At 73.5% G+C, this 111,550-nt stretch carries 104 protein-coding genes and 2 pseudogenes (2 of these 106 cut by a window edge); 36 read left to right on the top strand and 70 right to left on the bottom strand.

Annotation, left to right across the window (positions count from 1 at the left end; translation table 11 throughout):
• The 6 genes in view from EIW28_RS20900 to EIW28_RS20875 are tightly spaced (at most 2 nt apart) and all read right to left on the bottom strand, a layout consistent with a single transcriptional unit that may run on beyond the window.
• Positions 1-128 carry the beginning of a hypothetical protein gene (locus EIW28_RS20900; RefSeq protein WP_125249652.1) on the bottom strand. Its footprint begins 436 nt before the window's first position, so only the first 128 of its 564 coding nucleotides appear in the window; it begins with the start codon at positions 126-128; its stop codon lies beyond the left edge, outside the window.
• A complete protein-coding gene (locus EIW28_RS20895; protein ID WP_125249651.1) occupies positions 125-646 on the bottom strand; it encodes a DUF6286 domain-containing protein in 522 nt (173 codons plus the stop codon). Before EIW28_RS20895 ends, EIW28_RS20900 begins: the two co-directional genes overlap by 4 nt.
• On the bottom strand, positions 643-1,011 hold the full coding sequence (locus EIW28_RS20890; protein WP_125249650.1) for an Asp23/Gls24 family envelope stress response protein: 369 nt from the start codon (positions 1,009-1,011) through the stop codon (positions 643-645). The genes EIW28_RS20895 and EIW28_RS20890 overlap by 4 nt, the downstream gene beginning before the upstream one ends.
• A complete protein-coding gene (locus EIW28_RS20885) occupies positions 1,001-1,180 on the bottom strand; it encodes a DUF2273 domain-containing protein (protein ID WP_125249649.1) in 180 nt (59 codons plus the stop codon). Before EIW28_RS20885 ends, EIW28_RS20890 begins: the two co-directional genes overlap by 11 nt.
• A gap of 2 nt (positions 1,181-1,182) precedes the next feature.
• Positions 1,183-1,713: a hypothetical protein gene (locus EIW28_RS24745; RefSeq protein WP_197717406.1), complete on the bottom strand. Its 531-nt coding sequence runs from the start codon at positions 1,711-1,713 to the stop codon at positions 1,183-1,185.
• The gene (locus EIW28_RS20875) at positions 1,710-2,138 is read right to left on the bottom strand and encodes an Asp23/Gls24 family envelope stress response protein (RefSeq protein WP_125249648.1); all 429 of its coding nucleotides are present in this window, start codon (positions 2,136-2,138) and stop codon (positions 1,710-1,712) included. The genes EIW28_RS24745 and EIW28_RS20875 overlap by 4 nt, the downstream gene beginning before the upstream one ends.
• 172 nt (positions 2,139-2,310) lie before the next feature.
• Here EIW28_RS20875 and EIW28_RS20870 point away from each other — a divergent pair, with 172 nt between their 5' ends.
• Positions 2,311-3,768, top strand: a complete 1,458-nt coding sequence (locus tag EIW28_RS20870; protein ID WP_125249647.1) for a glycoside hydrolase — start codon at positions 2,311-2,313, stop codon at positions 3,766-3,768.
• 57 nt (positions 3,769-3,825) lie between these two features.
• Here the strand turns inward: EIW28_RS20870 and EIW28_RS20865 are convergent, their stop codons facing one another.
• The 7 genes from EIW28_RS20865 to EIW28_RS20835 all read right to left on the bottom strand — a co-directional run bounded on the left by EIW28_RS20865 (position 3,826) and on the right by EIW28_RS20835 (position 10,393).
• The gene (locus EIW28_RS20865; protein WP_125249646.1) at positions 3,826-4,902 is read right to left on the bottom strand and encodes a cellulose binding domain-containing protein; all 1,077 of its coding nucleotides are present in this window, start codon (positions 4,900-4,902) and stop codon (positions 3,826-3,828) included.
• Between the two features lie 197 nt (positions 4,903-5,099).
• On the bottom strand, positions 5,100-5,672 hold the full coding sequence (locus tag EIW28_RS20860) for a GNAT family N-acetyltransferase (protein WP_125249645.1): 573 nt from the start codon (positions 5,670-5,672) through the stop codon (positions 5,100-5,102).
• Positions 5,662-7,161, bottom strand: coding sequence for an APC family permease (locus EIW28_RS20855; RefSeq protein ID WP_125249644.1), 1,500 nt, complete (start codon positions 7,159-7,161; stop codon positions 5,662-5,664). The genes EIW28_RS20860 and EIW28_RS20855 overlap by 11 nt, the downstream gene beginning before the upstream one ends.
• A 27-nt stretch (positions 7,162-7,188) precedes the next feature.
• Positions 7,189-7,860: a GPP34 family phosphoprotein gene (locus EIW28_RS20850; protein ID WP_158630489.1), complete on the bottom strand. Its 672-nt coding sequence runs from the start codon at positions 7,858-7,860 to the stop codon at positions 7,189-7,191.
• 226 nt (positions 7,861-8,086) lie between these two features.
• Positions 8,087-8,458: a hypothetical protein gene (locus EIW28_RS20845; protein WP_125249642.1), complete on the bottom strand. Its 372-nt coding sequence runs from the start codon at positions 8,456-8,458 to the stop codon at positions 8,087-8,089.
• 121 nt (positions 8,459-8,579) lie between these two features.
• A complete protein-coding gene (locus EIW28_RS20840; RefSeq protein WP_125249641.1) occupies positions 8,580-9,728 on the bottom strand; it encodes a sensor histidine kinase in 1,149 nt (382 codons plus the stop codon).
• Complete coding sequence (locus EIW28_RS20835; protein ID WP_125249640.1) at positions 9,725-10,393, bottom strand: response regulator transcription factor; 669 nt, start codon at positions 10,391-10,393, stop codon at positions 9,725-9,727. Before EIW28_RS20835 ends, EIW28_RS20840 begins: the two co-directional genes overlap by 4 nt.
• A 135-nt stretch (positions 10,394-10,528) precedes the next feature.
• Here EIW28_RS20835 and EIW28_RS24380 point away from each other — a divergent pair, with 135 nt between their 5' ends.
• The 4 genes from EIW28_RS24380 to EIW28_RS20820 are packed head-to-tail and all read left to right on the top strand — an operon-like array spanning position 10,529 to position 13,893.
• Positions 10,529-11,029: a hypothetical protein gene (locus EIW28_RS24380; RefSeq protein ID WP_158630488.1), complete on the top strand. Its 501-nt coding sequence runs from the start codon at positions 10,529-10,531 to the stop codon at positions 11,027-11,029.
• Complete coding sequence (locus EIW28_RS20830; protein WP_158630487.1) at positions 11,026-12,069, top strand: peptidoglycan-binding protein; 1,044 nt, start codon at positions 11,026-11,028, stop codon at positions 12,067-12,069. Before EIW28_RS24380 ends, EIW28_RS20830 begins: the two co-directional genes overlap by 4 nt.
• Entirely contained in the window at positions 12,066-12,734 is a 669-nt protein-coding gene (locus EIW28_RS20825) for an ABC transporter ATP-binding protein (RefSeq protein ID WP_125249638.1), read from the top strand. The genes EIW28_RS20830 and EIW28_RS20825 overlap by 4 nt, the downstream gene beginning before the upstream one ends.
• Positions 12,721-13,893: an ABC transporter permease gene (locus tag EIW28_RS20820; protein ID WP_125249637.1), complete on the top strand. Its 1,173-nt coding sequence runs from the start codon at positions 12,721-12,723 to the stop codon at positions 13,891-13,893. The genes EIW28_RS20825 and EIW28_RS20820 overlap by 14 nt, the downstream gene beginning before the upstream one ends.
• Before the next feature lie 86 nt (positions 13,894-13,979).
• Here the strand turns inward: EIW28_RS20820 and EIW28_RS20815 are convergent, their stop codons facing one another.
• The gene (locus EIW28_RS20815; protein ID WP_125249636.1) at positions 13,980-14,819 is read right to left on the bottom strand and encodes a helix-turn-helix transcriptional regulator; all 840 of its coding nucleotides are present in this window, start codon (positions 14,817-14,819) and stop codon (positions 13,980-13,982) included.
• 101 nt (positions 14,820-14,920) lie between these two features.
• Here EIW28_RS20815 and EIW28_RS20810 point away from each other — a divergent pair, with 101 nt between their 5' ends.
• On the top strand, positions 14,921-15,685 hold the full coding sequence (locus tag EIW28_RS20810; RefSeq protein WP_125249635.1) for an SDR family oxidoreductase: 765 nt from the start codon (positions 14,921-14,923) through the stop codon (positions 15,683-15,685).
• Between the two features lie 43 nt (positions 15,686-15,728).
• Here the strand turns inward: EIW28_RS20810 and EIW28_RS20805 are convergent, their stop codons facing one another.
• Entirely contained in the window at positions 15,729-19,037 is a 3,309-nt protein-coding gene (locus EIW28_RS20805; protein ID WP_125249634.1) for a DUF4132 domain-containing protein, read from the bottom strand.
• A 279-nt stretch (positions 19,038-19,316) separates the two neighbouring features.
• On the opposite strand from EIW28_RS20805, the gene EIW28_RS20800 reads away from it, so the two are divergent.
• Positions 19,317-20,063: an SAM-dependent methyltransferase gene (locus EIW28_RS20800; RefSeq protein WP_125249633.1), complete on the top strand. Its 747-nt coding sequence runs from the start codon at positions 19,317-19,319 to the stop codon at positions 20,061-20,063.
• 69 nt (positions 20,064-20,132) lie between these two features.
• On the top strand, positions 20,133-20,726 hold the full coding sequence (locus EIW28_RS20795) for a DNA polymerase ligase N-terminal domain-containing protein (RefSeq protein WP_125249632.1): 594 nt from the start codon (positions 20,133-20,135) through the stop codon (positions 20,724-20,726).
• Between the two features lie 44 nt (positions 20,727-20,770).
• Here EIW28_RS20795 and EIW28_RS20790 read toward each other — a convergent pair whose 3' ends face one another.
• Both EIW28_RS20790 and EIW28_RS20785 read right to left on the bottom strand, forming a co-directional pair.
• The gene (locus EIW28_RS20790; RefSeq protein ID WP_125249631.1) at positions 20,771-21,007 is read right to left on the bottom strand and encodes a hypothetical protein; all 237 of its coding nucleotides are present in this window, start codon (positions 21,005-21,007) and stop codon (positions 20,771-20,773) included.
• A 123-nt stretch (positions 21,008-21,130) separates the two neighbouring features.
• Positions 21,131-22,585, bottom strand: coding sequence for a family 43 glycosylhydrolase (locus tag EIW28_RS20785; protein ID WP_125249630.1), 1,455 nt, complete (start codon positions 22,583-22,585; stop codon positions 21,131-21,133).
• 249 nt (positions 22,586-22,834) lie between these two features.
• Here EIW28_RS20785 and EIW28_RS20780 point away from each other — a divergent pair, with 249 nt between their 5' ends.
• The 5 genes from EIW28_RS20780 to EIW28_RS20760 all read left to right on the top strand — a co-directional run bounded on the left by EIW28_RS20780 (position 22,835) and on the right by EIW28_RS20760 (position 28,776).
• Entirely contained in the window at positions 22,835-24,769 is a 1,935-nt protein-coding gene (locus tag EIW28_RS20780; RefSeq protein WP_125249629.1) for a serine hydrolase domain-containing protein, read from the top strand.
• Positions 24,770-24,800: 31 nt separating this feature from the next.
• On the top strand, positions 24,801-26,114 hold the full coding sequence (locus tag EIW28_RS20775) for a sensor histidine kinase (RefSeq protein ID WP_125249628.1): 1,314 nt from the start codon (positions 24,801-24,803) through the stop codon (positions 26,112-26,114).
• Positions 26,111-26,767 carry a response regulator gene (locus tag EIW28_RS20770; RefSeq protein ID WP_125249627.1) on the top strand — a complete coding sequence of 219 codons (657 nt, stop codon included), beginning with the start codon at positions 26,111-26,113 and terminating at the stop codon, positions 26,765-26,767. The genes EIW28_RS20775 and EIW28_RS20770 overlap by 4 nt, the downstream gene beginning before the upstream one ends.
• A 61-nt stretch (positions 26,768-26,828) precedes the next feature.
• On the top strand, positions 26,829-27,794 hold the full coding sequence (locus EIW28_RS20765; RefSeq protein ID WP_125249626.1) for an NAD(P)-dependent alcohol dehydrogenase: 966 nt from the start codon (positions 26,829-26,831) through the stop codon (positions 27,792-27,794).
• A gap of 52 nt (positions 27,795-27,846) precedes the next feature.
• A complete protein-coding gene (locus EIW28_RS20760) occupies positions 27,847-28,776 on the top strand; it encodes a diacylglycerol/lipid kinase family protein (protein ID WP_125249625.1) in 930 nt (309 codons plus the stop codon).
• A gap of 134 nt (positions 28,777-28,910) precedes the next feature.
• Here EIW28_RS20760 and EIW28_RS20755 read toward each other — a convergent pair whose 3' ends face one another.
• Positions 28,911-29,930, bottom strand: coding sequence for a LacI family DNA-binding transcriptional regulator (locus EIW28_RS20755; protein ID WP_158630486.1), 1,020 nt, complete (start codon positions 29,928-29,930; stop codon positions 28,911-28,913).
• Between the two features lie 164 nt (positions 29,931-30,094).
• Between EIW28_RS20755 and EIW28_RS20750 the strand changes: the two genes are divergently transcribed.
• Positions 30,095-31,141: a serine hydrolase domain-containing protein gene (locus tag EIW28_RS20750; RefSeq protein WP_125249623.1), complete on the top strand. Its 1,047-nt coding sequence runs from the start codon at positions 30,095-30,097 to the stop codon at positions 31,139-31,141.
• A gap of 16 nt (positions 31,142-31,157) precedes the next feature.
• Here the strand turns inward: EIW28_RS20750 and EIW28_RS20745 are convergent, their stop codons facing one another.
• Positions 31,158-31,718, bottom strand: coding sequence for a DUF4291 domain-containing protein (locus EIW28_RS20745; protein WP_125249622.1), 561 nt, complete (start codon positions 31,716-31,718; stop codon positions 31,158-31,160).
• 159 nt (positions 31,719-31,877) lie between these two features.
• On the opposite strand from EIW28_RS20745, the gene EIW28_RS20740 reads away from it, so the two are divergent.
• The gene (locus EIW28_RS20740; RefSeq protein ID WP_125249621.1) at positions 31,878-32,270 is read left to right on the top strand and encodes an SH3 domain-containing protein; all 393 of its coding nucleotides are present in this window, start codon (positions 31,878-31,880) and stop codon (positions 32,268-32,270) included.
• A gap of 58 nt (positions 32,271-32,328) precedes the next feature.
• Here EIW28_RS20740 and EIW28_RS20735 read toward each other — a convergent pair whose 3' ends face one another.
• Positions 32,329-33,030, bottom strand: coding sequence for an AfsR/SARP family transcriptional regulator (locus tag EIW28_RS20735; RefSeq protein WP_125249620.1), 702 nt, complete (start codon positions 33,028-33,030; stop codon positions 32,329-32,331).
• A gap of 371 nt (positions 33,031-33,401) precedes the next feature.
• Between EIW28_RS20735 and EIW28_RS20730 the strand changes: the two genes are divergently transcribed.
• Complete coding sequence (locus EIW28_RS20730; RefSeq protein ID WP_125249619.1) at positions 33,402-34,649, top strand: serine hydrolase domain-containing protein; 1,248 nt, start codon at positions 33,402-33,404, stop codon at positions 34,647-34,649.
• 4 nt (positions 34,650-34,653) lie between these two features.
• Here EIW28_RS20730 and EIW28_RS20725 read toward each other — a convergent pair whose 3' ends face one another.
• On the bottom strand, positions 34,654-35,595 hold the full coding sequence (locus EIW28_RS20725; RefSeq protein ID WP_125249618.1) for an anti-sigma factor RsbA family regulatory protein: 942 nt from the start codon (positions 35,593-35,595) through the stop codon (positions 34,654-34,656).
• Positions 35,596-35,858: 263 nt separating this feature from the next.
• On the opposite strand from EIW28_RS20725, the gene EIW28_RS20720 reads away from it, so the two are divergent.
• Positions 35,859-36,659 carry a SigB/SigF/SigG family RNA polymerase sigma factor gene (locus EIW28_RS20720; RefSeq protein WP_125249617.1) on the top strand — a complete coding sequence of 267 codons (801 nt, stop codon included), beginning with the start codon at positions 35,859-35,861 and terminating at the stop codon, positions 36,657-36,659.
• A gap of 4 nt (positions 36,660-36,663) precedes the next feature.
• Here EIW28_RS20720 and EIW28_RS20715 read toward each other — a convergent pair whose 3' ends face one another.
• The 3 genes from EIW28_RS20715 to EIW28_RS24375 form a co-directional block, all read right to left on the bottom strand.
• A complete protein-coding gene (locus EIW28_RS20715; protein ID WP_125249616.1) occupies positions 36,664-37,626 on the bottom strand; it encodes an anti-sigma factor RsbA family regulatory protein in 963 nt (320 codons plus the stop codon).
• Positions 37,623-37,967 (bottom strand): STAS domain-containing protein, encoded by a 345-nt coding sequence (locus tag EIW28_RS20710; RefSeq protein WP_158630485.1) that lies wholly within the window; start codon positions 37,965-37,967, stop codon positions 37,623-37,625. Before EIW28_RS20710 ends, EIW28_RS20715 begins: the two co-directional genes overlap by 4 nt.
• A 115-nt stretch (positions 37,968-38,082) precedes the next feature.
• Positions 38,083-38,232 carry a hypothetical protein gene (locus EIW28_RS24375; RefSeq protein ID WP_158630484.1) on the bottom strand — a complete coding sequence of 50 codons (150 nt, stop codon included), beginning with the start codon at positions 38,230-38,232 and terminating at the stop codon, positions 38,083-38,085.
• 120 nt (positions 38,233-38,352) lie between these two features.
• Here EIW28_RS24375 and EIW28_RS24370 point away from each other — a divergent pair, with 120 nt between their 5' ends.
• Positions 38,353-39,177: an alpha/beta fold hydrolase gene (locus tag EIW28_RS24370; RefSeq protein ID WP_158630483.1), complete on the top strand. Its 825-nt coding sequence runs from the start codon at positions 38,353-38,355 to the stop codon at positions 39,175-39,177.
• A 100-nt stretch (positions 39,178-39,277) separates the two neighbouring features.
• Here the strand turns inward: EIW28_RS24370 and EIW28_RS20700 are convergent, their stop codons facing one another.
• Complete coding sequence (locus tag EIW28_RS20700; RefSeq protein ID WP_197717405.1) at positions 39,278-40,024, bottom strand: TetR/AcrR family transcriptional regulator; 747 nt, start codon at positions 40,022-40,024, stop codon at positions 39,278-39,280.
• 119 nt (positions 40,025-40,143) lie between these two features.
• Between EIW28_RS20700 and EIW28_RS20695 the strand changes: the two genes are divergently transcribed.
• Positions 40,144-41,370 (top strand): DUF418 domain-containing protein, encoded by a 1,227-nt coding sequence (locus EIW28_RS20695; protein WP_125249614.1) that lies wholly within the window; start codon positions 40,144-40,146, stop codon positions 41,368-41,370.
• Here the strand turns inward: EIW28_RS20695 and EIW28_RS20690 are convergent.
• The gene (locus EIW28_RS20690; RefSeq protein WP_125249613.1) at positions 41,367-42,146 is read right to left on the bottom strand and encodes a MerR family transcriptional regulator; all 780 of its coding nucleotides are present in this window, start codon (positions 42,144-42,146) and stop codon (positions 41,367-41,369) included. The genes EIW28_RS20695 and EIW28_RS20690 overlap by 4 nt on opposite strands.
• A gap of 56 nt (positions 42,147-42,202) precedes the next feature.
• Here EIW28_RS20690 and EIW28_RS20685 point away from each other — a divergent pair, with 56 nt between their 5' ends.
• Entirely contained in the window at positions 42,203-42,817 is a 615-nt protein-coding gene (locus EIW28_RS20685; protein WP_125249612.1) for a hypothetical protein, read from the top strand.
• Here the strand turns inward: EIW28_RS20685 and EIW28_RS20680 are convergent, their stop codons facing one another.
• Positions 42,818-43,363: an NUDIX hydrolase gene (locus EIW28_RS20680; protein WP_125249611.1), complete on the bottom strand. Its 546-nt coding sequence runs from the start codon at positions 43,361-43,363 to the stop codon at positions 42,818-42,820.
• Positions 43,364-43,521: 158 nt separating this feature from the next.
• On the opposite strand from EIW28_RS20680, the gene EIW28_RS20675 reads away from it, so the two are divergent.
• A complete protein-coding gene (locus EIW28_RS20675; RefSeq protein ID WP_125249610.1) occupies positions 43,522-45,486 on the top strand; it encodes an ABC1 kinase family protein in 1,965 nt (654 codons plus the stop codon).
• A 53-nt stretch (positions 45,487-45,539) separates the two neighbouring features.
• Here the strand turns inward: EIW28_RS20675 and EIW28_RS20670 are convergent, their stop codons facing one another.
• From EIW28_RS20670 to EIW28_RS20660, 3 genes are read right to left on the bottom strand one after another with little or no spacing between them, the layout of a single operon-like run.
• A complete protein-coding gene (locus EIW28_RS20670) occupies positions 45,540-45,983 on the bottom strand; it encodes an SRPBCC family protein (RefSeq protein WP_125249609.1) in 444 nt (147 codons plus the stop codon).
• A 15-nt stretch (positions 45,984-45,998) separates the two neighbouring features.
• Positions 45,999-46,343 carry an ArsR/SmtB family transcription factor gene (locus EIW28_RS20665; RefSeq protein ID WP_125249608.1) on the bottom strand — a complete coding sequence of 115 codons (345 nt, stop codon included), beginning with the start codon at positions 46,341-46,343 and terminating at the stop codon, positions 45,999-46,001.
• Positions 46,340-46,795: an SRPBCC domain-containing protein gene (locus EIW28_RS20660; protein ID WP_125249607.1), complete on the bottom strand. Its 456-nt coding sequence runs from the start codon at positions 46,793-46,795 to the stop codon at positions 46,340-46,342. The genes EIW28_RS20665 and EIW28_RS20660 overlap by 4 nt, the downstream gene beginning before the upstream one ends.
• A gap of 308 nt (positions 46,796-47,103) precedes the next feature.
• Here EIW28_RS20660 and EIW28_RS25715 point away from each other — a divergent pair.
• Together EIW28_RS25715 and EIW28_RS20650 are read left to right on the top strand one after the other, a co-directional pair.
• Positions 47,104-47,478, top strand: a pseudogene (locus tag EIW28_RS25715) (class I SAM-dependent methyltransferase); the annotation flags it as partial.
• A 466-nt stretch (positions 47,479-47,944) separates the two neighbouring features.
• On the top strand, positions 47,945-48,886 hold the full coding sequence (locus EIW28_RS20650; protein WP_197717404.1) for a DMT family transporter: 942 nt from the start codon (positions 47,945-47,947) through the stop codon (positions 48,884-48,886).
• On the opposite strand, the gene EIW28_RS20645 is transcribed toward EIW28_RS20650, so the two are convergent.
• The 19 genes and pseudogenes from EIW28_RS20645 to EIW28_RS20550 form a co-directional block, all read right to left on the bottom strand.
• A complete protein-coding gene (locus tag EIW28_RS20645; protein WP_125249606.1) occupies positions 48,887-49,297 on the bottom strand; it encodes a VOC family protein in 411 nt (136 codons plus the stop codon).
• A 48-nt stretch (positions 49,298-49,345) separates the two neighbouring features.
• Positions 49,346-50,107 (bottom strand): helix-turn-helix transcriptional regulator, encoded by a 762-nt coding sequence (locus EIW28_RS20640; RefSeq protein WP_197717403.1) that lies wholly within the window; start codon positions 50,105-50,107, stop codon positions 49,346-49,348.
• Positions 50,108-50,131: 24 nt separating this feature from the next.
• Complete coding sequence (locus tag EIW28_RS20635; RefSeq protein ID WP_125249605.1) at positions 50,132-50,656, bottom strand: acyl-CoA thioesterase; 525 nt, start codon at positions 50,654-50,656, stop codon at positions 50,132-50,134.
• Positions 50,657-50,763: 107 nt separating this feature from the next.
• Positions 50,764-52,242 (bottom strand): aldehyde dehydrogenase family protein, encoded by a 1,479-nt coding sequence (locus tag EIW28_RS20630; protein ID WP_125249604.1) that lies wholly within the window; start codon positions 52,240-52,242, stop codon positions 50,764-50,766.
• Positions 52,243-52,250: 8 nt separating this feature from the next.
• Positions 52,251-53,252 (bottom strand): proline racemase family protein, encoded by a 1,002-nt coding sequence (locus tag EIW28_RS20625; RefSeq protein WP_125249603.1) that lies wholly within the window; start codon positions 53,250-53,252, stop codon positions 52,251-52,253.
• 55 nt (positions 53,253-53,307) lie between these two features.
• Positions 53,308-54,225, bottom strand: coding sequence for a dihydrodipicolinate synthase family protein (locus EIW28_RS20620; protein ID WP_125249602.1), 918 nt, complete (start codon positions 54,223-54,225; stop codon positions 53,308-53,310).
• The gene (locus tag EIW28_RS20615; RefSeq protein ID WP_125249732.1) at positions 54,218-55,477 is read right to left on the bottom strand and encodes an FAD-dependent oxidoreductase; all 1,260 of its coding nucleotides are present in this window, start codon (positions 55,475-55,477) and stop codon (positions 54,218-54,220) included. The genes EIW28_RS20620 and EIW28_RS20615 overlap by 8 nt, the downstream gene beginning before the upstream one ends.
• A 372-nt stretch (positions 55,478-55,849) precedes the next feature.
• Positions 55,850-56,155: pseudogene (locus EIW28_RS25710) on the bottom strand (FAD-dependent oxidoreductase); the annotation flags it as partial.
• Complete coding sequence (locus tag EIW28_RS20605; protein ID WP_125249601.1) at positions 56,152-56,712, bottom strand: (2Fe-2S)-binding protein; 561 nt, start codon at positions 56,710-56,712, stop codon at positions 56,152-56,154. The gene EIW28_RS20605 and the pseudogene EIW28_RS25710, both read right to left, overlap by 4 nt.
• Positions 56,709-58,319, bottom strand: a complete 1,611-nt coding sequence (locus EIW28_RS20600; protein WP_125249600.1) for an NAD(P)/FAD-dependent oxidoreductase — start codon at positions 58,317-58,319, stop codon at positions 56,709-56,711. Before EIW28_RS20600 ends, EIW28_RS20605 begins: the two co-directional genes overlap by 4 nt.
• 290 nt (positions 58,320-58,609) lie before the next feature.
• A complete protein-coding gene (locus EIW28_RS20590) occupies positions 58,610-59,287 on the bottom strand; it encodes a GntR family transcriptional regulator (protein WP_125249598.1) in 678 nt (225 codons plus the stop codon).
• A gap of 157 nt (positions 59,288-59,444) precedes the next feature.
• Entirely contained in the window at positions 59,445-62,372 is a 2,928-nt protein-coding gene (locus tag EIW28_RS24735; protein ID WP_125249597.1) for a beta-L-arabinofuranosidase domain-containing protein, read from the bottom strand.
• Positions 62,369-63,784, bottom strand: a complete 1,416-nt coding sequence (locus tag EIW28_RS20580) for an aminopeptidase P family protein (RefSeq protein WP_125249596.1) — start codon at positions 63,782-63,784, stop codon at positions 62,369-62,371. The genes EIW28_RS24735 and EIW28_RS20580 overlap by 4 nt, the downstream gene beginning before the upstream one ends.
• Positions 63,781-65,082, bottom strand: coding sequence for an alpha/beta fold hydrolase (locus EIW28_RS20575; RefSeq protein WP_197717401.1), 1,302 nt, complete (start codon positions 65,080-65,082; stop codon positions 63,781-63,783). Before EIW28_RS20575 ends, EIW28_RS20580 begins: the two co-directional genes overlap by 4 nt.
• Positions 65,079-65,936 carry an ATP-binding cassette domain-containing protein gene (locus EIW28_RS20570; protein WP_125249595.1) on the bottom strand — a complete coding sequence of 286 codons (858 nt, stop codon included), beginning with the start codon at positions 65,934-65,936 and terminating at the stop codon, positions 65,079-65,081. The genes EIW28_RS20575 and EIW28_RS20570 overlap by 4 nt, the downstream gene beginning before the upstream one ends.
• On the bottom strand, positions 65,933-66,775 hold the full coding sequence (locus EIW28_RS20565) for an ABC transporter ATP-binding protein (RefSeq protein ID WP_125249594.1): 843 nt from the start codon (positions 66,773-66,775) through the stop codon (positions 65,933-65,935). The genes EIW28_RS20570 and EIW28_RS20565 overlap by 4 nt, the downstream gene beginning before the upstream one ends.
• Complete coding sequence (locus tag EIW28_RS20560) at positions 66,772-67,770, bottom strand: ABC transporter permease (RefSeq protein WP_187350643.1); 999 nt, start codon at positions 67,768-67,770, stop codon at positions 66,772-66,774. Before EIW28_RS20560 ends, EIW28_RS20565 begins: the two co-directional genes overlap by 4 nt.
• Positions 67,767-68,741, bottom strand: a complete 975-nt coding sequence (locus EIW28_RS20555) for an ABC transporter permease (RefSeq protein ID WP_125249593.1) — start codon at positions 68,739-68,741, stop codon at positions 67,767-67,769. The genes EIW28_RS20560 and EIW28_RS20555 overlap by 4 nt, the downstream gene beginning before the upstream one ends.
• Positions 68,742-68,746: 5 nt before the next feature.
• Positions 68,747-70,429: an ABC transporter substrate-binding protein gene (locus EIW28_RS20550; protein WP_125249592.1), complete on the bottom strand. Its 1,683-nt coding sequence runs from the start codon at positions 70,427-70,429 to the stop codon at positions 68,747-68,749.
• Between the two features lie 536 nt (positions 70,430-70,965).
• Here EIW28_RS20550 and EIW28_RS20545 point away from each other — a divergent pair.
• Complete coding sequence (locus EIW28_RS20545; RefSeq protein ID WP_125249591.1) at positions 70,966-72,384, top strand: MFS transporter; 1,419 nt, start codon at positions 70,966-70,968, stop codon at positions 72,382-72,384.
• 6 nt (positions 72,385-72,390) lie between these two features.
• Here EIW28_RS20545 and EIW28_RS20540 read toward each other — a convergent pair whose 3' ends face one another.
• Positions 72,391-73,368, bottom strand: a complete 978-nt coding sequence (locus EIW28_RS20540; RefSeq protein WP_125249590.1) for an SDR family NAD(P)-dependent oxidoreductase — start codon at positions 73,366-73,368, stop codon at positions 72,391-72,393.
• Positions 73,369-73,473: 105 nt separating this feature from the next.
• Between EIW28_RS20540 and EIW28_RS20535 the strand changes: the two genes are divergently transcribed.
• Positions 73,474-74,088 carry a TetR/AcrR family transcriptional regulator gene (locus EIW28_RS20535; protein ID WP_125249589.1) on the top strand — a complete coding sequence of 205 codons (615 nt, stop codon included), beginning with the start codon at positions 73,474-73,476 and terminating at the stop codon, positions 74,086-74,088.
• 247 nt (positions 74,089-74,335) lie between these two features.
• Here EIW28_RS20535 and EIW28_RS25495 read toward each other — a convergent pair whose 3' ends face one another.
• Together EIW28_RS25495 and EIW28_RS20525 are read right to left on the bottom strand one after the other, a co-directional pair.
• Positions 74,336-75,340, bottom strand: coding sequence for a HEAT repeat domain-containing protein (locus EIW28_RS25495; protein ID WP_125249588.1), 1,005 nt, complete (start codon positions 75,338-75,340; stop codon positions 74,336-74,338).
• The gene (locus EIW28_RS20525) at positions 75,327-76,001 is read right to left on the bottom strand and encodes a HEAT repeat domain-containing protein (RefSeq protein WP_125249587.1); all 675 of its coding nucleotides are present in this window, start codon (positions 75,999-76,001) and stop codon (positions 75,327-75,329) included. The genes EIW28_RS25495 and EIW28_RS20525 overlap by 14 nt, the downstream gene beginning before the upstream one ends.
• A 182-nt stretch (positions 76,002-76,183) precedes the next feature.
• Between EIW28_RS20525 and EIW28_RS20520 the strand changes: the two genes are divergently transcribed.
• Complete coding sequence (locus EIW28_RS20520; protein ID WP_125249586.1) at positions 76,184-77,686, top strand: Hsp70 family protein; 1,503 nt, start codon at positions 76,184-76,186, stop codon at positions 77,684-77,686.
• 1 nt (position 77,687) lies between these two features.
• Here EIW28_RS20520 and EIW28_RS20515 read toward each other — a convergent pair whose 3' ends face one another.
• Positions 77,688-78,419, bottom strand: a complete 732-nt coding sequence (locus EIW28_RS20515) for an arginase family protein (protein ID WP_197717400.1) — start codon at positions 78,417-78,419, stop codon at positions 77,688-77,690.
• A 422-nt stretch (positions 78,420-78,841) separates the two neighbouring features.
• Here EIW28_RS20515 and EIW28_RS20510 point away from each other — a divergent pair, with 422 nt between their 5' ends.
• Positions 78,842-79,744 (top strand): 2-hydroxyacid dehydrogenase, encoded by a 903-nt coding sequence (locus tag EIW28_RS20510; RefSeq protein WP_125249585.1) that lies wholly within the window; start codon positions 78,842-78,844, stop codon positions 79,742-79,744.
• Positions 79,745-79,791: 47 nt separating this feature from the next.
• Here the strand turns inward: EIW28_RS20510 and EIW28_RS20505 are convergent, their stop codons facing one another.
• On the bottom strand, positions 79,792-80,652 hold the full coding sequence (locus EIW28_RS20505) for a serine hydrolase (protein WP_125249584.1): 861 nt from the start codon (positions 80,650-80,652) through the stop codon (positions 79,792-79,794).
• A 161-nt stretch (positions 80,653-80,813) separates the two neighbouring features.
• On the opposite strand from EIW28_RS20505, the gene EIW28_RS20500 reads away from it, so the two are divergent.
• Entirely contained in the window at positions 80,814-81,218 is a 405-nt protein-coding gene (locus EIW28_RS20500) for a hypothetical protein (protein ID WP_125249583.1), read from the top strand.
• 202 nt (positions 81,219-81,420) lie between these two features.
• Here the strand turns inward: EIW28_RS20500 and EIW28_RS20495 are convergent, their stop codons facing one another.
• Positions 81,421-82,317, bottom strand: a complete 897-nt coding sequence (locus EIW28_RS20495; RefSeq protein ID WP_125249582.1) for a LysR family transcriptional regulator — start codon at positions 82,315-82,317, stop codon at positions 81,421-81,423.
• Between the two features lie 713 nt (positions 82,318-83,030).
• Between EIW28_RS20495 and EIW28_RS20490 the strand changes: the two genes are divergently transcribed.
• The gene (locus tag EIW28_RS20490; protein ID WP_197717399.1) at positions 83,031-83,375 is read left to right on the top strand and encodes a hypothetical protein; all 345 of its coding nucleotides are present in this window, start codon (positions 83,031-83,033) and stop codon (positions 83,373-83,375) included.
• A complete protein-coding gene (locus EIW28_RS20485) occupies positions 83,368-84,939 on the top strand; it encodes a multicopper oxidase family protein (protein ID WP_125249580.1) in 1,572 nt (523 codons plus the stop codon). Before EIW28_RS20490 ends, EIW28_RS20485 begins: the two co-directional genes overlap by 8 nt.
• Positions 84,940-85,398: 459 nt before the next feature.
• Here EIW28_RS20485 and EIW28_RS20480 read toward each other — a convergent pair whose 3' ends face one another.
• The 8 genes from EIW28_RS20480 to EIW28_RS20445 all read right to left on the bottom strand — a co-directional run bounded on the left by EIW28_RS20480 (position 85,399) and on the right by EIW28_RS20445 (position 97,849).
• On the bottom strand, positions 85,399-86,673 hold the full coding sequence (locus tag EIW28_RS20480) for an MFS transporter (protein ID WP_197717398.1): 1,275 nt from the start codon (positions 86,671-86,673) through the stop codon (positions 85,399-85,401).
• Positions 86,673-87,485, bottom strand: a complete 813-nt coding sequence (locus EIW28_RS20475) for a transporter substrate-binding domain-containing protein (protein ID WP_125249579.1) — start codon at positions 87,483-87,485, stop codon at positions 86,673-86,675. The genes EIW28_RS20480 and EIW28_RS20475 overlap by 1 nt, the downstream gene beginning before the upstream one ends.
• Positions 87,482-88,876 carry a hypothetical protein gene (locus tag EIW28_RS20470; RefSeq protein WP_125249578.1) on the bottom strand — a complete coding sequence of 465 codons (1,395 nt, stop codon included), beginning with the start codon at positions 88,874-88,876 and terminating at the stop codon, positions 87,482-87,484. The genes EIW28_RS20475 and EIW28_RS20470 overlap by 4 nt, the downstream gene beginning before the upstream one ends.
• 226 nt (positions 88,877-89,102) lie before the next feature.
• On the bottom strand, positions 89,103-89,990 hold the full coding sequence (locus EIW28_RS20465) for an FHA domain-containing protein (protein ID WP_125249577.1): 888 nt from the start codon (positions 89,988-89,990) through the stop codon (positions 89,103-89,105).
• Positions 89,987-91,267 carry a VWA domain-containing protein gene (locus EIW28_RS20460; protein ID WP_158630482.1) on the bottom strand — a complete coding sequence of 427 codons (1,281 nt, stop codon included), beginning with the start codon at positions 91,265-91,267 and terminating at the stop codon, positions 89,987-89,989. Before EIW28_RS20460 ends, EIW28_RS20465 begins: the two co-directional genes overlap by 4 nt.
• 26 nt (positions 91,268-91,293) lie before the next feature.
• Complete coding sequence (locus EIW28_RS20455) at positions 91,294-93,573, bottom strand: serine/threonine-protein kinase (RefSeq protein ID WP_158630481.1); 2,280 nt, start codon at positions 93,571-93,573, stop codon at positions 91,294-91,296.
• Positions 93,574-94,337: 764 nt separating this feature from the next.
• Positions 94,338-95,240 carry a hypothetical protein gene (locus tag EIW28_RS20450; protein ID WP_125249574.1) on the bottom strand — a complete coding sequence of 301 codons (903 nt, stop codon included), beginning with the start codon at positions 95,238-95,240 and terminating at the stop codon, positions 94,338-94,340.
• A gap of 155 nt (positions 95,241-95,395) precedes the next feature.
• Positions 95,396-97,849 (bottom strand): AfsR/SARP family transcriptional regulator, encoded by a 2,454-nt coding sequence (locus EIW28_RS20445; RefSeq protein WP_125249573.1) that lies wholly within the window; start codon positions 97,847-97,849, stop codon positions 95,396-95,398.
• Positions 97,850-98,678: 829 nt separating this feature from the next.
• On the opposite strand from EIW28_RS20445, the gene EIW28_RS20440 reads away from it, so the two are divergent.
• The 3 genes from EIW28_RS20440 to EIW28_RS20430 are packed head-to-tail and all read left to right on the top strand — an operon-like array spanning position 98,679 to position 101,672.
• Positions 98,679-99,710: a FecCD family ABC transporter permease gene (locus EIW28_RS20440; protein WP_232014097.1), complete on the top strand. Its 1,032-nt coding sequence runs from the start codon at positions 98,679-98,681 to the stop codon at positions 99,708-99,710.
• Entirely contained in the window at positions 99,707-100,816 is a 1,110-nt protein-coding gene (locus EIW28_RS20435) for a FecCD family ABC transporter permease (RefSeq protein ID WP_125249572.1), read from the top strand. Before EIW28_RS20440 ends, EIW28_RS20435 begins: the two co-directional genes overlap by 4 nt.
• Positions 100,731-101,672 carry an ABC transporter substrate-binding protein gene (locus EIW28_RS20430; protein WP_125249571.1) on the top strand — a complete coding sequence of 314 codons (942 nt, stop codon included), beginning with the start codon at positions 100,731-100,733 and terminating at the stop codon, positions 101,670-101,672. The genes EIW28_RS20435 and EIW28_RS20430 overlap by 86 nt, the downstream gene beginning before the upstream one ends.
• A gap of 42 nt (positions 101,673-101,714) precedes the next feature.
• Here the strand turns inward: EIW28_RS20430 and EIW28_RS20425 are convergent, their stop codons facing one another.
• From EIW28_RS20425 to EIW28_RS20415, 3 genes are all read right to left on the bottom strand, one after another.
• Positions 101,715-101,903 (bottom strand): YbdD/YjiX family protein, encoded by a 189-nt coding sequence (locus EIW28_RS20425; RefSeq protein ID WP_125249570.1) that lies wholly within the window; start codon positions 101,901-101,903, stop codon positions 101,715-101,717.
• Positions 101,900-104,050: a carbon starvation CstA family protein gene (locus EIW28_RS20420; RefSeq protein WP_125249569.1), complete on the bottom strand. Its 2,151-nt coding sequence runs from the start codon at positions 104,048-104,050 to the stop codon at positions 101,900-101,902. Before EIW28_RS20420 ends, EIW28_RS20425 begins: the two co-directional genes overlap by 4 nt.
• A 262-nt stretch (positions 104,051-104,312) precedes the next feature.
• The gene (locus EIW28_RS20415) at positions 104,313-106,316 is read right to left on the bottom strand and encodes a glycosyltransferase (protein WP_125249568.1); all 2,004 of its coding nucleotides are present in this window, start codon (positions 106,314-106,316) and stop codon (positions 104,313-104,315) included.
• Positions 106,317-106,686: 370 nt separating this feature from the next.
• On the opposite strand from EIW28_RS20415, the gene EIW28_RS20410 reads away from it, so the two are divergent.
• Positions 106,687-107,694 carry a serine hydrolase domain-containing protein gene (locus tag EIW28_RS20410; protein WP_158630480.1) on the top strand — a complete coding sequence of 336 codons (1,008 nt, stop codon included), beginning with the start codon at positions 106,687-106,689 and terminating at the stop codon, positions 107,692-107,694.
• On the top strand, positions 107,622-108,059 hold the full coding sequence (locus tag EIW28_RS20405; protein ID WP_125249566.1) for a hypothetical protein: 438 nt from the start codon (positions 107,622-107,624) through the stop codon (positions 108,057-108,059). Before EIW28_RS20410 ends, EIW28_RS20405 begins: the two co-directional genes overlap by 73 nt.
• A gap of 4 nt (positions 108,060-108,063) precedes the next feature.
• Here the strand turns inward: EIW28_RS20405 and EIW28_RS20400 are convergent, their stop codons facing one another.
• Entirely contained in the window at positions 108,064-108,696 is a 633-nt protein-coding gene (locus tag EIW28_RS20400; protein WP_125249565.1) for a GTP cyclohydrolase II, read from the bottom strand.
• Positions 108,697-108,792: 96 nt separating this feature from the next.
• On the opposite strand from EIW28_RS20400, the gene EIW28_RS20395 reads away from it, so the two are divergent.
• Positions 108,793-109,272: a MarR family winged helix-turn-helix transcriptional regulator gene (locus tag EIW28_RS20395; RefSeq protein WP_125249564.1), complete on the top strand. Its 480-nt coding sequence runs from the start codon at positions 108,793-108,795 to the stop codon at positions 109,270-109,272.
• A 10-nt stretch (positions 109,273-109,282) separates the two neighbouring features.
• Here EIW28_RS20395 and EIW28_RS20390 read toward each other — a convergent pair whose 3' ends face one another.
• From EIW28_RS20390 to EIW28_RS20380, 3 genes are all read right to left on the bottom strand, one after another.
• Positions 109,283-110,254, bottom strand: a complete 972-nt coding sequence (locus tag EIW28_RS20390; RefSeq protein ID WP_125249563.1) for an NAD-dependent epimerase/dehydratase family protein — start codon at positions 110,252-110,254, stop codon at positions 109,283-109,285.
• A gap of 144 nt (positions 110,255-110,398) precedes the next feature.
• Positions 110,399-110,971 (bottom strand): DUF7144 family membrane protein, encoded by a 573-nt coding sequence (locus tag EIW28_RS20385; RefSeq protein ID WP_187350642.1) that lies wholly within the window; start codon positions 110,969-110,971, stop codon positions 110,399-110,401.
• A gap of 126 nt (positions 110,972-111,097) precedes the next feature.
• Positions 111,098-111,550, bottom strand: the final stretch of a protein-coding gene (locus EIW28_RS20380; RefSeq protein WP_125249562.1) for an Hsp70 family protein. 1,362 nt of this gene lie beyond the right edge of the window; 453 of the gene's 1,815 nt are visible here — the last part of the coding sequence; its start codon lies off the right edge, out of view — the gene reads right to left on this strand; it ends in the stop codon at positions 111,098-111,100.

The following is a 111,550-nucleotide window of genomic DNA, read 5'->3' as shown; positions in this document are numbered from 1 at the left end:
CGGTCCGGGTCGAGGCGGTCCCAGACCCCGGCGAGGTCGAAGCGCCAGTCCACGACGGCGGCGCCCGCGGCCAGGAGCAGCAGGCCGAGGAGGACGCCGGCGGGCCGGTCGATCGCGGGTCGTCTCATCGGCCGCCCTCCTTGGCCTGCACGGCGACTTCGAGGTCGGCGAGGCCGGCGAGCCGGTCCCCCACCGATTCGAGGATGTCGGCGACGGCGGCTTCGTGGCCGGGGGCGAGGAGGGCCTTCACCTTGAGGCGGCGGCGCCGCAGCTCAGTGGCGGCGTGGAGGACGCCGGGCGCGCGCTCGGCGGCGTCCGCGGCCATGGCCTCGACGGCGCGCGGCGAGATCCACAGGTCCCCTGGCCCTTCGGCGGACAGGTGGCTGCGGCGGGCGGGCACGAAGGCGGCGACGAGGAACCACAGGCCGAGTAGGGCGGAGGCGACGCCGGCGGCGAGCACCCAGACGGACGGTTCGCGGTCGTGCAGGGCCGCAAGGGCTTCGCGGAGCCAGGAGGGCTGCGCGGTCCAGCCGCGCTCGGCCGCGGTGTGCTGGGCGAAGAGGACCGCGAGCGCGGCGAGGAGGACCGCGCCGAGGACGGCGGGCCAGGCCGCGGCGGGTCGGCGGCGGGGTTCGCGGATCTTCATCGCACCCGCCTCCGGTCGCGTTCGGGGGCGTCGACGAGATGGACCGCGACGTCGATCGCGACCACGTCGTAGCCGGTGATCCGGGCGGTCTCGGCGCGGACGCGGCGGGTGAGTTCGCGGGCGTTCGCGGCGACCGGGCCGGGCCAGGTGACACCGACGTCGAGGGAGGCCCAGATGCGGCCGTTCCTGACGGTGGCCTTGGCGCGCGGGCGCTTCGGCCCGGCGGTGCCGTCGCAGGCGCGGGCGGCGCCTTCGAGGACGTGCGCCACGGCGGCGTCGGAGAGGCGCAGGCCGCCGCGCTCCTCGGGCGGGCGGTCGGCGCCGGAGCCGGGGAGGTCGGCGAGGGCGAAGGCGTCATCGGTCACGGCGGCCCCTGAAGCGCTCGACCACGTCGATCTCGCCGCTGAACCGGCCCGCGACGGCGAAGCCGACCGCGCCGAGGATGACGGCGAGGAGGAATCCGGTGAAGCCGCCGCCGATGACGGCCAGCGCCAGCAGCAGGCCGGCCACCAGGCCGGCGTAGGAAGCCTTCATGGTCAGTCCCCTTTGCTCGGGTCGGGTCCGCCCGCACCGGTCGCGAGGCCCGCGGCGCCATCGAAGTCGGCGTCCTCGGCGCTGCCGCTGAAGCCGGCGTCTTCGGTCGTGCCGCTGAGGTCGACGTCTTCGGCGGCCGCTCCGATGTCGACGCCCTCGACAGTCCCACCGATGTCGACGCCCTCGACAGTGCCGCTGCGATCGACCTCCTCGGTGCTCCGCAGGTCGATGTCCTCGGCAGTGCTCCAGGGGTCGATGTCCTCGACGGTGACGGCCACGGGCCGGCCCGGGGCGAGCGGTGCGACCGCCGCGCGGATCGCGGCGGCGGTCCTCGGTATGTCCGTACCCCAGTGGACGGCCACGTGCACCTCGCAGGCGGTGTCGTCCAGGCGCAGGCCCGGGACGCGGCGGCCGGGCAGGAGGACGGCGACCTCGCCGCGGGCGCCGCCGTGGAGGCCGGCGACTCCGGGCACGGCGAGCACGACGGCGGCGATCGCGTCGACGCCGGCGGCGTAGTCCTGGGCGGCGCTCACTCGACCCTCGGTTCGCCCTCGGGTTCGGCGTCGGGGTCGTCGAGGTGCACGTCGTGCACGGCGATGTTGACCTCGGTGACCTCCAGGCCGGTCATGCGCTCGACCGCGTCGACCACGTTGCGGCGCACGCCGGCCGCGAGGTCGGCGATGGCGATGCCGTACTCGGCGACGACGTCGAGGTCCACGGCGGCCTGACGTTCGCCGACCTCCACGGAGACGCCCTGGCCGTAGTTGCTGCGCGAGCCGGGAATCCGTTCGCGCAGCGCGCCCACGGCGCGGCCGGCGGCGCCGCCGAGCTCGTGGATGCCCTCGACTTCGCGGGCGGCGATCCCGGCGATCTTGGCGACCACCTGGTCGGCGATCACGGTCTTGCCGTGGTCGCTCGCGAGCGGCCCGCCTTCGGCGGTCGCGGTCCTGTCCGTCATCGCTGACCTCCCCTTTCGTGACCGGTCACCACCGTCGCACAGAACGCAAGGGATTGTCACGGAAAGTCGCGAACCGATGACCGCTCACTTATTCTCATGCTTTATCGAAGGGGTTGACTTGAAGGGGCGAGGTCTGAAATTATCGACGAATCTCGATGTATTGGAGGCCGGCATGCGCCGTCGCACACTCTTCACCGCCGCCGGGACCGGGGCGCTGGCAGCGGGCGCGGTGCCCGCCGCCGCCCGGGCCGACTACACCACCGCCGTCAATCCGGCGACCACCTGGGGCACCTGGGAGGGCTGGGGCACCTCGCTGTGCTGGTGGGGCCGGGCCTTCGGGAACCGGAACGACCTCGCCGACCTGATGTTCACCCGCAACAACGTCACGTACGGCGGCGCCTCGCTGCCGGGCCTTGGGATGAACATCGTCCGGTACAACGCGGGCGCCTGCTCGTGGAACTCGATCAACGGCGAGTCCATGGTGGTCTCCCCGAACATGATGCGCTCCAGGCAGATGGACGGATACTGGCTCGACTGGAACTCCAGCGACCCGGCGTCGGCGAGCTGGAACTGGAACGTCGACGCGAACCAGCGCAACCTCATGTGGAAGGCCCGCGACCGCGGCGCAAACATCTTCGAGCTGTTCTCGAACTCCCCGATGTGGTGGATGTGCGTCAACCACAACCCGGCGGGCGGCGCGGACGGCAACGCGGACAACCTCCAGTCGTGGAACCGGCGGCAGCACGCGGTCTACATGGCCACGATCGCGAAGTACGCCCACGACAACTGGGGCGTCGACTTCGACTACGTGGACCCGTTCAACGAGCCGATCGCCAACTGGTGGACGGCGACCGGGACCCAGGAGGGGTGCCACTTCACGGTCGCGACCCAGTCGGTCGTCATCGACCACCTGCGCACCGAGCTCGACGCGCGCGGATTGTCGTGGATGCCGATCACCGCCTCCGACGAGTCGCTGTACGACCAGGCCGTGAGCACCTGGAACGGGCTCACCGCGTCCGCGAAGAGCAAGATCGCCAAGGTCAACGTGCACGGGTACCAGTACGAGGGCGGTCGCCGCGACTCCGTCTACAGCGCAGTTCGCTCGGCCGGGAAGCGGCTGTGGAACTCCGAGTACGGCGAGAGCGACGGCACCGGCCTGCGCCTGGCGCGCAACCTCAACCTCGACTTCCGCTGGCTGCACCCGACCGCCTGGTGCTACTGGCAGGTCCTCGACGGCGGCGGCTGGGGGCTCGTCCAGGCCGACAACGAGACCGGCACGCTCGGCGCGGTGAACACGAAGTACTTCGTGTACGCCCAGTACGCGCGGCACATCCGGCCCGGCATGACGATCATCGACGGCGGCGAGGCGAACACGGTCGCCGCGCACGACCCTGCTTCGGGCAAGCTCGTCATCATCACCACGAACTACGGGACGGCGCAGACGATCACGTACGACCTCTCGGCGTTCGGCACGGTGCCGAACGGCACGGCCGTGCGCTGGTCGACGCAGACGAACGGCTCCGAGCGCTACGCGCGGCACACCGACACCACGGTGGCCTCCAAGCGGTTCTCCCGGGCGTTCCCGGCGAACACGGTCATGACCTTCGAGATCGAGGGCGTGCGCCGCTGAGCGCACGCCGACGGCGCCCGGCCGGCGAAGGACCGGGCGCCGTCGGCGCCGGGGTGTCTAGGAGGCGTCGAGGATCGGGTCGAGGGCCGCGAACCAGTTGGCGGCGAGCTTGACGTAGCCGTCCTCGTCGGGGTGGACGCCGTCGTAGGTGTCGACCGAGGGGACCCAGCCGGTGTGCTGGTCCACCACGACGATCGGCGACCGGGCGGTGGAGTGCGCGGCGGCCCAGGCGGGGATCTGGGCGTTGAAGTCCACCGTGCGCTGCGGGCAGTCGGCGCAGTTGCTCGGCGCCAGCGGGATGAGCTGCGCGGCCAGGATGATCGCGTCGGGGTTGCGCTCGCGCAGATCCTCCACGATGGTCGTGTACGCGGCGAGGATGGTGGCCGGCGGGATCGAGGACCAGACGTCGTTGGTGGCGAAGTGGAGCAGGAGCACGTCGGGGGTGTTCTGGTCGAGCCAGCCACGCACGCTGCCGTTGTTCACCGACTGGGTGACGAGGAAGCCGCCGTGGCCCTCGTGGTCGGGGTCGGAGCCGGCCGGGTTGCACGCCTGGGAGAGCGAGCCGACGAAGTCGACGTCGTGGCCGGCCTGGTCGAGGAGCTGCCAGAGGTTGCCGCGCCAGCAGCCGGGGCTGCCGGTGATCGAGTCGCCGAGCGGCATGATCGTCACGGGCCCGCCGGGCGGGTCGGTCGGGTCCTCGCTGGTGGGCGGGTCGGTGGGGTCGACCTGGCCGTCGCACAGGTCGCCGTTGATCGAGATCCCGGTGGGGGCGGCGGCGCTGCCGGAGCCGATGAAGCCGAAGACCTCGCGGGTCCGACCGGCGGCGATCGCGCCGTTCCAGCCGACGTCGGCGCCGGTGAAGGCGGTGCCGCTCTGGCTCCAGGACACGTTCCAGGCGCTGGAGACGGTCGTGCCGGACGGGAAGGTCCACTCCAGGTCCCAGCCGTCGATGGCCTCGCCCGCGGTGATCGCGACGTTGGCCTGGAAGCCCGAGCCCCAGCTGCCGACCACCGTGTAGTCGACCTCGCATCCGTCCTCGGCGAGTGCCAGGTCCGCCGGGCCGAGCACCAGGGCGCCGACGCCGAACGCCGTCGCGGCGGCGGCCGCGACGGCGGTGATCCTCGTTCTTCGCATCCCATGCTCCTTCGGGTGCTCCAGGAGCAAGGGAGCGCTCCCAGTTCAATGTGGAGAGCATAGCAAGACGGTATTTGTATAGTCAAGTGTGTCAATATAACTGTCAATATAACGGACGACGGGGAGAGCGGATGCGCGAGAACGGCGTCGGTCGGTCGGAACGCGGCGGCGGGCCCGACCGGGCCCGCCGCCGTCGGTCATGCGGTCTGGGGCTCGCGCCACATCGGGTAGAGCCAGGGGCCGCCGTCCTCGAGGCCGTAGCGGTCGCCGAGCGGCTCGTAGCCGAGGGTGCCGTAGAGGCTCGCGGTCTCGGGCGAGACCGCCTCCAGGTAGGCGGGGATGCCGTCCCGGTCCAGAATGCGGTGGTGGCGGCGGAGCATCGCGGTCGCGATCCCGTTGCCGCGCCGCTCCTTGCGCACCCCGACCAGCGCCACGTAGTGGTGCGGGGTCTCGGGGTGGTGTTCCTCCATGACCCGGTCGAGGTGGCGGAAGCGTTCGACGTGGACCCCGCAGGCGGCCTGGAGCCGGTCGTCGTAGTCGGGGAACGGCGGCGCGCCGGCGGTGTGGTCGAACCACACCACCGCGCCGTCGAGGTCGCCGGCGGTGACCACGCCGCCGTGCCCGAGCGCGTGCTCCACGAGCAGCTCGAACTGGCCCCGGACCGCCTTGCGGCGCTCCTCCGGGTCGTCCACGAGCCACTTGGCGGTCGGCAGGTCGTTGAACTCGTCGGCGAGCATCGCCGCCACGGCCCCGTACGCGCTAACGCTCACCGGCGGCCCCCACCGGGACGGCGGCCCGCTCGGCCGCCTGGACCAGGGGCGCCTTCGCGCCGTGCCCGATCCCCGCGTAGACCTCCGGGCGGGCGCGCTTGAGGAACAGGCCCCAGGCCGCGCCCAGGAGCGCGAGCGCCGCGAACACGATCGGCACCAGCTTGGGCAGGAGCGATCCCTTCTCGACCCCGAGGAGGGTGTGGAAGTGGAGGACCGACAGGTACAGGACCCCGGCCATGGCCAGGACGGCCAGGACGGGCGCGATGCGGGCGGACCAGGCGGACTCGTCGCGCCGATCCCGCGCGAAGTACACCAGGACCGCGACGGCGCAGGTCAGGATGAGGGCGATGAGGCCGATGCCCGAGGCCGTGCCGAGGTAGTAGAAGAGGTGCACCACCGGGTCGAGTTCGAGGACGGCCCACAGCACGAGCACGAGGCCGCCGGCGACGGTCTGGGTGACCGAGGCGGCGACGGGGGCGCAGGTGCGCACCGAGGTGCGGCCGAGCCAGGTGAAGAGGACCTGCTCGCGGCCGAGCGCGAACAGGTAGCGGGCGGTGGTGTTGTGGAAGCTCAGGGCCGCGGCGGTGACCGAGGTGAGGAGGAGGACCTGGCCGATGGTGACCCACGCGCTCCCGAGCTGCTCGCCGGCGAGGGTGAACATGAGGTCGAGGTCGCCGGTGGCGGCCGCGACCACCTGGTCGTCGCCGACGGCGGTGATGATCGACCAGGACGAGGCGATGTAGACGAACGCGAGGACGCCGATCGTGGCGAGGGTGGCGCGGGCGACGGTGCGCTTGCGATCGCGCGCCTCCTCGCCGTAGACGGTTGGCGACTCGAAGCCGATGAAGCCGATGACGGCGAGGGCGAGCACGGCGCCGGCGGCCTCGCCGCTGAGGGCGGTCGGGGCGAACGCGCCGAACGAGAGCCCGTCGGCGGCGTTGGCGAAGTTCGAGGCGCTGAACATGAGGATGACCGCGACCTCGACGGTGAGGAGCACGGCCAGGACCTTGGCGTTGATGTCGACGGCGCGGGTGCCGAGGAGGCCGACCAGGGCCCAGGCGACGAGTGCCCAGACCCACCAGGGCAGGTCGAGGCCGGCGCGGGCGATCAGGCCCTGGGCGGTGAAGCCGAGGAGGCCGTAGAGGCTCGCCTGGAGGGCGCAGTAGGAGGTGGCGGCGACCCACGCGGCGGCGACGCCGGGGACCCGGCCCAGGCCCCGGGCGACGAACGCGTACATCGCGCCGGCGTTGGCGATGTGCCGGGCCATCGCGGTGTAGCCGACGCTGAACAGCCACAGGGAGACCGCGATGATCACGTACCCGAGCGGGATGCCGATCTGGCCGGCCACGGCGAACATGACGACGACGCCGCCGGCGATCACCGTCAGCGGCGTCGCGGCGGTGAGGGAGAAGTGGAGGAGGCTGAGCGTTCCGAGCTTGTCTCGGGCCAGCGCTGACTGGACCGCGCTTGCGGGTGAGGGAGCTGACATGGGGCGTGACTCCTAATCTCGCAATATCTAGAGGTTGCCGGTGATGGCGGTGTCCGCCACCGCGGCGGTGAGGTGCCCGCGGATCGCCTGGAGCGGGGCGGGCAGCACTCTCAGGTGGCCCTCGGCGTATTCGCGCGCGCCGGAGGGCATCTGGGAGTACAGCGATTTCGACAGGCCGACGGCCTCGGTGAGGGCGAGGAGGAATGCGTCGAGCAGGGGCATTCGTCGGTCCATCGTGGACAGGTAGCGGCGCAGCCGGGCGAGCGGCGCCTGGGCGATGAGGGCGTCGGCCGCGTCGTAGGTGACCTGGACCTTCCCGAGCCAGCGGCTGCGCTGCTCCCCGCGCACCATGAGGCCGGCCACGACCATGTGCTCGGCGGTCTTGGTCTGGGTGTCGGCGATCGCGAGGTACTCGAGCCAGTCGGGCACCGCGAGGTGCTCGGGCTCGCCTTGGACGAGTTCGGTGAGCCACAGGCCGAGCGAGTCGCGCGGCGGGCCGCCGCGGGGCTCGGAGAGCACCAGGTCCCGGCCCTCGTGGCTGCGCACCGCGAGGTGGCCCGAGAACACCAGCTCCGCCAGCAGTGCCGCGCCGAGACCCAGGCCGATCACGCGAGGCGCGACCGCGGGCTTGTAGAAGTCGTGGTATGCGGTGATGAGAAAGGCGTCGTACACCAGCCGGGGGGTGGGCGCGTCGGGCACCGGGAGTGATCCTTCCAGTACAGGAGCGTTCGATCGGATTATGATACGGTCACGCGTTTTCGCGGTTGAATTCGGTATTCCGACTATTTCCGCCCTGCTAGAAAGCTTGTTGTCAATTGGCGCGCTCTACCCTCCTCACGGTGGAAACGCACTGAAGCTCCGCACTGAGTGGACAGTGCGGAGCTTCGCGGCGTCTGCTGCCGGCGCGCCGTGCGCCGGCGCGGGGTCAGCCGATCACGTCGCAGTAGGGCTGGACGGTCTCGACGACGGTGGGGCCTTCGGCCTCCTCGACGCCGAAGAGGGAGGCGGCGTCGCGGGCGAGCTGCTCCTCGTCGGCGCCCTCGGCGGCGGACTGGCACAGCTGCTGCGCGCCGTCGACGATCTCGGCGGCCGAGAGGTCGGGGGCGAGCTCCTGGAGGTCGGCGGCGACGTCGGTCGGGAAGTCGGGGGCGAGGCTCTCGAGCGAGTCCTCCAGGTCGGGGAAGGTGGGCGTGTCGATCGGCAGTTCCCCTTCACCGCAGGCGGAGAGGGAGAACGCGGCGCCGAGGGCGAGGGCGAGCGCGGCGATGGTGCGGGTCGTGCGAACGGCTCGTGCCATGTGAACAGCTCCTTTGCGAGACTTGCGGGCCACGCTACCAATACATTTGCGGATCAACGAGACCATTCGGAATGCGTTCGGTCACAAGAGGGCCGCGGCCGACCGGCCTCGGAGGCGCGCGCTAGGGCGCGGGGAACTCCGCGGTGACGCGCAGGCCGCCGCCCGGGTTCGGGACGGCGGTCAGCGCCGCGTCGTGGACGCGAGCCACCGACTCCACGATGGAGAGTCCGAGGCCGACGCCGCGGACGGACTCGATCCGGTCGCGGCCCTCGCCGCGGCGGAACGGCTGGAAGAGGGCGTCGATCTCGTAGGCGGCCACGGCGGGGCCGGTGTTGGCGACGGTGAGGCGGGCGCGGCCCGCGGCGGTCGCGGTGGCGACCGCGAGGGTGCCGCCGGGGTGGTTGTGGCGGATGCCGTTCGCGACGAGGTTGGCGACGAGGCGCTCCAGGAGGGCGGCGTCGCCGACGGCCACCGCTTCGGCGGCGTCGAGGTCCACGGTCACGCCGGAGGCGGCGGCCTCGGCGGCGAACTGGGCCGCGACGTGGGCGGCGATGTCGGCCAGGTCGACCGGCGCGGGGTCGGCGGGGGCCCGGTCGGCGCCGGCGAGGGTGAGCAGGCCGTCGATGAGGCGCTCGTGCCGCTCGTTGACGGCCAGGAGGTTCGCGGCGAGGCTCCGCACGCCTTGGCCCGCATCGGGTTCGGCCGCGGCCACCTCCAGGAGGGTCCGGTTGATCGCCAAGGGCGTCTTGAGCTCGTGGGAGGCGTTGGCGACGAAGCGGCGCTGGCCCTCGAAGGCGCGGTCGAGGCGGGCCAGCATCCCGTCGAAGGTGTCGGCGAGGCGCTTGAGCTCGTCGCTCGGGCCCTCGAGGTTGATGCGCTCGTGGAGGGAGCGGTCGGCGACGCGCTGCGCGGTGGCGGTGATCGCGTCGATCGGGCGCAGGACCCGCCCGGCCATGAGGGAGCCGAAGGCGACCGCGAGGAGGCCCACGACGAGGAGCGCGACGATCGAGCCGAGCAGGACCGCCTGGAGGGTCGCGGCGTTCGCCTCCTGCTGGCGCCGCACGACCGTCTCGACGAGGGCGGCGAGCTCCTCGCCGGACGCGCCGAAGTGCTCGCGGGCGTCCATGATCGCGTCGAGCGAGTCGTCCGACTGCGGCAGGTTGTCGGCGATGCGGCTGCGCACGATCAGGTACACGACGGTGACGAGCACGGCGCCGGCGGCGAAGAACGCGCCGCCGTACCAGAGGGTGAGCCTCGTGCGGAGCCTCATGGCCGGTCCTCCCTGACGACGTAGCCCGAACCCGGGACGGTCTCGATGACGGGCGGGTCGCCCAGCTTGCGGCGCAGCGTCATCATCGTCACCCGGACCACGTTCGTGGCCGGGTCGATGTGCTCGTCCCAGACCTTCTCGAGCAGGCGCTCGGAGGAGACGACGGCCGCGCCGGGGCGCAGCAGCTCGGCGAGGACGCCGAACTCCTTCTTGGACAGCGGCACGTACCGGCCGCCGCGGAAGGCCTGGCGGCCGGCGGTGTCGAGCCTGATCCCCGCCCGTTCGAGGACCGGCGGCGCGGCCGGGGCGGCGCGCCGCGCCAGGGCCCGGACGCGGGCCACGAGCTCGCTGAACGCGAACGGCTTGCCGAGGTAGTCGTCGGCGCCGATGGACAGGCCGCGGACGCGGTCGTCGACGCCGGAGGAGACCGTGAGCATGAGGACCCGGGTCGAGTGCGGCCCGGCGACCACCTTCCGGGTGAGGTCGTCGCCGCCGACGCGCGGCAGGTCACGGTCGAGGACCGCCACGTCGTAGTCGTACGCGGCCAGGCGCAGCCGCGCCGAGTCGCCGTCGTAGCAGACGTCGACGGCCATGCCCTCGGCCCGCAGGCCCTTCGCGATCGCGTCGGCGAGCATCCGCTCGTCCTCGACCACCAGTACGCGCATCCCGGCTCCTCCCCCGTCGAGTGTCGATGCTGCCAGGTCCGGTGTAAGCGCGGCGTAAGCATCCGCGCTCACGCGGGCCACATGCGCGCGCGGCTTCACTTGCGGCGTCCATCCGAGAACGAAGGAGACGCCACGATGAGACGAGTACTGCTCGCCGCGGTCGCGCTGTCGGCGCTGCCGCTGTTCGCCGCCTGCGGCGACGAGCCCGCCGACGAGGTCGCCAGCGCCGGGGGCACGGCCTCCGCGGAGGCGACCGGGGAGGCCGGCCAGGAGGAGGGCCTCCAGGCCTTCGCCGAGTGCATGCGGGACCAGGGGGTGGACTTCCCCGATCCCGACCCGGACGGCGGCTTCGCGGGAGCCGAGGAGCTGCGCGAGCTGTTGGAGGACGAGCCCGAGGCGGTCGAGGCATGCCAGGAGCACCTGGCGTCCGGGGAGCACGACGTGTCGGACCCGGAGGTCCAGGCGGCGCTGCTGGAGTTCGCGCAGTGCATGCGCGACAACGGGGTCGAGGACATGCCCGACCCGGGCGAGGAGGGCTTCGGGCCGACGCTGCTGGAGGAGGGCCAGGCGGACCCGGAGTGGGACGCCGCGATCGAGGCGTGCCAGGAGCACCTCGGACAGGCGCGCGACCAGTGAGGCGGCGGACGAAGGCGATCGCGGCCGGGTCGGCCGCGGCGGCCGGGCTGGCCGCGGCCGGGGCGCTGTACTGGGCCGGCGGCGACGAGCCGGCCGCGTCGGCGCAGGACCCGGGCGCGACGGCGACGGTGGAGGTGCAGGACCTGGCCCGGTCGGAGGAGGTCGTGGGGACGCTCTCGTACGGCGAGGCGCACACGCTCAGCGGCGCGAAGCCGGGGACCGTGACGTGGCTGCCGGAGCCGGGGACGGTGATCGGCGCGGGCGACGCGGTGTACGACGTCGACAACGCGCCGGTCGTCGCGATGACCGGCGACCTTCCCCTGTGGAGGGATCTGGCGCCGGGGGTCGAGGGCCCCGATGTGGCGCAGCTGGAGTCGAACCTGGCGGACCTCGGGTACGAGGGGTTCACCGAGGACGACGCGTACACGGACGCGACCGCGGCGGCCGTGGAGGCGTGGCAGGAGGACGTCGGGGCGGCGGAGACGGGGACGGTGGCCGTCGGCGACGTCCTGTTCTCGCCCGCGGCGGTGCGGGTCGCCGACCATGTCGCGGCCGTGGGCGATCCGGCGAGCGGGCCGGTGCTGTCGTACACCTCCGGGGAGCGGCGGGTCACGGTGCAGCTCGACGTCGCCGACCAGGACCTGGCGGCCGAGGGCCAGGCGGTCGCGGTGGCGCTGCCGGACGGGACCGAGGTCGCGGGCACGGTGTCCGCGATCGGGCAGACCGTCGCCGGTTCGCAGGAGGAGGGGTCCGAGGAGCCCGAGACCGTCGAGGTCACGGTGGAGGTCGCGGACCAGGCGGCCCTCGGGTCGCTCGTGTCGGCGCCGGTGACGGTGGAGCTGGTGTCGGAGACGCGCGAGGACGTGCTGACCGTGCCGGTCGAGGCGCTGCTGGCGCTCCGCGAGGGCGGGTACGGCGTCGAGGTCGTCGACGGCGGCGGCGCCGAACTGGTGCCGGTCGAGACCGGCGTGTTCGCCGACGGCCGCGTCGAGGTCGCGGGCGCGCTGGAGGCCGGCATGGAAGTGGCGGTGCCCGAATGAGCGTCGTGGTGCTGGAGGAGGTCGCGAAGGCCTATCCGGGCGTGACCGCGCTCGACGGGGTGTCGCTGGAGATCGGCGAGGGCGAGCTCGTCGCGGTCGTCGGCCCCTCGGGGTCGGGGAAGTCGACGCTGCTCAACCTCGCCGGGACGCTCGACCGGCCCACGTCGGGGACGGTGCGGGTCGCGGGCGAGGACGTCTCGGCGCTCTCGGACCGGCGGCTGTCGCGCCTGCGGGCCGCGGAGCTGGGCTTCGTGTTCCAGCAGTTCCATCTCGCGCCGGGGGTGCCGGTGCTCGACAACGTCGCCGACGGCCTGCTGTACCGGGGCGTGCCGCGCGCGAAGCGGCGCGAGGCCGCCGCCGCGGCCCTCGCGACGGTCGGCCTGGCGCACCGGACCGGGCACCGCCCGCACGAGCTGTCCGGCGGCGAGCGCCAGCGCGTCGCCGTCGCGCGCGCGATCGTGGGCGGGCCGCGGCTGCTGCTCGCCGACGAGCCGACCGGGAACCTCGACTCGGCGTCCGGCGCGGCGGTCATGGGCCTGCTGCGGGGCCTGCACGAGGGCGGGACCACGGTCGTGGTCATCACGCACGACCGGGACATCGCGGCGGGCCTGCCGCGGCGGATCGAGATGCGCGACGGGCGGGTGGTGCGCGATGCGGTGGACTGACCTGCTGCGCGTCGGCGTCCACGGGCTGCGGTCGCGGCCGCTGCGGGTGGCGCTGTCGGCCGTGGGGATCGCGATCGGGATCGCGGCGATGACGGCGGTCGCGGGGATCTCGGCGTCGAGCTCGGCCGAGCTCGACCGGCAGCTGGACGAGCTGGGCACGAACCTGCTGACGGTCGCGCCGGGGCAGGCGCTGTTCGGCGGCGAGTCGCAGCTGCCGCTCGAGGCGGTCGCGATGATCGAGCGGATCGGGCCGGTCGAGTCGGCCGCGGCGACCGGGACGGTGGCGGACGCGAAGGTGTACCGGACCGACCGCATCCCCGAGAACGAGTCGGGCGGGATCGCGGTCAAGGCCGCCGAGGACGACCTGCTCGACGTCGTGGGCGCCTCGCTCGCGCAGGGGCAGTGGATCGGCGGCGCGGCCGGGGACTTCCCGGCGGCGGTGCTCGGCGCGGACGCGGCCGCGGCGCTCGGGGTCGCGGCCGGCCCCGACGTGCAGATCTGGCTGGGCGGGCAGTGGTTCGCCGTGGTCGGGGTGCTCGAACCGGTGGCGCTCGCGCCCGAGCTGGACAACGCCGCGCTCGTCGGCTGGGACGCCGCCGCGGCGTACCTGGGCTTCGACCTGCACGCCACGCAGGTGTACGCGCGGGCGGCCGAGGCGGCCGTGGCCGACGTGCAGGCGGTGCTGGGGGCGACGGCGAACCCGGAGCACCCCGAGGAGGTCGAGGTCTCGCGGCCGTCGGACGCGCTGGTGGCGGCCGAGGCGGCGGAGGCGTCGTTCACGGGGCTGCTGCTGGGGATCGGGGGCGTGGCGCTGCTCGTCGGCGGCGTCGGGGTCGCGAACACGATGGTGGTCTCGGTCCTGGAGCGGCGCGGGGAGATCGGGCTGCGGCGCTCGCTCGGGGCGACCCGGGCGGACGTGCGCGGGCAGTTCCTCGCCGAGTCGCTGCTGCTGTCGCTCTTGGGCGGCGCGGGCGGGGTGGCGCTCGGCGCGGCGATCACCGCGGCGTACGCGGCGTGGCAGGGCTGGCCGGCGACGGTCCCGGCGTGGGCGCTCGGGGGCGGGGTGGCGGCGACCGCGGTCATCGGCGCGGTCGCGGGTCTCTACCCGGCGGTGAAGGCCGCCAGGATGTCGCCGACCGAGGCGCTGACCTCGCCTTGAGTGCCAGGGCGGACCCGGCCGCGGGCCGGTCGGGCCGCCCTGGTATCTTGTAGGGGGAAGGTGCTTCGGCCCTTCCTTTTCTGCGTTCAGGGGCGGGTTCCGGCGGGGCCGAGGACCGCCAGGAGGCGCAGCTTCTCCTCCGCTTCACTGCGCGGCTCGGCCGTGAGCACCAGTAGCGCCTGCGACTCGTCCTCGGTGAACAGCACCTGGCAGTCGAGTTCGATCGGGCCGACCTCGGGGTGGACGAGGGTCTTGTGGTCGGCGAAGCGCTTGGCGACCTCGTGCCGGTCCCACAGGTCCGCGAACTCCTCCGACCGCCGCCGCAGCGCGGCCACCAGCTCCCCCGCCCGCGACGCCGGGCCCATGGCACCGTAGGCGACCCGCAGGGCCGAGACGAGGGCGCGGCCCTGGCGGTCGCGGTCGTCGGCGGGGTACTTATCGCGCTCGCCGGGGCGGGTGAACCAGCGGTAGGCGTCGTAGCGGTCGAGGCCGGTGAACGAGGTGCGGTCGCCGAACAGGGCCTTGGCGAGGTCGTTCTGGACGAGGGCCTCGCCGAGGTTCGACAGGATGAGCGCGGGCGTGTCCTGGAGGCGGTCGAGGACGCGCAGGAGCGCGGGGGCGACGTGGGTCGCGTCCGCCAGGCGCGCCGGGGCGTTGTGGCCGGCGAGCCGGAACAGATAGTCGCGCTCCTGGTCGGTCAGGCGCAGGGCGCGGGCGAGCGAGGCGAGCATCTGGACGCTCGGCTGCGGGCCGCGCCGCTGCTCGAGGCGGGTGTAGTAGTCGGTCGACATCGCGGCGAGCGCGGCGACCTCTTCGCGGCGCAGGCCCGGGGCGCGGCGGCGCGCCCCCGGGGGGAGCCCGACGTCTCCCGGCTGGAGCCCTTCGCGGCGGCGGCGGAGGAACTCGGCGAGTGCGGTGCGGTCCATGCGTCCAGTATCGGCCCGGCGCGGGCCGCGAACCAGGGACCGGCGATCCCCCGACAAGCGCTCTCTGCACAGCGGCGCCGGAAGCGCCCAGACTTCGGGGCATGGACATTTCAGGGAACACCATCTTCATCCCCGGCTCGACCGGCGGCATCGGCCTCGCGCTCGCGCTCGCGCTCCAGGCGAAGGGCAACACGGTGATCGTCGGCGGGCGCCGCACGGCCGAGCTCGAGCGGATCGCCGCCGCGCATCCGGGCCTCGACACCGTCAGGATCGACACCGCCGACCCGGCGAGCGTCGCGGCCGCCGCGAAGGAGGTGCTCGACCGCCACCCGGACCTGAACGTGCTCATCGCGATGGCCGGGATCATGCGCGCCGAGGACTGGCGCCGGCCCGAGGGCTTCCTCGAGTCGGCCGAGGCCGTCGTCACCGTGAACGTGCTCGGGCCGATCCGGCTCATCGGCGCGTTCGTGGAGCACTTCCAGACCCGGCCGCACGCGACGATCATGACCGTCTCCTCCGGGCTCGCGTTCGCGCCGCTGCGCGTGACGCCGAGCTACAACGCCTCGAAGGCCGCGATCCACATGCTCAGCGAGTCGCTGCGGCTCCAGCTGGCGGACACGCCGGTCGAGGTCGTGGAGCTGGTGCCGCCGTCGGTGCAGACCGAGCTCATGCCCGGGCACGCCGACGACCCGCACGCGATGCCGCTCGACGACTACATCGCGGAGGTCATGGGGCTCATCGAGTCCCGGCCGGACGCGCGCGAGATCCAGGTCGAGCGCGTCAAGTTCCTGCGCTACGGCGAGGCCCGCGGCGACTACGACCAGGTCGTGGACGCGCTGAACGCGAACGAGCGGCTGAACGGCTGACGGGGGGCGGGCGGGCCCTCCGGGGGGAGGGCCCGCCCGCGCGTCAGCGGTCGGCGCCGGCGGCGACGGCCCTCGCGAGGGCGGTGAGCGCCTCCGAGGCCGCCACCGGGTCGCCGATCGTCAGGCCCGGGGTGGCCTGGGCGCGGGTCCAGCCGCCCATGTCGGAGCGGGAGAGCACGACCTGCTTCAGGTTCTGGATCCAGTGGTCGTTGACGTCGCCGACGGTGATGCCCGGGTCGAGGTCGAGCACGAGGTAGCCGGTGCCGGGCAGGGCGCACCACATGCCGTTCTCGATGCCGGCGTCGAGCGCGGGCGCGCGGGTCCAGCCCTTCTTGACCAGGCCGAGGAGGGCGCCGACGGGCACCGAGGCCCCTTCGAAGCGGGTGAGGTGGCCGGTGGCGACCTCCTCGTCGGTGAACGCGTCGGTCTCGCGGCCCAGCTGCGGGAACGGCTGCACGATCTCGTAGTCGGCGAAGACCTCGGCCCAGGCCGCGGTCTCGTCGCCGAGGACCACCGGGTGCGCGACGCGCACGAGCGCGGTGTCGGCGAGGGCGAACTCGTCCTCTTCGACGCCGGTGCAGGTGCGGTCCTCCGCGAGGCGGAACGCGACCGGGCCGGCGCCGTCGTCGGCGGTCCACACCAGGCGGCGGGCGAGGTGCCACACGAGCGGGTGCTCGACGAGGTGCTCGCGGAACTCGGCCGGCGTCCACGCGCGTCCGGTGACCATGGCGCGCTCCAGGCGCTTGACCTGGTCGGCGGCGACGGTGCGGAGGTCCTTGCGCAGCGCCGCGAACCGCTGGTAGGCGGCCTCGGCCAGGTCGGCGTCGTCCTTCGCGGCGGGCTTGGGCAGCGACTTGCGCGGCTTGCCGTCCGCGTCGGTGACGAACGGCTTCAGCTGCTCGTCGAAGCCGACCTTGAACTGCCGCGGCCCGTAGTCGAGGACGAGCGCGGCCTCGTCGCGGAGCCCGAAGTCGGGCACGAGCCGGTCCGCGAGCTGCTCGGCGGACAGGCCGAGGTTCTGGGCGATCGCGGTGATCTGCTCGCGGGCCTCCTCCTTGATGGCGCTGAACTTGGCCTTCTCGCCGATGTGCTGGATGGCGCGCAGGGCGGTCTCGGTGCCGATCGCGCCGAGGACCTGGAGGCCCTTGACGGCGCGGTGGTGCTGGTTCTCCCCCGGCCAGCGGGCCACGAGCGCCTGGAGCTCGCGCACGGTCCGGTCGTCGCCGAAGTGCATGAGCTGGGTGAGCGCCCACGACTGGTCCCAGGGGGCGCCGGCGGTGAGCCACTGCTCGAACAGGGCCCAGGAGAAGCGGGTGAGCGAGGCCCGGTCGCAGGTCTCGGCGAGGACGGCGACGCCCGCGTACTCGTAGTCGGGCGTGCCGAGGGCGAGCACGGTGGCGGCGTCGCGGACCACGCTGTCCGGGAGGGCGCGCTCGCCGCCGGGCAGGAGGAGCTGCGGGAGCGCGAACGCGGAGACCCACGGGCCGGGCTCGGGGATCGTGACGCCGGCGGGCAGGAACGGGTCGACGTCGACCAGGGGTTCGATCGCGGCGGCCGCGTCGGGCCCGTACCGGCCGGCCGCGTCGCGGACGGTGTCGGGGCCGCGGTGCGCGGCGATGTAGCGGAGCGCGGCCTCGGCGGCGGCGCGGGGCTTCTTCGCCTTGCCGAGCGCGTCGGGGACGAGGAGCGCGGCAGCGTCCGCGGCGTGCCGGTCGAGCCAGGCGAAGGCCATGGGGCGCATGGTCTTCAGGCGCACGAGGGCGTCGGCGACGAGGCGGGCGGCGGTGAGGTTCGCGATCGGGGCGAGGACGCCGCGCATGGAGGCGTCCCAGCCGGCGGCCGTGGCGACCTGCTCGGCCGCGGCGTCGCCGTGGGCGGCGAGGAGGCGCTGGAGGACCTCCGGGGAGATGTAGCCCGGCTGGGGCTGCCACTCGGGCAGGAAGTGCGCGGTGAGTTCGGGCGGCGCGCAGGCGAGGACCCGGACCTGGTGGTGCGGGGCGAGTTCGGCGATGCGCTCGGCGTCCTCGGTCCAGTCGCGCTCGCCGCTCACGCTGGCCTCGGCCCACGCCTCGCGCTCGCCCTCGGCCCAGACGACGCGGCTGATCGGGAGGGGCATGAGTCCCTTGAGGACCACCGGTGCGGCCTCGGGCCTGGCGCGCTTCCAGGGCGGGGAGGCGAGCAGGGCCGGGACGGCCTCGGCGGGCGCGGCCGGGACGCGGTCGGCGAGGCCGGTGGCGGCGGCGATGGTCTCGCGCACCTCCTCGGACTGGCGCTCCAGGGCGGCGCCGAGGAGGAGCGGGTCGGAGAAGAGGACGGTCAGGAGCCGTTTGCGCGCGGCCGGTTCGGCGCCGGAAAGGCGGGCGGCGACGGCGCGGAGGGCGCGCTGGGGGAAGCGCGCGGCGGCCTCCATGGCGTGGCCGATCGCGCCCGGGTCGCGGTCGAGGTGGTCGAGGAGGCGGTCGAACGCGGCGTCGGAGGGGATCATCGCGAGCGTGCGGCAGAGGGTCTTGCGGTCGTCGCCGTCGAGCCAGGTGGTGAACATGGACTCGACGACGGGGACGGCGTGGACGCCGAGGCGGTGGACGAGGTCGGCGAGGCCGGCGGTCCGGAACCAGTAGAGGTAGGCGCCGGAGTGGTCGACGCCTTCGAGCTGCCCGGGGGTGGTGATGACGCCGAGGAGGAGGTTGGCGAGCTCCATGCGGGGCCGCTGGGCCTGGAACTCGGCGCAGACCTGGTCGAGCCAGTCGGTCTCGTCGGGGACCAGGAGGCTCACGGCGAAGCGGCGCATGGGGTCGGTGCGGAGGGCGGCGAGGGCGTCCAAGACGGCGGCGTACTCGTCGTCGGGGAGGGCGGCCAGGTGCGCGCGGACGGCGTCGAGCGCGGCGGCGCCGTTGGCGCGGGCCCAGCGGTGGTTCTGGAAGCTGGTGGGGATCAGGCTGATCGCGCTGCCGCGGTCGGGCGAGGTGATGTCGAGCAGGAGGAACTCGGCGAGCGCGGCGGCGGCGAACGGCAGGCCGTGCTCGGCCGCGGCCAGGTCGAACAGGGGGCGCTGGACGTACGGTTCGGCGCTCGCGGTGGTGCGGGCCAGGGCCGCGACGGCGGCGGCGCCGCGGAGGTCGGGCGAGCCGGCGAGGTAGGCGAGGCCCGCCTCGCGGTACTCGGTGTTGGCCTCGTGGTCGAGGCGTTCGCGCACGGCGGCGTCGAACTCGGCGAGGAGCTTGCGGCCGGCCTCGGGGTCGAGCCGCATCCGCTTCGGCTTGCCGGAGCCGCGGCGCGGCCGCACGAACCGGTGCCAGGAGTCGGGGAACGCGAGGCGGCTCTCGTCGGGGAGCGGGGTCTGAGATTCGTTCACGCGCGCCAGTCTAGGAACCGGGTGTGACAGGGTCCTCTGTGGCACACAGGGTGATCAGGCAGGGACGAAGCCGTCTGGGGCGGTCGCGCTCGGTGCGCGCCCGGGCCTCGGGAATCCACTGGACAGGTCCGGTGCGGCGCAGTAGCGTCGCGGGGTCCTTCGCACGCCCCGAAACCGGAAGCAGGTGCATTTGATGCCCGCCCAGATTCCCGCGGTCGGCTCCGACCGGCCGCTCATGAGCCTTTCCACCAGCTTCCGAACGAAGGATGAAAAGACACAGTGGACCTTCCACGCACGTTCGCGATCCGCGAGAGCAGCCACCGGCTGATCAACCCGTTCACCGCGGAGAAGATGGCGGCCCTCGGGCGCGCCATCAGGCCCGCGCCGGGCACCGCGATGCTCGACCTCGCCTGCGGCAAGGGCGAGATGCTCTCGACCTGGGCCCGCGACCACGGCACGACCGGCACCGGCGTCGACATCAGCACCGTCTTCATCGCCGCCGCGCGCGAGCGGGCGGCCGAGCTCGGCGTCGCCGGGCGGGTCCGGTTCGTGCACGGCGACGCCGCCGGGCACGTCGCCGACGAACCGGTCGGCATCGCCTCCTGCATCGGCGCGACCTGGATCGGCGGCGGCGCCGCCGGGACGGTCGAGCTGCTGCGCCGCAGCCTCGCCCCCGGCGGGATGATGCTCGTCGGCGAGCCGTACTGGCGGCTCGACCCGCCCGACCAGGCCACCGTCGAGGGCTGCTACATGTCCTCGAAGGAGGACCTCTTCGCGCTCCCCGAGCTGCTGGAGCACTTCCAGGGCCTCGGCTGCGACGTGGTCGAGATGGTCCTGGCCGACCAGGACAGCTGGGACCGCTACTCCGCGGCCCAGTGGCTCAACCTGCGGCAGTGGCTCGACGCCAACCCCGAGGACGAGCTGTACGCGGAGCTGCGCGCCGAACTCGACACAGCGCCCGTCAAGCACGCCCGCTACCAGCGCGAATACCTCGGCTGGGGCGTCTTCGCACTGATGGACCGCTAGCTGCCCGCGGGCCCCGGCGCGCCGGGGCCCGCGGTGTTTTCCGGGACCGGGCCGGGGTATTCCCGCCGCATGTCACGCGGCGATGAACTCAAGGAGTACCGGGCCAAGCGCAAGCTCAGCAGGTCCGGGGAACCGGCCGGCGGCGAGCCCGCGCCCGGCGCGCGCCGGTTCGTGATCCAGCGGCACGACGCCTCCTCGCCGCACTTCGACTTCCGGCTCCAGGTCGGGAGCGTCCTCGCGTCCTGGGCGGTGCCGAAGGGCCCGTCGACCGACCCGCGCGAAAAGCGCCTCGCCGTCCGCACCGAGGACCACCCCCTCGACTACGCCGGGTTCGAGGGCCGCATCCCGCCCGGCGAGTACGGCGCGGGCACCGTCATCGTCTGGGACGAGGGCGAGTACGAGAACCGCACCGGCGAGGACGACGACGCCCCCGTGCCGATGGACGAGGCGCTCGAGGACGGGCACGTGGTGGTGGAACTCAAGGGCCACAAGCTCACCGGATCGTTCGCGCTCACGCGCACCGGCGACGACGATGACGATGACGGCGAGCGGTGGATCCTCGTGAAGCTCGACGACGAAGGCGCCGACGCCCGCCGCAAGCCCGCCAAGACCCAGCCCGAGTCGGTGCTCAGCGGACGCGTGAACGAGGACCTGGAGCAGTGAGCGGGGCGCCGCCGGTCACGGCGGCGCCCCTCCCCCGCGTCCGTTCAGGCCGCCCGCGCGGCGGCGAGGCCGGCCCGCGGCGAGACCGACGAGCAGCCGGCGCATTCGTGGCCGCCGTCGAAGCCCGAGCCGATGGACCAGCCCTCGGCCTCGGCGGCCGCGCACAGGACCGGCCAGCTGTAGTAGGAGTCGTCCCCGCATTCGAAGACCTGGCCGCAGGAGTCGCAGCGGAGTTCGTACTCGATGACGCCGTTGCTCCAGTCGTAGGTGCGTCCGCTCATGGTCGGTGCTCCAATCCAGGGGCGGCCGGGGGTGGCCCGGCCGGCCGTCATGCTGTCGCCCCCTGGTGCCCGAAAGGCGGGCGCGCCAAACCACGGCGGTCGGCAAGCGCTGGCCCAGCGGCGCTACTCGAGGCGGAACGTGGCGGCCGCGCGCTCGGCGTCGGTGGCGGCGGTGAGCAGGTTGACCAGGCCGTTCACGTGGCGCAGGTAGCGGCCGGGGAAGTTCGCGGCCTCGAACGAGGCCGCGGCGGCGTCGGCCAGGCCCGCGCGGCGGTGGAAGCTCGCGTCCTGGCGGAACTGGGCCGAGCCGTCGCCCGCCTCGAGCCACAGCTCGTAGTTCCGGTGCCGCAGGTAGCGGCCGGGGAAGTTCGCCGACTCGAGCGAGACCGTGCCGGAGCCGGCCAGGCCGGCGACGATCCGGAACTGCGAGTCGGCGAGCATCGCGGGGGTCGCGTTGGCGCGGAGCCGGAAGTCGTAGTGGTTCAGGAAGACCGTGGACGAGCCGTGGGCGGCGAAGCGGTACGGGGTGGCGCCGTCGGCGACCGGGATGCCGAAGTCGGGGGTGCCGTCGGACCTCCAGTAGAACTTCTGGACCCGGGTGTGGCGGTTGGGGTCGTAGAGGGGATCGCCGCTGATGTCCTTGTACGGCCGGGCGTGGTAGACGATGAGGTCGCTCTGGCCGTCCTCGGAGACGGTGAAGGAGTTGTGGCCGGGCCCGAACTGGCCGGTGGCGTCGCTGCTGCGCAGGACGGGCTGGGGGCTCTTGGTCCAGGAGGAGGCGCTGAGGAGGTTCGCGCCCTCGGCGGCGGTGAGGAGGCCGACGGCGTAGTTCGCGTCGGTGGCGCTGGCGGAGAAGGTCATGAAGACGCGGCCGTTGCGCTTGACGACGGCCGCGCCCTCGTTCACCTTGTGGCCGATGGTCTCCCAGGAGTGCGTGGGCTTGCTGATGCGGACCGGCGTCCCGGTGATCGTCCACGGGCTCGACATCGCGGCGAGGTAGAGGCTGGTGCCGCTGCCGAGCTCGGGGTCGCTCTGGGCCCAGCAGAGGTAGCGGGTGGAGCCGCTGGTGAACGTGGTGGCGTCCAGGGAGAACGAGTCGCGCGGGGTGGTGATCTGGCCGCGCTCGGTCCAGGTCCCCGACAGGGGGTTGGCGCTCGCGTTCTCGAGGGCGTACATGCGGATGGCCCACACGTCGTCGGCGCGGCCGGCCGCGAAGTAGACGTACCACTTGCCGCCGATGTAGTGGAGTTCCGGCGCCCAGATGTGGGCGCTCATGGGGCCGCCGGCGTGCTTCTGCCAGACGGTGACCTCCTGCGCGGTGGCGAGGCCCTGGATGGTGGTGGCGCGGCGCATGACGATCCGGTCGTAGGCCGGGACGCTCGCGGTGAAGTAGTAGTAGCCGTCGGTGTGGCGCACGATGAACGGGTCGGCCCGCTGCTGGACGAGCGCGTTGGAGTAGAGGACGCCCGGGCTCGCCGAGACCGGGGCGGCGGGCCCGAACGGGGCGACGGCGGCGGCGACGGCGGCCGCGCCCGCGGCTTGGAAGAGGCGCCGGCGGTGGAACGGTGTGCTGCGCATTGGACCTCCGAGGGAAGGGACGGGTCGGGACGGTACATGGCGGCCACCAGGTGATGTTCACGGTAACCAAGCGGCGGGCGCAAGTCAATACATCCATTCATGTGAATGCCGTGGCGGCGGCCTCCCCCAAAGGTCGCAAGCGGGATTCCGACTCGCGCCAGATGCCGGGCACCGCGCGAACCGGACACGATGGTCGGACCCGAACGGCCTCCCGGTCCACTCCGGACCGGCGCACCCACAGGAGACGACATGACCGCCCCGCAACCCGTCCGCGCCGGCGCGGCGGCCGCCGCCCTCGCCGCGATCGCGATCATCGCGACCGGCTGCGGCGCCGGCGATCCCGACCTGCCCGACCCCGAACCGCCCGCCGCGCCGGAGGCGTTCACCGCCGCGAACGTCGACGCCTGGCTCGACGAGACCCTTCCGACGATGCTGGAGGACTCCGGCATCGCCGGGGCCGCCGTCGCCGTCGTCGGCGACGGGCAGGTCCTCACCACCCGCGGCTTCGGCCTCGCCGACACCGCCGCCGGGACCGAGGTCGACCCCGCCGAGACGCTGTTCCGCCCCGGATCGGTGTCCAAGGTCTTCACCGCGACCGCCGTCATGCAGCTCGTCGAGGACGGCGTGCTCGACCTCGACACCGACGTCGCCGCGTACCTCGACTTCGACATACCACGCGAGTACGAGGAGGATCTGACCCTGCGGCACCTCCTCAGCCACACCGGCGGCTTCGAGGAGCGCATCGCCGGGCTCATCGGCGTCGCCGGCGCCGAAGTGGACCTCCGCGAGGCCCTGGCGACCGACCCGCCCCGGCAGGTCTTCCGGCCCGGCACCACGCCGTCGTACTCCAACTACGGCAACGCCCTCGCCGGGTACATCGTGGAGCGCGCGAGCGGACTCCCGTTCGAGGCGTACGTCGACCGCGAGATCCTCGACCCGCTCGGCATGGACTCGTCCTCGTTCGCCCAGCCGCTGCCCCCGGACCTCGCCGACCGCATGTCGAACGGGTACGCGAGCGCCGAGGGACCCGCGCAGCCGTTCGAGCACGTCGGCACCCCGCCTGCCGGGGCCCTCTCGGCCACCGCCGACGACATGGCGCGGTTCATGCTCGCGCAGCTCGGCGCCGGCGGCGTCGACCTGCTCCAGGACGCCACCCGCGAGCAGATGTTCGCCCCCGCGCTCGACGAGGGCAGCCTCGCCGAGTTCGCCGGGGCGCAGCGGATGACGCTCGGCTGGTTCCAGGAGGACCAGAACGGCCGCCGCGTCGTCGGCCACGGCGGCGACACCAACTGGTTCCACTCGCACCTGCACCTCTACCCCGACGACGGGGCCGGGATCTTCGTGTCCTTCAACAGCTCCGGCACCGAGGGCGCGGAGACACTCGGCCTGCGCGCCGACCTCATGGCCGCGTTCGCCGACCGGTACTTCCCCGGCGAGACCGCGACGGCCGCCGCCGCGGGCGAGGACGCGGCCGCGGTCGCGGGCACGTACTTCTCCTCGCGCGGCTCGCAGTCCACGTTCCTGTCGGCGCTCGACGCCTTCAACACCACCGAGGTCACCGCCCTCGACGACGGCCGCCTGTACTTCGCCTCCGATCCCGGCACCCTCGAACCGGGCGTCTTCGCGCCCGTCGGCGACGGCGTCTGGAAGGAGGTCGGCGGCGACCGCACCATCGCCGTCCGCACCGAGGACGGCGAGGTCACCGGCATCGTCCACGACGCGGCGTTCACCTTGCTGCCCTTGGACGCCGAACGGAAGCTCGGCGTGCCGCTCCTGGCCGCGTCGACGGCGGGCCTGCTGCTGGCGCTCCTCGCCTGGCCCGCCGGCGCGGTCTACCGGAAGCTGCGGGGCCGGCCCGGACCGGGCCGCGAGGGCCGGCGCTGGCGGGTGCTCGTGCGCGTCGGCGCCGCCTGCTCGGTGCTGGCGGTCGCCGGCTGGGTCGCGATCGTGGTCATGGCGATGTCGCTCCAGGACCCCTCGGCCGCGCTCATCCGCGCCGTGCAGGCGCTCCAGCTGATCGGCGTGCTCGGACTGGTCCCGGCGGCGGTGCGCCTCGTCGGCCAGATCCGCCGCAGGGCGGGCTGGCGGGCGGTCACCGGTACGGTGGTCGTGTTCCTGGCCCTGGCGGCGGTCGCGGACTTCGCGTTCGAGTTCCAGCTGCTCTCGCCCGACATCACCTACTGACCGCCGCGGCGGCCGACGACTGGAGGTCCGCATGTCCGCACCGGCCACCGCGGCCGCCCGGCGCAGGCCGAGCCCGGGAGCGCGCCTCGACCGCGCGCTCTCCCGGCTCGGGGCCACCGGGCCGTTCGCGAGGGACGCCCTGTTCGCACTCCTGGTCGCCGCGGTGACGCTCGGCTCGTTCGCGGTCATGGCCCGGCTCGCCCCGGCCGACCCGGCCCTGCGGGTGAGCGCCGGCGACGTCTGGACGATGGGGGCGCTCGCCACCGCGCAGTCGCTCCTGCTGTGCCTGCGGCGGGTGCGGCCACGGTGGTGCCTCACCGCGATCGTCGCGCTCCAGCTCGCGATCATCGCCACCGCGCCGCAGATCATGGCGCAGGGCTTCGGGCCGGCCATCGCGGCGTACACGCTCGGGGGCCTCGCGGCCTCCCGCACGGTCCTGCGCTTCGCGGTCGCCGCGGTCGTCCTGGAGACGGCGATGTCGGCCGCGGCGACCTGGGGCGAGCCCGGCGCGGCCGCGACGGTCGCGAACCAGTTCGCCTCCAGCGCGATGCTGTACGCGGGCGCCTCCTTCATCGGCGCGTACGTGGCCGCGAAGCGGCGCAACCGGATCATGGAGCGCGAGCGCGGCGAGGCGGTGCTGCGGGCCGCGCGCGAGCGCGAGGAGTCCGCGATCCTCGCCGAGCGCGGCCGCATCGCCCGGGAGCTCCACGACGTGGCGGCGCACCACCTGTCGGGCATGGTCGTCCAGGCGGCGGCGGTGGAGCGGCTCATCGAGCGCGACCCGGCCGCGGCCCGCGAGGGGGCGGCGTGGATCCGCGCGCAGGGCAAGGAGACCCTGGCGAGCCTGCGGCAGGTGGTGGGGCTGCTGCGCGAGCGCAGCGGCGAGGGGAACGCGCCCGTGCCGGGCCTGTCCGCGCTCGACGCGCTGGTGGAGGAGTCGCGGCGGCTCGGCGACGACGTCAGGTTCGAACGCGAGGGCGAGCCGCTGGTGCTGCCGCCGATCGCCGACATCTCGCTGTACCGAATCGCGCAGCAGGCGCTCACGAACGCGCGGCAGCACGCGCCCGGCGCGGTGGTGCGGCTGCGGCTGGCGTACGAACCGCACCATGTGGACCTGGAGGCCGCGAACGGGCGGCCGCGGCGCGAGCCGGCGGCGGTCGGGCACGGCGGCACGGGCCTGGTCGGGATGCGGGAGCGGGCCGACCTCGTGGGGGCCGAGTTCACGGCCGGGCCGACCGTCGACGGCGGCTGGGCGGTGCGGCTGCGGCTGCCGGTGCGGGAGGCCGACCGCGAGCGGCGGGCCGGGGGCGGCGACGGATCGGCAAGCGGGACAGGAGGACGATGATCAGGGTGCTGCTGGTGGACGACCAGGCGGTGGTGCGCGCGGGCTACCGGGTGCTGCTCGAGGACGCCGGGGACATCGAGGTGGTGGGCGAGGCGTCGAACGGCCCGTCGGCGGTGACCGCCGCGGCGCGGTTCCAGCCGGACGTCATCTGCATGGACGTGCGGATGCCGGGCGGCGACGGGCTCGCGGCGACGCGCGCGATCACGGCGGCGCGGGAGGGCGACCGGCCCGCGGTCCTGGTGGTGACCACGTTCGACCCCGACGAGTACGTGTTCGGGGCGCTGGAGGCGGGCGCGAGCGGGTTCATCCTCAAGGACTGCGAACCGGAGGAGCTGGTGGACGCGGTCCGCCGCCTCGCGGCGGGGAAGGGCCTGGTGGACCAGGCGGTGACCCACCGGGTCATCACCGAGTTCGCGCGGCGGCGCCGGGTCGCGGCCGATCCGGCGGCGGCCGGGATGCTCACGGCGCGGGAGGCGGAGATCGTGCGGCTGCTCTCGCGCGGCATGTCGAACGCCGAGATCGCGCGGGAGCTGTTCGTGGAGACCAGCACGGTGAAGTCGCACCTGGGCCGGGCGATGGCGAAGATCGGCGCGCGCGACCGGGTGCAGACCGTGGTGTGGGCCTACGAGAACGGGCTCGTCGAGGACCGCTGAGCCGGGCCGGCGGGCAGGCGCTGTCTATGCTGGACGGACCGGCGCGAGACAGGAGTCCGCCATGCGAGCCGTCATCCAGGAGCGGTACGGGAGCCCCGACGTCATCGAGCTCGGCGAGCTCCCGGAGCCGGTGCCGGCGGACGGCGAGGTGCTGATTGAGGTCAGGGCCGCCTCGCTGAACGGCTCCGACCGCGAGAACCTCGCCGGGAGCCCCTTCTACTCCAGGATCGGCGGCCTGCGGCGCCCGCGGCACCCGGTGCCGGGGTCCGATGTGGCGGGCGTCGTCGCGGCGGTCGGGAGCGCGGTCGGCGAGTTCGCGCCCGGGGACGAGGTCTTCGGGGAGCTCGCGGGCTACCGGGGCGGGCTGGCGGAGTACGTGGCGACGCCGCCGGCGCTCCTGGCCCGCAAGCCGGCCGGACTGTCCTTCGTGGAGGCGGCGGCGATCCCGCAGTCGGGCTGCATCGCCTACCGGGCCACGCTGGGCGTGCGGGAGGGCGACGCGGTGCTGGTCAACGGCGCGGGCGGCGCCGGGGGCGCGTTCGTCGTCGGCCTCGCGAAGCACCTGGGCGCGGAGGTGACGGCCGTCGACCGGGCCGACAAGGCCGACTACCTGCGGCTGATCGGCGCCGACGAGGCGATCGGGTACGAGGACGAGGACTGGGCCGACCATCGCGACCGGTACGACCGGGTCGTCGACCTGATCGGGCACCGGTCGCCGTTCCGGGTGCACCGGGCCCTGCGCCCCGGCGGGCGCTACCTGATGGTCGGCGGGCGCACGCGCATCCTGCTCGCGACGCTCCTCGCCGGCCCGGCCGCCGGAGCCCGCGCGGGCAAGCGGGTCCGGGTGCTGGCGGTGCCGCAGTCGCGCGCCGACCTGGAGGCGGTCACCGAGCTCGTCGTCGCGGGGGCGGTGGCGCCGGTGATCGACCGGGTGTACCCGCTGGCCGAGGCCGGGGCGGCCTTCGAGCGGATCGCGTCGGGGCGCAATCGGGGGAAGGTCGTCGTCGAGGTGCCCGGGTCCCGCTAGGCTGGGTTGGCAGACGCTGGCTCTGCTTTCCGTGCGCGGCAAGGAGAAGGTGATGGCGGGCGACCGGATCGCGATCGTGTGGAACCCGGCCAAGGCCGCGCGCGAGAAGCTCGTGCAGGCGATTCCGGGCACGGACGCCGCGCTCACCTGGCACGAGACCGCGCCCGACGACCCCGGGTTCGGGGCGGCCGACGAGGCGATCAGGACCGGCGCGGAGGTGATCGTGGCGGCCGGCGGCGACGGGACGGTCCGCGCCGTGGCCGAGCGGCTCGCGCGCACCGACACCAGGGCCGAACTCGGCATCGTGCCGATCGGCACCGGGAACCTGCTGGCGCGCAACATCGGCGTCCCGGTCAACGACCTGCCGGGCGCGTTCGCGCGGGCCTTCGAGGGCGCGGCGACGCCGCTCGACCTGGGCTGGCTCGACGCCGAGATCGACGGCGAGCGCGTGCGGCGGGCCTTCACCGTGATGGCGGGCTTCGGGATCGACGCGCACATGATCGCGGAGACCGACGACGACCTGAAGAGCCGCGTCGGCTGGCTGGCCTATGTGGAGTCGCTGGGGCGGGCGGTGAACGCGACCCGGGTGGTCGAGATCGACCTCGCCGTGGACGGCGGCGCGCCGGTACGCACGATCGGGCACACGCTCCTGGTCGGCAACTGCGGGACGCTCCAGGGCGGCATCCGCCTGCTGCCGGACGCCGACCCGGCCGACGGCGAGCTGGACCTGCTGCTGCTCAGCGCGGAGGGCCTCGGCCAGTGGCTCGACACGCTCCGGTCCTTCGTGTGGGACAACGGGGTCCGGCGCCTGATCACCGGTCAGGACCGGGCCGCCAGCGCCGAGACCGCGGAGCACGCGCGGGCGCGGCGAGTTGCGGTCGCGCTGTCGGAGCCGCTGGTGGTGGAGGTGGACGGCGACGACCTCGGGGAGGCGGCGTCGTTCGCGGTCGAAGTGCAGGAGGACGCGGTCCGCGTCCGGTAGGCAGTAGCACCCCAGGCGAGCCGATCGAGTCGCTGCGGCCGCTCGCAAGGCGGAAGGCCCCGATCCCGGTGGGATGTCGGTGAGGCCGGCAGCGCGGCGAGCGGGCGCCGGCCGTCAGGGGGCCGCGGCACCGCCTACCGGCTGGGCGCGGCGACCGAGGCGCGGGAGACGAACTCGGTCGGCAGGTTGAGTTCGGCACCGCTGGCGTCGCCGTCCTCGATGGCGGCGAGGAGCTTCGTGACGGCCCGCTCCCCCATGTCGCCCCAGGAGCAGCGGACGGTGGAGAGGGCGGGCGCGGCGAGGTCGGCGCCGAAGATGTCGTCGAAGCCGATGATGCTGAGGTCGCGCGGGAGCGCGACGCCGTGTTCGAGGCAGGCGCCGAGGAGGCCGAGGGCGACGAGGTCGTTGTAGGCGAGGACGGCGGTGACGTCGGCGGCCATGACGGCGGCGAACGCGTCGGTGCCGCCGTCGCGGGTGGGCGCGGAGGACTGGATCTCGGTGATGGCCATGCCGCGGTCGGCGGCGAGGTCGTGGGCGGTCACCCAGCGCATGCCGTTCATCCAGGAGGCCTCGGGGCCGGCGAGGTAGGCGATGCGGCGGTGGCCGAGGCCGTGGAGCAGGTCGAGGGCCTCGACCATGCCGGGGCGGACGTCGGGCGCGACCGAGGGCACGCCGGGGACGGGGCGGTTGACGACGACGAGGGGCTTGGCGGCGGCGAGCTCCTGGATCTGGGCGTCCTCGAGTCGGGAGGCGACCAGGAGGAGGCCGTCGACGGCGATCTGGAGGCGCTCGGCCGTGGACCGCTCGAGTTCGGCGGACTCCTGCGAGTCGGCGAAGACGAGCATGGCGTCGTGCTCGCGGGCGATGCGCTCGGCGCCGCGCACGAGGTCGAAGTAGACGGGGTTGGTGAGGTCGGAGACGAGGAGGCCGAGGGTGCCGGTCTTGCCGGTGGGGAGGGCCCGCGCCATGGGGTTGGTGCGGTAGCCGAGGTCGGCGGCGGCCTCGCGGATGCGCCGCTCGGTGCTGGCGCTCACGCGGCCGGGCTGGTTCAGGGCCCGGGAGACCGTGGAGGGGTTGACGCCCGTGATCCGGGCGATGTCGTAGATGGTCGCGGGAGCCTTGCTCTTCGGCGCCGGACGGGCCTTGTCACCCACGCGTCCCCCTTCGGATCGTCGATCGCCTCGCATGGGTGTTGATCACCGTCCGGGCAAGCTGATCATAAGAGTTCATTTCAAGTTCTCCGCACCTCGGGTCGCCCGCGCACCGCATACGACGATACCCAGTTGCGGCGGCGGCCGGCAGCGCCGAGACTGTCGGGATGCAGACCAGCGACGTCGACGCCGTGCTCGACCGGCTCGAATCCGAACGCGACTTCTCCGGGTCGGTCCTCATCACGCGGGGCGGCCGGACGGTGTACGAGGCGCACCGGGGGCTCGCCGACCGCGCCTGGGGCGCGCCGATCGGCGGCCGGACCCGGTTCGGGCTCGGGTCGGTCACGAAGATCTTCACCGCGGTCGCGGTCCTCGACCTCGTGGCGGAGGGGCGGCTGGCGCTGGACGCGCCGGTGGCCTCGGTCCTGCCGCCGGAGCGGCGCCCGGCCACGCTGCGGGAGGACGTGACAGTCCGGCACCTGCTGACGCACACCTCGGGGATCGCGGACTACTTCGAGGAGGAGACCGCCTCCGACGACTGGGCGGCGGAGTTCGCGGCCCTGTGGCGCGACCTGCCGGTGTACCGGGTGCTCACGCCGGCCGACTACCTGCCGCTGTTCGGCTCGCTGCCGCCGTACCGGGCCCCGGGCGGGCGCTTCCAGTACTCGAACGCGGGGTTCATCCTGCTGGGCCTGGTGGTCGAGGACGTCTCGGGAACCGACTACGTCACGGCGGTCCGGGAGCGGGTCTTCTCCCCCGCCGGCATGGACGAGAGCGGGTTCTTCGCCGCCGACGAGGTCCGCCCGGACGTGGCGACGGGGTACCTGCGCCCGTCCGAGCCGGGCGGGGCGTGGCGGACGAACGTGTTCGCGATGCCGTCGGTCGGCGCGCCGGACGGCGGCGCGTTCTCCTCGGCGCGCGATCTCGACCGGTTCCTGACCGCTTACGGCGCAGGGGAACTGGTGCGGCCGGCACTGCTGGAGCAGGCGCTGGGCCCGCAGGTCCACATCGGGAGGATCACCTCGATGGGCCTGGGCGTGTACCTGTTCGGCGACGACGACAAGCGGGCGTTCGGCGCGGAGGGCGGCGACCCGGGGGCGGAGGCGCTCATCCGGCGCTACCCGGTGCTCGACGTGAACACGGTGGTGCTCAGCAACGTCAACGACTCGGCGTGGACGGTGGACGAGACGGTCCGGGAGATCGTCAAGCGCTAGGGCGCGCCCGCGCTGGTCACGGGCGCAGGCGCCGTTCAAGGTCCTGCGGGAGCGGGTAGACGCGCTCGGGCGGCAGCAGCCGCTGGGCCTTGGCGGCGCCGCCGCGCTGGATCTGGTCGGCGGCCTTGCGGACGGTCGGCGTGAGGTCGGTGAGCCCGACGACCCACTCCTCGGCGAAGGCGCGGATCAGGTGGCGGCCGACGCCGACCTGGATGCTGTAGTGGTTGAGCGCGGCGCCGCGCGCCGAGCGCTCGGGGTCCCACTGGACGTGCACGGGCGCGCCGGCGAGCGCGGCCGGGTCGCCGGTGGTGAGGACGGCGTTCGCCAGCGCTTCCTCCCAGCCGTCGCGGGTGATCCGCACGGCGAGGATCCGCTCCTGGCCGGATTTGCGGGCCCAGTTGCTGCGGTGCATGAGCCACAGGAACGAGGGCTTGATCCACGTCATCCGGTTGAACGAGAACGGTGCGGTGAAGCGGCCGGCGCGCAGTGCCGCGTCGGCGATCGCGGGCGCGTACGCCTGGTAGACCACGATGGTGCGGGCGTCGTAGTCGGCGCGGATCTCGTACTGGGAGGGCATGTCCGGCAGCCTGCCACCGGGAGCGCGCGCGGGGCAACCGCGTTTCCCGTTGCGGCCGTTGTGCGGGCGTTGTGCACGCGGTGTTCGCCGCCGGTGCCGTCACTGTGCGCGACGGTCCGACCATGGATGCGTAGGCTCCATACCCAAGGAGGAATGCCAGTGAAACCCTTCGCCAGAAGGCTCGCGGGATTCGCGGCGAGCGCCATGCTGGTCGTCGCCACCGTCGGCTTCTCGTCCGCGCAGGCGGGCGCCCAGGAGACCGCGGCGTCCGACGTCGGCGCCCAGAGCAGCTGCAACCACGCGTGGTCCGTCAAGGACGGCAGCATCGGCTGGACCCTGAGCAACGGCGTGAACATCCGCACCGGACCGCACAACTCGAGCCCGGCGTGCACCATCGTCGGGCAGGCCCAGATCGCGCACGACCTGCGGTACGACTGCTGGGACTACGGGACCGGCGGCACCTGGTCGCACATCTACGACTACAACACCGGGGTCTCGGGCTGGATCAAGGACAGCCTCCTCTACGACAACGGGGCGGCCATCCGGTGCTGATCCGGCACTAGCGCTGCGCACGCGCCCGGGCCTCTCGCGGGGCCCGGGCGCTTCGCGTTCAGGGGGACGGGTACCGGCTGTCGGCGAACGGCTGCTCGTCGCGCAGGATCGAGACGTGGAGCCGCTGGAGCGCCTGGCCCGGTTCGATGCCGAGCTCCTCGCTCAGGCGGAGCCGGTGGATCTCATACGCCTTCAGGGCCTCGGCGGCCCGGCCGCTCGACTGGAGCGCGGACATGTACAGGTAGAGCAGCCGCTGCCGGTCCGGTTTCGCGGCCACGAGCTCCGAGAGCTCGCCGATGATCACGTCGGAGCGGCCGAGGCGCAACTGCCAGGCCGCGCGCGATTCGATCGCGCCGAAACGCGATTCCTCGAGGCGGTGCGAGGACGCTTCGAAGACCTTTCCGGTGAGTCCCATGAGCGCCGGCCCGCTCCAGACCGCGAGCGCGTCGTCCATCGACTGCACGGCCGCGTCGAATCGCTCCGCGGCGGCGTGCATTCGCGCCCGTTCGGCGAGTCGGTTGAAATCGCAGCAGTCGCACTGCACATCGCCGGAGGCGATCCGGTAGCCTTGCGCGACAGTCTGAACGGGATCGAATCCGTGACCCTTGAGGACTCTGCGCAGGGAGGCGACGCGGTTGCGGACCTGCCTGCGCGCGGTCGCGGGGGGATCGTCGTCCCACAGCGCCTCCACGATGCGCTCGATCGAGACCGCCGCTCCTTCGCCCAGCAGGAGCAGCGTCAGTATCTTCGGATACGTCATCCCGCGGATCTCCACGGGTCGGCCCTCATGACGCGCTTCAAAGGGACCTAGCAACCGAAACTCCACCCATTGCTCCCAGTGTGGTTCGGACTGGAAATTCCTGGCTCTGCGAACGAATTCTATGCGAATCGGAAGATCATTTCCGTCCCCGTTTCCACGTCATTCTTGACATTGGGGCGCAACGGTTCCAGGCGGTGCCGGTGTGCCTCGAGAAGTGCCCTGGGGCGCGGTTGGGGCCGGGCGGTCGTGCCGCCCCTCGGCGTCTCCGCCGTTCGGAGGAGGCGCGGCGGCGCACGTCCTCCTGTGGACAGAGGCGGATTTCCGCCGTTCTGCGGTGGTTCCGGGCCGCGCGATCTCCTAGCGTCGGAGGCATGCGAAGACTGCTTACCTCCCTGAGCGCCCTCGCGCTCATCGCCGTCCCCGGCGCCGCCGCGGCGCAGACCTCCGACCCCGGGCTCGACGAGTCCCTCCTCGACCGCAAGCTCGACGCCCTCGCCGACGCCGCCGACCACTCGATCGTCGCCGAGGTCCGCCTCGGGGACGACACCTGGTCCGAGGCGGCCGGCAGGCGCGAGATCGACGGCGGCGGCGGCCGCGTCGACGAGGACGACCGGGTCCGGATCGCGAGCCTGACCAAGTCGATGGTCGCCGCCGTGCTCCTCCAGCTCCAGTCCGAAGGGGAGGTCGACCTCGACCGGCCCCTGAGCGACTACCTCCCCGGGCTCCTCCCCTACGACGAGGAGCCGTCGGTCCGGCAGGTCCTGCGGCACACCAGCGGCCTGAACGACTACTTCCAGTACCTGTACGCCTCACTCGCCACCGGCGACATGACCGACGTGTACGCGAACCACCGCACCCACTTCGCGCCCGAGGAGCTCATCGCGGTCGGCACGCAGGACCCACTGCTGTTCGCGCCCGGCGAGGGCTGGTCGTACTCGAACACCGGGTACCTGGCGCTGGGCCTGCTGGTCGAGGAGCTCACCGGGGACGAGCTGCGCGAGGTGCTCGACGACCGGATCTTCGACCCGGCCGGCCTGCGCGACACCTACCTGCCGCGGGACCGCACCTCGGGCATCCGCGGCGCGAACCCGGTGCCGTACCTGACCACGGGCGACCCGCGGGACCCGTACTTCGACACGACGCGCCTGTCGAACGACCAGATGTGGGCCGCCGGCGGCGTCATGTCCACGATGGAGGAGGTGAACGACTTCTACGACGCGCTCCTCGACGGCACCCTGCTCGACGCGGCGGAGCTGGCCGAGATGCGCGAGTTCACGGAGATCGCGCCCGGCAACTCCTACGGCCTCGGCCTGATCGGGCTGGTCCTCGGCTGCACCGCCGACCCGGGCGAGGTCTTCCTCGGGCACACCGGCGGCGGCCTGGGCCACCAGACGTACTCGTTCCACTCCGCCGACGGCGAGCGGCAGATGACGTTCACGTGGAACGTGGACGACCGGCACGGCGCGGCGGACCCGGCCGAGCTGAACTGGGCGCTGGGGTCGTTCCTGATCGCGGGGCTGTGCGGGGAGGACGTCGGCGAGATGCCGGCCGGCGCCCGGGCGCAGGCGCAGGCGGTGCCCGACCTGGTGCTGCTGAGCGAGCTGACGCGCGCCGGCTGAGGCGCTAGGGCAGCCGCAGGTAGACCCGCATCGTGGTGCCCTCGGGACCGGTGTGCATGCGGAGCAGGTCCACCACGTGGTTGACGAGCAGGAGGCCGCCGCCCTGGGAGTAGTCGTCCACGGGGCGGCGGCCGACGAGCGGGTCGGTGATGCGGCCGCCGTCGCTGACCTCGCACACGAGGTGGTCGTCCTCGGTCCAGATGCGCAGCAGGCCGGAGCCGCCGCCGTAGCGGATGCTGTTGGTGACCAGTTCGGTGACGGCGATCTCGAGGTCGACGAGGCGGTGGGCGGACAGGCCCGCCTTGCGGCCGTAGGAGGTCGTGAACCAGCGGGCGTTGTCGACCGAGTAGCGGTCGACGCCGCGCTCCACGGCCGAGCGCGGCGGGGCCGGCAGCGGCCGGTTGTAGCCGTCGATGACGCGGGCGGGGTCGTACTCGGCGCTCTCGCGGGTGCCCTTGGCGTCCATGAGGACCGGGTGGGTGGCGAGGGAGTCGGCGATCGCGCGCTCGTCGAGGCCGTCGAGGTCGTACGGGCACAGGATGGCGGCGTCGCGGCCCGCGAAGGCGAGGTTGATGAGCGCCTCGTGCTGGGCGCACGCGGGGTACTCGGCCTCGCTGCGGGAGGCCCAGATCGGCTCGCCGATGATGCTCACGCGCCGTCCGGGGTGGCGGTCGGCGAACTCGCGGAGCACGCCGGGGATGATGCGCCCGGGGTTGGCGCCCTCCTCGGTCATGTCGAGCAGCAGGACGTGCTCGCTCGCGGCGCCGAGGGCGTCGCGGATGAGTTCGAGGTTGGGCCCGGGGACGGACACCGCGGCGGGCTCGCCGGCCGCGAGCGCGGACTCGATGAACGGAATGGTGCCCTCGAGGTACTCGGCAGGCCCGGAGTAGTAGAACGCAGGGTGGTGAAACGGTTCCTCAGTGGCACGGTCTGCCCCGGTCGTCATCTCCACCTCCTTCGGTTCAATAGTGCCACAGGACCATTACCGGCGAACGCGGTCGTGATTCCGTGAAATTAGCATGTGATGTGTACCACAAATAGGTTTATTAAATGGGTTACCATCCGGTAGGTGACATTGCCGCAAACCCCTCCTATTATGAGGAGAACGACGTTCCGAGGGCACCCCCGCCCTCCGGACCACAGGAGCAAATAGACGGACACGCACGGCGTCTGCGCCCCGCCCACAAGCGATACGGGAGGACGACGAAAATGACCGACACACGACAGGAACAGCGCAGGACCAAATCGGACGACTACGGCCACCTGGAGCCGCTGTTCGAGGAGCTCGGGCGTCTCGAACCGGACGACCCGAGGTGGTCGGAGGTCAGGGACGAGCTGGTCACCGGATACCTGCCGCTCGCGGAGCACATCGCCCGCCGCTACTCCGGCAAGGGCATCGCCAAGGACGACCTGGTGCAGGTCGCCTCGGTCGGGCTGATCCACGCGGTGGACCGCTTCGACCCCTCCAAGGGCTCGGACTTCCTCTCCTTCGCCGTCCCCACGGTGATGGGCGAGGTGCGCCGCCACTTCCGCGACACGACCTGGCCGATGCGCGTGCCGCGCCGGCTCCAGGAGCTTCGCCTCTCCCTCAACAACGCCAGCGCCGAGCTCTCCCAGAACCTCGGCCGCCCCCCGACGGAGGCCGAACTCGCCGAGCACCTCGGCGTCACCGAGCGCGAGGTCCTGGAAGGGCTGGAGGCCCGCCAGGCGTACCGGCCGGTCTCGCTCGACGAGTCGCCGTTCGAGCAGGACGGCCGACTGCCGCTGGCCGAGACGATGGGCGACGAGGACACCGCGCTCGAGCTGGTGGAGAACCACGAGTCGCTGGTCCCGCTCATCCAGGAGCTTCCGGAGCGCGAGCGCAAGATCCTGGCGCTGCGCTACTTCGGCGACATGACCCAGACGCAGATCGCGGAGGAGGTGGGCATCTCGCAGATGCACGTCTCCCGGCTGCTGAGCAGGACGCTCAACGAGCTCCGCGAGGAGCTGGCCGACTCGATGGAGGTCTAGCGCCTCAGGCGGCGGGCAGCCGCAGGTAGAAGCGGACGGTGGTCCCGCGAGGGCTGGTGTGGACGCGGAGCAGGTCGACGATCTGGTTCACGAGCACCAGCCCTCTGCCGTGGAACTGGGACTCGTCGGTCGGCATCCGGCCAGCGAGCGGGTCCGTGATGTGCCCGGCGTCGCTGACCTCGCACACCAGGTGCGAGGGCTCGGTCCAGATCCGGAACGTGCCGGTGCCGCCGCCGTGCCAGATGCTGTTGGTGAGCAGCTCGGTGATGACGATCTCGAGGTCGACGAGCTGGAGGCTGGTCATCCCGGCGGCGCGCGCGTACGAGGTGACGAACCACCGCGCGTTGTCCAGTGTGGAGCTGTCGGCGCTGCGCTCGACGGCCCGCCTCGGCGCCGGGTCCAGCGGCAGGTTGTAGGCGTCGAGGATGCGGTCGGGGTCGTACTGCTCGCTCGGGTGGCGGCCGGTGCGGTCGATGAGGAGCGGATGCGTGGCGCGGGCGTCGGCGATCGCTTGCGCGCTCAACCCGTCGGTGTCGTAGGGGCACAGCTTGGTGACGGGGCGGCCGTCGAAGGCGAGGTTGAGCAGGGCCTCGTGCTGCACGCAGGCGGGGTACTCGAGTTCGCTGCGGCCGGGCCAGATCGGCTCGCCGATGATGCGGATGCGGTGGCTGCCCTTGTGGGCGTCGACGAAGGAGCGCAGGACGCCGGGGATGATGCGGCCGGGGTTCGCGCCCGCGTCGGCCATGTCGACGAGCATCACGCGGTCGGCGGCGGAGCCGAGGGCGGTGCGCAGGGACTCGAGGTTGTGGCGCGGCACGGCGGCGGCGACGGGCTCGTCGGCGCTGAGGCCGTCCTCGATGAAGGGGACGGTGCCTTCGAGGTACTCGCTGCGGCCGGAGTAGAACAGGGCCGGGTGCTCGAAGCCGTTCCGGGTCTCTGGGGAGCCTTCTGCGGCGACTGCGGTCATCGTTGTTCGCCCTCGATCTCGATAGCGGCCCCGGAGTCGGGCCAGAGGACTTCCATGACACGGTGCAGTCCGGGCGGGGCGTCGTGCACGACGACGCGCTTCCCGTCGCTCAGTTCGTCCGCGATGTTCACGAGCAAGGTGACTCCTCGAACGTCGATGAATCTGAGCTCGGCGAGGTGCACATGGGCCTCGGCCGTCCGACCGGTGGCCAGCCGCAACGCATGTTCCCATTCGTCGTGGCCGTTCAAATCTATCTCACCGAACACGGCGAGGCCGTCCGTATGGCATTCACACTCTTCGATCCGCAATGGCCAGATGTCGACCGCGGGTTCTGCCGTCACGACACCTCCCAATGGGTTCCTGCTGCTCCGGACGATGACGCTGACGAATGCTATCACCGGCCGTCGCGGCCCCATTGGGAGTCGCGCCGCCGCTCACCGGTCGGGAGAGCGGCCCTCAGCCTCTGCGGAGGCGGTCCTTGCGGTGCTCGGATTCGAGCCGCTTCTCCGACCGCTTCTCGGCGTGGTGCTCGAGGGCGTAGTCGAGCAGGGCCTTCGCCACGGCCAGGCCGATGGTCCACGCCAGACCCCTGATGATCGGCATCATGTCGAACCGCTCCTTCCGCCGTGCTGTCCTGCCCTGAGCGTTCCCGGGGCCGCGGAAGCCAAACTCGGAGCGGTCCCGGGAGCGGGTGACGGTACCCTCGTGGTCGCGAGAGGGGGTGCGATGCGGGACTGGAACTGGCGGCGCCTGCGCGAGCGCCACCGGCTGGCCGCCGCCGCGCCGCGGCCCGACGGGGTGTTCGAGAGCCGCTTCGCCCGCGTCGACGGCGTGCGCCTGCACTGGCGGGCGACCCGCGAGGACCCGCCGGGGACGCCGGTGCTGCTGGTCCACGGGATGGCCGTCTCGCACCGGTACCTCATGCCGCTGGCGGCCCGGCTGGCCGGGCGGTTCCCGGTGCGGGCGCTGGACATGCCGGGCTTCGGGCTCAGCGGCGAACCGGGCGCGCCCGCGGACGTGTCGGCCCTCGCGAAGTGGATCGCGGTCTGGCTGGAGACGATCGAGGAGGGGCCGGTGGCCGTCCTCGGCAACTCCTTCGGCGCGCAGGTCGCGACGGCCCTGGCCGAGGAGCACCCGGCGCTCGTGCGGAGCCTGGTCCTGGTGGGGCCGACCATGGACCCGGCCTACCCGACGAAGCTGCGGCAGACGTGGCACTGGGTGCGGGGCCTGGCGTACGAGGACCCGGGGCAGCTGCCGGTGATCCTGCGGGACCTGGCCGACGCGGGCCTGCGGCGCGCGTGGCGGACCTTCGACGCCGCGCTCGACGACCGGATCGACCTGCGCCTGCCGAACGTCCGGGTCCCGGTCCTCATCACGCGCGGCGCGAAGGAGGCGGTGGCCTCGCAGCGGTGGGTCCGCGAACTCGACCGGCTGCTCCCGCACGCCGAGACCGCGGTGGTGCCCGGCGCGCCGCACGACGCGAACTACACGTCGCCTGACGAGCTGGCCGCGCTCGTGGTGCCGTTCCTGGAGCGCACCGCGGACGGATGAGTCCGGACGCGACACCCGTCCCTAACGTGCCTGCCGCGGGCGGCGTCATCCGGGCCGCTGGGCGTGACCGGTTGCGGCCCTGTGCTTCCCGCGGGGCCGTTCAGTCGGCCGCGGCGACGGCGGCCGCGACGCCGTCGAGGACGAGTTCGAGGCCGAAGCGGAAGTCGGCCTCGCCGGTGTCGGGGCCGGTGTCCTCCAGGAGGCCGCCGGCGAAGAGCGCGGCCGCGTCCGGGAAGCGCTCGGGGTCGACCAGGCGGGCCATCGCGCGCCCGTACTCGCGCTCGGCGGCGGCCTGGTCGAGGCCGGTGCCCTCGCGGCCCGTGGCGAGCGCCTGGGCGAGCTGGGCGGCGCTGGTGACGTAGCCGGAGACGATCATGAGCGCGCCGACCTTCGCGCCCCAGTCGAGGCCGGTCTCCCGCAGTGCGCGCAGGCCGGCGTCGAACCAGTCGATGCCGTTGGGGCCGCTCGGGGGGCCGGAGGGCGGGACCTGCGCGAGCCAGGGGTGCTCGCCGAGGACGCGGAGCTGCTCGGTGGCCCACAGCCGCAGGCGCTCGCGCCAGGGGCCGGTGCCGGCGAGCGCGGCGGGGACGGGCCCGCTCGCGCTGTCGCGCATGAGGTCGAGCAGTTCGTCCTTGGAGCCGACGTGCCGGTAGAGGGACATCTTCGTGACGCCGAGGGCCTCGGCGACCCGCGGGAGGGTGACGGCCGGGAGTCCTTCGCGGTCGGCCAGGGCGACGGCGGCGTCGACGACGGTCCCGACGTCGAGGCGGGCCGGGCGGCCGAGCCTCGAATCGTGCGGGAGGCGCCACAGCCGCGCCAGCGCGGGCGGCACGCGGTCCTCGTCCACGGCCTGGCCTCCGTTCCGTCTCCGCGGGAATGCGGGGACATCATCGCACACCCCATTAGTGTCCCTCGTATAGTATCCTTCAGACACTATCTCGAACGCTTCGAACGAAGGAACCCGACATGACCACCCCGACCGCCGCGCCGCCCCGGCCCGGCACCGCCCGCGGACCCGTCCGCCCCGGCGAGCGCGCCCTCGCCCCCGACCTCGCCCGCGGGGCGATGCTCCTGCTCATCGCCCTCGCCAACAGCGCCGGGTACTTCCTCGCCAGCGCCCCCGGCGTCGCCGTGGAGCCGCACGGCTTCGAGCGCGTCTACAACTTCCTCCTGGTCGAGCTCGTGCACGCGCGGGCGTTCCCGCTGTTCGCACTCCTCTTCGGCTACGGGCTGGTGCAGCTCTCGCGCCGCCAGGAGCGGTCCGGGGCCTCGCCGCGGCAGGTGCGGAACGTGCTGCTGCGCCGCGGCCTGGCGCTGTTCGCGTTCGGCGCCGTCCACGGCGTCCTGCTCTACTCCGGGGACTTCCTCGGCGGCTACGGCCTCATCTGCATCCTCTTCACGCTGCTGCTGCTCCAGCGGTCCGACCGCGTGCACCGCTTCGCGCCCTGGTACCTCGCGGTGGGCGGCGTGTACGTCGCGGTCCTCGCGATCGTGACCGCCACCGGCCTGGCCGGAGGCGGCACCGGCGCGGCGGTGCCGGTGTCGCCGTTCCCGTCAGCGCAGGCGGGGTCCTATCTGGAGTCGCTGGCGGAGCGGGCGGCCGAGTGGCCGGTACACACGCTCACGATCCTGCCGATGATCCTCATGGTGTGGGTGGGCGCGTGGGCGGCGCGGCACCGCGTCCTGGAGGCGCCGCAGGAGCACCTGAAGCTGCTGCGCACCACCGCGATCGGCGGGCTCGCCGTGGCGGTGACCGCGGGGCTGCCGATGGCGCTGCTCGCCGCGGGCGCGATCGAGATGGACGAGGGCGCGGCCGCGTCGGCGAAGCTGCTGTACGAGACGTCCGGGTTCTTCGGGGGCCTCGGGTACGGCGCGCTGTTCGGCCTGATCGCGCACGCGGTCGCCCGCCGCGGCTCCGCGGGCCCGGTGCTCACGGCCGTGGCGGCCCTGGGCCAGCGCTCGCTCACGGGGTACCTGTTCCAGTCGGTGGCCTGGCTGGTCCTGGCCGCGCCGTTCGCGCTGGCGCTGGCCGACCGCGCGGCGAGCCCGCTGCTGGTCTCGGGGCTGTGCGCGGTGCTGGTGTGGGCGGCGACGGTGGTCGCGGCCGACGCGATGCGCCGCCTGCGGTACCGCGGTCCGGCGGAGGTGCTGCTGCGCCGGCTCGTGTACGTCCGCAAGGCGGCCGAGCGCTAGGCGGTGTCGCGGACACCTTCTGGGGAGGCGGGGCCTGCCGGGCGACCGGCGGGCCCCGCCTGCGTCTCGGCGCGGTTGGGGGCGACGGGGACTTCGAGGACGGTGACGCGGGAGCCGTCGGCGTCGGCGAGGTGCTCTTCGAGGGTGGGGCCGGCGACGGCGAGGCGCCGGCGGTCGAGCCAGGCGAACAGCTCCCGTCCGGCGGGGACGAGGCCGATCCCGGGGGGCACGACCGCGCGGACGACGCGGCGCGGCGGGAGGATGAGGGGGTCGCCGGCGTCGTCGGCGTGGGCGGCGGTGAAGGCGCCGTCGGGGGCGCGGGTCAGCCAGGTGAGGAGCGCTGTCGGGTCCGGGCCGCAGACGGCGGCGAGGTCCGCGGGATGGTCGATGTGGACGGTGCGCAGGCGCAGGCGCCGCTCCCCCACCGCGGTCTGCTGGGGCAGGATCGAGGAGGCGGACGCGAGGCGGTCCTCGGCGGCGGCGAGGGCGGCGGTCTTGGCGGCGATGTCGCGCCTCAGGTCTTCGATCGTCTCGCCGAGCAGGTCCCGCAGCTGGGACTCGGGGGCGTCGGCGATCTCGGCGATCCGGCGCAGCGACAGGCCGAGGTCCTGGAGGCCGCGGATGCGTTCGAGGCGGGCGAGTTCGGCCGCGCCGTACCAGCGGTACCCGGTCTCGCGGCTCACCGCCGCGGGGGCGAGCAGGCCGATGCGGTCGTAGTGGCGCAGGGTCCGCTCCGAGACCCCGGCCATGCGCGCGAGTTCGCCGATGCGCCACACGGTTCCACCTCCGGGCTTGACCTTCCCCCAGCGTCAGGGTTCTAGCGTCGCAGCCTATGAGCACTGTGCACAAGCGTCCGTTCGGCGCCCTCGTCACCGCCGCCGTCGTCCTCATGGCCGCGAGCGCGGCCGTCGCCGTCCCGGCCGGGCTGACCCTGAATCCCGCTGATGCGGCGGCGGCGCTCGACGCGGTCGCCGCGCGTCCCGGGCTGCACCTGGTGGAGCTGGCTGTGGACGTGCTCGGCTGGCTGGCGCTGGCCGCGGCGGGGCTGGTAGCGGGGCGGCAGCGGGGGGACGTCGTCGCGGCCGGGCTGCTGGCGCTCGCCGGGGCGGCGGGGATGCTGCACGACGCCGGGAACCTCGCGGTCACGCAGCTCGCGGTCGTGCCGGGCGCGGCGACGGCGGCGACGGGGGTGCTGCTGACCGCGAAGTGGACGGTGAACCTGGCCGGGCTGCTGTGGACGGCCGCGACCGCCGCGGCGGCATGGGGTGCCCCGAAATCGTTGCGGCGCACCGGCATCGCGGCCGCGGCCGCGGGTCTGGCGGCGGTGGCGCTGCCGTGGACGACCGGGACGGGCGGTCCGGGTCCGGTCCTGGAGCAGGCCGGGTACCTGCTCCATCTGCCGGTCATGGCGTGGTGGGTCGCGTTCGCGTGGCGCGGGCCGCGGTGACTACCAGCGGATGTGGATCGGGGTCGCGGGCGGGCCTTCGGCGAGGACGCGGCGCAGGAGCGCGGGGAGGCCGCGCGGCAGGACGCGGTCGGGGGCGGCCTCCATGGCGTCGGGGTCGAGCCAGGCGTGCCCGGCGGGCGCGGCGTGGGCCGGGGAGGTGAAGGCGATGTCGGCGGCGGTGGCGCGCAGGAGGAAGAAGACGTCGTCGGCGGCGACGAACGCGCCGGTGTCGATGCGCTGCTGGAGGCTGTAGCAGGTGGCGACCGGGTCGCCGAGGTCGCCGGGCGCGACGCGGAGGCGGAGTTCCTCGAAGAGTTCGCGGGCGGCGGCCTCGGCCGGGGTCTCGCCGGGCTCGATGCCGCCGCCGGGTGTGTAGTAGTAGCGGTCGCCGACGCCGCGGATCGTCGCGTCGCGGTGGAAGAGGAGGATGCGGCCGTCGGGGTCGAGGACGAGGGCGCGGGCGGTGTTGCGGCGGATCGCCTTGGGGCCGGGGTCGTCCGGGGCGGGGCGGGCCGCGGCCGGCCGCGGCGCTTCTGCGATGGTCATGGAACTCAGCGTAAAGGCCGTGTCCGACATGCGGCCGTTCGAACCGCGCGTCCGATTGCGCGGCGGTCCGACACGCGGCGCGCGGCGGCCGGGCCCTGGCCGTCGCGGCGTAGCCTGTGCTGTCGAGCACCGTTCCGTCCGTTGAGAGGCCGATCCGCATGACCGAGCTGATCCTGTCGGTGGTGGGCATCGCCGTGAACACCGCGGCCGTGGCGTACGTGGCGACGCGGCTGCTGGACGTGCGGTACACGGTGTGGCGCCTGCTTGTGGTGAGCGGGTGCGGCTACGGGGTGATCCAGTACGGGCTGGTGCCGGCGCTGATGGAGCCGTTCCGGTACCGCGAGCCGACGGCCGACGAGATCCCGGGCGCGTTCGCCCTGTGGGCGCTGTCCTTCGTGACCGCGCCGGTGATCGCGATGATCATGCTGGTGGTGTGGGAGGCGGTGATCCCGACCGGGGCGGTGCCGCCGGTCCGCACCTGGTTCAAGGGGCTGCGCACGCGGGCGCGGCGCACCCGCAGGTACCTCCAGATCCTGGCGATCGCGGCCCGGCACGGCCTCATCGGGCTGCTGCGGGGGCGGCGCCTGTCGGCGCAGGACGCCGAGATGGCGCAGGCGCTGCGGCGGGCCCTGGACGACGCCGGCGTCACGTTCGTGAAGCTCGGCCAGATCCTCTCGACGCGGCGCGACCTCCTTCCGGCCGTGTACATCGCGGAGCTGTCGAAGCTCCAGGACCAGGCGGCGCCGGTGCCCGGGACGAGCGCGGTGCGGCTGGTCGAGGCCGCCGCGGGCGCGCCGATCGGCGAGGTGTTCGCGAGCTTCGACCCCGAGCCGATCGCGGCCGCGTCGATCGCGCAGGTGCACACCGCGGTCCTGCACGGCGGCGAGGCCGTCGTGGTCAAGGTGCGGCGGCCCGGCGCGGCCCAGACCGTCGAGCGCGACCTCGACATCATCCGGCGGCTGGCGCGCAGCCTCGACCGCCACACCTCCTGGGGCCGTTCGATGGACGTGCTCGGGCTCGCCGACGGCTTCGCCGAGGCGCTGCGCGAGGAGGTCGACTTCACCGTTGAGGCCCGCAACCTCGCGCAGGTCGCGGCGGCGCACGACCGGCGCCGGGCCGAGGTGCGGGTGCCGCGGCCCTACGCGGACCTCTCGGACGAGCAGGTGCTGGTGATGGAGCGGCTGGCGGGCGTCCCGCTCGCGTCGGCGCGGCCGGCCGAGCGCGGGCTCGACGCCCGGTCGCTCGCGGCGGCGCTGCTGCGGGAGATGTTCGACGAGATCATGGTCGACGGGATCTTCCACGCCGACCCGCACCCGGGGAACCTCATGCTCCTCGACGACGACCGGATCGGCCTCATCGACTACGGGTCGGTGGGCCGGCTCGACCGGGACCTGCGCGCCTCCTTCGAGGCGATCCTCCAGGCCGTCGACCGCCAGGACGGGCCGGCGCTCGCCGACGCGCTCATCGCCGTCTCCAGCCGCCCCGACGAGCTCGACCAGAGCGCGTTCGAACGCGCCCTCGGCTCGTTCATGGCCCGGCACCTCGTCCCCGGCGCGGCCCCGGGCATCCGGATGTTCACCGAGCTGTTCCGCATCATCGCCAAGCACCGCATCGTGATCCCGCCCGAGCTCGCGGCCGTGTTCCGCACGCTCGCGACCCTCGAAGGGTGCCTGACGGCGATCGACCCCGGGTTCGACCTCATCGCCGAGGCCCGCGAGATCGGCCGCGGCTACGCCGAGCGGCGCCTGCGCCCCGCGGCCGTGCAGGACCTCGTCCTCGAGGAGGTCCACGACCTGCTCCCGGTGCTGCGCAAGCTCCCCCGCCGCTTCGACCGCCTGCTCGCCGCCGTCGAGTCGGGGCAGCTGTCGGTCAACTTCCGGCTCTTCGCGAAGGCCGAGGACCGCCGCACCGTCACCGCCTGGCTCCACCAGACGCTGCTGACGGTCCTGGCGGCCGCCACCGGGGTCATGGCGGCGATGCTCCTGGGCACCGAGGGCGGGCCCGAGCTCACCGCCGACCTCACGGTCTACCAGTTCTTCGGGCTCTCGCTCCTGCTCATCGCCTCGGTGATGGCGCTGCGGGTGCTGGCCGACATCTTCACCAGGCGGTCCCGGGCCGACTGAGACGGCCGGCGGCCCCTCCCGCGAGCGCGGGAGGGGCCGCCGGCCTGCGAAGGTCATCCCCAGTTGTCGACGCGGACGTCCCGCGGGGCGGGCGCGCCCTTGCCGTCCTCCACGAGCGCCTTGAGGCTCAGCAGGAACGAGGCCCACTTGGTGGAGCAGTGGTGCATGAACTCGATCGGCTCGGCCCAGCCCTCGTGCTTGAACAGGACGACGGCCCAGTCCTCCTCCTGGCGGAGGTCCCAGTGGATGCGGGTGCCGATCCACTCGGGGGTCCCGCCCACGACCTCCCACAGGACGCGCCGCCCCGGTTCGGACTCGAGGACCTTCATGTCGAAGCCGCCCTGGGGGAAGCGGAACGCGATCTCCTCCCCCGTGCCGGTGCCGCCGGTGGTGTCCTCGGTCCACCAGTCGGCGAGGCCGTCGATGGTGGCGAGCGCCTGGTAGACGTCGTCGGTGGTGCGGCCTTCGACCGCGATGCGGTGCAGGATGTCGACCATTGCTGTGTCTCCTTGCTATTCCTTGGTCTCGGTGGTCTGCTGGATGGTCTCGGCGATGCGCTTGATGCGCTCCATGCGGGAGTCCCAGGCGTCGCCGACGGCGTTGAGCTGGGCGACGGCGCGGGCGAGCCGCGCCTCGTCGACGCGGTAGCGGCGCTCGCGGCCGGCGGCGGCCCCGTGGACGAGGCCGACCCGGTCGAGGACGGCCAGGTGCTTGGCGATGGCCTGGCGGGTGACGGGGATCTGCTCGGCGAGGCTGGTGGCGGTGCCGGAGCCGTCGGCCAGGAGCCGGTCGATCATGCGGCGGCGGGTCGGGTCGCCGACCGCCGACCACAGGTCGTCGTCGACGAGGACGCTCATCGCGCGGCCTTCTCGGCGACGGCGGGCAGCCGCGGCAGGAAGAAGTCCCAGCCCGAGACGTGGTCGGCGTGGTGCTGGGCCGCGACGGCCTCGCTCCAGCCGCGCTCGCGGAAGCCGGTCTCGGTCATGCGCAGGATCGTGCCCGCGCCCTCGGGTTCGAGTTCGAACACGACGAGGAACGAGTTCCCGGGCGCGGCCTCCTCGCCGTCGGCGTGGGTCCAGCGGAAGGAGAACAGGCGCGGCGGCTGCGCGTCGACGACCGTGAACCGCTCCCAGGCGACGGCGCCGCCGTCCTGGTGGAAGCCGATCCGGCCCGAGTCGCCGGCGACGGGCGCGAACTCGGCCTCGTCGGCCCACCACTGCTTGAGGTGCTCGGGGCTGCTGACGACCTCGAAGACGACCGCCGGCGCGGCCTCGATCCGGATCTCCCGCTCGATGCTGGCGTACTCCATGTCCTGCTCCTAACATGCAACCTTTGGTTGCTATCAACATAGCACCCGCCGCGGCGATGTGCAACCTTTCGTTGCATAAAGTGGCGGGGGCCGGGCGGGCAGGCGCGACGGCGGCGCGAGACCGGAAGGCCCGCAAGGCAGGTCGCGGGCCTTCCCTGGGGCGCGAAGTCATCGCTCACGGCGTTCCCCCGGCCGGCACGGGCCTTCGGGGCGCGTCGAGCGCGTGCGCGGGGAGTCCGAGACTCCTCGAATATCCCGGCCGAAGCCCCGCCGGCCTTCAGTAGGGTGTCGCTGTGGCGAACGAATCGATGCGGGAGCTCTGGACCGAGAGCGCGGCCGGATGGGTGGCGAACGAAGCGGTGTTCGACGCCGTCTTCGCGCCGGTGACGGGGGCGGTCCTCACGGCCGCCGGGTTCGCGGGCGGGCAGCGCGTGCTCGACGTCGGGTGCGGGGCCGGGACGCTCCTGCTGGCGGCGACCGCCGCGGGGGCGGAGGCCGTCGGCGTCGACATCGCCGAGGGCATGGCCGCGGCCGCGCGCAAGCGCGTGCCGGAGGCGACCGTGGTCGTGGCCGACGCGCAGACCGCCGACCTGCGCGGGGGCGGGCGGCCCTTCGACCGGATCGTCTCGCGCTTCGGCGTCATGTTCTTCGAGGACCCGCTGGCGGCGTTCGCGAACCTGCGCCGCGCGGCCGCGCCGGGCGCGCGCCTGGTGTTCGCGTGCTGGCGGGGCCTGGACGAGAACCCCATGTTCAGCCTCGGGTCGGACCTCCTGGCCGCCCGGCTCGACCCGCAGCCCGAGGCGCCCGAGCCGGGAGCGCCCGGCCCGGCCGCGTTCGCCGATCCCGAGCGGCTCCGCGGCCTGCTCGGCGGCGCCGGCTGGAGCGGGGCGCGGATCGACCCGTTCGACTTCGAGTGCGACTACGGCTTCGACGGCACCGACGGCGTCGAGGAGCGGCTGGCCACGATGCTCAGCGGCGGCACCGGGCGGCTCGCGCGGGAGCAGCTGGTGCCGCGCCTCGGGGACGACGGCTGGGCGGCCCTGCTCGACGAGGTCCGCGCGGAGCTCCGGCGGCACCGCGTGAACGGCGCGGTGCGCTTCCCCCGGCGCGGTCTGGCTCGTCACCGCCGACAATCCCGACTGAGTCCGCGTGCGACCCCTCGCGAACCCGCTGCCCCACCCTGCCGAGACCGCGCGGCCGAGCCGGCGCGCGGTGTGGACGGCCGTGGCCGCGCTCGTCGGCGCGACCCTGTTCTGGGCCGGGAACTACCTCGTGGGCCAGCGCGCGGTCGAGACGATCGACCCCGTCAGCCTGACCCTGCTGCGCTGGGCGCTCGCGCTCGTGCCGCTCGCCGTCGCGGCGCAGCTGCTGGAGCGGCCGGACTGGCGGGCGGTGGCGCGGGCGTGGCCGTGGCTGCTCGCGTTGAGCGCCTTCGGCATCCTGGGCTACAACCTGTTCCTGTACGGGGCGCTGGAGTACACGGACGCGTTCAGCGCCTCGCTGGTGAACGCGTTCAACCCGGCGCTGATCACGCTGGCGGCGGCGGTGTTCCTGCGCGAGCGGCTGACGGCGCTGTCGGTCGGCGGGGTCGTCGTCGCGCTCGCGGGGGTCCTGGTGGTCCTCGGCGACGGCGACCCCGCCGCGCTCCTGGAGGGCGGGTTCGGGACCGGGGAGCTGCTCATGGTGGGGGCGATCGCGGCGTGGACGGCGTACACGGTGGCGGGGCGGCGCGGGCCGCGGCTGCCGCCGGTGGCGGCGACGGCGGCGCAGGCGGGGGCTGCGGTGGCCGTGCTCGCGCCGGTGAGCCTCGCCTCGGGCGGGCCGGCGCTGCCGGGGTCGGGGGCGGCGCTGGGGTCGCTGCTGTTCATCGCGGTGTTCCCGTCGGTGCTGTCGTACCTGCTGTGGAACCACGCGCTGACGGCGGTGCCGCCGGGGCGGGCGGGGGTGTTCCTCAACCTGATCACGGTGTTCACCGCGGTGTTCACGATCCTCGCCGGCCAGCCGTGGACGTGGGCCCAGGTGGCCGGCGGAGCGATCGTCGTCGGCGGCGTGGTCCTCGCGAACGCGGGGGCGCTGCGCCGGGGGCGGTGACTACTCGGGCGCGCCGGGCATCTGGGAGGGGTCGTAGGCCATGAGCTCCCAGGAGTGGCCGTCGAGGTCGTCGACCGCCCGGCTGTAGAGCCAGCCCATGTCCTGCGCGGGCCGGGGCTCGGTGCCGCCGGCGGCGACGGCGGCCTCCACGAGCCGGTCGACCTCCTCCTTGGACCCGGCGGCGAGCGCGTTGATGGCCTCGATCGGGCCGGCGGCGATCTCGCGCTTGGTGAAGCCGGAGAACTGCTCGTGGGTCATCAGCTGGAGGGCGATGGCGTCGCTGAGGACGATCTGAGCGGAGGTCTCATCGGTGAACTGGGGGTTCACGGTGCCGCCGAGCGCGGTGTAGAACGCCTTGGCGGCCTCGAGGTCGGCGACGGGAAGGTTGACGTAGATCTGGGTGAAGGCCATCGGATGCTCCTCGGTACTGGCGGCCGGTCGTTCCGGCCTGCTCCGAATCTACGGCCGGACCTCGGCGTCGGTCTTGTACAGAAGCGACATGATCTCGTCGGGCGCGGGCTTCTGGAGCTGGGTGGCCCTGCGGCCGACGAACCGGGCCAGGGAGCGGGCGAGGTGGGGCTGGTCGTGGTAGCCGACGAGGTGGACGACGTCGGCGGCGGCCTCGCCCGCGCGCAGCAGCATGGCGGCCTGCCGGGCGCGCTCGATCTGCCTGATGACGCCCTGGGTGAGGCCGGTGGCGGCGGCGACGCGGCGCTGCACGGACCGGGGGGTGACCAGGAGCGGGGTGTCCCCGGCGAGGACGTCGGCGACGAGGGGGTCGCGCACGAGCAGGCCGGCGCGCACGAGGCGGTCGACGAAGTCCTCCGCGTTGCCGTAGCCGGGGATCTCCCATTCGTCGCCGTCGAGGACGAAGGTGCGCTCGGTGGCGTGCGGGCTGGTCACGGCCGTGTCGACGAGGCCGGCGAGGGGGAGGTTGCGCAGGTAGGCGCCGTGGCGGAAGACGACGCCGAACGCGCCGTCCATGGCGCCGCCCATGGGGACGACGGTCGGGCGGGTCTCGGGGCCGCGCACGGACACGTTGGTGACGCCGCCCGCGGTCCAGGCGATGAGCTCCCAGTTGGAGTTCGCGACCGACACCATCCGCTCGGGCGCGGGCGCGCCAGAGGCGCCCTCCTCCACCCGATAGACGCGTTCGACGTACGGGGAGTCGGACGGGCGGTGCTCCAGGCCCGGGATCTCCTCGGGCGGGTCGTGCGCCACGCCGCCGATGATACCGGCGGCGGCTCAGGCGGCGGTCTCGGTGATGCGGGTGGCCGCGGTCCAGTCGAGGAGCCACTGCGGGATCGCGTGCTCGGGGAAGGCGCCGGCGACCTGCTCGAGCTCGTCGTGGTCGACCGATCCGCCGCCGCGCTTGAGGAACCGGGTGCGCACGTACGCCCGCGCGTACACGGTCTCGCCGGCGCGGAACGTCTGCTCGATGTAGCCCCAGCGCTCGTCGAAGCCGAGCACCCGGGTGTGGACCTCGAACCGCTGCCAGGGCTGGAGCGAACGGCGGTAGGTGATGGTCTGGCCGGCGACCACGGGGTACCAGCCGGCCCGCTGCATCTTCTTGAGGAAGCCCGAGCGGAGCATGAGGTCCATGCGGCCGACGTCCATGATCGTCAGGTAGCGGCCGTTGGTCATGTGCCCCAAGGGGTCGAGGTCGGTCGGGACGACGCGGAACGGCGTCACGACCGTGTCCCACAGCCCGACCGGCCCGCGCCGCCGCGCGCGCAGCCACAGGTTCAGCAGCCGGAAGTACAAGTTCATCAGCCCACCACCGCAGGTCCCGAAGCCATCAAGTTACTCGACAGTAGCAAATGTGGCAGTACGTGTGGCGGCGCATGTTGGCGCGGCTCCGGCGAGCCCGTCGCCGGTCATGCGCGGGCGCGGTCACCCCAGGTCGCGGACTCGCCCGCGGGGGCGATGCGCTGCGGGACGCCCCAGGGGTTGTCGTCGCGCAGCGCCGGCGGGAGGGCGTCCTGCGGGGCGTTCTGGTAGGCGACGGCGCGCACGAAGCGGGCGACGGCGGCCGTGCCAACGCTGGTGCCGCCCAGGGTGGTCGCGGGCCAGGGGCCGCCGTGCTGCATGGCGGGGGTGACGGCGACGCCGGTGGGCCAGCCGTCGAAGAGGACGCGGCCGGCGTGGCGGGCGGCGGCGCGGACGAGGCGCGAGACGTCGTCGCCGTCGGCGCGGTGGACGGCGACGGTGAGCTCGCCTTCGAAGAACTCGTCGAGCAGGTCGGCGTAGTCGGTGCCGGCCGGGGTCTCGACCAGGAGGGCGATGGGGCCGAAGCACTCCTCGAGGAACGCCTCGGGTTCGGCGCGGAAGTCCTCGAGCGCGAGGGCGGCGATCGTGGGGGTCACCCAGCCCTGCGCGCGGGCGTCCGTGCGGGCCGAGCCCTCGGCGAGGAGGCGGACGCCGCCGGAGGCGAGGATGGCCTCGCGGCGGCGCAGGTACCCGTCGGCGATGCGCGGGTCGAGCATGCGGTGCTCCCCGGTCTGCGCGGCGGCCGCGATCGCGGCGTCGAGGCCGTGCCCGGCGGGGAGGAACACGAGGCCGGGCTTGGTGCACAGCTGCCCGGCGGAGCCGCCGACGCTGGCGGCGAGGCCGGAGGCGAACTCGGGGCCGCGGGCGGCGATCGCGGCGGCGGTGGCGAAGACGGGGTTGAGGCTGCCGAGCTCGCCGTAGAACGGGATGGGCGCGGGCCGGGCGGCGGCGATGTCGGCGAGGTGGCGGCCTCCTTTGAGGGACCCGGTGAAGGAGGCGGCCTTGATGAGCGGGTGCTTGAGCATCGCGACACCGGTCTCGACGCCTTCCACGAGTTGCAGTGTGCCCGCAGGGAGTCCGGCGCCTTCGAGGGCCGCGGCGCCGATCTCGGCGGTGCGGGCGGCGAGGCGCGGGTGGCCGGGGTGGGCCTTGACGACGACGGGGTTGCCGGCGGCCAGCGCGGCGGCGGTGTCGCCCCCGGCGACGGAGAACGCGAACGGGAAGTTGCCGGCCGCGAAGTTGAGGACGGGCCCGATCGGCTCGTTGCCGCTGCGCACGTCGGGGCGGGGCCCGAGCGCGAAGTCGGGGTCGGCGCGGTCGATGCGGACGTCGAGATAGGCGCCGTCGAGGACGGTCTCGGCGAACAGGCGCAGCTGGACGGCGGTGCGCTTGAGCTCCCCGCGCAGGCGGGCCTCGGCGAGGCCGGTCTCCTCCATGGCGAGGGCCACGAGCTCGTCGGCGTGCGCGGTGAGGGCGTCGGCGAAGGCGACGAGGGCCGCGGCGCGCACGGCGGGCGCGACGTCGGCGAGCGCGTGCGCGGCCGCGTCGGCGGTCTCGGCGACGGGGTCGATCGGTTGCAGGTCCATGTGCGCTCCTAGAACTGGAAGCCGGTGGGGAACGGGTCGGTGGGGTCGAGCGTGTACTGGGCGGTGCCGGTGATCCAGGCGCGGCCGGTCACGGTCGGGACGACGGCGGGCCGGTCGCCGACGGCGGTCTCGGCGACGAGGCGGCCGACGAAGCGGGAGCCGATGAACGACTCGTTCACGAAGTCGGTGTGGAGGTCGAGCTCGCCGCGGGCCCACAGCTCGGCCATGCGCGCGGAGGTGCCGGTGCCGCACGGGGATCGGTCGAACCAGCCGGGGTGGATGGCCATGGCGTGGCGGGAGTGCTTCGCGTCGGAGCCGGGGGCGATGAACTCGACGTGGTGGCAGTGGTCGAGTCCGGCGATGTGCGGGTGCACGGGGGCGGCGGTCGCATTGATGGCGTCCATGATGGACAGACCGGCGGCGAGGATGTCCTGCTGGCGGGCGCGGTCGAAGGGGAGGCCGACGTCGTCGAGGTGGACCATGGCGTAGAAGTTGCCGCCGAAGGCCATCGAGTAGGGGACGGTGCCGAGGCCGGGGACCTCGACGCTGGTGTCGAGGGCGTCCACGTAGCTCAGCACGTTCTCGATGGTGACCGACTCGGCGCGGCCGTCCTTGACGGCGACGCGGGCGGTGACGGGCCCGGCGGGCGTGTCGAGGCGGATCTCGGTGACGGGCTCGACCACGTCGACCATGCCGGTCTCGACCAGGACGGTGGCGACGCCGATGGTGCCGTGCCCGCACATGGGCAGGCACCCGGACACCTCGATGTAGACCACGCCCCAGTCGCAGTCGGGGCGGGTGGAGGGCTGGAGGATCGCGCCGCTCATCGCCGCGTGGCCGCGCGGCTCGTTCATGAGGAACAGCCGCAGGTCGTCCAGGTGCTCGATGAAGTGGAGGCGCTTGTCGTTCATGGTCGCGCCGGGGATGACGCCGACGCCGCCGGTGACGACGCGGGTGGGCATGCCCTCGGTGTGCGAGTCGACGGCGCTGACGAGCCGGTTCGTTCTCATGTTCGTCCTTCCGGTGTGCGCCCTGCACGGCGGTGACACCGTACAGGGCGGGGCGCTAGCGGGCGGCCGCGAAGTCGAGGGCGCGGCGGGTGTCGCGCGCGACCTGCTCGCGCTGGGCCTCGGAGAGCGGGCCGCGCGGGGGGCGGGTGGGGCCGCCGTAGCTGTGGCCGGCGATGTCCATGGAGAGCTTGATGGCCTGCACGAACTCGGTCTTGGAGTCCCAGCGGAACACCGGCACGAGGCCGCTGTAGAGGTGGCGGGCCTCCTCGACGCGGCCTTCCTGGACGAGGGTGTAGATCTCGACGGCCTCCTTCGGGAAGGCGTTGGGGTAGCCGGCGAACCAGCCGGTGGCCCCGACGACGAGGGATTCGAAGAGGAGGTCGTCGGCGCCGGCGATGACGTCGATGCCGCAGCGCTCCTTGATCTCCAGGACGCGGCGGACGTCGGTGGAGAACTCCTTGATCGCGACGACGTGCTCGAGCTCGTAGAGTTCGGCGACGAGGTCGGGCACGAGGTCGACCTTGGTGTCGATCGGGTTGTTGTACATCATGATCGGCAGGCCGACCTCGTTCACCTTGGCGTAGTGCTCCAGGACCTCGCCGCGGTTGGCGCGGTAGATGGTGGGCGGCAGGAGGAGGACGCCGTCGGCGCCGTCCTCTTTGGCGTGCTCGGCCCACTGGACGGCCTGGTGCCAGCCGACGCCGTGGACGCCGGCGACGACGAGGCCGCGGTCGCCGACGGTCTCGACGGCGACCTGCACGACCGTGCGGCGCTCCTCGTCGGTGAGGGAGGAGTATTCGCCGAGCGACCCGTTGGGGCCGACGCCGCGGCAGCCGTTGCGGATGAGGAAGTCGCAGTGCTCGGCGAACCTGTCGTAGTCGACCGCGAGACCGCCCGGCGCCTTCGGGTCCTCCTTGAACGCCAGGGTCGTGGCGACGATGACGCCTCCGAGGTCGAAGTTCTTGTCAGACATGGGTGTCCTTCCCACAAGTGGTGTCGAGGCCGGCGAGGTCGCCGAGCCGGATGGGTGCGGCCAGGGGCCGCCGGTCGGTGGTGTCCTCGGCGCGGGCGGCGCCCGCTCCGGTGAGGTCCTCCACGGTGCGCCCGCACATGCGGGCCTGGCAGATGCCGAGGCCCGCCCGGGTCGTGAGCTTCACGGAGCGCAGCGAGGTCTGGTCCGTCGCTTCGGCCGTGTCGCGGAGGCGCCCGTACGGGACCTCCTCGCAGCGGCAGACGACGGTGTCGTCGCGCAGCCACGACGTCCACCCCGGCCGGATGCCGTGGGCGGCGTCGATGCGCCGTGCGAAGTCGGTGGTGGCGCGCCGGCGCCGCCGGTCGGCGGGGTCGGGCTCGCCGCCGGCGGCGCTGCGGCCGGCGATGCGGCCTTCGACGAGGGCGGCGTCGACGCCGCCGATGCCGGTGATCTCCCCCGCGGCGTAGACGCCGGGGACGGAGGTGCGCTGGTCGCCGTCGACGGTGACGAACCGGTCGGGGCCGATCGCGCAGCCGGCGGCGATGGGCAGTTCGAGGCGGGGCGTGAAGCCGTGCGAGACGCAGACGGCGTCCGCGGCGAGGGTCCGCTCGGTCCCGGGGACCGGGGCCCAGTCGGGGCCGAGCCGGGCGGTCACGACCTCTTCGACGCGCCCGTCCCCGCGGGCCTCGACGACGGCCCGGCCGAGGCGGTAGGGCACGCGCCGGACCAGGTGGTGTGTGACATATCCCGCCAGTTCGGTGCCCTTGCGGGCGGCGGCGAGGAGCCGCCAGGGCTCGGGAAGCCAACCGCGCGCGAGCGCGGCGGGCCGCGCGGCCTCGAACACGCCGACGACGTGTGCACCTGCGGCCGTAAGCGACTGGGCCACGGGCAACAGGAACGGCCCAGCCCCGGCGACCACGGCGCGACGGCCCACGGCGATGCGCTCGCCCTTAGCGAGCGCCTGGGCGGCACCGGCGGAGAAGACGCCGGGCAGGTGCCAGCCGGGGAACGGAAGCGTGCGGTCGTGAGCGCCGGTGGCGAGCACGATGGCGTCGGCGGTAAAGGTGCGAGCCTCCCGGCCGCCGGAATCGGCGGGGCCGATGAGGACGCGCACGACGACGTCGGCTTGCGACTCGGAGCGGTCGTCGGGCGTGCTGGGAACCGCGCCCGGCGCAAGGAGGTCGGGGGCGGCTTCGCCGCCGCTGGCGCGGGCGGCGGACTCGACTCCAGGTCGATTCGCGCCGCTGCCCATGCGATCAGCACGGCCGAACCCGCCGAGCACCGCGCCGCGCCCAAGGCGATCGGGGCCGACCCCGCCACCGCTGGAAACGGCGGCGGACTCGACTCCAGCTCTGTTCGCGCCACTGTCCGAACGATCGGCACGGCCGTCAAACCCGCCGAGCGCCGAGCCGCGCCCGAGGCGACCGGGTTCGGCCCCGCCACCGCTTGTAAGCGCGGCGGACTCGACTCCAGGTCGGTTCGCGCCGCTGTCCGAGCGACCGGCACGGCCGCCAAACCCGCCGAGCGCGGCATCGTGCCCAAGGAGGTCGGGGTCGACCCCGCCACCGCTGGCAAGGACGGCGGACTCGACTTCCGGCCGTTCCGCACTGCCGCGCGGACGGCGGCCGGTGGCGCTGGTCGCGTCGGAGCCGTCTGCGGTGCCGTATCGCTCGATGGCCCAGACTTGGGCTTCGGTGATGACTTCGATGGCGTCATCGGCGAGGCGGGCGCGGAGGCGTTCGAAGGCCGACCAGCCGTGGTGGAGTCGGGCTTCGCGGCGGGCCGGGCGCTGCGGCGGCAGGTGCCGCCAGTATTGGCCGCCGAGGCCGTCGCCGGAGTCGAGAAGGGTCACCCGGGCGCCGGCATCGCGCGCGGCGACCGCAGCCGAGAGCCCGGCCGGACCGGCGCCGATCACGAGAACATGCTTCATCGGGCCTCCGCCTCGGGTGCACGGGTGGCGCAGCCTTGCGCTGCATCGCTTTCAGAGCCGTCGCCCCGGCGCTCAGGCGCACCCGCCGCGTCCGGCGCGGCACCGGGTTCGGGGCCGGCACCGGGATCACGACTCAGGTTTCGCGCGGGGTCGGGACCCGGGCCACGGTCGGGGCCCGAATCGACGGCGAGGCGGGAGCCGAAGCCCGGCCCGTGGGCTGGGCCGGAGCGTCCCTCCTGCGGGTGCGCATCGTGCTGGATGGTGTCGTCCTGGGTCGTGACGACGTCGCCGTCATGGGCGCGGCGCATGCACAGGCGCACGTCGGATTCGCCGTTGACGGTGGCGATGCAGTCGAAGCACACGCCGATGCCGCAGAACACACCGCGGGGGCGGCCCGCGACGGTCGTGCGCCACGTGGTGCGGTCCTGAGTGAGGAGGACCCCGGCGATCGACTGGCCTTGCAGCCCTTCGACTCGCGCTCCATCCACAGTGATGTGAAGGCTCTGTGGCCGGTCCGGGCGGATCGGATCGGTCTGCCAGGGGACGATGCCGCTCATGCGGTGCCTCCGTTCAGCGCGTCGGCCGACCTCACGGCAGTGGACCGCCCATCCGCCGCATCCGGCCGGTAGGACGTAGATCTGTCGGCCTCGGGCCGCGTCTGCACGGACGCTTCGGGCCCGGGCAGGGGCGGCGCGGGGACGTCGGTCTCGATTCCAGCGCCACCGCTTCTCGAGTCGGCGACGGTGCCTCGGCTCAGCGCGTCGGCCGCCATCTCGGACCTGGAGCGGGCATCCGCCGCCTCCGGCCGGTATCGCGCGGGGCTGTCGGCCTCAGGCCGCGTTTGCACGAACGCTCCGGTCTCGGGCCGGGATCGCGCGAGGCTGTCGGCTTCGGGCCGCCTTTGCGCGGACGCTTCGACCTGGGGCCGGGGCGGCGTGGACCTGTCAGCCTCGGGCCCGGCGTCGTCGGTCTTCAAGTGTGCGGCGAGGGAGGGGCGCGAGGGCAGAAATGGGGCCGGGTCGAGCGCAGGTGTGGTCCCGGTGAGCTGGGCGCACAGGAGGTCGCCGGTGACCCCCGCGAGGCCGATGCCGGCGCCTTCGTGGCCTGTGGCGTACCAGAGTCCGGGGTCGCGGTGGTCCTCGCCGATGACCGGGAGGTGGTCGGGCACGTAGGGGCGGAAGCCGCCGTAGGCGCGGATCACGGGCGTGCCTTCGAGGAACGGGAACAGGCGCAGGGCGCGCCGGGCGACCTGCGCGAGGACCTCCACCCGGAGCCGGTCGTCGAAGCCGATCTGCTGACGACTTGATCCGATGAGGACGGTCCCGCCGGGGGTCGACTCGACCACGCTCGAGGTCTGGAGGTCGGCGTCGGCCGACTGGGTCGCACCGAAGTAGTCGCCGTCGTAGACCTTGTGGAACACGCGCTGCGGCATCCGCGCGGTCACCAGGACCATCCCGCGGCGGGGCCGCACGGGCAGGTCGGCCCCGAGCACCGCGGCCACCTGGCCGGACCAGGGCCCGGCCGCCACGACGACCGCGCCGGCACCGATGGTTCCCGAGGTCGTGCGGACGCCGGTGATCCGGCCGCCGGAGCGCACGGCCCCGACGACCTCCTGGTTCGCGAGCACCCTGACTCCGGCTCGGCGCGCGGAGGCGAGGAGCGCCTCGGTTGCGACGACCGGTTGGAGCTGGGCGTCCTGCGGGTAGTGGACCGCGGCCGTGATCGCCGGGTTGAGATGAGGCTCAAGGGAAAGCGCATCGGCGGGGGTCAGTTGCTCGATCTCGACCCCGACCGCGGCCTGGCTGCGCGCAAACGCCCGCAGCGGCTCGGCCCCGGCATCGGTGGTGGCGACGACGATGCCGCCCTTGCGGTCATACTCGATGTCGGGAAAGCCGCCGTGAGGAGACGAGCCCTGGTCACCGCTGAGCTCGTCGGCGAGTTCGGCCGCCAGGAGGGGCCAGTGGGCGGAGGCGAGGAGGGCGAGGTCGAGTTCGGGGCCAGGGGCCTTGTCGGAGACGAGGAGGTTGCCTTCGCCGCGGGCGCTGGTGGCGCTGGCGGGGGCGCCGCAGTCGACGACGATGACGCTCAGCCCTGCGCGCGCCAGCGCGCGAGCGCACGCCGCACCGACGATCCCGGCGCCGATGACGACGACGTCTGCGTTCACGTTCCCTCCTTCTCAACCAGTGCGGTCGCGTCGGCCGGCGGAGCCGGTCCGTCCGACCTCGATCGGTTCGGTCCGGTGCCGCCGATCGATGGGCGAACTTCCGCTTCCGCTTCCGCTTCCGCTTCCGCTTCCGCTTCCGCTTCCGCTTCCGCTTCCGCTTCCGCTTCGACAGGATCGTACGGTCTTCCTCCGCTCGATTCCGTCTGTAATATGTCACATATTTCTAGCGTGCGGGGTGGTCCTGTTGCACTCACCCTGCGTGTACGTGCGTTGGCCTACAGAGGAACGCTTCAGTCGGCGGTCGGGCCCTCGGCCTTGCCCGCCCACCAGCCGATGGCGTGGCGGATGTGCTGGCGCATCAGCTCAGCGGCCGCGTCGGCGTCGCCCCCGGCGAGGTGGTCGAGGAGGTGGTGGTGCTCGGCGGCCGAGACGTCGAGCATGCTCGTCTCCACCAGCGAGACGAGGCCGACCAGGCGGGTGCGGGCCCGGAGTTCGGCGATCGTCTCGACCAGGACAGGGTTGCCGAGGAGCCCGGTCAGTTCGAGGTGGAAGCGCTGGTCGGCGAGCAGGTAGGCGGTGAGGTCGCCGGCGCGGGCGCCCGCGACGATCTCGTCGGCCTGCGCCCGCAGCGAGGCCAGCCGCTCGGCCGGGAACGAGGCCGCGAGGCGCGCCATCGCGGGCGGTTCGAGCAGGAGCCGGATCTCGACGATGTCGTGGAGGAGGTCGTCGCTCACGGCCGTGACCCGGAAGCCCTTGTTGCGCACCGGCTCCACGAACCCACGCTTCTCAAGGTCGAGGATCGCCTCGCGCACCGGCGTGGCAGACACCGCGAACTGCTCCGCGAGCCGCGGCACCGTCAGCAGCGCCCCCGGGGCGAGCTCGCCGGAGATGATCGCCAGCGACAGCGTGCGCTCCACGCGCACGCGCAGGCTCTCGCCCGGCTCGAGTCGGTTGTCAGAGGTCAACATGTCGTTCCAGCTTTCTGATGCCGCGCGATCCCCGCGGTCCCGTTGCGCGGGCTCGTCGCTCCGTGCCCGCGCGCCACGCGCCTCACGTGGCGAACGCGTGTTCCACACCGGCGTGCAGCGTACCCGATGCGGACCGCCCAGCGCCCGTTTCCCGAGGTCATGCACGGTCGCGCTTCCCGGGGAGCACGAGGCGCCGCCGGGGCTCCTCATTGCCGGCGCGGTCGGTCGCGGCGTACTCGATGACCTGGGGCTCGTCGCCGATCGCGCGCACGAACGCCTCCTGGAACGTGCCCCAGAACGTGCCCGGGCCCTCCCACTGGATGCGCTCAACGCCGGAGACGCCGTCGTCGGCGTGGAGGGTGATCTCGACGCTCGCGCCGAGCTCCTTGACGGTGGCGCGCGAGACCGGCGGCGCGGTGTCGACGCTGATCTCGCGGCTGACGGTGCCGGTGAGGCCGTCGGGGCCGGTCACGCGGGCCTCGATGCGGTGCACGCCCTCCTCGGTGATCGCGACCGGCCGGGTGTACGGCGTCCAGTCGCCGCCGGAGACGCGCAGTTCGAGCGCGAGGTCCGCGGCGGTGTCGGGGCGGTCGATGTCGAAGCCGCGCAAGCGGATGCGCGGGGCGGTGGTGTACCAGCCCGAGGGGGCGGGCTGGTCGAGGATCTCGATCGCGACGGCCGGCGGGACCGGGCCGTCGAACGCCGGGACGGGCGGGACGTCGCCGGGGGCGACGGGCCGCGGGTCGCCGGTCGCGCCGTCGAAGGCCGCGGCGGCGGTGAGGACGGTCGCGAGTTCGTCGCGGCCGAGGAGTCCTTCGGCGCGCACGCGGGCGGCGACGGCCGCGACGCGGTGGAGGAACGCCGCGCGGTCGGGGAAGGAGCCCGGGGCCCAGAGTTCGTCGAGGAAGGTGGAGCCGTCGGCGCGCTGCCGGTTCGGCACCCCGGTGCCGTTGCCGCCGAAGGCGATCTCGGCGTCGGCGGAGAGCACGTACATGTGGTAGCGGGTGTGCTCGCCGGACCAGCAGGGTTCGAACGCGGTCCCGTCGAGTTCGACAGTGCCTTCGCGGGCGAGTTCGGCGAGGAGCTGCGGGCCGGTGCGGCCGGTGATGAGGCTGCCGTCGAAGGCGCGGCGGCCGTTGAGCCCGAAGGCGAGTGCGGTGGTGGCCTCCGACCTGGCGAGCAGCAGCGTCGCGCCGAGGTACAGGGCGCATTGGCGCGGGTCGTCGATCGTGGGCTCGGCCCGCAGCGAGACGGGAGCCGTGAGGACCAGCTCGTCGCCGGGCTCCCAGACGCGGGTGAGCGAGGCGTACTCCCCCGCGACCGCCTCGACGCCGACCGGCTTGCCGTTCAGTGAGAGCGTCACTCCCCCTGCGGCCCAAGCAGGTACGCGAAGGTGCACGGTTCGCTCGGCACCGAGCCCCGAAGGGTCGGTGAGCGCGGCACCGGCCCCGGCGGCCGGCGCTCCCGCGACCGCTTCAACACCGGTGGGCTCGCCATTGAGTGAGAGCGTCACTCCCTTTGCAGTCCAAGCGGGTTTGCGAAGAAGGACTGTCCGTGCGGCACCGGGGGCCGAGCAATCGGTGGGTGCGGAACCGCCCTCGGCGGCCGGCGCGCCCACCTCACCCGCAGGGCTCGTCGCACCCTCGGCGGATGCGGTATGTGATGTGGCACTGTGCAGTGCGTCGAATCGCAGGGTGATCGATTCGCCGAGGGGGAAGCCGGAGCGCTGCGTGACGCGCAGGCCGGGCTCCGTCCAGTCGAGTTCGGCGTCAATGGGGAGGTTGGCGTAGAGCGCGCCGGGGCCTTGGTAGAAGACCGTGTCCTGGTATTTGACGTGATTCTCGAGGCCGGTGCCGCCGCAGCAGGTGCCGACGTTGTCGTATTCGCGGCGCGCGCCCGGGTGGACCGGGAACATGTAGGTGACCTCGGGGCCGGTGTCGGAGCGGACCGCGCGGCGGGAGCCGAGGATGTGGTTGAGCAGGGTGCGTTCGTAATATGTCATATAGCGCGCGTCGCGCGTGTGCGCGAACAGCCGCCGCGCCAGCTTGAGCAGGTTGTAGCTCGCGCAGGTCTCGGCGTTGCGGTGCCCCACGTCGCCCGCGACCACGCCGGGCGGCCCCCACAGTTCGCTCTCGCCGGTGCCGCCGTGCGCGTACACGCGCCCGGGCACGATCTGGTCCCACAGGCCGGCCGCGGCGTCGAGGTAGCGGCGCTCGCCGGTCAGCTCGTACTCGTCCACGTAGCCGATGAGCTGCGGCAGATGCTGGTTCGCGTGCATGTCGGTGAGCACGTCGGCACCGGAGGCCCCCGCGTCGAGCAGGTGGTCCTGGTCGAAGAACGCCGCGGTCTCCAGGAAGCGCGGTTCTCCGACGACGGCGCTGAGCCGGGCCAGGGTCTCGTTCATCCCGCCGAACTCCCCCGCGATGTACAGCGACCACATGCGCTGCCGCCGTTCGGGTTCGAGGCGCGCGAGGCGGCCGTGGACCCAGCGGCCCATGGCGTTGGCGAGGTCGAGCGCCTGCGCGTTGCCGACGAGCTCGTACGCGTCGAGCAGACCGGCCATCAGCTTGTGGCAGGTGTAGTACGGGGCCCAGATCTCGCCGTACGGCGCGAAGTCCTCCAGGCGCGAGAACTGCCACTCCCCGTACGCGGCGAGGAATCCGTAGTGCGAGTACCGGCCCGTGGCGGCCAGCGCGTCCCGGACCTCGCCGAGGCCGGCCGTGAGTTCGTCCACTTTGGCGCGCAGCGCCGGGTCGCCCTCGCCCGCGGCGGCGAGCGCGAGCATGGAGAGGAAGTGGCCGGCGTAGTGGCCGCGCAGCAGGTTGGCGGTGCGGGCGTGCTCGCGGCCGGGGTAGTCGTGCTCGCCCCAGGCGTCCTCGTCGGGGTGGCCGAAGTCCTCCCAGTTGCCGGGCGGGAGGGCCCCGCGCGTGTCGAGGCCGGCGTTGCGGCGGAAGACGGCGAGGAGGCGGTCGACGGGGTAGGCGCGGGCGAGGTGGAGGAGTTCGTCTCGGGCGCGGGCGAAGACGCTCGCGCCGTCGATGCGGACGGCGCCGAGCGGGAAGGGCCGCAACAGGGGTGCGGTCACGACTGCTGCGCCTTCGTCCAGGTCTCGATGCCGGCGGCGTCGATCGGGAGGGCGGCGGAGAGGACGTCGGCGCCGGTGGGGGTGACGAGGACGTCGTCTTCGAGGCGCACGCCGATGCCGCGCAGTTCGGGCGGCACGGTGAGGTCGTTGGCGTGGAAGTAGAGGCCGGGTTCGACGGTCATGACGACGCCGGGCTGGAGGTCGGCGCCCATGTAGTCCTCGTACTCGGCTGCGGAGCAGTCGTGGACGTCGAGGCCGAGGTGGTGGCCGATGCCGCAGGCGAGGTAGCGGCGGTGGTGCTGGCCGTGCGGGGAGAGCGCTTCGTCAACGGAGACGGGGAGCAGGCCCCAGTCGTGGAGGCCGGTTGCGATGACTTCCATTGCGGCGTAGTGGAAGTCGAGGTACTGGACGCCGGGTCGGATCTGCGCGAGGCCGGCGCGGTGGGCGCGTTCGACGAGGTCGTGGACGTCGCGCTGGGGGCCGCTGAAGGTTCCGGAGGCGGGGAGGGTGCGGGTGACGTCGGCGGTGTAGAGGCTGCGGGCCTCGACGCCCATGTCGAGGAGGAGGACCTCGTCGGGGAGGACGGGGCCGTCGCAGCGGACCCAGTGGAGGGTGGGGGCGTGCGGTCCGGAGCCGACGATGGTGGTGTAGCCGGTGCCGTTGCCGAAGGTGCGGGCGTGGCGGTCGAAGGTGCCTTGGAGCCAGCGTTCGCCGAGGCCGTGGCTGACGGCGCGCGGGATCTCGGCGGCGACGGCGGCGAAGCCCGCGACGGTGGCGTCGACGGCGTCGCGCAGCTGCTCGATCTCCCAGGGGTCCTTGATCATCCGCAGGGCGGCGAGGTGGCGTTCGAGGAGCGGAGAGGGTTCGAGGCCGTGCCGGGCGGTGAGGTCGTCGCCGGCCGAGCCGGTGGTGAGGGCGCCGGGCGGCGCGGTGAGGTCGGCGGCGGGTGCGACGGGGAGTTGGAGGGCGTCGGACCATTCGGGCAGGCCCGGGGAGGCGCCGACCCAGAGTTCGCCGTGGGCGGCGTTCGCGAAGAAGCCGGTGTCGCCGGGGCGGAAGGGCGGGGGCATGAAGAGGCGGGCGTCGTGGCCGCCGGGGCGCGGGGTCATGACGAGGACGGCGCCTTCGACCTGGCAGCCGGTGAGCCAGGTGAAGTCGCTGTCGGCGCGGAAGGGGTAGTCGTTGTCGTCGTTGCGGACGCGGGCGGTGCCGGAGGCGACGACGATCGCCTGGCCGGGCAGGCGTTCGGAGAGGCGGTCGCGGTGGGCGGCGGCGGCCTCGGGCGCGCCGGGGACGGGGGTCGCGGGGACGGGCGCGGTGCTCCAGCCCGTCGCGATGTGCTCGGTGAACGCGGGGATCTCGGCGAGCCGCGGGTAGCGGGTGCCGGCGTAGGGCGGGCGGGTGTCGGTCATCGCCGTTCTCCTCCTCGGTCGCGGACCAGGTCGCGCAGGCGGGTGAGGACCCTGCCCGATCCGATGCCGTCGTGTTCGAACTCGTTGGTGACCCAGGCCTGGGCGTTGCCGATGCGGTCGAGGGTGTCCAGTTGCAGGCCGGCGTCGACGAACATGTCGTCGAAGTAGACGGCGGCGGCGAGGGGGACCTCGTTGGCGGCCAGGCGGTCCGGGTCGAGGATGGGGCTCCATTCGCGGCGTTCGGCGAGGGCGTGGACGGCGGGTTTGAAGCCGCGCAGGAGCCGGATCTCGTCGAACATCCAGGGGAAGGCCATCTCGCCGGTGAACGGGAGGGGCCGGCGGTCCTCGCCGAACTCGGGGCGGCGGTCGCGTTCGCGCTGGGCGGCCCAGGCGGTGGGACCGTTGTGGCCGTCGCCGTAGATGGACTCCTGGAGGGTCCAGAAGAGGGGGTTGGCGGCGGAGGAGGTGCGGGCGAGGACGTCGGCGAGGAAGCCTTCGGAGAGGCGGCCCTGCTGGACGAAGGCGTGTTCGACGAGCCAGTGCATGCGTTCGAGGCCGGGTTTCATGCCGAAGTCGATGCCGAGGGTCTGGAAGCGGCGGACGGTGAGGAGGTCGCCGTCGGGCAGGCGTACGGGCGCGGCGGCGAGGTGGTCGGCGATCGCGGCGACGCGGGCGGCGTCCTGGGGGTAGCGGCGGTAGTACTCGGCGGTCTTGGCGGCGACGCGGTCGAAGGTGCGGCGGTAGACCTCGTCGGCGCTCATGGGGAGGCCGGGGATGCCGCCGCACACGTATGCGGCGCTGAGGGCTTCGGGGGCGCGGGAGAGGTAGGCGAGGGTGAGCCAGCCGCCGTAGGACTGCGCCAGCGTCGTCCATTTCCGTCCGTTGTAGACGGTGGTGCGGACGTGTTCGAGGTCGCGCACGATCGAGTCGGCGCGGAAGCAGGCGAGGTAGTCGGCGCCGGCCTCGCCGTCGCCGAGCGCGGCGACGATCTGCGCGTCGACGGGGGTGCTGCGGCCGGTGCCGCGCTGGTCGACCAGGACGATCCGGTAGTCGGCGAGGGCCTCCTCGATCCAGCCGTCGGCCTTGAGGGGGCGCGGGTTCGCGCCGCCGGGGCCGCCTTGGAGGTAGGTGAGGAGCGGGAGGTCGGCGTCGCGGCGGTCGGGGTCGACCAGTTCGCGCACGAACACCTCGATCTCGCCGCGGGCGGGGTCGTCCCAGTCGAGCGGGACGCGCACGTGGCGCTCGCTGACGCGCATGCCGGGCATCGAATACGTGAGCGGGTTCGGGGCGGTGTTCATCGGGCGGCCTCCTCTACGGTTCGGCGGGCGCGCTCGTTGCGGCGCCTCGCGGCGTCCCATTCTGGCCGGATGCGCGGGACGGCCGCGAGCAGCCTGCGGGTGTAGGGGTCCTGCGGGTCGCCGAAGACCTGGTCGCGGTCGCCGGACTCGACGATGCGGCCGGCGTTCATGACGGCGACGCGGTGGGCGATCTGGCGCACCACGGCGAGGTCGTGGGCGATGAACAGGTAGCTGAAGCCCTCCTCGTCCTGGAGGCGGCGCAGCAGGTTGATCACCTGGGCCTGCACGGAGACGTCGAGGGCCGAGACCGCCTCGTCGGCGATGATGAGCTTCGGGGAGACGGCCAGCGCGCGGGCGATGCCGATGCGCTGGGCCTGGCCGCCGGAGAACTGGGCGGGGAAGCGGCCGGAGTGGTCGGGGTCGAGGCCGACGCGCTCCATGAGCTCCCGGGTGAAGGCGCGGGCGCCGCCGGGAATCGGGCGCTTCTGGTAGACGAGCGGGGCGGTGACGATGCGCTCGACGGTGTGCTTGGGGTTCAGGGAGGAGTAGGGGTCCTGGAAGACGACCTGGACGTCGCCGCGGTAGGCGTGGAGGTCCTTGCCGGTGAGGGCGTGGACGTCGCGGCCGGCGAACTCGATGGTGCCGCTGGTGGTGTCGATGAGGCGGGCGATGAGGCGCGCGGTGGTGGACTTGCCGGAGCCGGACTCGCCGACGAGGGCGAGGGTCTCGCCGGCGTGCACGTCGAGGGAGACGTCGTCGACGGCGCGGAACCGGGCGGCGCGGCCGAGGAGGCCGGTGCCGCGGACGGTGAACTCCTTGACGAGGCCGGTGGCGCGGAGCAGGGGTGCGGTCATCGGGGCTCCTCGGTCGCGGTGGTGCGGAGCAGGCCGATCTCGTCGTCGATGCGGGGGACGGCGTCGAGGAGCATGCGGGTGTAGTCGGCCCGGGGGTCGCTGAAGACCTGTTCGGCGGTGCCCTGTTCGACGAGGTCGCCTTCGCGCATGACGACGATGTGGTCGGCCACTTCGGAGACGACGGCGAGGTCGTGGGTGATGAGGATGAGGCCGGCGCCGGTGTCGCGGCGGATCTCGGCGAGGAGGTCGAGGATCTGGGCCTGGACGGTGACGTCGAGGGCGGTGGTGGGCTCGTCGGCGATGATGAGGTCGGGTTCCATGCTCAGGGTCATGGCGATCATGACGCGCTGGCGCATGCCGCCGGAGAACTGGTGCGGGTAGTGGTCGACGCGGCGGGCGGCGTCCTTGATGTGGACGCGTTCCATGGCCTCGATCGCGACCTTGCGGGCCTGGCGGCGGGTGACGCCGGTGCGGTGCGCGCGGTAGGCCTCGGCGATCTGGGTGCCGACGGTGTAGTACGGGTTGAGCGAGGACAGCGGGTCCTGGAAGACCATGGCGATGCGGTCGCCGCGGACGGCCTGCATCTGGCGTTCGCGCAGGGTGGTGAGCTCGGTGCCGTCGAGTTCGATGGAGCCGGTGCGCTCGGCGCCCTTGGGGAGCAGGCCCATGATGGCGAGGCTGGTCATGGACTTCCCGGAGCCGGACTCGCCGACGATGCCGAGGGCGCCGCCGCGGGCGAGGTCGAAGCCGAGGCGCTTGACGACCTCGACTCGTCCTGCGGCCGTGGTGAAGCCGACGGTGAGGTCGCGGACGCGCAGGAGCGGTCGCTGGTCGGTCATGTCGCGCTCCCCACTCGCACGCGCGGGTCGATGGCGGTGTACAGCAGGTCGACGACCATGTTGCCGACGACGACGAGGAACGCCGCGAGGAGCGTGACACCCATGATGACGGGCTGGTCGTTCTTGGTGATGGAGTCGGCGGCGAGTTTGCCGACGCCGTTGAGGCCGAACACGGTCTCGGTGATGAGGGCGCCGCCGAGGAGGCCGGCGAAGTCCATGCCGAAGATGGTGACGATGGGGGTCAGGGCCGGGCGCAGGGCGTGGCGGCGCCAGACGAGGCCGGGGCTGAGTCCTTTGGCGCGGGCGGTGCGCACGTAGTTCTCCTGGAGGGTCTCGATGACGTTCGCGCGCGTGAGTCTGGTGTAGACGGCCGCGGCGCCGATGGAGAGGACGGTCCAGGGCATGAGGAAGTTGAGGAACCACTGCCCGGGGTCCTCCGCGAAGGGGACGGCCTGCGGGAAGGGGAGCCAGCCGAGGGTGACGACGAGGAGGAACTGGAGCGAGAGCGCCAGGACGTAGTTGGGGACGGACATGCCGGTGAGGGTGAGGCCGGCGATGAACCGGTCGGCGAACCGCCCTTCCTTGACGGCGCTGAGGAGTCCGGCGGCGACCCCGGCGAGGAGCCATAGGACGGCGGCGCCGACGGCGACGGTGGCGGAGACGGGGAGGCGCTGGAGGATCATGTCGGTGACCGGCTGGCTGGTCTGGAAGGAGTAGCCGAGGCACGGTGCGGCGCATTCGATCGCGTTGGCGCCCGTCCCGTAGGCGCGGCCGGCGAACAGGCCGGTGAGGAACGTCCAGAACTGGGTCCGGAAGGGCTCGTCGAGGCCGAGGTTGGCGCGGATGCGGTCGATGGCCTCAGGGGTGCAGTTCTTGCCGCAGATCTGCACGGCCGGATCGGGCGAGAGGACGAAGAAGATCACGTAGGTGAACAGGCACACCAGGAGCAGGACGACGGCCATGCCGAGGAGGCGGTTCACGAGGAAGCGGATCACGAGCGGGCCTCCCCGGATTCGGCGATCTTCTTGATGCGGTCGCCGAGGACGGTGAACGAGAGCACGAGCAGGAACAGGAACGCGCCCGGGAACAGGAAGTAGGCGGGGTCGACGGCGTACCAGGGCACGGAGGAGGCGATCATCTGGCCCCAGGAGGGCGTCGGGGGGACGACGCCGACGCCCAGAAAGGACAGTCCGGCCTCGGTGCCGACGTAGCCGGGCACCGCGAGGGTGGTCATGACGATGATCGTGGAGGAGAGGTTGGGGAGGATCTCCTTGAAGATGATCTGGGCGCTGGAGGCGCCCGACGCCTTCGCGGACTCGACGAACTCGCGCTGCTTGAGCGTCATGGTCTGGCCGCGCACGATCCGGGCCAGGTAGGGCCAGCCGAAGAAGGAGATGACGACGACCAGCAGGGCCTGGCGGTTCTCGGCCGGGAGGGCCGAGAGGACGGCGATCATGAAGATGAGGGCCGGGAAGGCCATCAGGAACTCCATGACGCGCGAGATCACCATGTCGACGCGTCCGCCGAAGTAGCCGGCGACGAGTCCGAAGACGACGCCGAGGACGCTGGTGAGCGCGGTGGCGAGGAGCGCGATCGTCATGGACACCCTGGCGCCGTAGACGATCCGGGCGAAGATGTCGCGGCCGTTGCCGGGTTCGACGCCGAACCAGTGGTCGGCGCCGATGCCGCCGCCCCAGCCGATGGGGAGGCCGCCGAGGTCGGAGTCGACGGCGGCCTGGTCGAACTCCAGGGGGCCATGCCCGCTGAGCTCGACCAGGAGCGGCGCGGCGAGGGCCATCAGGACGACGACGAGGATGTAGGCGCTGCACGCGACCGCGGCGCGGTCGCGGAGGAAGGCGCGGGCGAGGCGCCGCCCGGAGCGGGGCGGGCGAGCCGACGCGGGATCGCCGGTCGGCTCGCCGCCCGCCGCGCCTTCAGCTTCGAGTTCTGTCGGAGTGAAGGTCATCGGTGTCAGCCCGCGGACGGGTCCTTGAGCCCGATGATCGTCAGGTCGGTCATGCTGGTGTTCGGGATGTAGTTCGCGACGTTCTCGCCGGGCAGGAACACGCCCTTCTCCCACAGCAGCGGGGCCATCGGCGCGAGCGCCATGACCTCCTCGTCGAACTCGCCCCACTCGACGTTCGCGGCGTCGAGGTCGGTCATGGCCTTGATCTCGTCGATGCGGGCGTTGATGCCCGGGTCGTCGATCTGGGCGAGGTTGTTGTTGCCCTTGTCGGTGATGAGGCGGCCGTCGACCAGCGGCGGGACCATCGTGGACGCGCTGGAGGCCCAGTCGGGGCACCAGCCGGTGATGGCCGCGTCGGACTGCTGCGAGGGCGTGCCGATCGTCTCGTAGTACGTGGAGGTGTCGATGACGTTCAGCTCGACCTCGACGTTGATCTTCGCGAGCGCCTGCTGGATGGACTCGGCCTGCGCCTGCATGGTCGGCTGCGAGCGGATGTCGAGGGTGAACGAGAAGCCGTCCTGGAGGCCGACGGACGCGAGGAGCTCCAGGGCCTTCTCGGGGTCGCCGGCGTTGCCTTCGCTCGGGTAGAGGTCGAAGTCCTTGTGGCCGTTGACGGACGGCGGGGTGATGGTGGTGGCGGGGTCGGCGAGCTGGCTGCCGCCGGAGGCCGTCTGGAGGGAGGCGCGGTCGATGGCGTAGTTCATCGCCTGCCGCACCTCGACCTTGTCGAACGGGGCCTTGGTGGTGTTCATGCCCATGTAGGTGGTGCAGTAGGCGTCGGCGGTCTCGACCCGCTCGGCCAGGTCGGGCGCTTGGAGCCGGGCCAGGGTGGCGGGCTGGACGCGCCCGGAGATCGCGTTGGCGTCGGCGCCCTGGCCGGCCATGAGGCGCTCGTCGATGGTGGCGCCGTCGAGGCCGATCTCGAACTCCCACGCGTCGGGGTAGGCCTTGCGCACGTCGTCGGTGTCGGGGTCCCAGTGCTCGTTGCGCACCAGCTTGATGAGGCTGCCGGGCGTGTAGGTCTCGAGCGTGTAGGGGCCGGAGGCGATGATGTCGTTGATGAACTCGTCGCCGGCGCCGGAGCCGACCGGGAAGGGCACCGCGTTCGGCTGCGCGAGCACGGAGTCGAACTCGGGGAAGGGCGCGATGAGGTGGAAGACGATGGTCTTCTCGTCGGGCGTCTCGATCCCGGGGTGGTCGCCGGACTGGTAGGGGCCGGCGTAGTCGGCGGGGGCCTCGATCGTGTTGCGCAGCCACGGGGAGCCGATGCCGATCTCCGGGTCCCAGGCGCGCGAGATGCCGAATTCGAGTTCGGCGGAGGTGATGGGGTCGCCGTTGTCGAACTTCAGGCCGTCCTTGAGGGTGTAGGTCCAGGTGAGACCGTCCTCTGAGGCGGTGCCGAGGCTCTCGGCCAGGTCGGGGACGATCGCGTTCGGGTCCTCGGCGTCGCCGGCGGCCTGCATGGTGAGGCCGCGGTAGACGAGGCGGTAGAAGGCGTTGACGCCGCCGTCCCAGCCCCGGGCCGGGTCGAGGTAGGAGAAGTCGGCGTTCTGGAGCATGCGCATGGTCCCGCCGGAGACCGGGTCGTCGCCGGCCGCGCCGCCGGCGTCGTTCTGGCCGTTGCAGCCGGTGAGGAGCAGCGCCGCGGCGACGAGGACCGCCGGTGCGCGCGTGAGCTTCTTCAGCATGGGGGATTTCCTTTTCGGTTGTTCGCGCCGATCGACCGCTCCGCGGGCCCGGGGGCGGGCCGCCGTGGGAGCCGTCTGGCCGACGCTCGGGGCGCCGGTTCGCAGTAACATATCACATATCACATATCACTGAATCGGCCTCGACCTCGGCACCGAACCGGCAGCGTACGGTGGAAGAGTGGCGGCGGGCCGGATCCCAGGCGACCAAGGTTCGGCATGCAGCGGCGGGCTTCGGGGCGGCGACCCAGCGGCCCTTCCCGCAGCGAGCGATGGCGAGGCGGGGCGGCCACCCAGCGGCCCCTCCGCCGGAGCGGCGGCCAAGGACGGCAAGCGATAGCGAGCAGCCGCGGCGGGCTGCGGAGCAGCCGGCGGGCGGCCAGCTCTCCGGGCGGCGGTCAGCGGCGGCGAGCGGGGACGCAGTGGCGGCGACCCGGCGGCCCTTCCCCGGCGGCGACCGATGAATTCGGGGGCCGGGCCCGGTCTTAGCTGGAGAACGCGGTTCCACCGAGAACCGGACCTGCCGAAAGGACCCTGAGATGAGCGAGGCGCCGACCTCAACGCAGTCCCCCGCCCCGGAGCCGCGGGCCGTGCCCGAGCACGGGTTCCGGACGTTCCTGCACGTGCTTGTGAACACCGCGGTCGCCAACGTCACCACGAGCTTCCTGTGGTTCGCGCTGACGTTCTGGATCTACGTCGAGACGCGCAACGTGATCGCCACCGGCGTGATCGGCGCGTCCTACATGCTGTTCCTGGCGCTGTTCGGGATGTTCTTCGGGACGCTGGTCGACCGGTTCCGCAAGAAGGCCGTGATGCTGTGGGCCACGGTCGCCGCGCTCGGGGTCTTCGTGCTCGACGCCCTGTTCTTCTTCGCGGTCGGCCAGGACGCCGTCAAAGACCTCGGCGCGCCGTGGTTCTGGATCTTCGCCGTGGTGATGCTCGCCGGCGCGGTGGTCGAGCAACTGCGCGGCATCGCGCTGTCGACCACGGTCACCCTCCTCGTCCCCCAAGAGCGCCATGCGAACGCGAACGGCATGGTCGGTGCCGTCCAGGGCGTGGCCATGCTCGTGACGAGCGTCCTCAGCGGCCTGTCCGTCGGATTCCTCGGCATGGGCTGGACCCTCGTCATCGGCATCGCCGCGCTCGCGCTGACCCTCGTCCACCTGGCGCCGCTGGCGATCCCCGAGGAGCGCGAGGAGCGGACCGGGCCGGTCGAGGCGTGGGTCGACGTGCGCGGCGGCTGGCTGGCCGTGCGGGCCGTCCCCGGGCTGCTGGCGCTGGTGCTGTTCACGTCGCTGAACAACCTGTTCGGCGGGGTCGCCATGGCGGTCATGGACCCGTACGGGATCGACATGTTCGGCGTGCAGGGCTGGGGCTTCTGGTTCGCGGTGGCCTCCACCGGTTTCATCGCCGGCGGCGCGGTCGTCGCGAAGAAGGGCGTCGGCAAGAACCCGATCCGCACCATCCTGATCGTGGTCGTCGTCCTCGGCGCGGCCGGCGCGGTCTCCACGCTCCGCGAATGGGCCTGGCTCTACATCGCCGGCGTGTGGCTGTTCATGGCGCTCATCCCCGCCGCCGAGGCCGCCGAGCAGACCGTGATCCAGCGCGTGGTGCCGTTCGAGAAGCAGGGCCGCGTGTTCGGCTTCGCGATGACCTTCGAGGCCGCAGCCGCGCCGATCACGGCGCTGTTCATCGCGCCGCTGGCCGAGCTGCTGGTCATCCCCTACATGCGCACCGACGCCGGGCAGCGGCAGTGGGAGTGGCTGCTGGGCACCGGCGACAGCCGCGGCATCGCGCTGCTGCTCCTCCTCGGCGGGGTCTTCACGGCGGCGCTGGCCGTGGTCGCGATGCTCGCCCCGCAGTACCGGCAGCTGAGCGAGCGCTACCGCGCCGCGAGCGCCGAGACCGCGCAGCCGGAGGCGGACGGCGCCGAGACCCGCGAGCGGGTCCCGGCGTGACGGAGGTCAGGCCCGGTCGAGCTGGGCGCTGATCATCGCTTCGAGTGCTTGCCGCCCTTGGGTTCCGAGGGCGGCGCCGAGCGAGGCGGCGAGACGGTCGAAGGGGTCCTGCCACGGCAGGGCCCCGAGCCGCGCCGCCAGGTCCGCCTGGGTCCAGTCGGCGCCGTCCCGCTCGATCCCCTCGCCGAGCTCCCAGCCGCGCAGCGCGGTGATCGCCCCGCCCCGCACGGACAGGACCTGCCCGGTGAGCGTGCAGTGTGGACCGACCAGGTAGGACACGAGCGGGGCGACGACGGCCGGGTCCTTCGCGTCGGGGCCGTCGGCGGGCGGGGCGTCGTCCATGCCGGGGACGCCGAGGGTGAGGCGGGTGCGGATCATCGAGGGGACGACGCAGTTGACGCGCGCGCCCAGGCGGCCCAGTTCGAGGGCGTGCACGGTGGTCATGGCGGCGACGGCGGCGTTGGCCGCGGCGTAGTTCGACTGGGTCGGCAGCGGGTTGTAGAGCCCGGAGCCGGAGGCGGTGTTCACGATCGCGCGGTCGGTCCGGTCGCCGGCGTCGTGGCGGCGGCGCCAGTGGACGGCGGCCCAGTGACTGACCGCGAAGGCGCCCTTGAGCTTCACGGCCACGACGCCGTCGAACTCGGCCTCGGTGAGGCGTTCGAGTCCCTTGTTGACCTCCGTGGCGGCGTTGTTGACGACGGCGTGGAGGTCGCCGAACTCGGCGACGGCCAGCGCGACCATGCGCTCGGCGGCGGCCCAGTCGGTGACGCTGCCGGTGTCGGCGACGGCGCGGCCGCCGCGGTCGCGGATCTCCGCGGCGACGGCTTCGGCCACGCGCGCGTCGCCGCCGTCGCCGTCGATGTCCACGCCGGGGTCGTTGACGACCACGTTCGCGCCGAGGGAGGCGAGGTGGAGGGCTTCGGCGCGGCCGATGCCCCGGCCGGCGCCGGTGACGAGGACCGTGCGGCCCTGGAGGTCGTTCATCGCTGGTCTCCTGTCTTGTCGTTGGAGGTGAAACGAGGATAACAATGCACTTGGTAAATAAGTATACCGGGTGCATTGATATCCAGGCTGCACTATGCTGACCGGGTGCCGGAGGAGACGGGGCGCCGCGAGCGCAAGAAACAGCAGACCAGGCGGACCTTGATCGAGACGGCCGCGCGGCTGTTCGCCGAGCGCGGTTACGAGGCGACCGGCGTGGCCGACATCGCCGAGGCGGCCGACGTCAGCAAGCGGACGTTCTTCCTGCACTTCCCGACCAAGGAGGACGTGCTCATCAGCGACGGCCGGGCCCGGCTCGACCTGGCGCTGCGGGTGATCGAGGAGCGCGAGCCGGGGGCGCCGCTGCGGGAGGTCCTCGCCAGGTCGCTGACGGCGATGATCGACGACACGGCGGCCCGCGACCTCCCGAGCGGGATGGCGGCGCTGCGCGCCCGCCTGATCGCCGACTCCCCCACGGTGCAGGCGCGGATCCTGCACGCGGCGTTCAACGCGCAGGCGCGCATCGCGGAGGCGCTGCGCGAGGCGTACCCAGAGGTGCTCGACCGCACGACGGCGCCGAGCATCGTGGGCGCGGTGGTGGGCGCCGTGAGCGCGGCAGCCATCGCAAGTCTCCAGGACGGCGACTCGGCGGCCGAGACGACCGCGGCGATGCGCCGCGCGGCCGTAGTCGGCCTGTCGGCACTGGACGCGCTGGAAGAGTGACCCGACCCGGTCGGCGACACGGGGGCCATCGCCGCACGGGCGGCACTCGACTCACACGCCGGGCGGGCCAAGCAGGTCCGCGACGGCCATCGCCGCACGGGCGACGCACGGAGGATCGAGCAGGAGCGCGAGGGCCATCGCCCTGAAGGCGACGCTCGGCTCACGCACCGGGCGGGTCAAGCAAGTCCGCCAGGGCCATCGCTCTACACGCGACGCGACGACCCTCGCCCTACAGGCCACGCTCGGCTCACGCGCCCGGCGGATTGAGCAGATCCGCAAGGGCCCTCGCCGTACGGGCGACGGTCGGGTCGGGGTCGTTCGCTGCCTGGCGGAGGAGTCGTGCGGCGAGGGCGGGTGGGAGTTCGGCGAGGGCCTGGACGAGGCGCATTCGGACCTCGACCTTCGCGTCGGACGATTCGAGCCCGCCGGTCAGAGCCTCCTCAATGCGTTGGGCCTGAACGGGATCGGCGGCCAGCGCGCCGAGCACTTCGGCGGCCTCCACGTCGTTCGCGCCTTCGACGACCATGCGCACGAGGACGGGCACCGCTCCGGGTTCGCCGCGGGAGCCGAGGGTGAGGGCGGCGTGTCTGCTGACGGCGGCGTCGGGGTCGGTGAGGGCGCCGGTGAGCGCCGCGGTGGCGTCGTCGCCGGGGATCTCGGCGAGGGCGAGCACGGCGCGGCGGCGGACGGCGACGTCGGTGGAGGCGAGGCCGGGGGCGAGGCTCGCGGCGGCGTCGTGGTCGGAGCGGGCGAGGGCCCAGCGCAGGGCGCCGGCGACGTTGAGGTCGGATTCGGCGAGGACCGCCTCGGCCAGCGTCGGTCCGGGGACTTCGGCGGCGGGGGCGAGGACGGCCTGCTGGCGGCGGGCGGCGTCGGGCGAGGCGAGGCCGTGGAGGAGTTCGACGATGCGCAGCACGTCCTCCCAGCCGGTCGGGTCGGTGGCGTCGACGGCCTTGAGGCGCTTGAGGAGTTCGCGTTCGCGGTCGAGGCGGCGCTCGGCGGCGGCGATGAGGTCGCCGATGAGCGCGGCGGGCGCGAACTCGGGGTCGTCGAGGACGCGGCCGATCTGGCGCAGCGACAGCCCCAGGGTGCGCAGGCTCTCGACGTGGAAGATCCGGCGGATGTCCTCGTCGGAGTATTCGCGGTAGCCCCCGACGGTGCGGCCGGTGGGCCGCACCAGTCCGAGGGTGTCGTAGTGCCTGAGCATCCTGGTGCTGACGCCGGAGCGGCGCGCGACCTCACCGATGAGCATCGGGTTCCTTCCCGCCGAGGGCGAAGGCGCGCTTGGCGGCGTCGATGTGGAGCTCGAACGCGGCGTCAGGGTCGCGCAGGAGCCGTTCGGTGGCGGCCGCGTGGGCGGCGACGAGCGGGTCGCCGCTGCCCATGGCGTCGCGGATCGCGGGTTCGGCGGCTTCGCCGAGGGCGACGAGCACGCGGCTGAGGCTGGCCTTCACGTCGCGGTCGCCGCGGCCGAACTGGGCGGCCAGTTCGGCGGCGAGGGCGCGTTCCTGCCCGTCGGGGACGAGGGCGGCGGCGGCGCGCCAGGCGGCGCGGGCGACCTCGTCGTTCGGGTCGCGCAGGAGGTCGCGCGTGACGGCGGGCCAGGCGGCCGGGTCCCCGATCTTGGACAGGGTGTGCAGGGCCTGGCTGCGGGCCTGGTCGTGCGGTGAGGCGAGCTGGTCGAGCAGCTTCGGCACCGTGGTCTCGGCGGGGAAGCGGGTGAGCGCCCAGGTGAGCATGTCGCGCACGTAGAAGTCGGGCTCGGTCGCGCACCGGGCGATGAGTTCGTCGACGACGCCCGGTTCGGGGTCGGTCCCGGCCGCGAGGGCGGCCTTGAGCCGCGTGGACGACTTCGGGGCGCGCAGCGCCGCGGTGAGAGCGGTGAGCTGCGGGTCCGTGTGTGCCGTGGTCATGTGAAGCACCTCCGGGACCAAGGAAACACCTTGTCACTGTGTCAATGTCAAGGCTTCGCCGAAACGGGTCTTTTCGGGCGGGTGTGGCGGGAGTGGCGGGCGGGCCGGATGCGGCCGGATCTTCGGCGTCGGATTCTCAGATTCCTTGAACCGCTTCGTATTCACGCCATAGACTCGCGGTCATGCATCCCTCCCCGCGAGCGGTCGCCGTCGGCGTCGACCTCGGCTCCGCGACCACGACCGTGTCCACCCGTCGTGAAGGCGGCCCATCCGAGCCCCGGGAAGTGAGCCAGGGGCCGACTGATCTCGTCCACGATGGAAACAGACCGGTGTCGGCGGACTCGTCCGCGGTCATCGGTCTCGCCGTTCCCGCCACGTGGAGTCCGACGCGGCGGCGCGCGCACGCCGAGGCGGCGGCGAACGCCGGGTTCGACGCCGCGTTCCTGGTGTCCGAGCCGGAGGCGGCGGCCCGGCACTACGCGGCCCTGCAAGGGTGCGGGCTCGAAGCCGGTGCGCCGCTGGTGGTCTGCAACATCGGGGCCGCCTCCTGCCATGTGGCCGTGGTGCGTCGCGAGGGCGAGCGGTACCAGGTGGAGTCGGCGAAGACCGACGACGACATCGGCGGGCGCGCCTTCGACCGGCTGCTGCTCGACCACCTCGCCGAGCGGCTGCGGCGCACCGACCCGGAATACCTTGCGCGGGTGCAGAACCCGGCCGAGACCGCGCTGCGGGCGGGCGTGCTCGACGAGGTGCGGCGGGCGCGCGAGCGCCTGTCCGACCATCCGTCGGCGACCGTGGGGCTCCCCGGGCTCGACCGGGAGCTGCGGCTGACGCGCGAGGACGCCGACCAGTGCCTGACCCCGGCGGCGCTGCGCACGGTCAGCCTCATCGAGGACGCCATGCGCGACTCGGGGATCGAGGCCGCGCATATCGCGGCGCTGCTCCTGGTGGGCGGGGCGAGCCGGACGCCGCTCATCGTCGCCGCCGTGGGGCACCACTTCGGGGTCGTCCCGGTGCTGCCCGACTTGCCGGAGCTGGTGATCGCCGAGGGCGCGGCGCTGGCGGGCCTCGCGCGGCTCGACACCGGCGAGGCGGCCGAGGACGCGTCCGCGCCGCTGGTCCCCCGGATGCGGCCGAGTCCCGAAGTGCTCGTGACGATGATGGTCGTGGTCCTCGCGGTGCTGTCGTTCGCCGGCGTCGCGCTGCTCAACCGGGACGAGCCGGACGTGCGGGACGTCGACGCCGCGGCCGAGACCCCGACCCTGCCCGGCGGGGCCGGCGCGTCGGAGGTGGCGGAGGCGACTTCCGAAGCGGCCGAACCGGACGCGAGCGACGAGCCCGCCGTCGCGGGCTCGGCCGAGCCCGCCGAGGAGTCGAGCGAGGCGGCCTCGCCGTCGCCCGAGGCGTCGGCCACCCCGGCGGGCGACGTGCCGACGCACTCGGCGACGCCGGTGGCGACGACCGCGGCCGTCCCCGACGTGGTCGGCGAGTCGCTCGCAGACGCGAAGGCGATGCTGGCGGAGGCCGGGTTCACGAACGTGTCGGTCTCGGGCATCCCGCGCGAGCAGGGGTCGGGGCCGAAGAACTGCGACGTGACCGCCCAGTCGCCCGACGGCGGCTCGCAGCAGAGCGAGGACGCGCCGATCACGCTCTCGTACGTCTACACGGGCAACGACACCTGCTGACTCAGCCGGCGCAGGCGCGCACGAGCGCGGGGACGAGGCGGCGCAGCATCGCCTCGTCGGCGGGGTCGGCGGGGGCGTACTCGGTGATGCCGATCCCGGCGATCTCGTGCGCGGCCGCGAGCGCGGCGACGGCGTCGAGGAGCTCCTGCTCGCCGAGGCCGCCGGGCTCGGGGTAGCAGACCGAGGCGATGCCGTCGAGGACGTCGAGGTCGACGTGGACGTACACGACCGCGTCGGCGGGCACGGTCTCCGGTCCGCCGATGCCGTGGCGGGCGATGTGCTCGGCTTCGCCGGGGTCGATCGAGCGGGCGCCGGCGAGCGCGACCTGCGCGGGGCGCAGCGCGGGCGCGGCGGTGAGGCCCGCGGGGCCTTCGCCTTGCAGCGCACGGAGGATCATGCCGTGGAACGCGCCGGAGGGCGAGGTCTCAGGGGTGTTCATGTCGGGGTGGGCGTCGAACCAGACGACGGCGAGGCGGTCGCCGTGGCGTTCGAGGGCGGCCTGGACCGGGGCGAGTTCGATCCCGCAGTCGCCGCCGACGACGCAGGTGAAGTCGTCCGCGGGCAGGGCGTCGCGCACGGCCGCGGCCGTGTCGGCGAGGGTCGCGCCGGGTTCGACGCGGAGGCGGCGGTCGGCGGGGACCATCGCGGCGAGGCGAGTGGCGCCTTCGGCGAGCCGGCGCGCCTCGGGCGACCCGGACCCGCGCCATTCCGGCACTTCGACGACCGTGACCACTGCGTTCCCCTTCCGCCCGTTCGGGTCCAGGCTACCGAACGGGCCGGCGGCCGCGGGCGGTCAGCTCCAGGGCGACGGCACGGACCGAACCGCCCGGCGGCCGCGGGCAATCAGCTCCCGGCGGACGGCACGGACGTGACCGCCCCTCGGACTTACCCGTCGGCCGCGGGGCGAGCACTTCGCGGGGCCAGGCCACCGAACGGGCCGGTGACTGCGGGCGGCCAGCTCCAGGGAGGCGGCGCCGACGTGACCGGCCCTCGGGCCTACCGGTCGACCGGGGCGAGCGCTTCGCGGGCCCAGTCCATCGAACCGGCCGGCGACCGCGGGCGGTCAGCTCCAGCGCGGCGGCACGAACGTGACCAGCCCTCGGACTTACCGGTCGGCCGGGTGGGCGGGTGCTTCGCAGGTTCTAGGATGGCCGCATGAAGGTCTGGATCCCCCATGAGGACGGGCTCGCCCACCTCGGTCCCCTGCCCGACGGCGTCGACGTCGAGATCTACGAGGGCGGCGCGTACCCGTCGGACCCCGCGGGCGTCGAGCTGCTGGTCCCGCCCGGCGGGGTGCCGCCTGAGCGGGTGTTCGCGGAGCTGCCGGGGCTGCGGGCGGTGCAGCTGCTCAGCGCCGGCGCCGAGCAGTGGGTGCCGCACGTGCCCGAGGGGATCGCCTTGTGCGACAACAAGGGCGCGCACACCGAAGCGACCGCCGAGTGGATCCAGACGGCGACCCTCGCCTCGATCCGGCGGTTCGACGCGTTCGCGCGGCGCCAGTCGGCCCGCGAGTGGGCGCCGGCGCGCACGACCACGCTGACCGGGGCGACCGCGCTCATCGTCGGCGCCGGGTCGATCGGCGAGTCCGTGGCCCGCCGGTTCGCGGCGAGCCGCACTGAGGTCCTCAAGATCGCCCGCACCGCGCGGCCCGGCGTGCACACCCTCGACGACCTGCCCGACCTGCTGCCGAAGGCCGACGTCGTGGTGATCATCGTGCCGCTGACGCCGGAGACGGAACGACTGGTGGACGCGGCGTTCCTGGCCCGCATGAAGGACGGCGCGCTCCTGGTCAACGCCGCCCGCGGGCGCGTGGTCGACACCGAGGCGCTCACCCGGGAGGTCGCCGCCGGGCGCCTGCGGTGCGCGCTCGACGTGACCGAGCCCGAGCCGCTCCCGGCCGACCATGAGCTGTGGGGCCTGGAGGGCGCGCTCATCACCCCGCACGTCGGCGGCGCCGTCGAGGGCTTCATCGAGCGGGTCTATCCGCTGGTGGGCGACCAGATCCGCCGCCTCGACGCGGGCGAGCCGCTGGCGAACACCACCGAGCACGGGTACTGAAGCGCGGCGCAGACACCCTCCTCTATGGAGAGTACCTGCGCCCCGTCCTACGCCTGGTCGACCACCTCGCGCGCGATGCGGGCGACCTCCTCGACCACGGGGATGCCCTCGGTGTCGTTCACCGCGCCGGAGCTGAGGACGACGAGGTCGACCGGGTCGGGGCCGTCGCCGCCGATGACGCCCATGGAGTTGACGACCCAGAGGCCGCCCAGCTGCGACTCGACGTCCCAGCCGTTCTTGAGCCACACGGTCTCGTCGTCCGCGGCGGCCGCGGAGACCCCCCACGCCTGCGACGGCACGATCGTGCCCATGAGCTGCCGCGAGAGCGCCAGCTGCTCGTCGTCGAGGAGGCCCTCGTACAGCGCGAGCCTCGTGATGATCATCTGGTCGGGGGCGCTGGACCAGCCGACGCCCCAGCGGCCCTGCGCGTCCGGCGTCGTGTTCTGGAGGCCGTAGCGCGCGTGGGCGGCCACGAGGGCGTTGACGCCGCCGAGGAAGTTGTAGAGCGTCGTCGTGGAGGCGTTGTGCGACTCGCGGATCATGCGGTCGAGCAGGGCCCGGTGGTCGGCCGGGATGGCCGCGACGGTGCCGTAGTGCTCGAACAGCATCAGCATGATCTCGACCTTGACGATCGAGGCGGTGATGTGCCGCTGCGCGGTGTTGTACTCCAGGCGCGTGCCGCAGCGCTCGATGACGACCGAGGGCGAGATCTGCGTGCCGGTCGAGGCCAGGTACTCGTCGAGGCGGTCCTTCAGCTGCGCTTCGAGGTCGGCGCGGAGCGCGTCCGCGGCGGAGGTCTCGGCGGCGGCGTTCGAGGCGAGGCCCGCCCCGAGGACGGCGGCGGAGGCGCCGACGCCGAGTCGCAGGAGGCCGCGGCGGGAGGCGGGGAGACGGAGTTCGTTGTCCATGGCGGGCAGCGTAGAGAACCGGACAAGTCCCGGTCAATGGCGCGATCCCTGTTGCAGGCGAACAATACTGTCGTACATCCCATAGCGCCATGAAGCAACCCGGTCCGGGCCTCGGGGCGTCCAGGGGGCGAACGCAACCTCGCACCCGAATGGAGTCAGCCATGCGCAGACGAGCACTCGCCCTCGCGGCCGCCGCGGCCGTCACGATCGGCGTCACCGGATTCGCCGCCAGCGCCGCCGCGGACACCCACGTCACCGACGCCCCCAAGGTCGCCAACACCTGGGGACCCGGCGGCGAGCTGCACTACGACGTCGAGCCGACGAACCTGGTCCTCTCGGAGTACACCACCGGCCTCGGCATCGAGTGGACCTCCTGGGGTCCCGACCAGGCCGTGGGCACCGGTGACCTGCACGGGGTCTGGATCGACGGCGGCGTCTACGAGGACGTCACGATCACGCTGTACAACGTGGAGAACGGCTACTTCACCGAGTTCCAGGTGACCGGCGACTTCCCGCAGCCCGAGCACCCCGAGGACCTCATCCACGGCTACTTCCCTGTCGTGTAGAGGCTCAGTTGTGTAGGAGCTCAGTCGTGTAGGAGCCCAGTCGTGTAGGGGCTCGGCCGCACAGGAACTCGGTCGCCAAGGGGCTCAGTTCGTTTCAAGGCCCGCATGAAGGGGGCCCGACCGGTCGCCGGTCGGGCCCCTTCCGCTTGCGGCTCAGACCGCTTGCGGCAGGCGGGTTCCGGAGCGAGGGTCGCGGGGCAGGCTACAAGGCGACGGTGGTGGCGGCGTCGTTCCAGGGCCATTCCGCGATCTGGGCGCGCATGAGGCGGGCCGCGGCGGGGAGGCGGTCGGCGCCGGTCCAGTGGAGGCTGAGGGTGCGGTTGCAGTGGGGGTGGTCGATGGCGGTCCAGGCGACGTCGGGGGCGGGGCGGGAGTCGCGGGCGATGGCGGGGAAGAGGCAGAGGCCGAGTCCGGCGCTGACGAGGGCGTAGGTCGCGGCGGGTTCGTCGGTCTCGCAGACGATCCGGGGTTCGAGGTTGCGGTCGGCGAAGAGCCATTCGAGGAGGCGGCGCTGCCACTGGCCGGCCCGGGTGGTCACGAAGGGCTCGCCGGCGAGGTCCTCGATTCGCACGCGTTCGGAGGCGGCGAGGCGGTGCCCGGGCGGGGTGGCGAGCCAGACCTGCTCGACGTGGACCACCGCGGACTCGGTGCCGGGCGCGTTGACCGGCTGCGAGGCGAGGGCGAGGTCGACCTCCTGGGCGAGGAGCGCCTGCTCCATCTCGGCCGGGGTCATCTGGTGGAGGTGGACCTCGACGTCGGGATGGGCGGCCTTGAAGGCGAGGAGCGGCCCGGTGAGCTGGAGGAACGTCTCGGAGGCGAGACGCACGGCACCGGGGCCGCCGTCGAGGGACTCGGCGACGGCGCGGCGGCCGGCCTCGAGTTCGCCCAGGGCGCGTTCGACGTGGTCGCGGAAGAGCCTGCCGGTGTCGTTGAGCCGCAAGCGACCGGCGCGTTCGAAGAGCGGGGCGCCGAGCTCGGCTTCGAGGCGGGCGATGCTGCGGCTGAGCGAGGGCTGGGCGACGCGGAGTTCGGCGGCGGCGCCGCTGAGGTGCTCCAGGCGGGCGACGGCCAGGAACTGGCGCAGCGTGTTCAGGTCCACGGGTCCTCCATGACGCGAGTGTTATAGCAGCATAGCGATATTGGTCTTTGGTGACTTAACCGATCGGTCATAACCTTGCCGGCATGCTAAGAGATCTCACGAACTTCGGCCGCACGGCGGCGGCGCCACGAGTGGCGGCGACGGAATCGGATGCGGCGGGGAGCGCAGCACCTGCACCCCACGCGGCGGAGCACGGCGCGGCGGAGCATGGCGCGTCGTCGCGGGCCGGGTCGGAGGGGGTGGCAGAGGTGCGACCCGGGTCGGAAACGGCGGCAATGACGCCGCCGGTCGGCGGCACCGCGGCCACATCGCCTCGGCCAGCCTCCATGGCGCGGACCGAGTCCGAGGAGGCGGCAGGGGTGCGACCAGAGTTGGAAGCCGCGGCGATGACGCCGCCGACCGGCGGCACCCCGGCGACCTCGCCCCGAGCGGCCTCCTTGGCGCGGGCCGGGTCGGATGAAGCGGCAGGGGCGCAACCCGGGCTGGAAGCCGCGGCGATGACACTCCCGAACGGCGGCACCGCGGCCACATCGCCGCCGACCGGCGGCACCGCAGCGGCATCGCCCCAGCCGACCTCCTTGCGGAGGCCGGCCTCCTCCCGGTCTGCCGCACCCGGATCGGCAGCGGCGCAGCCAGGGACGCAACCTGATTCCACTGGGGAGCGAACCGCCGTCAGCGGCTGGGTGCTGCGTGCGGCGGCGAGCGCGCATCTGGTGGCCGGGTTCCTTCAGCCGGTGTTCGCCGGGGTGTACCTCAGCGGGGACTACGACGGCCTCGCGTGGCACGTCACCGGCGCGAACCTGGTGTCCTACATCGGGATCATTCAGCTCGGGGCCGCGGTCGCGGTGTGGGTGCGGGTGCGGCGGGCGTGGCCGTTCTGGACCTCGCTGGCCCTGGTGCTGGGCGCCACGGCGCAATACTTCGCGGGCGACGTCGGGGCGCTGTGGCTCCACTTCCCGCTGGGCGTGGCCCTCATCGCGGGCATCGCGGCCGTGTTCGCCGCCGTCTGGCGGCGGCCGCTGCCGCGCCGGTTCAAGGCGGTGCGGGCGCATGGGTGAGCTGCGCACGTCGCGACGGCGGCTGCTGGGGATCGGGGCGGGCCTCGGCGCGGTGGCCGCGGGCGGTCTGGCGCTGTCGGCCGCCTGGGCCCGCCGCCCGGCCGTGACCGGTGAGGAGCTGCGAAGCGAAGCCGAACTACCGCAAGCGTTCTCGCTGCCGCTGCCGATCCCGCCGGTGCTCGCGCCGGTCGAGTCGGGCGCGGGCGGCGACCGGTACGAGATGGTGCAGCGCGAGGTCGAGGCGGAGATCCTGCCCGGGTACGCGACGCGGCTGTGGACGTACGAGGGCTCGTTCCCGGGCCCCACCATCGAGGCGCGGCGCGGCCGGCCCGTGACCGTGCTGCACCGCAACGAGCTCACCGTTCCCACGGTCGTCCACCTCCACGGCGGGCGCACCCCGGCCGCCTCCGACGGCTACCCGACCGACCTCGTCCTCCCCCAGGGCTGGACCGGCCACCACGCCCACTCCATGCCCGACGACCGCGCGGTCGTCACCGACGTGCAGCGCGAGTACGGGTTCCCGCTCGACCAGCGCGCGGCCATGCTCTGGTACCACGACCACCGCATGGACTTCACCGGTCCGGCGATCTGGCGCGGCCTCGCCGGGCTCCACTTCGTGCGCGACGAGGTCGAGGACGCCCTCGACCTCCCCCGCAGCGACCGCGAGCTGCCGCTGATGATCGCCGACCGCGCCTTCGACGCCGAGGGCCAGCTCGCGTACCCCTCCCTCGACCCGACCCTGACGGGCGAGCACGGCGTGGAGGAGCCGTTCCTAGCCGGGGTCATGGGCGACGTGGTGCTCGTGAACGGCGCGCCGTGGCCGATCCACGAGGTCGACACCGGGCTGTACCGGCTGCGAATCCTCAACGCCTCCAATGCGAGGCATTACGAGCTGGAGGCCGTCGCCGAGGACGGCCGCACCGTGCCGCTGGTCCAGATCGGCTCGGACCAGGGCCTCTTGGCCGCACCGGTCCGCCACGAGCGCCTGCCGCTCGCCCCGGCCGAGCGGTACGACGTGCTCATCGACTTCGCCGGCCTCCCAGTCGGTTCCACGGTCCGCTTGGCGAACCGGCTCGGATCGGGCGGCACCGCCGAGGTGATGGCCTTCCGCATCGCGCGCGAGGGCGCGAGCGCGCCGATCCCCGAGACGCTGGCGGACGACCTGCCCGAGTGGGATCGCTCGGAGGCCGCGGTGGTGCGCGACCTGGCGTTTCGCGCCGGGCGCATGGAGGACGGGCGGCATGGCTGGGTGGTCGACGGCCTCCCGTTCGACCCGGCCCGCACCGATGTCACGGCCCGCTTCGGCGAGGTCGAGGTCTGGCGGCTCATCGCCGACGTGCACCACCCGGTGCACCTGCACCTGGTCGGCTTCCGGGTCCTCTCGCGCGGCGGCCGGACCCCGCTCCCCCACGACGCGGGGTTGAAGGACACCGTGTCGCTGCGCCCGGGCGAGGCGGTCGAGATCATCACCCGCTTCGACGGCTATCGCGGCCGCTTCCTCTTCCATTGCCACAACGCCGAACACGAGGACATGGGGATGATGGCGAACCTTGAGATCGTTTGAGGCGCTGCGGATGCGGGTGCACTGGTCACCGGGAGGATTTCGCTCGGCGACTTCAGAAGGGGCCCTGCGGTGTTCGCGCTCTTCCATGTGGGCGTGGGGTCGGGCGGGCATCCGCTCGGGCCGGCCGAGTACCGGATCGAGTGCAACGACGGCGCGGGGCCGCGCCGAGATCTGCCGGTTCTTCGACGAGCCTGACCGGTGCCGGAGTGGTTCGGCGCGTGGAGCGGCGACGAGTGGTGCGGCTGGATCCTGCGGCGCGCCCATGAGCTGATCGCGCACCCCGAGAACAGCTGAGCCCGGTGCGGCGCAGCCGGCCGCTGCCCACGAGGTGTGACCCCTGGTCCCCCGGCAGCGGCAGTCCCAGGCCGCCGCACCCGCACCGCGCGACGCCGCCGTTCAGGCGGGTCCGCGCGGGGAGCGGCCGGTCGATCCCTGGTGGAAGATCGACCGGCCGCTCCGTCATCTCGGGACCGGAGCGGGCGCCATCGCGATCCCCAGGAGCGTGACCCCTAGGGCCGCACTCGTGTAGAGGGCGATGGCGCCGGTCCCGAAGCTGCCGAAGAGTCCGATCGCGATGAGCGGCGCGAGGGCGCCGCCCGGGATGCCCGCGACCTGGTAGCCGAGGGAGGTCCCGGAGTAGCGGACCCGGGTCTCGAAGCGCTCGGCGATGAAGGCCGCCTGCGGGGCGTACATGGCGGCGTGGGCGATGAGGGCGACGATCACGGCCACGGCGATGTACGCGGTCGAGCCGGTGTCGAGGAGCGGGAAGAAGAGCCAGGCCCAGGCCGCGGCGGCGACCGCTCCGGCGACCATGATGCCCTTGCGGCCCATGCGGTCCGAGAGGCGGCCGAACCACGGGATGAGCAGCAGCTGCACGGCCGAGCCGGCGAGGACCGCGCCGAGGCCGACGTCCTGGCCGACGCCGGCGACCTCCGTCAGGTAGGTGATGAGGTAGAGCGTGAAGACGTAGAAGGCCACGTCGACGCCGATGCGGGTGCAGAACGCCGCGGCGAGTGCCCGCTTGTGGGTGCGGAAGACCTCGCCGAGCGGGTTCGCGGGCACCGCCTGGATCGAGGCGAACAGGGGCGACTCGGCGACGTTGCTCCGAATCCACAGTCCCACCAGGGAGAGCAGTGCGGAGACGAGGAAGGCCAGGCGCCAGCCCCAGGTCAGGAAGGACTCGTCGCTGAGGATCAGGTTCGTGCCGGCGAGCACGCCCGCGGCGAGGAGGTTCCCGGCCGGGACGCCGAACTGGACCCAGGCGGCGGCCGCGCCCCAGCGGTCGCGGCGGTCGTGCTCGATCGAGAGCAGGACCGCGCCGCCCCACTCGCCGCCGAGGCTGAGTCCCTGGAGCACCCGGAGGAGCACGAGGATGATGGGCGCGGCCAGGCCGATGCTGTTGTAGGTGGGCAGGATGCCGATGAGGAAGGTCGACATGCCCATGAGCAGCAGGGAGACGGCGAGGACGTTGCGGCGGCCGACGCGGTCGCCGAGGTGTCCGAAGAGGATGCCGCCGATCGGCCTGGCGGCGAAGCCGACGCCGTAGGTCGCGAACGCGAGGAGCGTGCCCGCGGCCGGGGAGGCCGAGGGGAAGAACAAGGGCCCGAACACGAGTGCGGCGGCGGTGCCGTACAGGAAGAAGTCGTACCACTCCAGTGAGGTGCCGACCGCGCAGGCGGCGATGACAGCGCGGGGCGAGCGGCGGGCGGCCGGGGGCGCGGTGAGGGCGGCCATCATTCGCATCCTTCGTACTGGGGGATCGGGATCGAGGAGAGGTCCATCCCGGCGGGCGCGAACCACTGCTGCATGAGCAGTTCGGCGGTGCCGTCGGCGTACATCGCGGTGATCGCGCGGTTGATCGCCTCGCAGCCGGCGGTGTCGCCCGGCTGCATGCCGATGCCGAGGCGCTCCTCGGAGTAGCCCGCGCCGACGAGGCGGGCCGCGCCGTTCGACTGCCAGGCGAGGCCGGCGAGGATGCGGTCGTCGGTGGCGATGACGTCGACCCGGCCGTCGATGAGCATCTCCAGGCACTGGATGGCGTCCTCGGCGAGCACGGGCACGGAGGAGACGCCGTGTTCGAGGTTGATCCGCTCGGAGACGTTCGAGCCGCGGGTGGAGCAGAGCCGGCGTCCCGTGATGTCCGCGATCGAGGCGATCTCGGTGTCGCCGGCGCGGACCAGGAGGTCCTGGTGGGCGATGGCGTAGGGCCCGGCGAAGTCGATGTCGCGCTTGCGTTCCTGGGTGATCGAGAAGGAGGCGATGGTGAGGTCGGCGCGGTCCTCCAGGAGCACGGTCTCGCGGTCGGCGGTGAGGACCGGGACCCACTCGATCTCCTTGCCGAGGTGGTCGGCGATGTAGCGGGCGGTGTCGACGTCGTAGCCCTCGTACTCGCCGTCCTCGTTCTCCCAGCCGATGAGCGGCTGGTCGGTCTGGATCGCGATGCGGAGCACGTCGGCGTCTAGTATGGACTGGTCGTCGGCGGTGCAGCCGGCCGCGGCGAGCGGCAGGGCCAGCGCGGCGGCGAGGAGGGGCGCGGTCCGTCTCATCGGAACTCCCTGAGTCTGGGCGCGATGCCGGTGAAGGTGAAGGCCGCCAAGGAGACCATCGCGGCGGGCAGGAGGAAGCCGAAGTCGGCGATGGCCTTCTCGCCTTCGTCGATGCCGGTGCGGAAGACGGCCAGGTGCTCGTCGGCGAGGGCGTCGAGCGCGGTGTCGTAGGCGTCGTACGCCTCGCGGACGGAGGCGAGGCGTTCGGCGTCGGTGCCGACGCCGATGCGCATGGCGGCGTCGGCGTCCATGAGGGCGCGGTAGGCGTCGGCGGCGGTCCAGGTGGCGTCGCTGGCGGTGAAGCCGTCGGAGAGGAGGCCGCCGGTGGAGGGCGGGGTGGTGGAGCGCAGGCTCCAGGAGGCGGCGAGGCGTTCGCGGTACTGGTCGAGGTTGTCGGCCTCCTCGTAGTGGAGGGCCTGGGCCTTGTCGAAGAGGGTCTGCTCGTAGATGGCGGCGCGTTCGTCGTCGAGGAGGTAGCGGACCTGGTCGACGTAGAGGGCGTTGGAGACGGCGTTGGCGCGGGCGAGGGAGAGCGCGCTGTCGAAGCCGTCCACCTTGGCGGTCTCTTGGGCGGTCTGCTCGGCGTCGAGGACGGCGAGTCCGGTGCCGAGGTAGAGGAGGCAGACGGCGGTGGCGACGAGGAGGGAGGGGTTGAAGACGCGGCCGAAACCGCGGGCGAGGTGGATCTGGAGCCAGACGAGGGCGGCGAGGGCGATGAGGCCGGCGACGGCGACGATGAGGAGGCCGGCGTCGATGCGGTCCTCGGCGCGGTCGTAGGCCTCGCGGACGGTGGTGGCGTTCTCCAGGGTGAGGTTGTAGGACAAGGGGAGCAGTTGGCCGCTCATGAGGTCGCCGGCCTCGCGGTAGGCGGCGACGACCTCGGGCGGGGCCTCGCCTTGGGGGTAGGCGGCCTGCTGGGCGAGGAGGAGGGCTTCGGCGGCGAGCTGCTCGTACTCGCCGTAGCGGGCCATGACGGTCTCGATGGTGGTGCGCTGGGCGTCGTCGTCGCCGGCGAGGCGGTGGGCTTCGAGGAGGGCGGCGGCGATCTCGCCGCGGCGCTGGGCGTAGCGGGCTTCGGCGGCGCCGGCGGCGTCGGGGTCGGAGGTGCCGAGGAGCAGGAGGGTGGCGACCTGGGCGTCGGCGTCGGAGAGCGCGAAGTAGAGGTCGGTGGTGGCGACGACCTGGGGTCCGGCTTCGTGGCCGATGACGTCGAGGGCGTCGTTGGCGGCCGCGGCGGCGACGGCGAGGGCCGTGAGCATGGCGGCGAGTGCAAGGACGGCGGCGACCGCGCGGACGAGGAGCCGGGGCGGGGAGGCGGTGGGGTGGACGAGGTCGAGGCGGAGGGCGAGCGGGTCGTCCTCAAGGCGCGGGACGGTGCGGGGCAGGCTCATCGCGGGCCTCCGGTTCCCTCGCGGTGCAAGCGGAGTGCGGTGGAGTCGGAGTGCGGGAGGGTAGTGGGGTGGAGTGCGGGTGCGGCATCTTCGGGTCGCGGGGTGGTGCGGGGCAGGCTCATCGGGGAGCTTCCGATGCTGCTGCGGCTGCGCCGCAGCGCCGTGAAGGCGGTGGGGTGAGGTGCGGGTGCGGCAACTTCAAGTCGCGGCGGGGCGCAAAGGCAGCTCATCGCGGGCCTCCGGTTCCGCTGCGGCGCAGCCGCAGTGCGGTGAAGGCACCGAGGTGGATGACGGCGCCCTCGGGGACCGGCACGGAGACGTTGGCTTCGAGTCGCCGGCCGGCGAGGCGGGTGCCGTTGGCGGAGTCGAGGTCGACGATGTTCCAGGTGTCGCCCTCGCGCATGAGGACGGCGTGGAGGTGTGAGACGGCCTTGTCACCGGGCGGTTCGGAGAGGTCGATCTCGGGGCGGCCGGTGCCGTCGCTGCGGCGGCGTCCGATGCGGACGGTGTCGCCGCGGAGGGCTACGACGCGCTCGGGGCGATAGGGCGGCCAGACGGGCGTGTCGGCGTCGGGGTCGTCGGCGAGGCGGTCGTAGAACTCGCGGTCGGCGCTGATGTGGACTTCGAAGCCGGTGTCTTGCAGGGGGGTCGGCTGGGTGCGCAGCGGGGCGGCGGGCGCTGGTGCGCGATCGGGATCTGCCGTGCGGTCGGCTGGGCCGGGCGCCTGGGCGTGGGCCGGGTCGGCATCGGCGGAGCCGGGGACCGCGCTGGGTGCCTGGAGGTGGGCCGAGCCGGGACCGGTTACACCGGGAGCCCGGTCGGGATCAGCGGGGCCGGGGAGCGGGCCGGGGTCCGCGGGATAGGGACCGGGCGCGAGGCGGGTGTCGCCGCTGATCGGGGTCGCGTCGTCGGCGTCCTCGAAGTTGTAGCCGCAGCCCTGGCAGAAGCGGCCGAGGCGGCGCTCGCCGCAGGCGGGGCAGCGGGGCGCGGGCAGGATCGGGCCTGTGGCGTGCAGCGGCAGCGCGGGGTCGCCGCCGGTGAGCGGGCGCCCGCAGTCGTCGCACCACTCGGTGTCGGCGGACTCGTGGCCGCAGGTGGGGCAGGTGACGGTCACGGCTGCTCCGTTCTCTTGGTGGGGGTGCGGACGGTGCGGTCGGTGCCGACCTCGGCCTGGAACCGGTCCGCGGCGCTGACGCCCGGCTTGAGGCGGGCGGTGCCCGTGCCGGGGTCGAAGTCGACGAGCCGGTCGAGGATGCGGGCGGTGCCCTCGTTGCCGACCTCGCCGGCGAGGCGGCGGGCGGTGCCGAGGTGGCTCGTGGCCGTGGCCGGGTCGTGGGCGGCGAGCGCGGCGAGGCCGGCGGTGACGTGCTCGGCGATCCGCTCCTGCCCGGTGTAGGCGGCGACCTTGGGGTTCACCTGGCCGGTGCGGACCGGGTCGTCGGCCCAGCACATGAGGACGTTGCCGCGGGCGAGGACCTCGCGGTCGGGGCCGCGCACGACGAGCACCTGGGCGGCGCGCAGCTCCTCCCCCACCGGCCAGGCGGGGCCGCTCACTTCGAGGAGGTACTCGCGGGTCTCGGTGCCCCACGCGGACAAGGGGAACAGGGCGCCGCGGGCGTCGGCGTCGCGGCGGTGCTCGGCGAGGTCCTGGAGGGTCGGGTACACCTGCCGAAGGGAGGTGAGCGCGGCGTCCACGGGGGTCTTGACGAGGATCGCGACGTCGCCGTACGCCTTGCCCATGGCCTTGCCGCAGACCTCGGTGAAGTAGTCGGTGAGGTCGGCAAGGTCCTCGATGAAGGCGCGGGTGCCCTGGAAGCGGTCGGCGATCTGCTTGAGCTCGTCGGGGTCCCAGTCGGTGCCGATGCCCACGGCGTCGCAGGTGAACTTGCCCGCGCAGTAGTCGAGGTCGGCGGTGTAGGAGGCGGCGTCCTGGTTGACCATGCCGTCGGTGAGGAGCAGGACGTGGCCGATCGCGGCGGGGCGGGAGGCGAGGAGGTCGGCGGCGCAGCGCAGCCACACGCCGGTGTAGGTGAGGTTGCCGATCACCATCTTGTCGATCGCGGCGGCGGCGTTCTTGCGGTGCTCGGCGGTCGCGGTGGCGAGGGCGCCGCCGCCGGGGTAGACCTCCCTGGCGTCGTGGCCGCCGGCGACGATCGCGAAGCGGGCGTCCTCGCGGAGGGCGTCGAGGGCGGCCTTGGCGGCGCGCTTGGCCTCGGCGAGCTTGCTGCCGCCCATGGACGGGGAGCGGTCGATGACGATGACCTCGGCGACCTCGGCGTCCGGGGCCTGCGCGGTGGTGCACTCGACGGCGAGGACGGCGGCCATCTCGCTCGCGCCGGGAGGGAGGTACTTGTTCTGGTCGACGGTGAGGGTGAAGCCGGTGTCGGTCATCGGGGGTTCCTCTCGTGGGGCGGGTGTCAGAGCCAGGTGCGGGGGCGGACGCGGTTGGCCTCGCCGACGACCGACCATCGCACGCGCGGCGAGGGAACCCTCCCGGCGATGCGGCGCAGGACGGCCTCGCGGGCGGTGGCGACGGCTTCGGCGGTGAACGGGACGCGGTAGAGGATCGTCTGCGGGTCGGGGCTTTCGGTCTGGAGCACGCGCGCGGCGGCGCGCCACAGTTCGGCTTCGAGGAGGTCGGCCTCGGCTCTGTCCAGTGTGGTGAGTCCTTCGAGGAGGACTGCGGCGCGTTTGAGGTCGGGGAGGGTGACGTCGGGGTCGCGGACGAGCTTCGCCAGGAGCGCCTGGCGGGCCGCGGCGTGGCTCGAGGAGGAGGCCGGGACCGCTTCGAGGGCCGCGAAGTCGCCGGTGCCGCGGGCGAGACCGAATGCGGCGCTGGTGAAGCCGCGGTCGGTGCGCCAGACGCGGGCGTGGTGCGCGGCGCCCGGTTCGGCGCTGATCGCTAGGGCCTGCAAGGGGGCGAGCTCGCCGGGGAGGTGGGCGCGGACGCGGGCGAACCAGTAGGCGGCGTCGGGGAGGCGGCCCGGGTCGCCGAGGGCGGCGATGCCGCGGTACCAGTCCAGGCGCCAGTCGCCGCCGAGCTCGGCGGCGGCCTCGATGAGGAGCGGGTCGGTGCGTTCGGAGCCGGTCTCGGCGGCGAGGCGGACCTGCGCGAGGCGGGCCTCGGGGGTGCGGGGCAGGGCTTCGACCAGGGGGAAGGCGGTCTCGGGCGGTTCGGCCGCGAGCGCGGCGAGGGCGACGGCCGCGGGGTCGGCGGGGTCGGTGAGCGGGGCGGGCAGGAGGCGGCGGGCCTGGACGGGGTGGGCGGGGGCGAGGACGCGGGTGGGGTCGGGGCTGACGGCGGAGGCGTACGCGCCGCGTTCGGGTCCGAAGTGGGCGGAGACGGCGGGGTAGGGGGTCTCGTCGAGGGCGGCGCGGATCTGGCGGAGGACGCCCGTGAGCTGGTCGGCCATGTCGGCGGCGGAGGCGAAGCGGGAGGCGGGGTCGGGGTGGCAGGCGCGTTCGAGGAAGAGGTAGAGGGACTCGTCGTAGCGCTCGGGACGCGGGGGCAGCGGGGCGGCGGCGAGGGCGCCGGTCTCGGTGCGCATCGCGGGGCTGAAGGCGAGGGTGAGGACGGCGAGGGTGCGGCCGACGGTGTACAGGTCGGAGGCGACGTCGGGGAAGCGGTCGCCGTTGATCTCGGGGGCCTGATAGCCGATGGTGCCCCAGACGTCGCCGCCGGTGTCGCCGATGCGGCGCATCGCGCCGAGGTCGATGAGGCGGATGCGGTCGCCGGACTGGATCAGGTTGGCGGGCTTGAGGTCGCAGTAGACCATGCCGGCGTTGTGGAGGTAGTCGAAGGCGGCGAGGGTCTCGAGGAGGCAGGGGATCGCCCATTCGGGCGGGACGGGTCCGCGGCGCTCGCCGAGGCCGGCGCGGAGCTGGTCGGCGAGGGAGACGCCGCCGATGTACTCCATGACGAGGTAGCCGTGGAGGGTGCCGTCGCGGGTGTCGCGGTGCTGGACGAAGTTGTGGATCTTGACGATGCCGGGGTGGTCGACGGCGATGAGGTAGCGGCGCTCGGCCTCGGCGGCGGCGAGCGCGGCGAAGTCGGTGGTGTTGAGCAGTCCCTTGAGGACGACCCATTTGCCGTCGAGGTTGCGGTCGGCGGCGAGGTAGATCCAGCCGAGGCCGCCGTGGGCGAGGCAGCCGCGGATCTCGTACTGGCCGGCGACGAGGTCGCCGGGCTTGAGGGCGGGGGTGAAGTCGAAGGGGGCGCCGCACTCGGGGCAGAAGCCGGTGACGCGGCCGACGTGCGCGAGCGGGTGGCCGTTGGTGCAGTGGCGGTCGGCTTCGGGCACGGCGGGGTCGGGCATGAGGGCCGAGACGGGGTCGGCGACGGGGACCGAGGGCAGGTCGGCGAGCCCGGCGCCGAGCCGGCCGGTGCTGCGGCGCGAGGAGGTCGAGGGACGGGAGGGGAGCGCGGCGGGCGCGGCGCGGCGGCCGCAGTCTTCGCAGTAGCCCTCGGCGTCGATGGCGCCGCCGCAGTGGACGCAGGGGGCGGCGGCGGGGGGCGGGGTGGTTGAGGCGGGGCCGGCGGTGGGCGGGTGGTTTGAGGCCGGGCCAGCGGCGGGCGGGTTACTGGAAGCCGGGCCAGCGGCGGGGACGGAACGCCGGCCGCAGTCCTCGCAGTAGCCTTCGGCGTCGATCGACCCGCCGCAATGGGCGCAGGGGGCAGCGGTGGACGGGGCGGTCACTTTGGGCCCCATTGCGACTGGACCGGTGGCAAAGGGCGCGGGAGGGACAGCGCGGGCACCGCAGTCCTCGCAGTAGCCTTCGGCGTCGATGGCGCCGCCGCAGCGGATGCAGGGGGTCATGTGCGGTCTCCGTTCACGCGTGCGGCGAGTTCGTCGACGGCCGCGCGGGCCTTGGGGAGTGAGCGAGAGGTGGTCCACGGAACGGCGCGGGCGGTCTCGGCGGCGGCCTCGATGAACCAACCTTCGGCCCCGATCGCCCCACCGCAGCGGATGCAAGCGGCCATGTGCGGTCTCCGTTCACACTCGCAGCCAGGTCGTCGACCGTCGCGCGGGCCTTGGGGAGTGAGCGAGGGGTGGTCCACAACCCGGCGCGGGCGGTCTTGGCGGCCGCGCCGAAGCAACCTCCCAGCGCCCCGCCAGAGCGGATGCAGGCGCTCATGTGCGGTCTCCGTTCACTCTGGCGGCAAGTTCGTCCGCTGCCTTGCGGACCAACGGAAGTGAGCAAGGGGCGGCCCAGCGGCCAGTCCGGGCGGTCTTGGCGGCGGGCTCGCCGAAGCGACCTTCGGCCCCGATCGCTCCACCGCAGCGGATGCATGCGGTCATGTCCGGTCTGTTCACGCTCGCGGCGAGGCCGCCGACGACCCTCACGGCCCCGGGGCGCGAGCAAGCGGCAGTCCACAGGACGGCCGCGGTCACCGCGACTGCGGGGGCCGCTCCGTAAGAGCCTTCGACCCCGATCGCTTCGCCAGAGCGGATGCAAGCGGTCATGTGCGGTCTCCGTTCACACTCGCGGCCAGCTCATCGACGGCCTTGCGGGCCTCTGGAAGCGAGCAGGGGGCGGTCCACAGCACTGCACGGGCGCGGGTCCAGGCGTCCCGGACCGCGGGGTCCGCGCCGCGGCCGAGGCGTTCGGCACGGGCTCGGTACGCCTCGGCTTCGCTGCGGAGGCGGTTACGCCGGTTGAGCGGTTCGTTGCAGGCGGCGAAGTCGGCCTCCACGCGGTGCTCGGCGGCCTCGACCCGGCGGGTGAGGCGGGCGCGGGCGGCGGCGGCCTCGGTCCAGCCCGCCTCACCGAACACGGGAAGACGGTCGAGATCGGCGCGCAGCGTCGCGGAAACCCTGGCGGGCTTGGCAAGTGGCGGGTCGCTGATGCGTTCGCGGGCCTCGTTCCAGCGGGTCAGCAGGCGGCGCTCGCGGTCTTCGAGGGCGTCGATGCGGTCGGCGAGCGGGTCGGCGAGGCCCGAGGCGTCGATGGCCACCTCGATCTCGTCGACGAGCGCGGCGACGCGCCCGTAGCGGTCCTCCATGAGCCCGAGGGCGCGCTCGGTCGCGATCGGGCTGCGGGCGAGAGCGTCCGGAGCCTCGGGGTCGGTGAAGCGGGCGAGCATCGCGGCGGCCCTGGCCGGGTCGGTGAGGCGTCCCTTCCGGCCGCGGAGCGCGGCGGTCGCGGCGAGGTGTTCACTCCAGGCGTGGAACAGGTTCCACAGCAGGTCCCAGTCGCGCAGGGCGGCGGCGCAGCGGCCGGCGGGGACGGCGGCGGCCTCGGCGCGCAGGGCCGCGAAGGCGGCGCGGGACTCGCAGTCGAGGAGGCGGGCGCCGATCAGGTCGCGTTCGGCGAGGCGGTCGGCGAGCTCGCGCTCGACCGTCTCGCGGTCCACTGGAGCCATCTCGACCTCCTTCCGCCGCAAGCGGTTCCTGTGTCCTATGCGACAGCGTAGTGCGAAACGACCCGGGAGGGGTAACGGCGAGTAGGCAGGAGAATGCGCTGCTACCCGGGCAAAGCGGGCGTCTGCGAGGGGCGGTCGAGACCGCTGTGAAGAAATCATGAACCCGCGATGCGCCGCAGGCTCGCGCGCGCCTGCGTGTGGCGGCCCCAGGCGCGGTAGACCTCGACCAGATGGGCGTGGACCTCGCGGGCCCCGGCGGCGTCGCCGCCGCGTTCGAAGCGGCCCAAGGCGGTCGCGAGGGCCTGCTCGGCGGCGGCGAAGTCGCGCATCCGGTAGTGGAGCCAGCCGAGGGTCATGCCCATGGCGGCGGCGTCCGCGTCCCGGCCGGCGGCCGCGGCGGCGGCGAGCGCGGCGTTCAGGAGCGGTAGCGCCTCCTGCTCGCGGCCGAGCCGCGCGAGCGCGGTCGCGAGGTTCGCGCGGGCGGCGCCGAAGCGGTCGCCGTGCTCGGTGCGCTCGACCGCGTCGAGGGCGGCCCGGCTGTACTCCTCGGCCTTGGCGAGCGCGCCGCGCGCGTACGCGGCGACCGCGACGAGGTTGCGGTGGCGGGCGAGGCGGCCCGGGTCCGGGCCGGCCGCGGCGAGCGCGTCCTCGCCGAGGCGTTCGAGCTCCTCGGGCCGGTGGCCGCGCTTCGCGAAGCCGCACAACACATCGGCGAGGACGGCACCCTCCGGGAAGGCGGCCCAGGCGCGGTAGGCGGCGGTGAGGAACCCGTACTCCTCCAAGGGGGCCGGGGCGCGGAGGTCACGGAAGCCGGCGACGGCGCGTTCGCGCAGGGCGCGCTCCTCGTCGGCGGTGGCGGGCGCTTTGGCGCGGGCGTACTCGGCGACGAGGCGGTGCAGGCGCAGGCGGCCGTCGGCGCCGATGCGCAGCAGGTGGGCGGCAGCCAGGGAGTCCAGGACGCGGTCGGCGTCGCCGCCGGTCGCCGCGGCGAGGCGCAGGGCGGTGGGCTCGCCGATGTCGGCGCCGGGCAGGAGCGCGAGGTCGCGCAGGCAGCGGCGCTCGGCGTCGTCCAGGCCCGCGTAGGAGAGGTCGAAGACGCGGGCGATCTGGTCGCGCTCGCCCGCGCGCCACAAGCTGCCGTCGCCGAGGCGCTTCGCCAAGCCCGCCAAGCCGAGTGAGGGCCGCTCGTCGAGGAGCCCGGCGGCGATCCGCAGCGCGAGCGGCAGGCCGCCGCAGTGCGCGGCCACGGCGGCCGCGTCGGCCCGCTTGGCGGTGGTGTCGCCGGTGAGGCGGCGCAGGAGCGCGACGGCGTCGTCCTCGGGGAGTTCGGCGAGCTCGACGGCGACGACGTCGCTGACGTGCCGGAGGCGGTCGAGGCGGCCGCGGCCGGTGACGACGACCGCCGAGCCGCCCTCGCCGGGCAGGAGGGGGCGGACCTGGTCGGCGTCGCGGGCGTTGTCGAGGAAGATCAGGACGCGCTTGTCGGCGAGGAGGGCCCGGTAGTTCGCGGCGGCCTGGCCGCGGTCGTCGGGCAGGTCGGTCGGGTGGGTGCCGAGGGCGCGCAGGAAGCCGTGGAGGACCGCGAGGGGGTCGGCGGGGTCGTCGCCGGCGCGCAGGTCGGCGTGGAGCTGCCCGTCGGGGAAGTCGGCGAGGCGGCGGCGGGCCCATTCGAGGCCGAGCGCGGTCTTGCCGGCGCCGCCGATGCCGGTGATCGCGATGGCCAAGGGGCCCTTGCCGTCCCGGGCGGACCAGCGGGCGTCGATGCGCGCGAGCTCGGCGGTGCGGCCGACGAAGCCGGGGACGGGGGCCGGGAGCTGGCGCGGCAGCGGCGGGCGGCGGGGCTTCGACCGGGGGCCGGTGGTGGGGTTGTGCAGGTCGAGGTTGCCGCGGAGGAGGTCGAGGTGGGTGCGGCGGGCGTGCGGGCCGGGGTCGGCGCCGAGGGCGTCGGCGAGGGCGCGCCGCAGCGTCTCGTACGCCTCCAGGGCTTCGGCGGTGCGGCCGGTCGCGTGGAGGCCGATCATGAGCTGGCAGACCAGGCGCTCGCGGAAGGGGTGCTCGGCGAGGAGGGCGCGGGCCTCGGTGGCGGCCTGGTCGAAGCGGCGCAGGCGCAGCAGCAGGTCGAGGCGTTCCTCGACGGCCTCCATGCGGGACTCTTCGAGGACGTCGGCGCCCGATTCGATGAGCGCGCCCTCGAGCCCGGCGAACGCGGGCCCGCGCCAGAGGGCGAGGGTGCGGTCGTACATCGCGAGCGCTTCGACGGGGCTGCCCTCGTCCACCAGGGAGCGGGCGTAGGCGCAGCCGGACTCGAAGCGGTCGACGTCGATGTGGCCGGGGCCGACGCGCAGGCGGTACGCCGAGCCGATGGTCTCGAGGTTGCAGTGAGGGTCGCCGGCGATGAGGCCGCGGATCTCGGCGATGCGGTTCTGGATCTGCCGGAGGGCGGTGCGGGGCGGCTCCTCACCCCACACGGCCTCGATGAGGCGGCCGGTGCTGACGGGCAGGTTGCGGTTGAGCAGCAGGACGGCGAGGATCGCCGCGGTCTTGCCGAGCGAGGGGCGCGGCTCCCCTTCGACGACGATCTGGAGGGGGCCGAGGACCATGAACCGCATGGGACTCCGGAAGGCTGGTGGGGAGGGGACCCGGATGACCAGGGTACCGGTTTCCGACCCCGGCCGGAATCCCGCCCTTCACTCCAGAACCGCTGCGGTCCACAACGAGCGGCCCCGGCAGCGCGGCGGTCGGCGAGGGACGCGGCCGCCCCGGCGGAAGGCGCGGCGGCCGCGAGACGGCGGCCGGTGGAACGCCTGTGCGTCGGCCGGGATGGTGGCGGCCAGCGAGCGGCACAGGCCGCCCGGGCGGAAGGCGCGGCGGCCAGTGGGCGGCGTGGAGTCCCACGCCCGACGATCGCCGCTGAGGTCGCGCACCCGCGAATGACCCGCGCCGAGCGCACGGAGCGGCGGCACCGGCGGATCGAAGGCGGGCGGAGCGGAAGAGGGGACTTCGGTTCCGCACCCGCCAGCGCGGGATGCCGACCCAGATAGCGGTCGGCGGAGCGGGAGGCGGGCACCGACCGAGGGGACTGCGGTGGCGCTGCGGTGTCCGGCAACACCGACGCCGGGCTCGGGCGTTGCGACAGCGAGGGCCGGGCGCGGCGATCGCTCCCGTCTCGGCCCGGCCCGGACGGGCGGGCAGGCCGACCGCACACGCCGCGGTCTTCTCTCCCGCCCCGGGCCCAGCTCGGCTCAGGCGGGCGAAGCCGTCAAGGCGATTGCGAACACCGCGACCCGCTCTGCCCTCCTGGCCCGGCGTGGACCGGCCCCCGCTCCCCCGCGCACTCGCGCCCCCGCGCACTCGCGGCCTCGCGGCCCTCGCGCCGACCGGGATCACACCCGCACGCAGGTCCTTCACACTAAGGTTAGGCTCGCCTATCATCTGGAAGTGCTCATCGCCGCCCGGATGCCCAGACCCGCCGCCACCGCCCGCGGGCGCCGGGCTGCCTGCGGGATCGCCGCGGTCGCGCTCGGGGTCGTCGTGGTCGCGTCGCTCGCGTTCGGGGCGCGGGACCTGAGCCTCGCCGAGCTGTGGGGCGGCCTCACCCGCACCGACCCGATCGCCGCCGCGGTCGTGTGGGAGCAGCGCCTCCCCCGCACCGTCGTCGGCCTCCTCGCCGGGGCCGGGCTCGCGGTCGCGGGCGTGCTCATGCAGACCCTCACGCGGAACCCGCTCGCCGACCCGCGCATCTTCGGCGTCGCCTCCGGGGCCGGGCTCGGCGTCGTCATCGGCCTCAACGTCCTCGGGCTCACCGGCATCGGCGAGTACGTGTGGCTCGGCATCGCGGGAGCGCTCGCGGCCGGCGTCCTCGGCTACGCCGTCTCGACCGTCGCCGCGCGCACCACCGGCGGCGGGCCCGCCACGTACGCGCTCTGCGGCGCGGCCATCGACGCGAGCCTGTCGGCCGTCGTCTACGCCGTCCTCGCCACCGACGTGCAGTCCTTCGACCAGTACCGGTTCTGGGCCGTGGGCTCCCTCGCCGGACGCGGCGCCGACATCGCGGCCGGCATGGCGCCCTTCCTCCTCGCCGGCCTCGCCCTCGCCTTCCTCGCCGCCCGCGGACTCGACGGGCTCCAACTGGGCGAAGCGGCCGCGGCCGGGCTCGGGCACCGGGTCGGGCTCACCCGCGCCGCCGCCGCGGTCACGGTCGCGCTCCTCACCGGCGCGGCCGTCGCCGCCGCCGGCCCCGTCGGGTTCATCGGCCTCGCGATCCCGCACCTCGCCCGGTGGGCCGTCGGCGCCGGGCACCGCACCCAGCTCGCCATGAGCCTCCTCCTCGGGCCCGCGATGCTCCTCGCCGCCGACGTGATCGGCCGCGTCATCGTCCCCGGCGAAGCCCCCGCCGGCATCATCTGCGCCGTCATCGGCGCCCCCATCCTCATCGCGCTCGTGCGCCGCGCCCGGACGGTGACCGCATGACCTCCCTCAAGCTCCAGGGCCGCACCGCGATCCGCGCCGGACGCTACTCCGTGACCCTGCACCGGCGCAGCGCCGCCGCCTGCGCCCTCCTCCTCGTCCTCCTCGCCGGGGCCGTCACCGCCGCGCTCTGCCTGGGCGACACGTACATCACGTTCGCCGACATGACCGCCACCCTCACTGGCACCACCGGCTACGACCGCACCGTCGAGGTGCTGCGACTCCCCCGCACCGTGCTCGCCGTCGCCGCCGGGGCCGCGCTCGCGCTCGGCGGCGCGCTCATCCAGTCCGTCGCCCGCAACCCGCTCGCCAGCCCCGACATCGTCGGCGTCACCGCCGGAGCCGGCCTCGCCGCGACCGCCGCCGTCGTCCTCGGCTACGCGCTCCTCGCGCCGCTCGCGCTCGCCGGAGGGCTCGCCGCCGCCGCGCTCGTGCTCCTCGTCGCCGCCCGCGGCTCCCTCTCCGCGCCCCGGTTCGTGCTCGCGGGCGTCGCCGTCGCCGTGCTCCTCAAGTCCGGCATCCAGCTCCTGCTGCTGTCGGCCGACGCGATCGACGCCCAGCGGGCGCAGATCTGGCTCATCGGCACCCTCGGCGGCCGCGGCTGGACCGAGGCCGCGTTCCTCGGCGGCTCCCTCGCGCTCGCGCTCCCGTTCCTGCTGTGGGCGCAGCGCGCCCTCGACACCACCGACCTCGACGACCCCACCGCCACCGGCATCGGCGTGCGCGTCACCGGGCAGCGCATCGGCCTCGCCGTCCTCGGCGTCGCCCTCGCCTCCGCGGCCGTCGCGCAGGTCGGCGCGGTCGAGTTCGTGGCCCTGGCCGCTCCCCAGATCGCGCGCCGCCTCGCCCGCACCCCGCGCCCGCCGCTCCTCGCCTCCGCGCTCACCGGGGCCGTGCTCCTGGTCCTCGCGGACTGGCTGGGCCGCACCGCGTTCGGCGACTACCAGATGCCCGCCGGCGTCCTCACCGCCGCGCTCGGCGGCGTCTACCTGCTGTACCTCCTGCTGACGAAGGGAACCCGAAATGAGAAGAAGACTGCTGGCCTCCGGGCTCGTATCGGCCTGCGGGCTCGCGCTGGCCGCGTGCGGGACGTCCGACCCGGCCACTGAGCGCAACGACGCCGAAGGCGAGACGCGCACCATCGAGCACGCGATGGGCACCAGCGAGATCCCGGTGGACCCGCAGCGCGTCGTCGTCCTCGACACCGACAAGATCGACACCGCGCTCTCGCTCGGCGTCACCCCGGTCGGCGCCGCCCGCGCGAGCGAGGCCGAGCTGCCGTCCTACCTCGGCGACCTCTCCGGGGTCACGGTCGTCGGCACCACCGCCGAGCCCGACCTGGAGGCGATCGAGAACCTCGAGCCGGACCTGATCCTCGGCTCGAAGTTCCGCCAGGAGGCGTTCTACGACGAGCTCGACGCGATCGCGCCGACCGTGTTCACCGAGCAGGTGGGCCTCACGTGGAAGGAGAACTTCCTCCTCGACGGCGACGCGCTCGGCAAGGCCGACGAGGCCGCGCAGCTCCTCGCCGACTACGAGGCCCGCGCGGCCGACTTCGGCGCGTCCCTGGGCGAGGCGATCGGCACCGAGGTGAGCCTCGTCCGATTCATGCCCGACCAGATCCGCTTCTACGGGCCGGACTCCTTCTCCGGCATCGTCCTCGGCGACACCGGGCTCGCCCGGCCCGAGCTCCAGCTGCTCGAAGGGGCCGAGGACCGCCGCTTCGGCGAGGTCTCGGCCGAGGAGGTCGACACCCTCGGCGGCGACGTGATCTTCTACTGCGCGTACGGCGACGACGGCGCGGCCAAGCTCGCCGAGTACACCGGCGGCGAGCTGTGGCAGTCGATCGCGGCCGTGCGGGCCGGCGAGGCGTACGCCGTCGACGACGAGGTCTGGATGACCGGCATCGGCGTCACCGCCGCCGGCCTCATCCTCGACGACCTCCAGACGTACCTGGGCGCGTAGCGGATCGCGGCTCCCGGCCCGGGCCCGGAGCCGCGATCCCGTTCAGCAGCAGCGGGTCCGCGGATGCGCGTCGGCGCGGTCGGTGCGCATCCGCTCGAACTCGCGCCGCGGCAGCGCCGGCGCGCCCGGATGGGCGAGGCGGTGGCGTTCCAGGTACCGGTCGTAGGCGGACTCGCCGGTGAGCTCCCGCAGGTACCACCGGACGAGGCCGAGCAGGCGGCGCGGGCTCACGGCCGCGCCTCCGCGCCGTCCTCACCGTCGTCCTCAGTGGAGGCGCGGGCGCCGGCGGTGACCAGCAGGCGCGACTCCACGTACGGGGCCTCGCTCGACGGGAGGGGTTCGGGAGAGCGGACCGCGCGCCAGCACACCAGGGCCGCGTTCAGGATGATGATGACGACCAGCAGCGCGAAGAACGCCGCCAACACGCCGTCCACAGTGGAGTTCGTGACGACGGTGCGCATCTGGTCGAGGTCCTTCGCGGGGGCCAGGACCTCGCCCTGGGCGAGGGCGTCGGCGTAGCGCTCGCGCTGCGCGAAGAACCCGATGCGCGGATCGCTGGAGAAGACCTTCTGCCAGCTCGCCGTCAGCGTCACCACCGCCACCCAGGCGAGCGGGACGGCGGTGACCCAGGCCCACTTCAGGCGGCCGCTCTTGACCAGGACCGTGGTGGCGACGGTGAGCGCGATGGCGGCGAGCAGCTGGTTCGCGATGCCGAACAGCGGGAACAGCTGGTTGATGCCGCCGAGCGGGTCGTTGACGCCGGCGTAGAGGAAGTAGCCCCAGGCGAGGACCACGAGCGCGCTGGTGAGCCACAGGCCGGGCTTCCAGCCGACGCGGCCGAGCGGCTTCCAGACGTTCCCGAGGGTGTCCTGGAGCATGAAGCGGCCCACGCGGGTCCCGGCGTCCACCGTGGTGAGGATGAACAGAGCCTCGAACATGATCGCGAAGTGGTACCAGAACGCCTTGAGCCCCTCGCCGCCGAAGACGGAGGAGAGGATCTCGGACATGCCCACGGCCAGGGTCGGGGCGCCGCCGGTGCGGGCGACCAGGGTCTCCTCGCCGACCGCGTCGGCCGCGGCCTGGAGGTCCTGCGGAGTGATGGTGAAGCCGAGGTTGGCGACGGCCTGCGAGGCGGACTCCACCGTGGTGCCGAGGACGCCGGCGGGGGCGTTCATCGCGAAGTAGAGGCCCGGGTCGAGGATGCAGGCGGCGATGAGGGCCATGACGGCGACGAACGACTCCATGAGCATGGCGCCGTAGCCGATCATGCGGACCTGCGACTCCTTCTGGATCATCTTCGGCGTGGTGCCGGAGGCGATAAGGGCGTGGAAGCCCGAGAGCGCGCCGCACGCGATCGTGATGAACACGAACGGGAACAGCTCGCCGGAGAAGACCGGGCCGAGGCCGCTCAGGGCGAACTCGGAGACGGCGTCGGTCTGGAGGGTCGGGGAGACGATGAGGACGCCGACGGCCAGGAGCGCGATCGTGCCGATCTTCATGAACGTCGACAGGTAGTCGCGCGGCGCGAGGAGCATCCACACCGGCAGCACCGCGGCCACGAAGCCGTAGGCCACCAGGCAGAAGACGAGGGTCTGCGGGGTGAGGGTGAAGGCGTCGGCCCAGGACGAGGACTGGACCCAGCCGCCCGCGACGATGGCGAGGACGAGCAGGACCACGCCGATGAGGCTCGTCTCCAGGACCCGGCCGGGTCTGATCGTGCGCAGGTAGAAGCCCATGAGCAGGGCGATGGGGATCGTCATCGCGATCGAGAAGGTGCCCCACGGGGACTGGGCCAGCGCGTTCACGACGACGAGGGCGAGCACCGCGAGGATGATGATCATGATCGAGAAGACGCCGATGAGGGCGGCGGCGCCGCCGAACGGGCCGATCTCGTCGCGCGCCATCTGGCCGAGGCTCTTGCCGTTGCGGCGCATGGAGATGAAGAGGACGACCATGTCCTGGACGGCGCCGGCGAAGATCGCGCCGATGATGATCCACATGGTGCCGGGCAGGTAGCCCATCTGGGCGGCGAGGACGGGGCCGACGAGGGGCCCGGCGCCGGCGATGGCGGCGAAGTGGTGGCCGAGGAGGACGCGGCGGTCGGTGGGCTGGTAGTCGACCGCGTCGTCGAGGCGCTCGGCGGGGGTGGCGCGGGTGTCGTCGACCTGGAGGACCTTGCGGGCGATGAAGAGCGCGTAGAAGCGGTACCCGATGGCGTAGGAGCCGAGGGCCGCGACCACGAGCCAGAAGGCGGAGATCTCCTCACCGCGGACCAGGGCGATCATGCCCCAGGCGGCGGCGCCGGCGATCGAGACCGCCGTCCATGTGAGCACGGATCTCCAACCGGGCCTTGGGCGGGTGCTTCCGGGAATGGTCATGTCGTCCTCCGGGTCGTCGGCCGCTGGGACCGGGGGTTGGGGCGTCGCGCGGCGGGCCGCCGCGTGACCGAGAGGTAGCTGAATATTTGAATGTCTACTTCGATGTGGTCCTGTGTCTCGCCGGGTGTTTCCGGCATCTGCCTTGGTTTACCAGTATTTCGGGTGAATTTCCAGTCGTCCCCGGCATTTCCCGCGCCGCGCATGGAAGGAGGCCCGCAGCCGGGGGCGGCTGCGGGCCTCGGGGAGGGCTGCGGGGGCGGCGTCAGATGCGGACGGCCAGCGGCGCGGGGACGGCCGCGATGTCGAGGTAGACGCGCTCGAATTCGACCAGAGTGGACTCGAGGTCGTGGGAGGCGATCATCTCCAGGCTGGTCCGGCCCATCGCGGCGCGGGCGGCCTCGTCGGCGATGATCGCGCCGATGCGGAGGGCGAGCTCGTCGGTGTCGGCGGGCTGGTAGAGCCAGCCGTTCTCGCCGGGGCGCACCAGGTGCGGGAGGGCCATGGCGTCGGCGGCGACGACGGGCTTGCCCGCGGCCATGGCCTCCATGGTGGCGATGCTCTGGAGTTCGGCGGTGCCGGGCATGACGAACACGTCGCAGCGCCGGTAGGCCCGCACGAGGTCCTCGTCGGGGAGGAAGCCGTGGAAGGTGACGCGGTCGGCGATGCCGAGCTGGGCGGCGAGCGCTTCGAGGCGAGGGCGGACGCTGCCGTCGCCGGCGACCTCGACGCGCACGTCCTGCGGCAGGAGCGCGGCGGCCTCGATGAGCTCGTGGACGTTCTTCTCCGCTTCGAGGCGGCCCACGAACAGGAGCGTGGTGTGCTCCGACTTCTCTTGCGCCCCCGCGTACTTGGCGCGGTCGATGCCGCAGGAGATGGCCATGACGGGGCGGTCGAGGCCGTTGCGCTCGAGGAGCTCGGCCGCGCGCGGGGTGGGGGTGGTGCAGACCGTGGCGAGGCCGTAGACGCGGGCGAGGTCCCGCCAGGCGAGCTTCGCGATGAGGCGGTGCGTCCAGCGCGGGAGGGGGCCGAAGCCGAGGAGGTTCTCGGGCATGAAGTGGTTGGTGGCGACGACCGGGATGCCCGCGGCGGTGGCGGCGCGCACGGCGGCGCGGCCGACGATGAAGTGGGCCTGGGTGTGGACGACGTCGGGGTCGATCTCGGCCAGGAGCTCCGGCACGGCCTTGTCCGCGCGCCAGGGCGGGCAGAAGCGGAAGTCGGGGTGGAAGGGGGTGCGGAGCGAGGCGATGCGGTGGACGGTGACGCCGCCGACGGCCTCGGTGAAGGACTTGCCGGTGGTCGAGGGGCACATGACGTGCACGTCGTGGCCGCGCTCGGCCAGGCCGAGGGCGAGGCGGTGGGCGAAGTTCGCGGCGCCGTTGACGTCGGGCCAGTAGGTGTCGGCGCTGAGCGCGATGCGCAGCGCGCCTTCGGTGGTGCGGGGGCGGGCGGGCGCGGTGGCGCGCTTGGGGAGCGCGCGGGCGAGGACCACGAGGCCGGCGACGGCGACGACGGCGGGCGCGGCCATGGCGGCGAGCGTCCCGATGCTGGTCTCGCCGTAGGCGAAGGCGCCGATGAGGACGGCCACGAGGGGGTCGACGACGGTGAGGGCGCCCACGACGGTGGCGGCCGATCCGGCGGCGTACGCCTGGTGCACGAGCCACGCGCCCGCGAGCGCGGCCGCGGCGGCCTCGGCGATCACGAGGGCCAGGAGCTCGGGCGAGAACGAGGCGACGGCGGCGGCGCGCACGAGCGCGGAGGTGAACCCGAACAGGACGGCGCCCGCGACGGCCAGGAGCAGGCAGCGCGCCCGGCCCTTGAAGACGAAGGCCGCGGCGACGAGCGCTGCGGCGGCCGGGAGCGCCCAGTGGGCGAGGGCGAGGTCCGGCGACGGCGTCAGCGTGCTGCTGCCGATGGCGGAGAGGACCGTCAGGCCCGCGATGCCGACCGTGCTCAGCGCCAGCGCGACGACGACGGAGCGGGTGAGGGCGGCACCGGTGAACACGACGGTGAGCACGAGCGCGATCATGCCGACCGGCTGCACGACGGCAAGGGGCGCGAGAGTGAGCGCGATGATGTGCAGGCCGGAGCCGAGCACGACGAGCCCGTTCCCGACGTACCAGGCGGGCGAGCGCAGGATCGTCCGGATCGCGGGGAGCCGCAGCACCGGGCCTGTCGTCGATTGGGTGACGACGCCGTGCTGAAGGCAGGCGGCGCCGGCGAGGCAGCAGGCGCCGACGGCGGCGAGGACGATGGCAAGGATCAGCATGGATTCCTCTCGGACCGCACGGCGTGGTGCCGGATAGCGGGTGGGCGGGCGCTCAGGCGCGGATCGGTTCGAATATGACGAACAGACTCCCGTATCTGCATATGGGAGTCGGTGAAGCGCGGTCGTCCAGTTGGTTAAGAACTTCCGTCTTCAGTCGTTCGCCATCGGCCGGTCCGGCGTCTGAGCCCCGTACGGCTTGCGAAATTCCTGCCGAGATTAGCAATCCGGTGCCAACGGGGGCACTCCCGCGAACACCCCTCCACATGGTGGGGCTGGCTGTACCTCCGGGCCGCGAGACGCGGCCGCCGGGCACTGCGGGAGCCCGATCGCCATGGGAGACTGGCGGTTCGAAGCGAGGCGAGGAGGCGGCGTGTCAACCGTGGCTGAGGTGCGGGTTCGGCTGGAGGAGTTCGGGCGGCTGGCAGCGGAGCACGGGGTGCCCGGGGCCGCCGTCGCGGTGGCGGTCGGGGGCGAGGTGGTCGAGGCCGCGGCCGGGGTGGTGAACCGCCGGACCGGTGTGCCGGTGACGCCGGAGGCGGTGTTCCAGATCCAGTCGATCACGAAGGTGTGGACCGCGACGCTGGTGATGCAGCTGGTCGACGAAGGCGTGATCGGACTCGGGGACCGGGTGCGGGAGCACCTGCCGGAGTTCCGCACCGCGGACGCGGCGGCGAGCGACCGGATCACGGTCGAGCACCTGCTCACGCACACCGGCGGGTTCGAAGGGGACCTGTGGAGGGCCACGACCGCCGGGGACGACGCGCTGCGGCGGCTGGTCGAGGACGAGGTGCCGCGGCTGGCGCAGGTCGAGGAGCCCGGGTCGCGCTACTCCTATTGCAGCGCGGGGATGGCGGTGCTCGGCAGGCTGGTCGAGGTCAAGCGGGCGCGCACGTTCGCCGAGGTGCTGCGGGAGCGGCTGGCGGCGCCGCTCGGGATCGAGGAGCTGGCGTTCGACGCGAACGACGCCCTCGGGTTCAACACGGCGATCGGGCATGCGCCGCAAGGCGACCGCGGCATATGGCCGCTGCCGGTGTGGGCGACCATGCCCGAGTCCAACCCGGCCGCCGGGAACCGACTCGCGATGTCGGTGCGGGCGCTGCTGGCGTTCGGGCGCATGCACGCCGAGGACGGGCGGGGTCCGGACGGCGGGCGCGTGCTGTCGGCGGCGACGGCCCGCGCGATGCGGGCCGCGCGGGTGCCGGTTCCCGCGGCGCCGGTGGTGCCCAAGGCCGTCGGCCTCGGCTGGGAGGTGTACGGGGACGGCGCCGTCGTCGGCCACGGCGGCGGCGCGATCGGGTTCGCTCGGTGCTCTACGTCGTCCCAGGGCGGCGCGCGGCGGTCGCGCTGGTGGCGAACGGCGGCGACACGGGCGGGCTGATCCGGGCGTTCGCGGAGCCGCTCGTGGAGGAGGTCGCGGAGGCGGAACTGTCCGGTCCGGTCCCTGCTGCGGCGGCCGCCGCGGAGCTGGACCGCTACACGGGCGTGTACGCCAACGGCACCCAGCGGATCACGGTGTCCGCGCAGGGGGACGGCCTGGTGGCGGCCGTCGAGTCCACGGGCGACGCGGCGGCGATGGTCGCGCGGGCCGGGCTGTCCGCCGAGGTCGCCGAGATCGCGCTGCGCGCGGCCGGCCCCGGGGTGTTCGTCACCGGGACCGGCCGGTACGCGCAGTTCCTCGACGCCGAGGCGGGCCCGGCCCGGTTCTTCCACTTCGGCGGGCGGTCGGTCCCCCGCGCGGTGTGACGCCTCAGGCGGCGAGGGCCGGGAGGGCGATGTCGTGGCCGGTGCGCTCGACCTTGGCCTTGAGGTAGCGGACGTTGGCGTCGGTGGCGAAGACGCCGGTGCCGACCGTCTCCGCGACGGTCAGGCCGAGGTCGCGGAGCTGGCGCACCTTGTCCGGGTTGTTGGTGAGCAGGTCGAAGGACTCGACGCCGAGGGCGGCGAGCATCTGGGCCGCGGCGGTGTAGTCGCGGCCGTCCTCGGGGAGGCCGAGGGCGGTGTTCGCCTCGTAGGTGTCGAGGCCGGCGTCCTGGAGGGCGTAGGCGTCGAGCTTGTTGTAGAGGCCGATGCCGCGGCCCTCCTGGCGCAGGTAGAGCAGGACGCCGCCGCGTTCGGCGATGCGCTCGACGGCCTCGCGGAGCTGGGGGCCGCAGTCGCAGCGGGCCGAGCCGAAGACGTCGCCGGTCAGGCATTCGGAGTGCATCCGCACGAGCGGCACGGCGTCCGGGGCGGGGTCGCCGAGGACGAGCGCGAGGTGCTCGCGGCCGTCGACGAGGCCCTCGAACGTGTAGACCTCGGCCGCGGCCTCGAACCCGTCCGCGAAGCGCAGCGGGATGTCGACGCGGGTGCGGACCGTCGCCTTGGTGAGCGTGGTGTCCATGACGCCTCCGAAGCTCGTGCGATGCTGTTCAAATTTGAACCGCGCAATACAAGCTACACTTGAGTTCAAATTTGAACCACTGAAGGCGGTGGAGGTATGGGTCACACGAGATGGCTGGACGACGAGGAGATGCGGACGTGGATGGCGTTCATCCCCGCGTCGAACCTCGTCGCGCGCGAACTCGACCAGCAGCTCAAGGAGGAGTCGGGCCTCTCGCACCTCCAGTACGAGATCCTCATCCACCTGAACGCCGCCGAGACCGGCGCGCTGCGCATGACCGAGCTCGCCGAGCGCCTCATCAACTCCAAGAGCGGCCTGACCTACCAGGTCGGCCAGATGGAGAAGGCCGGGCTCGTGCAGCGCCGACAGTGCGAGTGGAGCAGGTCCGGCGTGCTCGCCGCGATCACCGACGAGGGCCGCGCAGCCCTGGAGCGCGCCGCGCCCGGCCACGTGGCGAAGGTCCGCGAAGTCCTCATCGACGTGCTCACGCCCGAGGAGCGCAAGGCGATCGCGGACGGCCTCGGCCGGGTCCGCGACCGCCTCATCGCGGAGAAGGACGGCGACACCTGCTGGTGACCGCCGCAGGTCAGACCGCGAGCGGGCGCTCGACCCCGAGCCGGTCGTGCTCGATGAGCCAGCGCACCGACTCCAGGATCGCGGCGTCGGGCTCGTACGCCGGCGCGTAGCCGAGGAGCGTGCGCGCCTTCTCGATGCTGCACACCTGGCTGCGCGAGAGGTGCTCCCAGCTGACGTCGGCGTGGTCGCCGGTGCTCGCCGCCCGGAACTCCTCCCAGCTCACGCTCTCCAGGTGCGCCTCCTGGCCGAACCAGGACGCCGCGGCGGCCGCGAGGCCGCGCACGTTCATCGAACTTGGCGCCACGACGTGGAAGTCCTCGCCGCGCGCGGCCTCGGGGCGCTCGATCGCCCGCTCGAAACCCTGGGCGACGTCGTCGGCGTGCACGTGGTGCATGTGCTCGGCGCCGAGCCCCGGAATCCGCAAGGTGCGCCCGGCCGAGAGCGTGCGCCACACCTCGGGGTCGAGGTTCCCGAGCGGCCCGATCGGGTGCCAGCCGGGGCCGACGATGTGGCCGGGGTGGAGCGTGGTCGTGGGAAGGCCGCCGTTCGCGGTCTCCTCCTTGAGCATCCGCGCGATCGCGTCCTTCTGGACGCCGTACTCGCCGAACGGGGGCGTGCCCTCGCCTTCGCGGATCGGGGCGCGGTGGCTGACGCCGTAGCGCCACACGGTGCCGCAGTGGAGCAGGTGGCCGGTCTCGCCGCGCAGGCGTTCCACCAGGGCCGCGGCGGATTCGGGCGTGAAGCAGACGAGGTCGACGACCGCGTCCGGCCGGAGGGCGGCCACGGTGTCGCCGAAGACGCCGTCGGCGTCCTGCCGCTCGCGGTCGGCCGTGACCTGGCGGACCTGCTCCCACTCGGGCGCGTCCGCGTACGCCGCGCGCGTTCCGCGGCTGATGTTGACGACCTCGTGGCCCGCGCGCACCAGCCGCGGGACGAGGAACGTGCCGATGTGCCCGCTGCCTCCGACGACGACGATCCTCATGCTGTTCCCTCCCCCGTGCGGGCCCCGGCCGGGCCCGGCGCCTCGATGCTAGCCGGAGCCGGTTCGGAGACGTGAGGCCAGGACGCCTCCGAGGGCGAACGGAAGGGCGCCGCACCGGCGGTGCGGCGCCCTTGCGGTGCGCTCCTACTCGGGCCCGCGCTTGCGCGGGTCCTGGCGGGCGGCGGCCTCGGCCTGCACCGGGTCGGTGGTCGGCTCCTGGCGGTCGTACATGGTGCGGCTCGGGTTCGCGTACGGCTGCCCCGGCTGGGTGTCGGTGGCCTCCCAGTCGGGGGCCTCCGCGGCCCGGTAGCCCTCGTACTCGCTCTCGACCATGGAGCTGGTGGCGGCGAGCGACCAGATGACGAACACGTCGATCGCGATGACCATGAGCGACCAGAGCGGCTGGTAGGGCATCCAGAAGAACTGCGCGGTCGCGGACAGGACCGCGAGCAGGATGCCGGCCCAGCGGGCCCAGGCCCGGCCGGTGAAGATGAACGCGCCGGTCACGGCCGCGAGCGCGCCGATGATCAGGTGCGTCCAGCCCCAGCCGGTGAGGTCGAGTTGCAGGAGGTACTCGGGCGTGGTCACGAAGATCTCGTCCTCGGCGATCGCGGCGAGGCCGATGATGACCTGCCAGACACCGACCATGACCATCAGGCAGGCGGCGAGTGTCGTGCCTCCGGCCGCCCATGCCGCCCGCTTGTCGCTGTGCGCCATCGTCTTGCCCCCGTTCGAACTGGAGGCGGCCCGGCGCCCGGCGGAGCCCTTCCCCCCGGGAACAGGCCGCTGATCTGGTGATCCTACGTCCGCTGGGGCCCGTACCCGGGCGTTTCTCACTTTCGGCTACCAGAAGACGGTCGGCCAGAACTCGTGCAGGACGAACAAGAGCGCGAACACGGCCGCGACCGCGGCGAGGGCCTGGGCCGCGATGCCGAGCGCGCGCCTGAGGCGTCGGCCCTTCGCGGCCGGCTCGCCGGCGAGCCATTCGCGGGCGCGGCCGAGGAACAGGCCCGCGATGACCGCGAACGCGGCCACGACCATGACGAGGCCGAGCACGGACTCGCGCTCGGCGATCGTCTCGTTCGGCATCACCGGCAGGACGGCGAACGGGACCGCGGCCGCCGCCGCGATCGCGACCAGGGGCGACCACCGGACACGGCGCAGGACCAGGACCGCCGCGACGGGGCAGGCGACCATGGCGCTCCCAAGGACCGCGTTGAAGGCGCCGTAGAGGAGCTGCGGGTCGAGCGGGTGCAGCGCGCCTTGGGCGATGCCCCGCTCGATCGCGCCGCCCCA

It is taken from the genome of Glycomyces terrestris, from assembly GCF_003933745.1.
GTDB lineage: Bacteria > Actinomycetota > Actinomycetes > Mycobacteriales > Micromonosporaceae > Glycomyces > Glycomyces terrestris.
The sequence above is the reverse complement of the archived record's forward strand: the minus strand, read 5'-3'. Positions and strand labels throughout refer to the sequence as shown.

Coding starts and splice junctions, on each gene's coding strand:
- EIW28_RS20895 (WP_125249651.1), bottom strand. CDS start 646: ATGAAGATCCGCGAACCCCGCCGCCGACCCGCCGCGGCCTGGCCCGCC.
- EIW28_RS20885 (WP_125249649.1), bottom strand. CDS start 1,180: ATGAAGGCTTCCTACGCCGGCCTGGTGGCCGGCCTGCTGCTGGCGCTG.
- EIW28_RS20875 (WP_125249648.1), bottom strand. CDS start 2,138: ATGACGGACAGGACCGCGACCGCCGAAGGCGGGCCGCTCGCGAGCGAC.
- EIW28_RS20870 (WP_125249647.1), top strand. CDS start 2,311: ATGCGCCGTCGCACACTCTTCACCGCCGCCGGGACCGGGGCGCTGGCA.
- EIW28_RS20865 (WP_125249646.1), bottom strand. CDS start 4,902: ATGCGAAGAACGAGGATCACCGCCGTCGCGGCCGCCGCCGCGACGGCG.
- EIW28_RS20855 (WP_125249644.1), bottom strand. CDS start 7,161: ATGTCAGCTCCCTCACCCGCAAGCGCGGTCCAGTCAGCGCTGGCCCGA.
- EIW28_RS20845 (WP_125249642.1), bottom strand. CDS start 8,458: ATGGCACGAGCCGTTCGCACGACCCGCACCATCGCCGCGCTCGCCCTC.
- EIW28_RS20840 (WP_125249641.1), bottom strand. CDS start 9,728: ATGAGGCTCCGCACGAGGCTCACCCTCTGGTACGGCGGCGCGTTCTTC.
- EIW28_RS20835 (WP_125249640.1), bottom strand. CDS start 10,393: ATGCGCGTACTGGTGGTCGAGGACGAGCGGATGCTCGCCGACGCGATC.
- EIW28_RS24380 (WP_158630488.1), top strand. CDS start 10,529: ATGAGACGAGTACTGCTCGCCGCGGTCGCGCTGTCGGCGCTGCCGCTG.
- EIW28_RS20825 (WP_125249638.1), top strand. CDS start 12,066: ATGAGCGTCGTGGTGCTGGAGGAGGTCGCGAAGGCCTATCCGGGCGTG.
- EIW28_RS20820 (WP_125249637.1), top strand. CDS start 12,721: ATGCGGTGGACTGACCTGCTGCGCGTCGGCGTCCACGGGCTGCGGTCG.
- EIW28_RS20815 (WP_125249636.1), bottom strand. CDS start 14,819: ATGGACCGCACCGCACTCGCCGAGTTCCTCCGCCGCCGCCGCGAAGGG.
- EIW28_RS20810 (WP_125249635.1), top strand. CDS start 14,921: ATGGACATTTCAGGGAACACCATCTTCATCCCCGGCTCGACCGGCGGC.
- EIW28_RS20795 (WP_125249632.1), top strand. CDS start 20,133: ATGTCACGCGGCGATGAACTCAAGGAGTACCGGGCCAAGCGCAAGCTC.
- EIW28_RS20790 (WP_125249631.1), bottom strand. CDS start 21,007: ATGAGCGGACGCACCTACGACTGGAGCAACGGCGTCATCGAGTACGAA.
- EIW28_RS20785 (WP_125249630.1), bottom strand. CDS start 22,585: ATGCGCAGCACACCGTTCCACCGCCGGCGCCTCTTCCAAGCCGCGGGC.
- EIW28_RS20780 (WP_125249629.1), top strand. CDS start 22,835: ATGACCGCCCCGCAACCCGTCCGCGCCGGCGCGGCGGCCGCCGCCCTC.
- EIW28_RS20775 (WP_125249628.1), top strand. CDS start 24,801: ATGTCCGCACCGGCCACCGCGGCCGCCCGGCGCAGGCCGAGCCCGGGA.
- EIW28_RS20770 (WP_125249627.1), top strand. CDS start 26,111: ATGATCAGGGTGCTGCTGGTGGACGACCAGGCGGTGGTGCGCGCGGGC.
- EIW28_RS20765 (WP_125249626.1), top strand. CDS start 26,829: ATGCGAGCCGTCATCCAGGAGCGGTACGGGAGCCCCGACGTCATCGAG.
- EIW28_RS20760 (WP_125249625.1), top strand. CDS start 27,847: ATGGCGGGCGACCGGATCGCGATCGTGTGGAACCCGGCCAAGGCCGCG.
- EIW28_RS20750 (WP_125249623.1), top strand. CDS start 30,095: ATGCAGACCAGCGACGTCGACGCCGTGCTCGACCGGCTCGAATCCGAA.
- EIW28_RS20745 (WP_125249622.1), bottom strand. CDS start 31,718: ATGCCCTCCCAGTACGAGATCCGCGCCGACTACGACGCCCGCACCATC.
- EIW28_RS20735 (WP_125249620.1), bottom strand. CDS start 33,030: ATGACGTATCCGAAGATACTGACGCTGCTCCTGCTGGGCGAAGGAGCG.
- EIW28_RS20730 (WP_125249619.1), top strand. CDS start 33,402: ATGCGAAGACTGCTTACCTCCCTGAGCGCCCTCGCGCTCATCGCCGTC.
- EIW28_RS20725 (WP_125249618.1), bottom strand. CDS start 35,595: ATGACGACCGGGGCAGACCGTGCCACTGAGGAACCGTTTCACCACCCT.
- EIW28_RS20720 (WP_125249617.1), top strand. CDS start 35,859: ATGACCGACACACGACAGGAACAGCGCAGGACCAAATCGGACGACTAC.
- EIW28_RS20715 (WP_125249616.1), bottom strand. CDS start 37,626: ATGACCGCAGTCGCCGCAGAAGGCTCCCCAGAGACCCGGAACGGCTTC.
- EIW28_RS24375 (WP_158630484.1), bottom strand. CDS start 38,232: ATGATGCCGATCATCAGGGGTCTGGCGTGGACCATCGGCCTGGCCGTG.
- EIW28_RS24370 (WP_158630483.1), top strand. CDS start 38,353: ATGCGGGACTGGAACTGGCGGCGCCTGCGCGAGCGCCACCGGCTGGCC.
- EIW28_RS20695 (WP_125249614.1), top strand. CDS start 40,144: ATGACCACCCCGACCGCCGCGCCGCCCCGGCCCGGCACCGCCCGCGGA.
- EIW28_RS20685 (WP_125249612.1), top strand. CDS start 42,203: ATGAGCACTGTGCACAAGCGTCCGTTCGGCGCCCTCGTCACCGCCGCC.
- EIW28_RS20680 (WP_125249611.1), bottom strand. CDS start 43,363: ATGACCATCGCAGAAGCGCCGCGGCCGGCCGCGGCCCGCCCCGCCCCG.
- EIW28_RS20675 (WP_125249610.1), top strand. CDS start 43,522: ATGACCGAGCTGATCCTGTCGGTGGTGGGCATCGCCGTGAACACCGCG.
- EIW28_RS20670 (WP_125249609.1), bottom strand. CDS start 45,983: ATGGTCGACATCCTGCACCGCATCGCGGTCGAAGGCCGCACCACCGAC.
- EIW28_RS20665 (WP_125249608.1), bottom strand. CDS start 46,343: ATGAGCGTCCTCGTCGACGACGACCTGTGGTCGGCGGTCGGCGACCCG.
- EIW28_RS20660 (WP_125249607.1), bottom strand. CDS start 46,795: ATGGAGTACGCCAGCATCGAGCGGGAGATCCGGATCGAGGCCGCGCCG.
- EIW28_RS20645 (WP_125249606.1), bottom strand. CDS start 49,297: ATGGCCTTCACCCAGATCTACGTCAACCTTCCCGTCGCCGACCTCGAG.
- EIW28_RS20635 (WP_125249605.1), bottom strand. CDS start 50,656: ATGAACTTGTACTTCCGGCTGCTGAACCTGTGGCTGCGCGCGCGGCGG.
- EIW28_RS20630 (WP_125249604.1), bottom strand. CDS start 52,242: ATGGACCTGCAACCGATCGACCCCGTCGCCGAGACCGCCGACGCGGCC.
- EIW28_RS20625 (WP_125249603.1), bottom strand. CDS start 53,252: ATGAGAACGAACCGGCTCGTCAGCGCCGTCGACTCGCACACCGAGGGC.
- EIW28_RS20620 (WP_125249602.1), bottom strand. CDS start 54,225: ATGTCTGACAAGAACTTCGACCTCGGAGGCGTCATCGTCGCCACGACC.
- EIW28_RS20615 (WP_125249732.1), bottom strand. CDS start 55,477: ATGGGCAGCGGCGCGAATCGACCTGGAGTCGAGTCCGCCGCCCGCGCC.
- EIW28_RS20605 (WP_125249601.1), bottom strand. CDS start 56,712: ATGAGCGGCATCGTCCCCTGGCAGACCGATCCGATCCGCCCGGACCGG.
- EIW28_RS20590 (WP_125249598.1), bottom strand. CDS start 59,287: ATGTTGACCTCTGACAACCGACTCGAGCCGGGCGAGAGCCTGCGCGTG.
- EIW28_RS20580 (WP_125249596.1), bottom strand. CDS start 63,784: ATGACCGACACCCGCCCGCCCTACGCCGGCACCCGCTACCCGCGGCTC.
- EIW28_RS20575 (WP_197717401.1), bottom strand. CDS start 65,082: ATGAACACCGCCCCGAACCCGCTCACGTATTCGATGCCCGGCATGCGC.
- EIW28_RS20570 (WP_125249595.1), bottom strand. CDS start 65,936: ATGACCGCACCCCTGCTCCGCGCCACCGGCCTCGTCAAGGAGTTCACC.
- EIW28_RS20565 (WP_125249594.1), bottom strand. CDS start 66,775: ATGACCGACCAGCGACCGCTCCTGCGCGTCCGCGACCTCACCGTCGGC.
- EIW28_RS20555 (WP_125249593.1), bottom strand. CDS start 68,741: ATGACCTTCACTCCGACAGAACTCGAAGCTGAAGGCGCGGCGGGCGGC.
- EIW28_RS20550 (WP_125249592.1), bottom strand. CDS start 70,429: ATGCTGAAGAAGCTCACGCGCGCACCGGCGGTCCTCGTCGCCGCGGCG.
- EIW28_RS20545 (WP_125249591.1), top strand. CDS start 70,966: ATGAGCGAGGCGCCGACCTCAACGCAGTCCCCCGCCCCGGAGCCGCGG.
- EIW28_RS20540 (WP_125249590.1), bottom strand. CDS start 73,368: ATGAACGACCTCCAGGGCCGCACGGTCCTCGTCACCGGCGCCGGCCGG.
- EIW28_RS25495 (WP_125249588.1), bottom strand. CDS start 75,340: ATGCTCATCGGTGAGGTCGCGCGCCGCTCCGGCGTCAGCACCAGGATG.
- EIW28_RS20525 (WP_125249587.1), bottom strand. CDS start 76,001: ATGACCACGGCACACACGGACCCGCAGCTCACCGCTCTCACCGCGGCG.
- EIW28_RS20520 (WP_125249586.1), top strand. CDS start 76,184: ATGCATCCCTCCCCGCGAGCGGTCGCCGTCGGCGTCGACCTCGGCTCC.
- EIW28_RS20510 (WP_125249585.1), top strand. CDS start 78,842: ATGAAGGTCTGGATCCCCCATGAGGACGGGCTCGCCCACCTCGGTCCC.
- EIW28_RS20505 (WP_125249584.1), bottom strand. CDS start 80,652: ATGGACAACGAACTCCGTCTCCCCGCCTCCCGCCGCGGCCTCCTGCGA.
- EIW28_RS20500 (WP_125249583.1), top strand. CDS start 80,814: ATGCGCAGACGAGCACTCGCCCTCGCGGCCGCCGCGGCCGTCACGATC.
- EIW28_RS20485 (WP_125249580.1), top strand. CDS start 83,368: ATGGGTGAGCTGCGCACGTCGCGACGGCGGCTGCTGGGGATCGGGGCG.
- EIW28_RS20480 (WP_197717398.1), bottom strand. CDS start 86,673: ATGGCCGCCCTCACCGCGCCCCCGGCCGCCCGCCGCTCGCCCCGCGCT.
- EIW28_RS20475 (WP_125249579.1), bottom strand. CDS start 87,485: ATGAGACGGACCGCGCCCCTCCTCGCCGCCGCGCTGGCCCTGCCGCTC.
- EIW28_RS20470 (WP_125249578.1), bottom strand. CDS start 88,876: ATGAGCCTGCCCCGCACCGTCCCGCGCCTTGAGGACGACCCGCTCGCC.
- EIW28_RS20460 (WP_158630482.1), bottom strand. CDS start 91,267: ATGACCGACACCGGCTTCACCCTCACCGTCGACCAGAACAAGTACCTC.
- EIW28_RS20450 (WP_125249574.1), bottom strand. CDS start 95,240: ATGGCTCCAGTGGACCGCGAGACGGTCGAGCGCGAGCTCGCCGACCGC.
- EIW28_RS20445 (WP_125249573.1), bottom strand. CDS start 97,849: ATGCGGTTCATGGTCCTCGGCCCCCTCCAGATCGTCGTCGAAGGGGAG.
- EIW28_RS20435 (WP_125249572.1), top strand. CDS start 99,707: ATGACCTCCCTCAAGCTCCAGGGCCGCACCGCGATCCGCGCCGGACGC.
- EIW28_RS20430 (WP_125249571.1), top strand. CDS start 100,731: ATGAGAAGAAGACTGCTGGCCTCCGGGCTCGTATCGGCCTGCGGGCTC.
- EIW28_RS20420 (WP_125249569.1), bottom strand. CDS start 104,050: ATGACCATTCCCGGAAGCACCCGCCCAAGGCCCGGTTGGAGATCCGTG.
- EIW28_RS20415 (WP_125249568.1), bottom strand. CDS start 106,316: ATGCTGATCCTTGCCATCGTCCTCGCCGCCGTCGGCGCCTGCTGCCTC.
- EIW28_RS20400 (WP_125249565.1), bottom strand. CDS start 108,696: ATGGACACCACGCTCACCAAGGCGACGGTCCGCACCCGCGTCGACATC.
- EIW28_RS20395 (WP_125249564.1), top strand. CDS start 108,793: ATGGGTCACACGAGATGGCTGGACGACGAGGAGATGCGGACGTGGATG.
- EIW28_RS20390 (WP_125249563.1), bottom strand. CDS start 110,254: ATGAGGATCGTCGTCGTCGGAGGCAGCGGGCACATCGGCACGTTCCTC.
- EIW28_RS20385 (WP_187350642.1), bottom strand. CDS start 110,971: ATGGCGCACAGCGACAAGCGGGCGGCATGGGCGGCCGGAGGCACGACA.